This is a genomic window from Ignisphaera sp., assembly GCA_038735125.1.
Classification (GTDB): Archaea; Thermoproteota; Thermoprotei_A; order Sulfolobales; family Ignisphaeraceae; genus Ignisphaera.
In genome coordinates this window covers 1-98805 of sequence record JAVYNU010000002.1, presented here as the reverse complement: position 1 = coordinate 98805, position 98805 = coordinate 1, and the positions used below count along the sequence as shown (strand labels likewise).

General features: G+C 40.7%; 98 protein-coding genes and 2 pseudogenes. 53 read left to right on the top strand and 47 right to left on the bottom strand.

Features of this window, described 5'->3' with window-relative positions; all coding sequences use genetic code 11:
* The coding region (locus QW284_03765) for a hypothetical protein (protein MEM0338783.1) at window positions 1–205 on the top strand (205 nt) is incomplete at its 5' end.
* Window positions 206–644: 439 nt separating this feature from the next.
* On the opposite strand, the gene QW284_03760 is transcribed toward QW284_03765, so the two are convergent.
* The 4 genes from QW284_03760 to QW284_03745 form a co-directional block, all read right to left on the bottom strand.
* On the bottom strand, window positions 645–1739 hold the full coding sequence (locus QW284_03760) for an ABC transporter ATP-binding protein (protein ID MEM0338782.1): 1095 nt from the start codon (window positions 1737–1739) through the stop codon (window positions 645–647).
* Window positions 1740–1806: 67 nt separating this feature from the next.
* Complete coding sequence (locus QW284_03755) at window positions 1807–2709, bottom strand: carbohydrate ABC transporter permease (GenBank protein MEM0338781.1); 903 nt, start codon at window positions 2707–2709, stop codon at window positions 1807–1809.
* Window positions 2696–3586 (bottom strand): sugar ABC transporter permease, encoded by an 891-nt coding sequence (locus QW284_03750; protein ID MEM0338780.1) that lies wholly within the window; start codon window positions 3584–3586, stop codon window positions 2696–2698. The genes QW284_03755 and QW284_03750 overlap by 14 nt, the downstream gene beginning before the upstream one ends.
* A 20-nt stretch (window positions 3587–3606) precedes the next feature.
* The gene (locus tag QW284_03745; GenBank protein MEM0338779.1) at window positions 3607–4923 is read right to left on the bottom strand and encodes an extracellular solute-binding protein; all 1317 of its coding nucleotides are present in this window, start codon (window positions 4921–4923) and stop codon (window positions 3607–3609) included.
* Here QW284_03745 and QW284_03740 point away from each other — a divergent pair.
* Entirely contained in the window at window positions 4922–5218 is a 297-nt protein-coding gene (locus QW284_03740) for a hypothetical protein (GenBank protein MEM0338778.1), read from the top strand. The two genes, QW284_03745 and QW284_03740, sit on opposite strands and share 2 nt — an antisense overlap.
* 327 nt (window positions 5219–5545) lie before the next feature.
* Here the strand turns inward: QW284_03740 and QW284_03735 are convergent, their stop codons facing one another.
* A complete protein-coding gene (locus tag QW284_03735; GenBank protein ID MEM0338777.1) occupies window positions 5546–6898 on the bottom strand; it encodes a carbohydrate kinase family protein in 1353 nt (450 codons plus the stop codon).
* 79 nt (window positions 6899–6977) lie between these two features.
* Between QW284_03735 and QW284_03730 the strand changes: the two genes are divergently transcribed.
* Genes QW284_03730 through QW284_03720 form a run of 3 tightly spaced genes read left to right on the top strand, consistent with a single transcriptional unit; the run spans window position 6978 to window position 10246 of the window.
* Entirely contained in the window at window positions 6978–7784 is an 807-nt protein-coding gene (locus tag QW284_03730; protein MEM0338776.1) for an ECF transporter S component, read from the top strand.
* A 6-nt stretch (window positions 7785–7790) separates the two neighbouring features.
* A complete protein-coding gene (locus QW284_03725) occupies window positions 7791–9473 on the top strand; it encodes an energy-coupling factor transporter ATPase (GenBank protein ID MEM0338775.1) in 1683 nt (560 codons plus the stop codon).
* Window positions 9474–9475: 2 nt separating this feature from the next.
* Window positions 9476–10246, top strand: coding sequence for an energy-coupling factor transporter transmembrane component T (locus QW284_03720; GenBank protein ID MEM0338774.1), 771 nt, complete (start codon window positions 9476–9478; stop codon window positions 10244–10246).
* Between the two features lie 97 nt (window positions 10247–10343).
* On the opposite strand, the gene QW284_03715 is transcribed toward QW284_03720, so the two are convergent.
* The 7 genes from QW284_03715 to QW284_03685 all read right to left on the bottom strand — a co-directional run bounded on the left by QW284_03715 (window position 10344) and on the right by QW284_03685 (window position 16863).
* Window positions 10344–11249 carry a hypothetical protein gene (locus QW284_03715; protein MEM0338773.1) on the bottom strand — a complete coding sequence of 302 codons (906 nt, stop codon included), beginning with the start codon at window positions 11247–11249 and terminating at the stop codon, window positions 10344–10346.
* A 375-nt stretch (window positions 11250–11624) separates the two neighbouring features.
* Window positions 11625–12203, bottom strand: coding sequence for a PaREP1 family protein (locus QW284_03710; protein MEM0338772.1), 579 nt, complete (start codon window positions 12201–12203; stop codon window positions 11625–11627).
* Window positions 12204–12543: 340 nt separating this feature from the next.
* Entirely contained in the window at window positions 12544–12939 is a 396-nt protein-coding gene (locus QW284_03705) for a nucleotidyltransferase domain-containing protein (GenBank protein MEM0338771.1), read from the bottom strand.
* The gene (locus tag QW284_03700; GenBank protein MEM0338770.1) at window positions 12929–13312 is read right to left on the bottom strand and encodes a HEPN domain-containing protein; all 384 of its coding nucleotides are present in this window, start codon (window positions 13310–13312) and stop codon (window positions 12929–12931) included. The genes QW284_03705 and QW284_03700 overlap by 11 nt, the downstream gene beginning before the upstream one ends.
* 588 nt (window positions 13313–13900) lie before the next feature.
* A complete protein-coding gene (locus QW284_03695; GenBank protein ID MEM0338769.1) occupies window positions 13901–15145 on the bottom strand; it encodes a hypothetical protein in 1245 nt (414 codons plus the stop codon).
* A 105-nt stretch (window positions 15146–15250) separates the two neighbouring features.
* Complete coding sequence (locus tag QW284_03690) at window positions 15251–16669, bottom strand: sodium:solute symporter family protein (GenBank protein MEM0338768.1); 1419 nt, start codon at window positions 16667–16669, stop codon at window positions 15251–15253.
* Window positions 16666–16863, bottom strand: a complete 198-nt coding sequence (locus QW284_03685) for a hypothetical protein (protein ID MEM0338767.1) — start codon at window positions 16861–16863, stop codon at window positions 16666–16668. The genes QW284_03690 and QW284_03685 overlap by 4 nt, the downstream gene beginning before the upstream one ends.
* 174 nt (window positions 16864–17037) lie before the next feature.
* Here QW284_03685 and QW284_03680 point away from each other — a divergent pair, with 174 nt between their 5' ends.
* The 3 genes from QW284_03680 (at window position 17038) to QW284_03670 (ending at window position 20158) form a co-directional block, all read left to right on the top strand.
* Window positions 17038–18204, top strand: a complete 1167-nt coding sequence (locus tag QW284_03680; GenBank protein MEM0338766.1) for a cystathionine gamma-synthase family protein — start codon at window positions 17038–17040, stop codon at window positions 18202–18204.
* Window positions 18205–18307: 103 nt separating this feature from the next.
* The gene (locus QW284_03675) at window positions 18308–19312 is read left to right on the top strand and encodes a hypothetical protein (GenBank protein MEM0338765.1); all 1005 of its coding nucleotides are present in this window, start codon (window positions 18308–18310) and stop codon (window positions 19310–19312) included.
* Window positions 19313–19444: 132 nt separating this feature from the next.
* Window positions 19445–20158, top strand: a complete 714-nt coding sequence (locus tag QW284_03670; GenBank protein MEM0338764.1) for a peroxiredoxin — start codon at window positions 19445–19447, stop codon at window positions 20156–20158.
* A gap of 4 nt (window positions 20159–20162) precedes the next feature.
* Here QW284_03670 and QW284_03665 read toward each other — a convergent pair whose 3' ends face one another.
* The gene (locus QW284_03665) at window positions 20163–21380 is read right to left on the bottom strand and encodes an Nre family DNA repair protein (protein ID MEM0338763.1); all 1218 of its coding nucleotides are present in this window, start codon (window positions 21378–21380) and stop codon (window positions 20163–20165) included.
* Window positions 21381–21477: 97 nt separating this feature from the next.
* Between QW284_03665 and QW284_03660 the strand changes: the two genes are divergently transcribed.
* From QW284_03660 to QW284_03635, 6 genes are all read left to right on the top strand, one after another.
* Complete coding sequence (locus QW284_03660; GenBank protein MEM0338762.1) at window positions 21478–21789, top strand: MTH1187 family thiamine-binding protein; 312 nt, start codon at window positions 21478–21480, stop codon at window positions 21787–21789.
* A gap of 673 nt (window positions 21790–22462) precedes the next feature.
* Entirely contained in the window at window positions 22463–23473 is a 1011-nt protein-coding gene (locus QW284_03655) for an ABC transporter permease (protein MEM0338761.1), read from the top strand.
* Between the two features lie 3 nt (window positions 23474–23476).
* Window positions 23477–24331: an ABC transporter permease subunit gene (locus QW284_03650; protein ID MEM0338760.1), complete on the top strand. Its 855-nt coding sequence runs from the start codon at window positions 23477–23479 to the stop codon at window positions 24329–24331.
* A 17-nt stretch (window positions 24332–24348) separates the two neighbouring features.
* Complete coding sequence (locus QW284_03645; protein MEM0338759.1) at window positions 24349–25359, top strand: ABC transporter ATP-binding protein; 1011 nt, start codon at window positions 24349–24351, stop codon at window positions 25357–25359.
* Window positions 25346–26320 carry an ABC transporter ATP-binding protein gene (locus QW284_03640; protein ID MEM0338758.1) on the top strand — a complete coding sequence of 325 codons (975 nt, stop codon included), beginning with the start codon at window positions 25346–25348 and terminating at the stop codon, window positions 26318–26320. Before QW284_03645 ends, QW284_03640 begins: the two co-directional genes overlap by 14 nt.
* Window positions 26321–26539: 219 nt before the next feature.
* Entirely contained in the window at window positions 26540–28993 is a 2454-nt protein-coding gene (locus QW284_03635) for an ABC transporter substrate-binding protein (protein ID MEM0338757.1), read from the top strand.
* Between the two features lie 149 nt (window positions 28994–29142).
* Here QW284_03635 and QW284_03630 read toward each other — a convergent pair whose 3' ends face one another.
* The 8 genes and pseudogenes from QW284_03630 to QW284_03595 form a co-directional block, all read right to left on the bottom strand.
* Window positions 29143–30633, bottom strand: a complete 1491-nt coding sequence (locus QW284_03630) for a DUF2139 domain-containing protein (protein MEM0338756.1) — start codon at window positions 30631–30633, stop codon at window positions 29143–29145.
* Window positions 30634–30823: 190 nt separating this feature from the next.
* A complete protein-coding gene (locus QW284_03625; protein ID MEM0338755.1) occupies window positions 30824–32152 on the bottom strand; it encodes a uroporphyrinogen decarboxylase family protein in 1329 nt (442 codons plus the stop codon).
* A 120-nt stretch (window positions 32153–32272) separates the two neighbouring features.
* Window positions 32273–33322, bottom strand: a complete 1050-nt coding sequence (locus tag QW284_03620; protein ID MEM0338754.1) for a radical SAM protein — start codon at window positions 33320–33322, stop codon at window positions 32273–32275.
* A gap of 68 nt (window positions 33323–33390) precedes the next feature.
* Window positions 33391–33726 carry an alpha-L-fucosidase C-terminal domain-containing protein gene (locus QW284_03615; protein ID MEM0338753.1) on the bottom strand — a complete coding sequence of 112 codons (336 nt, stop codon included), beginning with the start codon at window positions 33724–33726 and terminating at the stop codon, window positions 33391–33393.
* Between the two features lie 39 nt (window positions 33727–33765).
* Window positions 33766–34581, bottom strand: a pseudogene (locus QW284_03610) (alpha-L-fucosidase).
* A 21-nt stretch (window positions 34582–34602) separates the two neighbouring features.
* Entirely contained in the window at window positions 34603–35079 is a 477-nt protein-coding gene (locus QW284_03605) for a transposase (protein MEM0338752.1), read from the bottom strand.
* A gap of 64 nt (window positions 35080–35143) precedes the next feature.
* Window positions 35144–35494, bottom strand: coding sequence for a hypothetical protein (locus tag QW284_03600; protein MEM0338751.1), 351 nt, complete (start codon window positions 35492–35494; stop codon window positions 35144–35146).
* A 63-nt stretch (window positions 35495–35557) separates the two neighbouring features.
* On the bottom strand, window positions 35558–35821 hold the full coding sequence (locus QW284_03595) for a hypothetical protein (protein MEM0338750.1): 264 nt from the start codon (window positions 35819–35821) through the stop codon (window positions 35558–35560).
* A gap of 75 nt (window positions 35822–35896) precedes the next feature.
* Here QW284_03595 and QW284_03590 point away from each other — a divergent pair, with 75 nt between their 5' ends.
* The gene (locus QW284_03590; GenBank protein ID MEM0338749.1) at window positions 35897–36040 is read left to right on the top strand and encodes a hypothetical protein; all 144 of its coding nucleotides are present in this window, start codon (window positions 35897–35899) and stop codon (window positions 36038–36040) included.
* A 55-nt stretch (window positions 36041–36095) separates the two neighbouring features.
* Here the strand turns inward: QW284_03590 and QW284_03585 are convergent, their stop codons facing one another.
* Window positions 36096–36425: an alpha-L-fucosidase gene (locus tag QW284_03585; protein MEM0338748.1), complete on the bottom strand. Its 330-nt coding sequence runs from the start codon at window positions 36423–36425 to the stop codon at window positions 36096–36098.
* Window positions 36426–36471: 46 nt separating this feature from the next.
* On the opposite strand from QW284_03585, the gene QW284_03580 reads away from it, so the two are divergent.
* Window positions 36472–37485 (top strand): hypothetical protein, encoded by a 1014-nt coding sequence (locus QW284_03580; protein MEM0338747.1) that lies wholly within the window; start codon window positions 36472–36474, stop codon window positions 37483–37485.
* Window positions 37486–37564: 79 nt separating this feature from the next.
* Window positions 37565–38077 carry a formaldehyde-activating enzyme gene (gene fae, locus QW284_03575; protein MEM0338746.1) on the top strand — a complete coding sequence of 171 codons (513 nt, stop codon included), beginning with the start codon at window positions 37565–37567 and terminating at the stop codon, window positions 38075–38077.
* Window positions 38078–38080: 3 nt separating this feature from the next.
* Here fae and moaC read toward each other — a convergent pair.
* Window positions 38081–38527: pseudogene (gene moaC / locus QW284_03570) on the bottom strand (cyclic pyranopterin monophosphate synthase MoaC).
* A gap of 38 nt (window positions 38528–38565) precedes the next feature.
* On the opposite strand from moaC, the gene QW284_03565 reads away from it, so the two are divergent.
* On the top strand, window positions 38566–39048 hold the full coding sequence (locus QW284_03565; GenBank protein MEM0338745.1) for a hypothetical protein: 483 nt from the start codon (window positions 38566–38568) through the stop codon (window positions 39046–39048).
* 83 nt (window positions 39049–39131) lie between these two features.
* Complete coding sequence (locus tag QW284_03560) at window positions 39132–39431, top strand: hypothetical protein (protein MEM0338744.1); 300 nt, start codon at window positions 39132–39134, stop codon at window positions 39429–39431.
* Between the two features lie 24 nt (window positions 39432–39455).
* Here the strand turns inward: QW284_03560 and QW284_03555 are convergent, their stop codons facing one another.
* The gene (locus QW284_03555) at window positions 39456–40022 is read right to left on the bottom strand and encodes a GNAT family N-acetyltransferase (GenBank protein MEM0338743.1); all 567 of its coding nucleotides are present in this window, start codon (window positions 40020–40022) and stop codon (window positions 39456–39458) included.
* Between the two features lie 103 nt (window positions 40023–40125).
* Here QW284_03555 and QW284_03550 point away from each other — a divergent pair, with 103 nt between their 5' ends.
* Both QW284_03550 and QW284_03545 read left to right on the top strand, forming a co-directional pair.
* Window positions 40126–41109, top strand: a complete 984-nt coding sequence (locus QW284_03550) for a DNA double-strand break repair nuclease NurA (GenBank protein MEM0338742.1) — start codon at window positions 40126–40128, stop codon at window positions 41107–41109.
* Between the two features lie 11 nt (window positions 41110–41120).
* The gene (locus QW284_03545; GenBank protein ID MEM0338741.1) at window positions 41121–42602 is read left to right on the top strand and encodes an ATP-binding protein; all 1482 of its coding nucleotides are present in this window, start codon (window positions 41121–41123) and stop codon (window positions 42600–42602) included.
* On the opposite strand, the gene QW284_03540 is transcribed toward QW284_03545, so the two are convergent.
* The 3 genes from QW284_03540 to guaA form a co-directional block, all read right to left on the bottom strand.
* Window positions 42599–43234 carry a TATA-box-binding protein gene (locus tag QW284_03540; protein MEM0338740.1) on the bottom strand — a complete coding sequence of 212 codons (636 nt, stop codon included), beginning with the start codon at window positions 43232–43234 and terminating at the stop codon, window positions 42599–42601. The two genes, QW284_03545 and QW284_03540, sit on opposite strands and share 4 nt — an antisense overlap.
* Window positions 43235–43389: 155 nt before the next feature.
* Window positions 43390–44157: a metallophosphoesterase gene (locus tag QW284_03535; protein MEM0338739.1), complete on the bottom strand. Its 768-nt coding sequence runs from the start codon at window positions 44155–44157 to the stop codon at window positions 43390–43392.
* A 79-nt stretch (window positions 44158–44236) separates the two neighbouring features.
* Window positions 44237–45805 (bottom strand): glutamine-hydrolyzing GMP synthase, encoded by a 1569-nt coding sequence (gene guaA / locus QW284_03530; protein MEM0338738.1) that lies wholly within the window; start codon window positions 45803–45805, stop codon window positions 44237–44239.
* Between the two features lie 403 nt (window positions 45806–46208).
* On the opposite strand from guaA, the gene glnA reads away from it, so the two are divergent.
* The 3 genes from glnA (at window position 46209) to QW284_03515 (ending at window position 50777) form a co-directional block, all read left to right on the top strand.
* On the top strand, window positions 46209–47594 hold the full coding sequence (gene glnA / locus QW284_03525) for a type I glutamate--ammonia ligase (GenBank protein MEM0338737.1): 1386 nt from the start codon (window positions 46209–46211) through the stop codon (window positions 47592–47594).
* Window positions 47595–47694: 100 nt separating this feature from the next.
* Window positions 47695–48627, top strand: coding sequence for a hypothetical protein (locus tag QW284_03520; GenBank protein ID MEM0338736.1), 933 nt, complete (start codon window positions 47695–47697; stop codon window positions 48625–48627).
* Window positions 48609–50777 (top strand): glutamate synthase-related protein, encoded by a 2169-nt coding sequence (locus tag QW284_03515; GenBank protein MEM0338735.1) that lies wholly within the window; start codon window positions 48609–48611, stop codon window positions 50775–50777. Before QW284_03520 ends, QW284_03515 begins: the two co-directional genes overlap by 19 nt.
* A 103-nt stretch (window positions 50778–50880) precedes the next feature.
* On the opposite strand, the gene QW284_03510 is transcribed toward QW284_03515, so the two are convergent.
* Complete coding sequence (locus QW284_03510) at window positions 50881–51249, bottom strand: hypothetical protein (protein ID MEM0338734.1); 369 nt, start codon at window positions 51247–51249, stop codon at window positions 50881–50883.
* A gap of 59 nt (window positions 51250–51308) precedes the next feature.
* Here QW284_03510 and QW284_03505 point away from each other — a divergent pair, with 59 nt between their 5' ends.
* From QW284_03505 to QW284_03495, 3 genes are all read left to right on the top strand, one after another.
* A complete protein-coding gene (locus QW284_03505; protein ID MEM0338733.1) occupies window positions 51309–51596 on the top strand; it encodes a hypothetical protein in 288 nt (95 codons plus the stop codon).
* 90 nt (window positions 51597–51686) lie between these two features.
* Entirely contained in the window at window positions 51687–52892 is a 1206-nt protein-coding gene (locus QW284_03500) for an RsmB/NOP family class I SAM-dependent RNA methyltransferase (GenBank protein MEM0338732.1), read from the top strand.
* 78 nt (window positions 52893–52970) lie between these two features.
* Window positions 52971–53354 carry a hypothetical protein gene (locus QW284_03495; GenBank protein ID MEM0338731.1) on the top strand — a complete coding sequence of 128 codons (384 nt, stop codon included), beginning with the start codon at window positions 52971–52973 and terminating at the stop codon, window positions 53352–53354.
* On the opposite strand, the gene QW284_03490 is transcribed toward QW284_03495, so the two are convergent.
* Window positions 53347–53823 carry a YkgJ family cysteine cluster protein gene (locus QW284_03490; GenBank protein ID MEM0338730.1) on the bottom strand — a complete coding sequence of 159 codons (477 nt, stop codon included), beginning with the start codon at window positions 53821–53823 and terminating at the stop codon, window positions 53347–53349. The genes QW284_03495 and QW284_03490 overlap by 8 nt on opposite strands.
* A gap of 402 nt (window positions 53824–54225) precedes the next feature.
* Here QW284_03490 and QW284_03485 point away from each other — a divergent pair, with 402 nt between their 5' ends.
* The 4 genes from QW284_03485 (at window position 54226) to QW284_03470 (ending at window position 58488) form a co-directional block, all read left to right on the top strand.
* Window positions 54226–55197, top strand: a complete 972-nt coding sequence (locus QW284_03485) for a triphosphoribosyl-dephospho-CoA synthase (GenBank protein ID MEM0338729.1) — start codon at window positions 54226–54228, stop codon at window positions 55195–55197.
* Window positions 55198–55285: 88 nt separating this feature from the next.
* Entirely contained in the window at window positions 55286–56266 is a 981-nt protein-coding gene (locus QW284_03480) for a methionine synthase (protein ID MEM0338728.1), read from the top strand.
* Window positions 56267–56536: 270 nt separating this feature from the next.
* On the top strand, window positions 56537–57934 hold the full coding sequence (locus QW284_03475) for a glycosyltransferase family 87 protein (protein ID MEM0338727.1): 1398 nt from the start codon (window positions 56537–56539) through the stop codon (window positions 57932–57934).
* Window positions 57931–58488, top strand: coding sequence for a DUF998 domain-containing protein (locus tag QW284_03470; protein ID MEM0338726.1), 558 nt, complete (start codon window positions 57931–57933; stop codon window positions 58486–58488). The genes QW284_03475 and QW284_03470 overlap by 4 nt, the downstream gene beginning before the upstream one ends.
* A 55-nt stretch (window positions 58489–58543) precedes the next feature.
* Here QW284_03470 and QW284_03465 read toward each other — a convergent pair whose 3' ends face one another.
* The 3 genes from QW284_03465 to QW284_03455 form a co-directional block, all read right to left on the bottom strand.
* Window positions 58544–59470: a PfkB family carbohydrate kinase gene (locus QW284_03465; GenBank protein MEM0338725.1), complete on the bottom strand. Its 927-nt coding sequence runs from the start codon at window positions 59468–59470 to the stop codon at window positions 58544–58546.
* A 5-nt stretch (window positions 59471–59475) separates the two neighbouring features.
* Window positions 59476–60066 carry a YbhB/YbcL family Raf kinase inhibitor-like protein gene (locus QW284_03460; protein MEM0338724.1) on the bottom strand — a complete coding sequence of 197 codons (591 nt, stop codon included), beginning with the start codon at window positions 60064–60066 and terminating at the stop codon, window positions 59476–59478.
* A gap of 76 nt (window positions 60067–60142) precedes the next feature.
* Window positions 60143–60748, bottom strand: a complete 606-nt coding sequence (locus QW284_03455) for a hypothetical protein (protein MEM0338723.1) — start codon at window positions 60746–60748, stop codon at window positions 60143–60145.
* Window positions 60749–60824: 76 nt separating this feature from the next.
* On the opposite strand from QW284_03455, the gene mobB reads away from it, so the two are divergent.
* From mobB to QW284_03425, 6 genes are all read left to right on the top strand, one after another.
* Entirely contained in the window at window positions 60825–61586 is a 762-nt protein-coding gene (mobB, locus tag QW284_03450; protein ID MEM0338722.1) for a molybdopterin-guanine dinucleotide biosynthesis protein B, read from the top strand.
* A 20-nt stretch (window positions 61587–61606) separates the two neighbouring features.
* Window positions 61607–62470 carry an NAD+ synthase gene (locus QW284_03445; GenBank protein MEM0338721.1) on the top strand — a complete coding sequence of 288 codons (864 nt, stop codon included), beginning with the start codon at window positions 61607–61609 and terminating at the stop codon, window positions 62468–62470.
* A 105-nt stretch (window positions 62471–62575) separates the two neighbouring features.
* Window positions 62576–63019: a hypothetical protein gene (locus QW284_03440; GenBank protein ID MEM0338720.1), complete on the top strand. Its 444-nt coding sequence runs from the start codon at window positions 62576–62578 to the stop codon at window positions 63017–63019.
* Between the two features lie 27 nt (window positions 63020–63046).
* A complete protein-coding gene (locus tag QW284_03435; protein MEM0338719.1) occupies window positions 63047–64039 on the top strand; it encodes a TIGR00269 family protein in 993 nt (330 codons plus the stop codon).
* Window positions 64036–64455 (top strand): M67 family metallopeptidase, encoded by a 420-nt coding sequence (locus tag QW284_03430; GenBank protein ID MEM0338718.1) that lies wholly within the window; start codon window positions 64036–64038, stop codon window positions 64453–64455. Before QW284_03435 ends, QW284_03430 begins: the two co-directional genes overlap by 4 nt.
* A gap of 190 nt (window positions 64456–64645) precedes the next feature.
* The gene (locus QW284_03425) at window positions 64646–66163 is read left to right on the top strand and encodes an alpha-glucosidase/alpha-galactosidase (protein ID MEM0338717.1); all 1518 of its coding nucleotides are present in this window, start codon (window positions 64646–64648) and stop codon (window positions 66161–66163) included.
* A gap of 435 nt (window positions 66164–66598) precedes the next feature.
* On the opposite strand, the gene QW284_03420 is transcribed toward QW284_03425, so the two are convergent.
* Complete coding sequence (locus tag QW284_03420; protein ID MEM0338716.1) at window positions 66599–67378, bottom strand: hypothetical protein; 780 nt, start codon at window positions 67376–67378, stop codon at window positions 66599–66601.
* 111 nt (window positions 67379–67489) lie between these two features.
* On the opposite strand from QW284_03420, the gene QW284_03415 reads away from it, so the two are divergent.
* The 7 genes from QW284_03415 to QW284_03385 all read left to right on the top strand — a co-directional run bounded on the left by QW284_03415 (window position 67490) and on the right by QW284_03385 (window position 72624).
* Window positions 67490–68764: a hypothetical protein gene (locus QW284_03415; protein ID MEM0338715.1), complete on the top strand. Its 1275-nt coding sequence runs from the start codon at window positions 67490–67492 to the stop codon at window positions 68762–68764.
* Window positions 68765–68787: 23 nt separating this feature from the next.
* Window positions 68788–69177, top strand: a complete 390-nt coding sequence (locus QW284_03410; protein MEM0338714.1) for a putative metallopeptidase — start codon at window positions 68788–68790, stop codon at window positions 69175–69177.
* Between the two features lie 12 nt (window positions 69178–69189).
* Window positions 69190–69351, top strand: a complete 162-nt coding sequence (locus tag QW284_03405; protein ID MEM0338713.1) for a hypothetical protein — start codon at window positions 69190–69192, stop codon at window positions 69349–69351.
* A 169-nt stretch (window positions 69352–69520) separates the two neighbouring features.
* On the top strand, window positions 69521–69664 hold the full coding sequence (locus QW284_03400) for a hypothetical protein (GenBank protein ID MEM0338712.1): 144 nt from the start codon (window positions 69521–69523) through the stop codon (window positions 69662–69664).
* 34 nt (window positions 69665–69698) lie between these two features.
* Window positions 69699–70910, top strand: a complete 1212-nt coding sequence (locus tag QW284_03395; protein MEM0338711.1) for a hypothetical protein — start codon at window positions 69699–69701, stop codon at window positions 70908–70910.
* Window positions 70901–71470 (top strand): DUF429 domain-containing protein, encoded by a 570-nt coding sequence (locus QW284_03390; protein ID MEM0338710.1) that lies wholly within the window; start codon window positions 70901–70903, stop codon window positions 71468–71470. Before QW284_03395 ends, QW284_03390 begins: the two co-directional genes overlap by 10 nt.
* Window positions 71471–71487: 17 nt before the next feature.
* On the top strand, window positions 71488–72624 hold the full coding sequence (locus QW284_03385; protein ID MEM0338709.1) for a radical SAM protein: 1137 nt from the start codon (window positions 71488–71490) through the stop codon (window positions 72622–72624).
* Window positions 72625–72627: 3 nt separating this feature from the next.
* Here the strand turns inward: QW284_03385 and QW284_03380 are convergent, their stop codons facing one another.
* Together QW284_03380 and QW284_03375 are read right to left on the bottom strand one after the other, a co-directional pair.
* Window positions 72628–73599 carry a hypothetical protein gene (locus QW284_03380; protein ID MEM0338708.1) on the bottom strand — a complete coding sequence of 324 codons (972 nt, stop codon included), beginning with the start codon at window positions 73597–73599 and terminating at the stop codon, window positions 72628–72630.
* Between the two features lie 46 nt (window positions 73600–73645).
* Window positions 73646–73909, bottom strand: a complete 264-nt coding sequence (locus QW284_03375) for a hypothetical protein (protein MEM0338707.1) — start codon at window positions 73907–73909, stop codon at window positions 73646–73648.
* 78 nt (window positions 73910–73987) lie between these two features.
* On the opposite strand from QW284_03375, the gene QW284_03370 reads away from it, so the two are divergent.
* The gene (locus QW284_03370; GenBank protein MEM0338706.1) at window positions 73988–74437 is read left to right on the top strand and encodes a hypothetical protein; all 450 of its coding nucleotides are present in this window, start codon (window positions 73988–73990) and stop codon (window positions 74435–74437) included.
* Window positions 74438–74586: 149 nt separating this feature from the next.
* Window positions 74587–76599 carry a S16 family serine protease gene (locus QW284_03365; protein ID MEM0338705.1) on the top strand — a complete coding sequence of 671 codons (2013 nt, stop codon included), beginning with the start codon at window positions 74587–74589 and terminating at the stop codon, window positions 76597–76599.
* A gap of 180 nt (window positions 76600–76779) precedes the next feature.
* On the opposite strand, the gene QW284_03360 is transcribed toward QW284_03365, so the two are convergent.
* On the bottom strand, window positions 76780–77091 hold the full coding sequence (locus QW284_03360; protein MEM0338704.1) for a hypothetical protein: 312 nt from the start codon (window positions 77089–77091) through the stop codon (window positions 76780–76782).
* A 147-nt stretch (window positions 77092–77238) separates the two neighbouring features.
* Between QW284_03360 and QW284_03355 the strand changes: the two genes are divergently transcribed.
* Both QW284_03355 and QW284_03350 read left to right on the top strand, forming a co-directional pair.
* The gene (locus QW284_03355) at window positions 77239–78234 is read left to right on the top strand and encodes a hypothetical protein (GenBank protein ID MEM0338703.1); all 996 of its coding nucleotides are present in this window, start codon (window positions 77239–77241) and stop codon (window positions 78232–78234) included.
* A 128-nt stretch (window positions 78235–78362) separates the two neighbouring features.
* Window positions 78363–80222, top strand: coding sequence for an ATP-dependent DNA helicase (locus QW284_03350; GenBank protein ID MEM0338702.1), 1860 nt, complete (start codon window positions 78363–78365; stop codon window positions 80220–80222).
* Here the strand turns inward: QW284_03350 and QW284_03345 are convergent.
* On the bottom strand, window positions 80219–80605 hold the full coding sequence (locus QW284_03345; GenBank protein ID MEM0338701.1) for a phage integrase N-terminal SAM-like domain-containing protein: 387 nt from the start codon (window positions 80603–80605) through the stop codon (window positions 80219–80221). The two genes, QW284_03350 and QW284_03345, sit on opposite strands and share 4 nt — an antisense overlap.
* 160 nt (window positions 80606–80765) lie before the next feature.
* On the opposite strand from QW284_03345, the gene QW284_03340 reads away from it, so the two are divergent.
* Window positions 80766–83435 (top strand): cation-translocating P-type ATPase, encoded by a 2670-nt coding sequence (locus tag QW284_03340; GenBank protein ID MEM0338700.1) that lies wholly within the window; start codon window positions 80766–80768, stop codon window positions 83433–83435.
* Between the two features lie 10 nt (window positions 83436–83445).
* Here QW284_03340 and gapN read toward each other — a convergent pair whose 3' ends face one another.
* Window positions 83446–84972, bottom strand: a complete 1527-nt coding sequence (gene gapN / locus QW284_03335; protein MEM0338699.1) for an NADP-dependent glyceraldehyde-3-phosphate dehydrogenase — start codon at window positions 84970–84972, stop codon at window positions 83446–83448.
* 132 nt (window positions 84973–85104) lie between these two features.
* Window positions 85105–85440: a hypothetical protein gene (locus QW284_03330; protein ID MEM0338698.1), complete on the bottom strand. Its 336-nt coding sequence runs from the start codon at window positions 85438–85440 to the stop codon at window positions 85105–85107.
* Window positions 85441–85726: 286 nt separating this feature from the next.
* On the opposite strand from QW284_03330, the gene QW284_03325 reads away from it, so the two are divergent.
* The 4 genes from QW284_03325 to QW284_03310 all read left to right on the top strand — a co-directional run bounded on the left by QW284_03325 (window position 85727) and on the right by QW284_03310 (window position 91411).
* Window positions 85727–88015, top strand: a complete 2289-nt coding sequence (locus QW284_03325) for a hypothetical protein (protein MEM0338697.1) — start codon at window positions 85727–85729, stop codon at window positions 88013–88015.
* Window positions 88012–89571: a hypothetical protein gene (locus QW284_03320; GenBank protein MEM0338696.1), complete on the top strand. Its 1560-nt coding sequence runs from the start codon at window positions 88012–88014 to the stop codon at window positions 89569–89571. Before QW284_03325 ends, QW284_03320 begins: the two co-directional genes overlap by 4 nt.
* 113 nt (window positions 89572–89684) lie before the next feature.
* Window positions 89685–91070 (top strand): ATPase domain-containing protein, encoded by a 1386-nt coding sequence (locus tag QW284_03315; GenBank protein MEM0338695.1) that lies wholly within the window; start codon window positions 89685–89687, stop codon window positions 91068–91070.
* A gap of 86 nt (window positions 91071–91156) precedes the next feature.
* Entirely contained in the window at window positions 91157–91411 is a 255-nt protein-coding gene (locus QW284_03310) for a hypothetical protein (GenBank protein MEM0338694.1), read from the top strand.
* A 7-nt stretch (window positions 91412–91418) separates the two neighbouring features.
* Here QW284_03310 and QW284_03305 read toward each other — a convergent pair whose 3' ends face one another.
* The 8 genes from QW284_03305 to QW284_03270 form a co-directional block, all read right to left on the bottom strand.
* Window positions 91419–92915, bottom strand: coding sequence for a type II secretion system F family protein (locus QW284_03305; protein MEM0338693.1), 1497 nt, complete (start codon window positions 92913–92915; stop codon window positions 91419–91421).
* Window positions 92916–93013: 98 nt separating this feature from the next.
* The gene (locus tag QW284_03300; GenBank protein MEM0338692.1) at window positions 93014–94690 is read right to left on the bottom strand and encodes a type II/IV secretion system ATPase subunit; all 1677 of its coding nucleotides are present in this window, start codon (window positions 94688–94690) and stop codon (window positions 93014–93016) included.
* Between the two features lie 4 nt (window positions 94691–94694).
* Window positions 94695–95405: an ATPase domain-containing protein gene (locus tag QW284_03295; GenBank protein MEM0338691.1), complete on the bottom strand. Its 711-nt coding sequence runs from the start codon at window positions 95403–95405 to the stop codon at window positions 94695–94697.
* Between the two features lie 6 nt (window positions 95406–95411).
* Window positions 95412–95933, bottom strand: a complete 522-nt coding sequence (locus tag QW284_03290) for a hypothetical protein (protein ID MEM0338690.1) — start codon at window positions 95931–95933, stop codon at window positions 95412–95414.
* 5 nt (window positions 95934–95938) lie between these two features.
* Window positions 95939–96421: a hypothetical protein gene (locus tag QW284_03285; protein MEM0338689.1), complete on the bottom strand. Its 483-nt coding sequence runs from the start codon at window positions 96419–96421 to the stop codon at window positions 95939–95941.
* A 5-nt stretch (window positions 96422–96426) separates the two neighbouring features.
* Window positions 96427–97311, bottom strand: a complete 885-nt coding sequence (locus QW284_03280) for a hypothetical protein (GenBank protein ID MEM0338688.1) — start codon at window positions 97309–97311, stop codon at window positions 96427–96429.
* 15 nt (window positions 97312–97326) lie between these two features.
* Window positions 97327–98253 (bottom strand): hypothetical protein, encoded by a 927-nt coding sequence (locus QW284_03275; protein ID MEM0338687.1) that lies wholly within the window; start codon window positions 98251–98253, stop codon window positions 97327–97329.
* Complete coding sequence (locus QW284_03270) at window positions 98246–98500, bottom strand: hypothetical protein (protein ID MEM0338686.1); 255 nt, start codon at window positions 98498–98500, stop codon at window positions 98246–98248. The genes QW284_03275 and QW284_03270 overlap by 8 nt, the downstream gene beginning before the upstream one ends.
* Window positions 98501–98805 lie beyond the last annotated feature (305 nt).

Here is a 98805-nt window from a genome sequence, read left to right as displayed (position 1 = left end):
ATTCACAGAACTACAAAAATATGTTGCAGAGAGGCTTGGGGTGGAGGTGGGGAGATACATACACATAGCAGACTCGTACCACGTATACGAAAGAGACTGGAAATGGTTTAAAACATTCGTAGAACAGATAAACAGCGGAGAATCGAGAAAAAGATGGAAAACAACAGAAGAATACATGAAAATGACACAAGCAGTAAAACAGTAGATCACTAGATCCACATAAAGCTAACAGTTTTGTGGGAATAAGACCTCAAGAACCCATAAGTTCAACTCTAAATAGCATGAAATACCTCTACTCCTAATTCTGTCTTCACTTAATTAAGCATTATTTAAAACTTATGCTTAGTCTTTTGAGAAATCTTATACCATCATCTAACACCTATAAAGTGGACAAAGCCTAGTTAAGTATACAAACAATCTTGCCAAAATAATGTAATAAATTTCAATAAAGTTTGTAGTAGGATTTGCTAGCTAGTTCGTTAATGTAGAAAGAACTTTAGGACTTCCTTTGACCTGTAACTCATTTAGTATCAATTGTTTTTAGCTAATTATATTGTATAAATAACATTTTTAATGAGGATATAGTGAAAACAGCTGAATAATAACAAAAATAGTATGAGCCCTCAATAATGTAAATCAATAATTTACATTATCGCAGTTCCTGTACTTTTATCGAATATATGTATTTTGTTTAAATTAAACTTGATGTATATATCACTTCCCATATCCGCCTTTATAACTCCTAAATACTTCACCTTAATAATATGTTCACCGATTTTTATATCTATAATGGTTTCTGACCCCAGTGGTTCCAATACATATATTTTCCCTTTTATTGCATTTTCATCTGTTGCACTAGTTATTGAAATGTCCTCAGGTCTTATACCAACTACAATTTCAGTTCCCGTCAAGATTTTTTTACTTAGTTCAGCACCTAGATTGTGTGGCAGTTTCATGGAAAATCCCTCTCCTTCTATAAGGTACTCGTTATTTGATTGTTTAAATATTGCATCTATAAAGTTCATTGGAGGAGATCCAATGAAACCCCCTACAAATATTGTTCTAGGGTTATTATAGATCTCTTCAGGTGTACCTATTTGCTCTATCATCCCTTTGTTCATAACAACTGCTCTGTCCGCCATAGTCATTGCTTCCACTTGATCATGGGTAACATAGATAGTTGTTATTCCTACTTCTTTTTGTAGTCTCTTAAGTTCAGCCCTCATTTGTACCCTCAAAAGTGCATCCAAATTACTCAAAGGTTCGTCCATGAGCCATACCCTCGGATTTCTTACAAGAGCTCTTGCAAGAGCTACACGCTGTTGTTGGCCCCCAGATAATTGATGTGGATGCCTATCAAGCAGATCCTCAATTCTAAGTAGTTTTGCTATTTCTTTTATCCTCTTGTCTATCTCAGATTTAGAATATCTTCTTAACTTTAAAGGAAAGGCAATAATGTCGTACACTTTCATATGAGGATATAAAGCATAATTTTGAAAAACCATAGCCACATCTCTATCCTTGGGGGGCAGATCAGTAACATCCTCACCATCAATATATACCCTACCAGTATCAGGAGTTTCGAGACCTGCGATAATTCTTAGAAGAGTTGTTTTTCCACATCCTGAGGGCCCTAACAATACAAGAAATTCCTTATCATATACTTTAAAAGATGCATTGCAAACAGCTACGGTTTTTCCAAATCTTTTAGATATGTTTACTAGCTCCAAATGCGCCATTTATCTCACCATCCGCACAATAAGTATTTACATGCATTGGTTAAAAATTTTGCTCTAGATGCCTTTATCATCTTTTTATACCTGATAGTGTAAATGCTTCGACAATCCATTTTTGGGTGAACACATATAGTATTACTATCGGCAGTATGTATACGAGTGTAGAGGCGGCAAGTGCACCTAGATGAGGCAACATCTCACCTCCACCACCATATACGTATCTCACTGTTGCAACAACCAATGGTAAGGTGAATTTATCTTTGCTATTAATAGCTATTAGGGGCCATAGGAAGTAGTTCCAAGACCATAGGAAATTCATTACTGTGGCTACGCCAATGGCTGGTTTTATTAGTGGAAAGATTATTCTAAAGAATATCTGATAGTCATTGGCGCCATCAACTCTTGCAGCATCTATGTAATCCCTAGGAATTTGCATGATATAGCTTCGTGTGAAGAATATGGTCCAAGCTCCTACCAGATTAGGTGCTATTATAGCAAATAAATTGTCGATAAGCCCTAGTTTAATTATTAAGTAGTACCACGGCACAACAAGCATAGCTTCTGGCAAAATATATTTCAATATGATTGCCACAAATAGTACCTCCTTCAGTTTATATCGGTGTATAACGAAGGAGAATCCTGCCATTGTTGAGAAAAGTAACGCCGATGATGTAACACCAAATGATACGACTAGGCTATTGAATAGAGCTTTACCAACATCGGCTCCAAATTTTGCTATAATTTCAAATCCTTCCAATGTTGGATTTTCTGGAACGAAAGTTGGAGGAACTTTATAGGCTTCTCCATATGATTTAAACGCTGTTATCACTAGAAAGTATAGCGGTATTACTATGGAGAGTATGGTGAAAATCATTACCACATTTGCAAATATGTTAAACGTGTTAATGGATTTTCTTCCGCTTCTTATAGCACCTTTACTTCTCTCGTTACTTACATAACTACCACTTTTCATATCCACGATACCACCTGAGCTGTAATATTGTGATACCTAGTACAAGCAAAACAGAAAAAACCGATACTGCACATGCATAACCTGCATTACCTTTCTCAAACGCTTCCAGATATATGTACAGTCCGAGCAATAGAGTGGCTGTTCCTGGCCCTCCCTTTGTGAGCACATATATCGAGTTAAAGACAAACCAAGACATCATGACTATTGATGCTGTCACAAACACTATGATGGGTCTTAACAGTGGAATTACAACTCTTGTATAGATTTGCCAATCACTTGCGCCATCAACTCTTGCAGCATCTATGTAATCCCTAGGGATACTCTTGAGGCCTGCATAGATAACAAGAGCACTAAAGCCTGTGTTCTTCCATATAGAGTATAGTATCACCATAGGCAATGCCATAGCCGGATCGTAGAACCACGCGGAGGTCGGCAATCTAAGCAGAGACAATATATAGTTTACATAACCACTAGGACCGGGCCCGAACATTATTAGCCACATGGTGGCGGCGGCAACATCTGGCAAAACATAGGGTAACAACATTAAATATCTGGTTACTTTCGAAAGACGTGTATCCCTACTATATACAGATATAGCTAAAATGAGACCTAGAGCAACTGAACCCGCGACTACAGTGACTACGAATATCAAAGTTAGGGTTAGCGATTTCCAGAATAATGCAGTATTAAACATTTTATCATAATTCTTTAGCCCTATCCATTGTGGTTCACCAGTCAAACCCCATTTTGTGAAGCTAAAGTATATGAGTAGTCCCAGTGAATAATAGTGAAATATTGAAAAAACAATTAATGTTGGAAGAAGGAATGGAAGAGCTTTTAAAAAATCATTTTTCTTTAGAGCTTTTTTGGTGATCATTCTTATTCCCTTATCCCCATTTACTTGCAGGCATTTTTAGCCTCATTTGCAATATCTAATATTCTGCTTGCTAACTCATTTAGACCGTCATCTAGACTAGTCTCCTTCAGGTATATTCGTGCTAGGATTTGGCCTGCCTCAGTAAGTATCGTCCCTATATTTGGATGTAATACTCTAGAGTAACCTGATTTAGCTATCTCAATTAGTTGCTGGAATACTGGTTGATCAAATGGTGGTTCGTTGGCTAGATCCTTCCAGGGTGGGAACATGTATATTTCATTGTATAGCTTCTCCCTAACCTCCTTATGTGTTGCTAGCCAGCATAGGAATTGAAATGCCCACTGCTGTTTCTCTGGCGGGCTTTTTGCATTAACACTTACCAAGTGTCCATCGAAAAGTGTTCTCGGAGATATAGTTTCGTTTGCCACTGGTATCGGGCAGAAGTGAACCCCTATGATTCTTCCTGTTTGCGGGTCTTTGAATCTGCCTGGGTTAATGGATAGAAGTGCATTTACTATCTCTGCTGGTTCTCTAGGAACAATTATAGAATCTTGCTCATTTGCAAATCCGGTGACATCGCCTGGAAAACCCGGGTCATAGATCTTGTACTTGTAGATTACATCTAGGTATAGCTTCTGGGTAAGTTCTTTAGCTAATGCAGAGTTTACATCTGTTACCCAACTTCCGTTCTTGCATGTGAGGACATATCCTCCAGTTGCAAAGAGTAGCGTAAACCACTTATCAGAGATTCCCCCTACATTACCTCCTACACGTACAAAGAGACCCGATCTTACGAGATTTCCTTTTTCATCGTATTTTGTGAGCTTCTTTGCCACATCTATTAGCTCATCCCATGTTTTGGGACACCAATCCTTGGGTATGCCAGCTTCTTCAAGATGATACTCGTTTACGGCCAGCACCTTGGGTCCAACAGCTCTAAGACTTGGAAATCCATACATTCTAATCTTTCCGTCAGGTCCCCAGAGATACAGCATCCTATCAAAAGGTTGTAGCACTAATTGATTAATTATTGCTTGGAGATATGGAGGCATTTCAGCGAGATATCCATCATAAGCCAATACAGCCATGTATGGCTCGTCAACCATTATGATGTCTGGCCCTTGACCTGCGCCAGTTGATTGCTCAACTTTCATTACAAACTCTAAATTAGAGAGCTCTGGAAATACTGTGAACTCTATTTTTACATTAGGATGCTCTTGCTCCCAAAGATTTATAACCTCTTTAATTTTCTCATCTGTAAGTGTTATAGCTTGCCATTTCCAGAACTTTAATGTTATTGGTGTTGATGGTTCTGGAAGTGATGGACAAGCAAGCATGGGTGTTGTAGTTGTAAGAGGGGAAGTTGTTGCAGGAATAGTAGAAGTAGAGATAGGAGCAGTTACAGTCCCAGTTGCGATCGTTGCTGTAACAGTAAAGGCAACAGTAGTAGCAGTTTTTATAGTGGTGGTAACAGTAGTAGTGACAGTGGTAGTAACGGTTTTACTGGGGGCAACAAAGTACATGGCACTACCAACAATAATAGCGGTCAGGACAACAGCTACTATTAGCGAAAGAGATTGTCGCATCTTTTCACCTATCTATGTCAGAGTGCATGCCATTAGGCGACTATAAAAGTTTTTGTATTAAATACATTGTATAATGCTATATCTTATCTCACTAATTAATAAATGTATAAATGTATGAAATAGGTTCTCACATCTCTTATTTCAAAGCCATAGTATCAGAATTTAATTTCGTTATGCAACAAAATTCATAAATTTATAGGATTTATATGAAGTAGTATACAAAAATGTTATAGAGGATATGAGGAGGGTACACTAGGAGGGTCTATAGACTTTCAACAACTGCCTATTCACAATACGTGTGTAACATAAGCTGGAATGTCTCTTGCTGACCTTTGACTGAGGGATTATTTGCGATATCCAATGTGGCCATGCATTACTGTGCCAAGCTGTTTATTGTGATCAGCTTTCTTGGCCCCAGTTGAGATAGTGAAGTAGAAGCAGTTTTAACAGCTTTCTCTACAGCTTTCTCTATATCCAGTTCTCTGAGTAGCATGTATATGAAGACAGCTGAGAACATGTCTCCAGCGCCTATAGGATCCAAGACAACTGTTTGTGGAGATTCTATTTTCTTTGGTTCTGTCCGTGGGTAGCTGTAGATCTCGGCTCCTCTGCTCCCCAGTGTTATTATTAGATGTTTTATTCCGTGGTCATAGAATGTTTTTGGGATGTCAAACCCTTTTCTGGAGAACAACTCAGCTTTATCCTCGTTTAGGATTACTATTGGGCTTTGTCTAAACACTAGTAAGACTTCTTCGAGGAAATACTGAATAGCCTCCATGTTGGGTCTATATACAATGAGCTTCTCCCCACCAATTTCTCTAATGAGCTTTACATATAAGTTGTTTATGCCCTCCCCCAAATAAACTGCTTTAGCTCTTCTACATGCCTCAACTATCTTCTCAGACAATTCTGTTACAACTGGTGGTCTACCTCTATCATATCTACATTCAATCTTTATCTTGTCACCATGAACAATACTGCAAATAGATGGTTCTGCATTCTCATCGAATATGGATAAACTTATATCCACCCCTTCCCTAGCAATGCTATAGGCTGATTGAAGTCCTATGACATCTGTTGAGAACCTTGATACAAAGCCTGTTTTTAGCCCAAGTCTAGATAAAGCTACAGCGACATTAGCTCCCGATCCTCCAAAAAATATTTTATAGCTATGGGTTATATACACATCGAGAGCATTTGAGCCAAAGACGATGACATCAAAATCTTTGTACCGAGGTTTTACAAGGAATGATCTAACAATATCCGCAATATCTATATAGCTATTTTGGGGGATAGAGAATTTTGATGCAAAACTTGTGATCTTCTCTATAAATTCTCTAACTATCTCTGTTAGATATATCTTTACAGTATCTCTATCAAGTTCTTGGGGGTCTCTGAACAGTAGATTGTACCATTTGCCGAGTTCGGTAAGTCTATAGCATTTTACCTTGACCCTTCTCTTACCCCTCTTCTCAACCCTATACTTTTCTGAAAGGATACTCAATGAAGCAAGCTTTTTTAAAATAGCTATAACAGTCTTGTTAGAGTGCATCCTAAGGCTCTTTACTATATCGCTTTGACATAGATCTTCATCCCATTTAAACAATCTAAGAACGTCTATGGTTATCTTAGATGAGAAAAGAGTTGATAGAAATAAGGCCCTTTTATCCACATCTATTGGCATAAAGACTATGAAAGGCCAAAAGTTGTTCTCTTTATTGCTCATGGCCTATTCCTCGCTGTGTAGTTTTCTTGCCTAGCAAAGCTTAAGTTTTCTTGTGTAGCATGCTACACAGGGATAAAGAATGTCGTTGAAAGAAGGTTTAGGTGCGAGATATAGGGCATCGCTTATAGTGGCCTTTGCAGGTATTGGCGCTGCAATATACTACATATTGTTGTGGCTACCAGGCATACCTGTAATTGGGTTGCCAAATATAAGGATGGAGATTGGTGCTTCACTATCACCTGTATTCGGAATTGTTCTAGGGCCTTACATAGGGTTTTTGGCTGTACTCATAGGGAATGCTATAAAGACCTTTGTTCCTACGCCAAACATTTATGGGGTTCCATTTTTGCTTGCAGCACCCTTATCAGCTTTTGGTGCTGGAATGCTTGTGAAGAAGAGGTGGGTTGAGGTATCCATAGTCATGCTAGCAATGCTTATAGCATCAATATTTACACCGCCATTCTATCCTGTGACGGAGTATTGGTACGTATATCTAGTGGCATTTTACGACAAAATTGCTGCATTAATTCTCACACCAATCTTAATGATAATTGTGAATAGGATTAGCAAAAAGCAAAACACATTCCTATTTTACATAGCTCTATACATTACGATGTTCATTAGTAGAGAGCTTGACAAGGCTTTTGGCTGCTTCATATTTGCACTACCACAGGTGTATAGAGATATATTTGGCATCACCAAAGTCTCTAAAGTGAGGAGCCTGTATCTTGTGAGCCCAATGTTCTACCTAGTGGAGTATGTCCTAGAGGCTATAGTGGCGTTTGTCGTGGCCATACCGCTTATAAAGGCTCTAACTAGAGTGCCAGGACTATCCGAAATTCTGCACATAAGGTATTTGAGGGAGTGGCAAGGCAGTAGAAAGTGATAGGGTGTGGCCATAGAGGTTAGAAACCTAACATATTTTTACCCAAACTTAGATACCCCAGCTTTGCAAGACATAAACTTTAAAATTGATTATGGAGAGTTTGCTATCATAACAGGCCCGTCTGGTGGGGGCAAGTCAACACTTTGCAAAATCTTGACAGGTTTAATACCTGGGATTTATGGTGGGAGGCTTAGTGGAGAGGTATATATTGATGGAATCAACGTAATCGAGAAGGGGGTTAGAGGGGTTATAGGCAGGGTCGGTGTTGTTCTACAGGTTCCCGAAAACCAGATTGCTAATTTGCTTGTAGAAGAGGAGCTTACTTTCGGACTTGAGAATCTTTTGTATGACCCTAGAGTAATTAGGGAGAGGATATATGAGGTTTCAAAAAATCTTGAAATTCAACATCTACTGAACAGGACAACATATACCTTGTCTGGTGGAGAGGCCCAGAAGGTGGTTATCGGCAGTGTTCTCGTCTACAAGCCGAAGATTCTGATATTAGATGAGCCACTGGCACACATAGACCCCACTAGCGTAGAGAATCTGCTTTCCATTCTCACTAGAGTCAATCGAGAAAATGGCATAACTGTTGTGGTTATTGAGCATAGATTATCGGAGTTGCTTGGATATGCAACAAGAGTAATCGTTTTGAATAAGAAGATAATTTTTGATGGCAGAGCCAAGGACAGTATACAATATCTCATTGAATCTGGTGTAGAGGTACCCCCTGTCACAGAGCTTGCTATTAGTATTGGTGTGAAACCCATTTTCTCTGTAGAGGATGCTGCCAAAGTCTTAGGTAGATACTTAACTCAAGGAGTATGTAAGTGCAGAAATGTTGATACTAGTAGAAATGCAGTAGGATCTGAAGGCAAAGAGGTTGCAATATCGTTAGACAATGTTTGGTATGCTTATTCAGGTAACAAATATGTTTTAAGGGGTATTAATCTGAATATCTACAGGGGGGAGATGCTTGCTATTGTAGGCCCCAACGGCTCTGGAAAAACAACTCTCATAAAGCACTTCAACGGTCTTTTGAAGCCTGTGAGAGGCTATGTGAAGGTTTTTGGCAAAGACACGAAGATGTATAGTGTGGCTGAGCTGGCTAGACATGTTGGCATAGTGTTTCAGAACCCACTTCACCAATTCTTTGAGGAGGCAGCAATAAAGGAGATAATGTTTACTCTGAGGAACATGGGAGTAGAATGTTCAGAAGATAAAGCGATGAAAATCCTTGACATGTTTAAACTGAGGCACGTCGCTTATAAATCTCCATATGAACTCTCTGTTGGCGAGCAAAGAAGACTAGCTATAGCAAGTATCGTTGCCTACGAACCAGACGTTATTGTATTAGACGAACCCACAGCAGGTATAGACTATGCGCTCAAGATGGAGCTCCTAGAAATAATTAGTAGACTTCGGGAAAAGAACAAAACGATAGTTGTAGTCACACATGACATGGAGTTCTTGTCTAAAGCAAATGTGGATAGAGTTATCGTTATGTATAACGGTAGGGTCGTTGATGAGGGGAGTCTTAGAGATGTTCTGTACCTGCCAAAGACAGAAGAGAATAATGTGTTGCGTCTTCCACAAATAGTGAGACTGGCAAAGACCTTAAAACTAGATATCTGTGCAAATCCGTTGAACGCTAAGGAATTTGCGGAGATTATTAAAAGGTGTTTTTAGCAATGGCAAAAAGATTCTTTGAGGACATAGCTATTGCATTGAGCTTTAATGAGGATAGGGGGTTCTACCATTTCCTAGACCCAAGAACAAAGTTGTTCTACATAACTTCGACAGTTGTTGCCATCATAGCTGTGAATAGTATTGCTGGGTTGGCGATCTTAGCTTTAATCAACATTGGCATGGCAACGCTCTATAAAGATATTCTAACAAAGCTTTCCAGTTTTATAAAGGGCTTGGCACCATTCATAGTCATTATAATGGGTCTGAACATACTGCTGCCAATAATGTTTGCAGAAACAATTGATTGGATAGAAATCCTCGAGGCCCAAGCAAAAGCCCTTATGCGTATAGTTGTATTGGCAATCCCCATACTCATATTAGTGGCTACCACCACCCCATCAGACCTCATTCAGGGGCTTGCAAAAATGGGCATTAGATACACATATCTATACCCATTCATAGTGGCTTACAGGTTCATTCCATTGATATTCACAGAAATGAAGAACATATATGATGCTCAGAGATCTAGGGGACTAGAACTAGAGAAGGGTGGTATTAGACAAAAGGTGAAGTCGCTCACACCAATACTGATACCAACTACTATATGCTCGCTTCTCAGAGCAAAGGACTTGGCAGAGGCCCTCGAAATCAAAGGGTTTGGATATAGCACAAGGAGAAGTTTTTACAAAAGCCTTAGAATGGGGAAAAGAGACTATGTGTTCATGGCAATAATCACAGCTGCATACATCATTACAGCGATAATATGCCCCTAAATTCGCTCCAACAGGATTGTATTCTCTATTTATTCTTCTCCTTACACAATAAAACAAATAGATGTTATTGAAAATGCGCCATCCCAAGCCCTCTGATTCAAATCTTCGAAGACATATCGACTTGCCTTTCTCTGATCCTCTGCCCTCTAGCGACTAGAATGACTATTGCTATCAGAAGAGCTACTGAGACTGCTCCAAGGGTGTAGTTTAGTGCTTTACTGAGTGCCAGTTCATTTGATATGGCATTGTATTTTGTTTGGAGGTCGCTGTAGCTTGATTGTAATTCGTTATATTTTTTGGATAGATTGTTATATTCTCTATTGAGATATTCGTAGTTGGAAGAGAGTTTGGTGTAATTCGATTGAAGATTGGTGTACTCGCTCACAAGCTTGTTGTACTTATCCTCTAGGGTGCTATACATCGATTTTAGATTATTGTAATCAGAGATTAGGTTCATGTACTTTGAAAGTGTTTCGTTGTGTTCTAATATCAATCTACTATAGCTTTGTTGTAGAGATTGGTAGCTCTCTAGAAGAATTGTTAGATATGCAACATTGAAGCAGCTTCTATGTGTGTAGCTCCTCTGGATGAGCAGTTCGTAGCGAGACCAGCTCAGATAGACACAGCCGTAGATTAGACCGGAGTCCACGTCCGATGGTATTGAAATGCTGTACGTCTCATCTCTCACAACACCGGAAGATAGATCGATACCCTGCAGGTGGTACCAGCCATAGCTCCACGAGCCATATCCGTAGTTTCTAGAGCCTCTCAATTCCAGATAGACTGTAACACTATATAGATTCTCGAGAGCCTCCACCCTAACCCTAACAACAATATTTCCACCAGCCCTCGCCTGATAGGGTGCATAAACCTGTAGACGCAAACCCTCATACTCATAGCTGTACACAAGCCTAGACTCAGACAAAACATCTGGCACTACAGCAAATACCGATACAAACAATGTTAACAGTATTGCCAAAACTGATGAAAACGATTCTCTCATGAAAAACACCTAATGTAGCGTATTAGACCCAAACTTAAAAACATTAATCAAATCAACTCAACCAGCTAACACCCCCAACCTCCCCAAAACCAAATTTTAAATCTTATAGGCTTTTGATCCTAGAAAATAGAATTCCAGACCTTTCATCTCTTTCCATTATCTGCTACTAAACCCTTAAAAACTTTCATCTGCTCATTGCATAATCTATGGAAGTCTCTGGTGGAGACGAGCTTCCGTAGGTGTTGAATTAAATTATCGCAGCCTTGACCTGTATCAGATTACAAGATTCAGATATTGATTAATCGAGATGCGTGGATGTAGTTGTTAGGAACGGAGTTTGGAGAATGCGCCGAATGCTTTCAAAGCATTTGCGAATTAAATGACTTTCGTGGTTTGATAGAGAAAGATCTTGTTCAAAGTCTTGTTCTCTACATTATGGAGAAGGACAGAAATATAGGAGTTGGTAGCAAAAGGCCTGTGTTGCTGTATAACTATTGTGCATAGATGCTGTAGACTCTTTAATGAGACTCTATACTTTGCAGAGATTATCTTCTTTGTTTCTATCACAATCTTCTCTATGTATGGCAGCCTTGCTCTAATGTCTTCAGCGTCGAGATTTGCTTCGTGGAAGCCCCATACATGAAGTGCCCATGCATGGTTCCAGGAGCCTAGTATCCACTCCCCGATTTTCTGAGCAGCCCTCAGAACAGCCTTCTCCAGCTCTGTCGCAGTCCATCTACCCCTCTCCTCAGCCTCTACAACTATTTCCTCAAGGTTTAGATATGGGGCTAGGGCCTTTACACACCCCCCAGCAGCCTTGTAGAGCTTCTCACTCGCTTGAACAGGATCTCCATCAATTAAATTCCTACCCTCTTCAAGATGCTTTTCCGCCAGCGTAATATGCGCCACAACCTGAGAACATTCAAAAGCCCTTTTTGGATCTGTAACCACCATCTACAACACCTCAAAAACTTCTACAATTTAGCCTTTAAATTTTAGAGACTTTATGTTAAATGATCATAAAAACGCCTTGCTTCGAAGGACGAGGCTTTCAGTTGTAAGAGTATGTCCTATGATTGATGAAGTTCATTGAATTCAATGGAATAGATGCAAAGAGCAAACAGTAAAAAGCTATATTAAAAAGAAAAGCTGTATGTAGCACTGCATTGATGAGCCCATAGCTGAAGCAGATCATCGAATATTTGTGTATAGCTTTATTGACTTCCGCGGTTGAAGTATTCTGAGGTTGGCTGATAGTGTTTTGGAGAAGCCTTGATCTTGTATCGTATTTTTGCTACTGCTCGGAGATTTCGATCCATGTTTTTCCCCTTCTAACATATCTTCTCCTCACATCTTCATAGATTTTCATTACCATTGTGTAAAACTCTTTGTCTGCGTATAGGACAGCACCTTCATCTAGTATTTCGAGTAGAAATGTGCTGCCAGATCTAAGTTTCTTGAGGAACACCTCTGTGTTGAAGCCTATGGGGTTGACACTAGGATACCTAGCGTCTCGCAACATTGAGAACGCTTCTCTAGGGTCTTTCGGGAGGTTATCTGCAACAACCAAAATATCAATATCGCTTTCATCTGTGTAGTTCCCCCTCGCCCTAGAGCCAAAGAGCACAACAAGTTTTAGCGAAAACCTATTTCTATAGCTTTCAACCAAGCTCTTCAAATCATCTAACAATGCTCTTCACCCACTCTACAATCCTCTTAGCACATTCCAAACATCTATCGGCATCTTCTCTAGAGTAGTAGTCTAGAGGGGCACCCTCATCATATACATCTGGGTATCTAGTGGGGATATAGTGTTTATCTAACTCTAAAACACATCTCCTCACATCCTCTGGCACCTCAACAGAAACCTCAGAAACTAGGTAGAGGAGCGAGTGGCCTCTCCTCTCTCTATGAAAATAGTTTAGAAGAGCCTTAACAGCCTTCTCAGCAGCCTGATGAGACTCGAAACACGCCTCCTCATACAAACCCTCACGATAGTTAATATGCGCAGAACTCAAATTCCTCTCAGACTGTCTCAGCCAATCCATATATCTAGAAACCAATGATCCCCACCACACAGTAATGTATAGAGCAGACACTTATATCCTCCACCTTCATTTCACATTCTCCCTAGCCCTTACCACGATTCAGACAAGGGTCTCGAAAACCCAAGATTACACGCCATATTCATTGACTTAAAGGCTTATAAAACTTTATAACCTTAGAATAAGCTAGAACAATCATAAAATACATCCATTATTCTGGTCTCCCACACTGTTACTAGACATCAACACCACGTATCAATATTTAGACACTCCCTGCAGTTTGTCAGCAACATTTTAATAGATATGTTCAAACCCAATGAAACCTAACATCTTCTTGATGATGCTCTAAAGAAAAGCTATGTGAGAAGAATGAGATGAAGTAGTTTGGAGAGAGCATAAAGATTTTGTGAAAATGCTTGGATGTAATGTCTTGTAATATGTCTTATGCTGAAGGGGCTGCATATTGATGACCCTTTCCAGGAGTTGCTGTCCCTAGCTAAACTCTGTTTTATAGAGAAAACTATACTTAACTAAATTGTTTAATCCTTAATCATCTCTCCCTACGCAAATTAAGGATCCAAACAATTTAGCTCTCATTATGCCACATCAACGATTTTGACGCTGTTCTCTCTTCAGCAGTGTTATAATTGTGATTGCTATGATTGTTGCTGCTAGAGAGACTATTCCTGCGAGTAAAGCTGTTGTTAGGTATGTTCCATTGAAATCTCTTGCCAGACCCCCTATTAGTGGCCCGACAATGGATGCTAGCATCACAGTCGATGTTTGTACACCGAGCAACTTCCCTATGTTCTCTCTACCGAATAGTGTTGGTATGAGAAGCATGTGGATTACAGGCTCTCCTCCATATGCTAGAAATCTTAGCCATAGCATTGTGATAACTGGGTACACACCATATCTAGTAAGGCTTAGAGCTAGGAGGACTGTAACGGTCTCTAGAGAATATAGAAGGGGAAGTGCCACAAAAACACTTAGCTGCATAGCGGCAAATCCCCATGCAAAGGCTCCTAAACTTTGCAGAATACCAGACACACTCATGACTAGTGGTACATAAACTTCACTTGCCACTTCTGCATCTACACCAGAAGCAATACAAAAATCTACTATTATAGGGGCTAAGAACTGCATAAGCATAGTTGAGGAGGTGGCTATGAGGAATATAGGTATAAGCGTCATTATAAAAGGCCTTGAAACTCCGCTAATACCTCTCGAAGCCTTTTGCGTTTCTGCTCTTTCTAACCTAAGGTTGGAGTATATTTTGCCACTTGCAATTATGATCGACAGAGAGATGAACGGCAATATTAGAAAGGGTGCAAACATGTCGAAACTCTTCATCATGACCTTTAAGAGTGGTGTCCACAGTGTTAGAGATAGATAGCTACTGCTCTGGGCAATGGCCAAGGCTACGTCTGGTCTAGTAGGGAATAGACTAACCAGGCTCGGATTGAAGGCTATTATGAGCGCAGGAGAGCCTAGACCCCCTACAACACTACTGGCATACCATAGCCACATCGATATGCTCCACGGATAGAACTTAACTGCGTACAAGAGTAGAGCTGATACAAGCTGTGTTATAGCACCTATGTAGATCACTATGCCGGGACCTCTTCTGTCATATAGTGTTCCTAGGAAAGGCGATGAAAATACTGCGGCAAGGCTTGTTAATGTGAAGCCTGTTGCTATAGGTGTAACAGCTTCTAGACCGAAGTAGCTCATCAAAGGTCTGAGAAAAATGGAGAAACTTGTTCTCCAGCCACCAACAGCAATTGCTGCAACAGCTACCAATACATATAGCCATTTTCCTCTTACTTTTTCTTCAGCACTATCAAACACTAGATCAACACCTTTGATTGCTGATTATGTTCAACACTAAAATTTAATTACTAAGATAAGTATTTAAACTTCGCTAAGTGGGCAAGGTATCTATCCATCCTTTCTCTATATGAGGAGCGGTATTGTCGATACTATTAGTATCCACAGTGGTGTTGGTACTCCAAAGGCTATTTGTGTTGTGAGCATCTTTGCAGGTCCGTAGAGGATTGTTGCATATATTGCTATAGCTTCTCCAAGTGCTAGTGATGCTACTGGTCTCCACCTACCTAAACCCTTTTTCAACATGCCCACAAGTGTTATTGGTGCTAGTGGGAGTAGGTAAGCTGATGATGCTACAGAGAGCTCTGCTACATACCCTATCCTAGCTATGGCAAATATTGTTGAAAGAACCATTATTATGGCTATTGATGTATATGAAAACGCTTTTGATGTTGATTCCCTTGGGTTTTTAGCTACCTTCTCATAGAGTTCTCTTGTAACTGCACTTGCAGCAGACAATACTATTGAGTCTGCCGTTGATATTGCAGCTGCTACTATGGATACGTAGACAATCGATGCTAGTATTGGATGGGACAGAGATATTATGTATGGTGCAACAGCATCTCTGTTGCCCATGAACTTGCCCACCATCCCAACACCCTCTAGATAAGCTCTATAGGCCAGCCCCAGAACAACGCAGAGAAGTGTGTAGATGAAGCCGTAGATGGAGAAGTATCTCACCATCCTTTTGTAGGCCCTCTCATCCCTCGGTATATAGATTCTTTGGACAACTTGTGGGTTTGTCAATGCAAAGAATATCCATGGGAGCGTCATACCAACAAACATCTGTGTGCTCCATGTGAACGACAGCAGATTCTGGTTTCTGGTCAATAGGTCTACAAACCTGTTCCAGTCTATCCCAGCTGACGGCAAGAGGAATTGCAACACCCACACAAAAAACGCTATAGCTCCTACAATCATCCATATCCCCTGAAAAGCATCTGTCGTTGCAACACTCCACAGACCGGCTACAACTGTCCACAAAGCTATTGCAATTGCTCCAAACAAGACGCCCATCTCATAGCTTATTCCAACAGCGTTGAAAACCTCTCCAATGCCCTTGAGCTGTGCTGATGTGTATGGCACTAATGCGAATAGGTAGAGGATGGCTACTATAATACCGAGTGCTCTAGAGCCATAAAAATCTGATAGCATGTCTGTTGGGCTGACCCACCCCCTAGCCCTAGCCTCATACCACATGTAGACACCTACAGTAGATAGTATGAGTATCGTCGAGGCAAGGTAGACAAGCTCAAAACCAAGAGATGCAACCCCAGTTGCGAATGTTAGACCTGCTAAACCAACCATCATAAAGGCACTATAGGTTGTTGCTGCATATGTCATAGCCGATATAAATCCCCCTACCCTATAGCCACCAACGAAAAACTCCTTTGATCCGACCCCCAGGTATCTCCTACTCAAAAAGGCTATTGCAGTACCCGAAACAAAGAATATTACAAGCATGACAATGAATATGAGGATCATTTCCTAGCCACCTCTCTAAACTCCTTCTCCAATAGAACAAAACCAATAACAATGCACACAACTGTTAATGCTGCCCAGTAGATGAAGAGCCCCATGGCATTGGCTCTGTATAGAAGGTTTGAGAAGGCTGGGCTCATAGGTGCGTAGAAAAGGGCCGCTAGAGCTATGTACAATAGTGCTAAGAGCCTTCTCATGTTTTCACCATTAAACGTTTGTACAAATACAAACAGGTTCTGGCTTAAAAGTCTTTATCTCCAATCCTAGATCGTTAGCTCGGATCACAACTATGGTATAGCCATAACGTTATTGTTAAATGAATAAAGCTTTTAAAGTATTTGATATGCAAGCGAATAGAGGTGAGAAACGCTTTGGCCAAACTCTCTACAGATGCTATTCATGGGCATGAGCATAGAGATGCCTTCGGATCTCACATACCGCCCATCTACCTAGGTGTGATATACGAATATATTGACTATGAGTCCGGAGATGCCATATTCATTGATAGGGGCAACTACCTTAGATATGGAAGAGAGGAGAACCCCACCACAAGAGCTCTCGAAAGAGTTGTTGCAAAACTTGAGAATACTGAGGATGCACTAGCGTTTAATAGTGGCATGGCCGCTATATCGACAACGTTTCTGTGGAGGCTTAGACCTGGGGACAGGGTCGTCATCCCGATGGAGCTATACAGCTCCACAATAGTTCTCCTCAACAACCTAGCCGAGAAACTTAGTCTGAAAATCGCCAAGGTCTGGCCTTCTGCAGAAGCAATAGTTGAGGCTGTAGACAGCAAAACATCTATGGTGTTTATAGAGACTATGACCAACCCCACAAACAAGGTTATAGATCTTGAGTATCTGTATAAACACCTAGACCTCTCTAAAACTCTTCTAGTAGTCGACAACACATTCACAACACCTGTAATCCTAAAACCAGTTAAATACGGTGCACACCTCGTTGTTCACAGCATGACAAAATACTTTGGAGGTCACAACGACGTTGTTGGAGGTGTTGTTGCGGGTTCCAAGAGCTACACAACTGTCTTGTGGGATTGGAGGAGAATGTTTGGGGGAATACTACAACCATTCGAATCATACATGATTCTAAGAGGTGTTAAAACACTTGAGGTGAGATTCGAGAAGCATAGCAGAAACGCCCAGGCGATCGCAGAGTATCTGGCTGATCACCCAAGAATTGAGGAGGTTATGTACCCAGGACTGAAGAGCAGTCCATACCACGAAATAGCGAAGAGAATATTTGAAAAACCGCTGTTTGGAGGGGTGATAAGCTTCAAAATAAAGGGCACCTATCAAGATGTTATAAAGTTCCTTAAAAGACTAAAGGTTATTAAGAGGTGTCCAAGCCTTGGGGGGACAGAGTCCATGGCCGTGCTGCCAGCAAAGGCAGGCTCAATGTTTATCGAGCCAGAGGATAGGGTGAAACTGGGAATAACAGAGAATCTGATCAGGCTTTCGGTTGGGCTAGAGGATGTTGAGGATCTGAAAGAGGATATATCGCAGGCACTCAACATCTAATACTGTATGAAAACAATACAGTTTTCCGCTCTATCCCTTGCTTTGATCAAATTTTATAATGTTTTTAATAAAGAGATAGATTCTGGGTTTCAGGTAACATTATATGGATGCGTATGAAAGCATCTTGGATATCCTGTCGAGGCATGCCGATGGGGTTCCACAGTCGTTTTTGTATAGGGCTCTACCCTTTTCCAAGTCCTATATTAGCATCGTTTTGAGAGAGCTTGAGAGAAGAGGTGTTGTTCATAGGGTTAGAATTGGCAACACATATATTGTTAGACTTGCCAAGCCATTTACTAAGAGCTTCCATGGAAAGAGGCTTGTTCTTGGAATTGTCTGGTCGAGCGAATACCTGTTTCTAGGACATTTTGCTAAAATGCTTAGAGACTCTCTTTCAATGGATCTGCATGTAAAGGTCTATCCAAACGCTGTTTCAGCCACTCTATCAATTTTAATGGGCGATGTCGATGCTGTTCTAAGCCCCCTCGCAACACAGCTCTACCTGTATCCAATTTCAAAGAGCTTTAAAATCGTTGGCGGTGGCGCAATCGGAGGTGGCTTTATATATGAGATTGGCGATGGCGCAGAAGGTGTTGTAGCGTCAAGCGAGCTTTCCACAATGGATCTATGCAGAGCTGTTGCAAGCGAGAAGAGATTGATCAACGAAGAAAGCGTTCTATATTTCACCAGCTCGCAACAGGCTATAGAGATCGCCAGAGGCAGAGGCGCTAGAAACATTGTTGCTTGGCACCCGATCACATATGAAATAGAGAAAATGGGTGGAAAAAGAATTGAGGAGTGTATAGAATTTGAGGAGACAAAACATTGTTGCACACTAGCAATCTCGGGTAGGGTGCCTCCTGAGGCAGTTGAGAAAATAGTTACTATCTATAGACAGTCGATAGACGCTTTCAAGAGAGAGCCCAGCAGGTTTCTCGACTGGTACTCAACATTAACAGGAATAGATGTTGCTCTCCTTAGAGATGCTCTAAGGATTTACAAATACGATGGAGAACTAGACTATAAAAGCATTGACAAACTATTGAAATTCATTAATATGAAGGTGCCCCATAGCCAGAAATTTGAGGATGCTTTTTACAGAATATAGCTTTTCTAACCAATTCAATAAATTTGTAGATATTGTCAATAAAAATATGAATAATGTTGTTCATGAAACTTCATTATGAAAAAGTTTAAATTTTTTCAGGAAATAATATATTTATTAGAAGGTGCGGGAAAAATGGAAGTGAAAATACCTCTTCAAATAGGGTCTAAATTCCCCGAAATGACTGTTGTGACAACACACGGTGTTAAGAAGCTACCTGACGACTACAAAGGAAAGTGGCTTGTGCTCTTCAGCCACCCAGCTGACTATACACCAGTTTGTACAACAGAATTTGTGGGATTTGCTGTTAGATACGAGGATTTCAAAAAGCTTAATGCAGAGTTGCTCGGACTTAGCGTTGATAGTGTGTATGCCCATATCAAGTGGACTGAGTGGATAAAGGAGAAATTTGGTGTTGAGATACCATTCCCAATTATAGCTGATCCAACTGGTGAAGTTGCAGCAAAACTCAATATGTTCCCGGTTGGGGGCACACATACTATCAGGGCTGTGTTCATAGTCGATCCAAATGGTGTTATAAGAGCCATGCTGTACTATCCAGCCGAGACTGGCAGAAACTTGGATGAGATACTAAGGCTCTTGAAGGCTCTTCAAGTATCTGACAAATACCGTGTAGCGCTACCTGCCAACTGGCCAAACAATGCATTGATTGGTGAGAGAGCTATTGTGCCACCGCCAACCACGGTTGCAGATGCTCAGGAGAGGCTGAAGAAGTACGAGTGCTTTGACTGGTGGTTCTGCCACAAGGAGATACCTGCTGAGGAAGCTGAAGAGGCTAAGAGGTTCCTTGAGAGAGCCGCTAAAAGACCGGAGCTACCAAAGAAGTGAAGAATTACCTAAAATAATTATCCAATCTACTATTTTTTAACAAAAGTGTTAGAATTCTCGACTTTCTAACCCAGGTCTTTGATCCCAACGCAGTATATTTGTCGACTATCCTCAGAGCCTCATCTAAGCTGCTAACACTGTAAGGCTTCTGGTTATACATAGCCCTGAGCTGCTCTCTCACAAACCAGACGCCAATAGGTATGTCGAAACCTGGGTAGATCTCCCTCAAAACTACAGCTACTGCCTTTCTAGCTATCCTATGTAGGTATTCAGTTGTTGCGAGCCTGGCAGCATAGTAACACCCCCCTATAGATGCATATTCATCTCTAGGTCTAAACAATTCGTGGTCTCCCTCAACAACAACCTCACCACCAGTTGGATTCCATGTAGATTTTGGGAACCAGGCCTCCATCCACTCGAAGCTCCATTCACCTGGGATGAGAATCGATATGAATAGGTTCTTCGCATAGAACCTTACAAAAACTTGTATCTCGCTTAGTTGGCTGTAGAACCTTATCCTCTCTGTTATCAAGTGTCTCGATATTATATCGTCTACTGCTGTTATAGCCCATCTTGTTGGGACAAGCCTCCTCCTCTTTGCATTGCCTAAGGCTCCTACACTAAATATTTTCTGTATTTGTGAAACTAGGACACCACCTCTATAAAGCTTGACAACAGCTTCTGATGCGGTTGCATCTACATCTTCATAAACTTTTTCAACAACTCTAGATGTCGACGGAATTGAAACAACTTTGAAGCTGTCTATAGGTGCTCTAGGGCCTATAGGGGGCTCGAACTCGCTGAAGCTATAGCCCCTAGGCCTTTTAGCAAACCTCATCTCTATATCCACAGGCTTTAGAGTCAAGACCATTTGCTGAAGCTCTTGAACAAACCTATCATCTATATTCGTTACACCAACAACCCTTCTACCAAGAAATAGGCTAAGCCTCATAGAAACAACCTCGTCCACAGGCTTAGACTGCCAAAGCTCTGGATAGTCGTAGATAGATGTATCACCGGTTTCGGCAGGCGCCATAGGCCCTGCAAAAACATTTGGATACCCAATCCTCCCGATGAAGACTGATGGAGGTGAGGAGCCGAAGACAGTGTCAGAAACGTTAGAGACTTTGATGTATGCCCTTGTCTTTGCTAGTATTGGGCAGTAAGCCCTTCCACAAAGATATTTTGCCCCTCTGCACAAAATACATAGACTACTACTCATATCATGCCCAGTCTATTGTGTTGCTAAACAAAATTTAAATTGTGTGAACCGAAACTAAAAATTGGCTATTCTAGGCATTGCATAGGTGTTGCACAGCATGGCCATACTTGTAGAGCTTAGGGTTGTACCTGTAGGCACAAAAACAACTAGTTTGAGTGGCTATGTGGCAAAGGTTATCGAGTTGATAAAGAGTAGAGGCTACAACTACTTCTTAAGTCCTATGGGAACATCTATAGAGGTTAAAACGTTTGACGATATAGCAAAGCTGTTAGAGGATATCACAAACATGCTCAGAAGCGAGGGTGTGCAGAGAATTGTGATAGACATAGCAATTGATGCGAGATTCGACAAGGATGCCCATCTAGAGTCGAAGATTAGAAGCGTTGAAGAAAAGCTAGCCATAGCTTGACCTTTCATGTATTCGTCGCTAATCTAATTCTCCAGCTCCTTATGCTTATCCCCAAGCACAGCCTATATGCTCACTATACCTAGAGCTATGCTGGCTATAGGTAAATATGAAAGATTAAAACCTTTAACGGAGATTAGGCCTAAAGCACGTCATACCCATACTTAATAAACTTTCTATTCAGTTACACCTAGAGCTTGTAAAAAATGGTGGCAACAAAAAATAGTAAATCACGCAAAACAGGAGTAAAACTTCTCGATAATGCCAAGCATGAAAAGACTTATGTATGACCATATGTCTAGGGGTGTGGTAGTGTATAAAGAAGTTTCCTCAAACCTGGTAATTAATACTGGATAATTAATAAAAACTAGAAATAAGCAAACTTTTGCTAACACTTATTCAGCTTCAGCTATCACAAAACCCCTCTAATAGTTGTGGTGATCATCTAGCTTAGGATCCTAGCAGCCAAGCTGAAGATCTGGATTCGAATTCTGATCGCTACATTATGTACCTAATCAGTTAAATTTCTTGTCTATCTGATATTCACGAGTTTTTAATTTTTGAAAGAATTAAAGCCGTTAAGTAGAGAAACAAAAACTAATAATGAATAAAGGAGATCAACGAATAAAAATTTATTAAGCTGCCTCCATAGATATCTAGTTAGGTGTATCATTATATGTATAGAAGGTTGCTTGTGTATATTGTAAAGCGTTTTATTACTATGATTATTGCTATATGGATTGGCTTAACAATCACCTTTGCGATTTCTAGGCTACTACCTTTTAATGCTGCTGACTACTTTGTAGCTAGGGTTCTTTCCGCTGGAGCCAGTCTAAGAGGTGAGGAGATTGAAGCGCTAAGGAATACGCTCATGCAACTATATGGCCTTAATAAACCCATAATTTTACAATACATAGATTTTCTTAAAAATTATATAACCGGGAACATGGGTCCTTCATTTGCTTTTTTCCCAACTCCTGTAAGTGAAATAATTGCTTGGGCTCTACCCTGGAGTCTAGCTTTGCTTTTAACTGTGAGTGTGCTGAACTGGATAATAGGTAACATAATTGGCACTCTATCTGCGGTTACCAAGAGGGGGCGGATTGCAAAGGCGTTAGAAAACTTTGCTCTAACTGTAACCCCTATACCATATGTTATTTTGGGGCTCTCTTTCCTGATCATTTATGCACTTGTACTAAGACTCCCGCTAACGATGTATGGTCGTCCAGTTCCGCCACAACTAAGCTTCGACTTCATACTCTCTTTGCTTCAAAGAATGATGTTACCAGCCATCAGCTTATTGATTTTCGGATGGATTGGAGATTTTCTGGCAATGAGAAACTTGGCAATCAGGTTAAAACAAGAGGACTTTATACTGTATAAAATATTGCAAGGAGCTCCTCAGAAGAAGATAACCACAGCTGTTTTTAGGAATGCTTTAATTCCGCAATATACAAGTTTACTACTAGGTTTATCTAGGGTTTTCCTAGGATCTGTAACCGTTGAGTATTTATTCAACTATCCAGGTATAGGATTGGTGCTACAATCAGCTATTGCAAATGCCGACTATAATTTGATGCTTGGTATTATATCTCTAACAGTAATTGCTGTAGGCATAAGCACATTTATTTTAGATTTAACGTACCCATTAATAGATCCGAGAATAAGATACCCAGGGGCTGGGTAGCACATGAGCTACGAATACAGCTTTAAGTTGCTTCTAACAAAAACTGCTTTTCCTATTTGGCTAGGAATATTAATTGCGCTACTTCTATATTCGTTTGTCTATACAACGACTATACCGTTAGATCCTGGAAGATGGTACTACGTACCTTCGCGAATACCTCCATCAAGAGAATACCCGCTTGGAACAACAATGCTAGGGCAAAACATGGTTTATATAGTGCCAGAGGCCTTAAAGAACACCATAACCATAAGCGCTATTGGAGGTTTTGTTGGCATATTGATTGCCTTGATGCTAGCAGCTGCTGCTACACTACCAAGAAGCAATATAATTAGGAGTTCCTTAGCATATTTCATAGATGTTATGTGCATGATTCCTGGTTTTCCAATACTTATGATAGTATTATATGCGTGGAGATCTGTACTAACCTTGCCACTTATAGGAGTTATCTTTGGATTAATAGGATGGACATTTACCGCTAGAAGCATAAGAGGGTTGCTCGAATCGTTAAAGACCAGACTATTTATTCAACTATCGTATTTTTCAGGGGCGTCTACTCTGGATGTACTACTAAAGGATATAGCACCATACATACTACGCTACCTAATGGTTGGATTCATAAACATTATGTTATGGTCTGTGGGCCAAGAGGTGTTTTTATCTCTGTTTGGTGCAATGAAGCTTGAAATAGTGACTATAGGAACTACAATATACTGGGCTTTGCAGTACCAAGCACTATTTCTAGGCTGTTGGTGGTGGATAGTATTTCCGATACTTTTCCTTATAATATTTGTCATCTCTTTATACAAGGTTGTAATGTGGATCGATACATTCATTTTCGTAAGAAGAACCATGGTGTAACTCAAGGGTGTCATGATATGCATAACAATACTATGGATGCAAAGGTTCTGGAGGTGCTCAACCTCCGCGGTGGTTATGAGGTAAACTTTGGTGGAAGAAGAATCTATGTTGGAGCTGTAGATGGTGTTACTGTTACCATAAACAGTAACGAAATCATAGGAATTGCTGGTGAATCAGGTTGTGGTAAGAGTACTTTAATCAAATTTATGTATGGCTTTGTTCAACCCCCACTTACCATAAAAGAAGGTAAGGTTCTACTCAAATTGCAGAATAATAGTGTAGTAGACATTTTATCTGTAGAACAAGAATATCTGAGAAAGAATATCTGGTGGAAAGAGATATCGTACATCCCCCAGAACTCCATGAACGTTCTAGATCCCACAAAAAGAATAAAAGACCAGTTTAAAGAACTTTTTAAGTACCATGATGTTGACATAGATTCAAGAGAGCTAGTAGATTTCGTAACAGGGTATTTAAGAGAACTAGGACTTCCTACAGATGTCATAAATTCTTACCCTCATCAACTTAGTGGGGGCATGAAGCAGAGAATAGTAATAGCTCTGGCACTAGTATTGAGACCGAGGATAGTGCTAGCTGATGAGCCCACGACAGCTGTAGATGTTGTTACACAACTTGCTATATTAAGTCTACTTAAGAAATGGCAAAGAGAAAATAAGGCATCTCTTATAATAGTTTCGCATGATATGGGGGTCCATGCTTACATGGCTGATAGGATATTTATAATGTATGCAGGTCAAGTTGTAGAAGGTGGACATAAGGAGGATATCTTTAAGAGCCCAAAACATCCATATACTGAAGGATTAATAAAATCCATTATTAAAAAGGGAGAAAAAGAAATGAAATCGGGACTCCCAGGTCAACCTCCTGACCTTATCAATCCACCTCGTGGTTGCAGATTCTATCCGAGATGTCCTTATGCAATGGATATCTGTAGACATGAAGCTCCACCTACTATATGGCTTGATAACGAAAGATTTGTTAGGTGCTGGTTGTATGCAAGAAAATAAGCTGGTAGTAGATAATGTATCTAAATATTATGGCTATGGATTGCTTGGATTGAGAAAATTCAAAGCTGTTGACAGTGTCTCTTTTTCGCTGGACCTAACCACGCCAAGTATATTTGTGTTAGCAGGGGAAACAGGTAGTGGAAAATCCACATTACTTAAAATGATATTGGTGATGGTGAAGCCTGATGAAGGTGAAATCCGGTACAAAGGTTACAATATACATAGACTTCGTGGAAATTTGATTAAGTGGTATAGAAAGGAGGTTCAGCCGGTGTTTCAAGATCCTTACGAAGCCTTCAATCCGCTTAGGAGAGTTGATTCATATCTTTATGATGTTGTTATTAAATTTGGAGGGGCGCGTGATAGAGATTTGATAAGCAAAGAAGTAGATAAGATGCTTAATTATGTAGGGCTAGATCTAGAGAGGGTTAAAGGGAAATATCCGCATGAGTTTTCAGGTGGTGAGCTACAGAGGATATCCATAGCTAGAGCTCTTCTAGCAAAACCAAGTCTTCTTCTAGCAGATGAGCCTGTATCCATGATTGATGTATCGCTGAGAGTCGGCATTCTCAACTTACTAAGAAGAGTAAAAGAGGATTTTAGAACCACAATAATATACGTTACTCACGATCTTTCAACAGCCTATTATGTTGGAGATAGAATTGGTATTATGTTTAGAGGAGTTATGGTAGAGGAGGGACCCATAGACGAAGTATATAACGAACCACTGCATCCTTATACAAAACAATTACTCAATTCGCTGCTTGAGCCCGATCCTGAAATAGAAGCAAGGATATCTCCCCCAAAACTAACATCACTAGAACTAAAAGAATTCTTGGCGACAGGCTGCAAATATGCATCCAGATGTCCCTACGCAAAGAATATATGTATCTCTCAACAACCGCCATCAGTCAAAATAAACTCTAATAGGGTTGTTAAATGCTGGCTTTATACCTCATAATAAGTTTAGAATAGACAAATTCTAGGCTTAGGTAGAGCACAGAATTCGCGGTGATTCATTGCCTTTGAATATTCTAATTTTTTACATACTTGTATGAGACCTATTATATATTGTTATACTGTTGTATAACATTATAACATATATTTTGCTTATGTCTACAAAAACTTTTAAACTGAGTATAAAGCAAACTACATAGCATAGGGTTTAGGTGTTGACAATATGAGGTTAATAAGAAGAGCTATACCCGTTATGCTGGCTTTGCTAGTAATAATGCAACTAGTAATAATACCAAAAGCATCCTCTCAATTACCTTTACCATCTGGGGTTAGCCGAGAAGAAGTACTAGTTTTGGATACACAAACATCTAGAGTGGCAACACCTGATGATTTTAATGGATGGCGTATAGGAGGTAATACCGTCACGGGATTTAATCAGCTTTGTCTTGATCTTCTATGGTATGTAAACTTTACAAGTGGCGAGCTCATTCCTATTATAGCTGATGGCACGCCTAAATATGATGAATCATATACAAAGCTAACAGTAAAGATAAAAAAGGGTATAACATGGAGTGATGGATATCCCTTAACAGCATGGGATTTTGTCTATGGCATAAACACAACAAAGACTAACCCTAACTTAGCTGCATATGCGTCCGCCAATGCCTGGATAGACTATGCCGTTGTTATTGACAACTACACTTTTGTTATAAAGCTTAAGAGACCAAATCCTTACTGGCACTTCAACAATCTTGCTATTGTAAGTGCTGCAATATATAACTATGCTATGCCAAAACACTATTTCGAGACAAAGAGACTCAAACCACAAGATGTGCATACAGATAAGTATAATCCGCCCTTATGCATAGGGCAATACACCTTGTATTCGTATGACCCTGGTGGAACTTGGTATCTGTGGAAGAGAAGAGATGATTGGATTAATTCTTCCATTGGATGGTTTATAAAAGCAGGTAAGGCGCCATGGCCAGGGCCTAAGTATGTTATGTTCAGAGTATTCCCATCAGAAACAGAGAAGATTATAGCCATGACAAGAATGGAGCTGGACTGGATATTTGATGCAACACCTCAAACATTTGAAGCCATTAAGAGTGCTTTAGGAGACAAGGTCGGGGCATGGTATCCTCACTGGCCTTACTTCTGGGGATATGCTACATCAAACAGAGGTATATACTTCAATAACATGAAATACCCATACAACATATCGGCTGTAAGATGGGCTCTGACCTTTGCCATAAATATGACAAGGGTGTTAACAGAAGGCTATAAGGGAACTCAAAGAGCTGTAGCTATACCCATAATAATTACATGGCCACTTAAGGAATTCTGGGAGCCAAAAATCCTACCGATAGTATCACAATGGAAAGTTAAAGATGTGGTAAAGGGGGTCTCGCTTCCACCAGATATTGCTAACAGAGATATATGGGATCCTGATATAGCTACAAGAGTACTGGAATGGGGTAAAGCCAACAACTATCTAAAGATTAATATACCTCCTGAAATGGCTAAGAACATCTGGGGGCCTGGGTGGTGGAAATACATGCCAGATGTTGCTGAAGCGATTCTTAAGGCACTAGGCTTCAGAAGAGGGTCTGACGGCAAATGGCTTTTACCTGATGGAACTCCTTGGAGAATTTCTCTTAATGTGCCATCCGGATTTGAAATGGATGCTGTTCAACTAGGTCAATTCGTAGCTGAGGAATGGAGAAGATTTGGCATAGATGTAGAAGTAGTACCTTACGAATCATCAACGTTCTGGACAGACCAATATAATTATGGAAAGTTTGGAGTAGGATCATATTGGGGTATAGGCGGAAATGATCCTTACTCCATACCTATATCCTTAGATGGTTGGAGATGCGAATTTGTTAAACCCATAGGAAACTACTCGGCAAATGCCGCAAGATACTGTGATCCAGCCTTCGATGAATATGTATTAAAAGCTTTGCAATCACTTCCTGGTAGTCCTCATATGATTAATGCAGTAATTAATGCTACTATAACGTTTATGAAAGATCAGCCTGTAATATGGATGGGGAACTGCAAGAAGCTGCAACCACTACTCCTAGAATACTGGACCAACTGGCCCACTGCCTACAACTTCTACTGGGGACAAGACTTCTGGGGCAAGCAAACAGTAAAGCTTATATTAACCTATCTGATTCCAAGAAAAGCCCGAATGGATATAGTAACATCTAATACCGTTGTAATAGGGCCCGACCAGCCATTGCCTGAATGGGCCGGCAAAGATCCAAGAATCAATGTTATCCAACAACCAATTCCCTACTGGTTGCTACCAGCAGAAACAAAGACACCTACTCCAACCACGACTGTGACAACAACTTCTCCAACTACACAGCCTAGAACAACCACCACCCCAACAACAACATCCCCTGCCACAACAACACCTCCTGCAACATCCCCATCTCCAACACAAACACAGACCGCTGCTACACCAATACCAACAGTAACAGTTACAGCAACAATTGAGAAGAGCGTTACAGTACCAACAACAGCAACAATAATATCAACAAAAATAACAACAATAATAACAACAACACCAACAACAGTAACAACAACAAACTGGACAACAACAATAATAGCAGTAGCGCTCCTAGCAATCGGAATAGCAATCGGATGGACAATAAAAAGAAAATAAACATTCAAATATTCATTTTTAAAACTCTCTTTCTACCTACACATACCTACACAAAAAAGAGTAAATGAACCGAAGCCTGATGATTAATTTTTATATAAAAATTCAATATTATAATTGTGTTAATTGATTCTTAGCCAGGCCAGAGATACTTACGGTTCTAAAATTATTTCGGCAAGGATTTTATCAACGTTTTCCAGAATCTTAAATGCTACTATATCGTAGTAGTTTTCGAGTGTTATTATATTCCAGCCTGATTTTATTGCAATGTCGTCTTCTATGCTTGTGCCTAGCATTGTGTATTCTGATATTCTAATCTTTGTCTCCTTTGATGTGTATATTCTCAGTATTTTCTTTTCGAAGCCTTTTAGTGGTATGCCTCCGAACCATCCAAATAGTCCTGATGATCCTTGGCTATACATGCCATCGTATATCCATAGCCTTATAGAGTTCCATGGCTTTGTAAACAGGTCTTTTACTGGCACTGCAAATATGCCTCCGTCACCTGTTCTATATGTGTAGAGTGGGCAGTGGTTAGCATATGATGCTCCAAAGTATGCGTATTTCCCATCTGTTGCCATGCCGGATATGAATCCGGCAGAGGATACTATCTGTGGCGATACAGGGTCTATTCTTAGTATCATTCCAAATGTTGTTTTATGGAATGGTTCTGTAGATCCTTCATATGGGTTTGCAGCGATTATTGGAACTCCCAATGGATATATTTTCTGTGTCCTTAGCCCAGGAATATATAGAGGTCTTTCTGGGTTGGGTATAATGGCATTCTCCTTCGAGCCTGCCACCTCTAGAAATGGATACAGGGTGTATCTATCTCTATAGGGGTCAATAACTATCATAGAACCTCCATAAAACGCTATCAATCTATTTTGTAGTTGAACTATTTGACCGCCATCACGATACATAGAAACCTTTCCTCTAGGCTCTAAAGCAAAGTCGAATTCCTCTACAATTCTGCTCTCATTTCTTAAGGTGTCGAAAACCACAATAGCTGATTTCTCCATGTGAGCAGGATTGAATAAGGTGGCAAATATCTTGTCGTCCTTCATCTCCATCTTGTAAACAGTTCTGTTTTGAACTATCCATTCAGCTTTTCTACTCGATAGGTTTATTCTCCAGAGACCAAGCTCTGCATGGCCATCAGCTCTCGTGAAATAAATAACATCTTCGTGTCCATCATAGAGAAGATCTGTTACCTCTCCATACCAGTGATTCGGAGGAATCTTATCATCCCATTTCCTAGACCATATAAGCTCCACCCTACCACCATCATCTACAGCATGTATATGACTGTACTTCTCTCTCATATCCTGTTTAGCCAATGTTCTATCACTTGAGATCAATAGTCCTGGAGGCGCCTTCATCCAGCCACCGAAGAAGACATAATCTTTATTCCATGTGATAGCCCCATGCGTGTCTCCCCCAGCTCTTGGAGGTCTACCAACCAGTTCATACCCATAGATAAGCCTCCCATCCATGTACACCCTTCCTGAGTGTCCCTCATGCACAACTAGTGAGCCATTTACTGGGTGGAACGCTAGGTAAAAGCATCTAAACTGGTTTTGCCCCATGCCAACTTCGTCATGTACTATGAATCTTCTTAGATGTAGTGTATAATTAGACATGTTCATAACCATATCAATATACTATAGGGCAACATTTAAAAATTTATGATATAACATGTAACAATATATAAATATAATTAGCTTAGAAATACAATGCTTATAGTCATCTCTATGACATCTTCCAGATGAAGAGAACTATATATGTTACTTCGTTTATCGAATAATACTACCTTTTTGTAAAAATTATGTATTAGCTAATAGGGTATTTGCCATATCTATATGCAGTCTCAAATACTGCCACTATGTTTTCTGGTGGTGTAGGGGGCTGAATATTATGCGTTGTCGCAAATACGAATCCTCCACCTGGTGCAAAGATCTTTATGAGGTTTCTGACATGTTGAACTACCTCATCTTTGCTAGCAAATGGTAGAACACGTTGAACGTCTGCTCCACCTCCCCAGAAGGTGATATGCTCTCCATACTCCTTCTTAAGCTTTTCGGGATCCATACCCTTTGCTGATAACTGAATGGGATTGATTATATCGAGTCCAGCGTCTATAAACTCTTTTATGAGTGGGAATATAGCTCCATCGCTATGCAGGAATATGTACATCTTAGAATGTTTTTTGATATAGCCAAACAATTCTTCATATCTATGTTTATACATATCCCTAAAGAGTTGAACAGGTATTTGAGGTCCCTCTTCAGTTCCCAAATCATCTGCAAAACCTATAACCTGGACATATTCCCCAAAGGCTTCTATAAACCTCTTTACATTGTACATCAACACATCCATTATATTATCGAGAACAGCCTCTGCCAATGTTTTTCTAAGCCGAAGATCTGAGAGCCACCTTGTCCAACCCCTTAGTGCCTGGGCCCAGGCATGCATGCGACCAGCTAGAGAGTATACCAATGCATAGTCTGTATTTTTATAGAGATACTCGGCCTTTCTCCTCAAATAGTCAACATATTTGTCGCTGACCTTAAACAAATCCCAGTCAAATCTCTTAACATCTTCAACGCTTTTTGCATCAGCCAAAGGATTGGCTCCACGGGCATCAGGTGGGGAAAATGTTGTAGAGGTTTTAGAACCTTCACCAAGTAGAGTAGTTTTATAGAGGTATATTAATAGGCTATTACCTTTTTCAGTGATATCAATGCAAGCTGGCACCTCTTCAGAAAATCCATAGTGTGGATGGCTCCACGTTTTCCAGTTATTCTCGAATATCTCAGCTTTACCTGTTTCGGGGTTTCTATATGGACAAGACATGCATTGATAAAACACATCTCTGTAATATTCTTCTCCAGGCGATGGGGGTAAATGCCTATTAACATCTATTAAATCCGCATGAAAAATCTGTAGAACATCAAAATCTATTTCGGTAAGCTGAGCTACAACGTCCTTAATCCTCGCAGGTCTCTCGGGAAGACCCAAATACTTCCTTAAAACAACATAGGATAGAGGGTTTATTGTTGATACGTGTGTAGAGCCTAAATCAATTGGTACCCTATCAGCCTCCTCATGCCTTAAAGCTATTAAAACCCTTTCCCTTGGTTTAAGCTCTGCTCCCCCCATAAACTAAACCCATCAAGTACAATTGAATTAATGTGTTAGATGTTACTGTATTTTTAAATTTATATGTTCTTTTGAATTAATTTAAATTAAAATCAAAGATTGGAGAATGCTAAAAAGAAGTTAGCTGGGTAAAGAGCTGTTCAAAGGCTTTGCAATGTATATTCCATCATCACTAGATATAATCTCTACCTTTATCCTCTTATACGGCAACTTGTCTGACCATGAAACACCTACCACTGTGATTACAACATCATAATCTTTGTCAATAGCTATAACCTCGTTTTTGAGCCACCCTGGGATAGCGATGATAGCATCTATAATATCACCTCTCCTATACTTTATCGGATACCTCTTACCATATCTGATACCAAAATCAAGTTTTTTGTAGTATAGCGTAATTCCATACTCCTTCTCTAGACTTTCTAAAAATCTTTTGAATGTGTTCCAAGAAACCTCTTTAATGTTTTGTATTTTTCTTCCATATCTATGAATCTCATACTTCTGTATCCCAAATGGTGGAAACCTTTTCCCAACTCCTGTTCTGAGGCCCCACTCAATGATCTTCTTTATATCGTCGTCGTTTAGACCTGGTATCCACACAGGGGTTAGATGAACATCTATCTTGGTATTTCTAACAATATACTCGACAATCTCCATAACGCTTTTAACGCTGTACCATGGAACCCCCTGGATGATCTTGCCCTTCTCCTCGTCGAGCGTATCAATACTGATATTCAGTCTGTCTAAGCCAGCCTCGTCGAACATTTCTATCAATGCTTTGGATAGTGTCTGCCCCCTACTTTCCATAGCAACTCTTGGAAAGATCTTCTTAAGCTCTCTAACAATGTCAACTATATTTGGATGCGTTGGAGGCTCCCCCACACCATCTATGAGAGCCTCTAGCACGTCGCCACCCTTAGCATCCCTCACATGCTTTGCCCACTTGACCAAGTGTCTCCAGTCCACAACATACTCTGATTGTCTGTGCCTGGAGAAGGGCCCTGCGTCGACGCTGCAGAATATGCAGTTGTAGGGGCATATGGTTGTTGGTCTAATCTGCAAAACGTTTGTCCCTCTATCAATAATACCAAATGCTATGTGGCCTACGAGGGGAAGGTCATCAATGTATATGTAGAACCTTGTCTTTGTTCTCCCTATTATCTGCGTCATCGCGTCTTTCTATCGGTCTACACATATGCAGCTTTATAAAAATTTTCTTGTGGAAACAATTAACGTTTCTATGGCACATCCTTTGACTTGACTATGATTCTAAGTGTTATAGGCTTCTTCAACTTCTTTGTGTCTGGCAAAGTGATTTTCAAGCCGTTTTCTGTTAGACTCCAAGAGACCTTTTCTTGGGTGTTGGGTATATCGATACTGACTATATCTTTGTGCACATCTCTCAATGCTTTTAGCGTTATCTCTTGCTTTGGCTCGCCTAGTATTGTGACATAGACAATTTCTTTGAACGGATATGCATACTTTGCTGTATATCTAACATCCTCTCCAGTGAAGGCGAGTTTCCTCTCAGTGAAGAAACCTTCCTCAACTTTTGTAGGCCCCTCGCCAAACACTATCCACGGTTTTGAGCCATAAATGGACTCTCCATAGAGTTTCAGCCACTCACCAATGTTTATAAGTATCCTCTTCTGCTCTTCTGGTATTGTACCATCGGGCTTTGGACCTATGTTCAATAGGAAAACACCATTCTTGCTAACAACATCCACCATATGCTGAATTATAAACTCTGGCGCTTTATACTCAGCGTTTTTTATGTATCCCCACGACCTGTAGTCGACAGAAGTGTCGGCCAGCCATGGATAATCCTGTATTGTTGCCACAGTCCCTCTTTCAGCTAGATCTGGAACTGCCACATCCTTAGGGAAGGCACCGTGCTTATAGACTATGATAGGCTCTACGCCCCAGCCATAGCATCTGTTGTAGTAGTAAGCTGCAAAAGCCTTTAGATATGGCTCGAAGGCCGGGTTTGCTATCCACCAATCGAAGTACACTATCCAGGGCCTGTACCTCTCAACAACCTCAACAATTCTTAGCAACCAATCCATTAAGAAGCTGTGGTCTGGCGGAACATTATCTTTTGACGGTGGTGCTCTTGGATCTAGGGAAGCAGGCATGGCAGGTCCATAGAGATCGAAATATTTTGGGTCTCTAACATCTGAATCTATCTTCATGCCTGTGTTGAAGAACCACCAGTGCTCTGCTCTATGATAAGACACGCCAAATATTAGCCCCCTATCCTCGACAGCTATCTTAAGCTCTTTAACTATATCCCTCTTCGGGCCAACTTTAGAGGCACACCACCTAGTGTAGCTAGAGTCCCACAATGCGAAGCCGTCGTGGTGCTCTGCAACAAGAACAACGAATTTTGCGCCTGCTCTCTCGAATATCCTAGCCCATTCATCTGGGTCCCAGTTCTCGGGTTCACCTCTTTATATGTTTGTATATGTTTTTATATAAATGGTCATCGGCTCATCTCTGTTTGGGGTGGTCTGTTGGATTTCACCCTTCATTCCACCCCCATTCGGGGAAGACCCAAGGCTTCCCCACATCCCCCGTAAGTAGATATTCGTGGCTCCAACAAAATCTCTGTCTCTTTTGAATCCACATGTCTTGCAAATAGCTAGTCTATGTACATAGACTAGCCTAGAACCACACCTTGGACAAGTCGATGACGTGTTCCTAGGGTCTACTACAATTATTGGAATGTTGTACTCAATTGCTTTTGACATAACTGCGTGATGAAGTCTTCTATAAGCAAATAGTGCTAGCTTCCACCTAACACTACTGCTTTTGCCATTAACAGATTCTTTCAAGTGCTCTAAATCCTCTAAGACGACTGCATGTCTTCGTTTATGTGCTTTTACAACAATATCTTTTGCAAGCTTCCAGCAGAAATCATTGATGATGTTCCTAGCCCTTCTGTGTAGAGCCTTAACCCTGTTTAGAATCCTCTCGTTGTATCTCCACCTCTTAGAATATCTCTTCAGCTCTAGCCCTCTTGCTCAATGCTTCAACAAATCTTGTTCTATATCTCCTAGCCTCAGAGCCATCGAATGTTGTAATAGTTCTCAGGTTCAAATCTACTGCTGTGAAGCCTTTTGGAACATATGGATTATACTTAACCTCGAAGACTATGCTGACAAAGATTTTCTTGTTCTCGTATCTTATGTGAACCTCCTTCCACTTCAAATTTTTGAATCTCTCAATATACTCTTTCCTGTGTCTTAGCCTTAGTGTATACCGCTTGTCTCTCAGGACAACTCTGACAACTCCTTTGTCTAATTCGACTTTTGCGTCTTGGTGGTCTAGCCTAGCAGACAATCTTCTAATACTCGGCTTGTTGCCATTGCTACTTTTAGCGACTTTGACTAAAGCTAAAGCATATTAGTATATGTTTCTAGCTACATGTGCTCTAAAGCCATATTCTCTGAGCACTGGGTAGAACAATTGGTGTAGCTGACTCTTCTTCGGAAGCTCATCTAAATCCCATAGAGCGTCTACGACTTTCTGCAACGCATACCTATATATTGTTAAATCCCGTAGCAAGTCGCTAGCATTCCCTTCGACAACCTCTGCCTCTGCCTTAAAGGCTTTGTAGTATGTACCCTCAGGCATCCACCTACCGATTAGGTGGATAGACGCCTTCATCGGGCTTCGCCAGTCTAGGCATTTAGAGTACAAGCTTATAAACTTTTACACTCTATAGTTTATGCAGTGAGAGTTATGGTCTCGATATACGTGTTTGAGGCAAAGATTGTAAAGACCATGAGGAAATACCTGATATACCCACCAAAAGAATACCAAGAGAAGCTATCAAAGCTACACGGAAAGAAGGTTAAGGTGGTGGTGATAGAGGAAAGTGATTAAAAATAATCAAATAGAGACATAAGCTAAGTTACGAAGAGCATGCTTTTATATGCAGTCATATAAATTTTGCTACGGCTGTGAACATGGGTATAAAGTCTTTGTATCCAAAATCTCTGTGGGGGCCAAAGTTCTTTAGATGATACTCGTACTCTGGTTGTGAAGGGTCGTACATGTTTCTAGGGTACCACCCGTTACCAAAGGCAGGTACAGAATATGCTCCCCAGTGAATGAATATGCCGAATCTCGAGTCTGTGAACCACTTTGGAACCTTATACATGCTTAGTGAATCCCATGACGGCTTGAAAGACCCTTTCACAGGGGCTGGAATAGTGGACAAGATCTCCTCGGGGCTCATAGCCATATCCCAGCGACTTATCGATACCAATTATTAATAAGCCCAGATGCTAGATAGCTGAAAAGGGTGTTTAACGGTGTTCGGACTTGTTGAAGGCTTTTACCTGCTTCTGAGAGACAAGTCCATATTCTATGTCAAGGGGGTTTCCCATCCGCCAAACAAGGTTGTGGCCTTTCCCAAGTATATACCTAGAAGCGATGGGGATAGGATACACCCATCCGGGCTTAGATATGCGAAAATCCCTGGTGTAGACAATGAGACGATGTATCTACTCAATAGCTACCCCCGTTACATAGCCCACGATAGTTTCTTCTGCCGGCCAGTCCCCACAGTCCCCCTAAGCGACATAGAAACAGTTTTGAATCCTCTTGAAAAAGCCGAAGAAATATTATCATATAGAGCAGTCGAAGACGATGTTATTAGAAGTGTTAGAGAGTTTATACTGCTCGCCAATGAAGTTGGCGGCGTTAGGAACATTGGTATCTCAGGATCTATTCTAGCGGATCTGCACACTCGCGACTCAGACATCGACATTGTTGTCTATGGCTGGCGCGACTCCATCAAAATGTATAGATTTCTACAAGATGTTGTTAACGATAAGAGCCTTGGCTTTGCGAAGTACTCTGGTGATGCTTTGCGAGAGCTGTATAGGGAGAGGGTGTCCGAGACCCCTATACCATTTGAGAAATTCGCTGAGATAGAGTCTAAGAGGGTTTTGGAAGGCTTATTCAGAGGAAGAAAATACTTTATTAGATTGGTGAAAGAGCCTGAGAAAGACGATATGTACAGTTCCTACACATGTACAAAAATCGGTGTAGCAACTCTAAAGCTTAGAATAGAAGATGATTCAGATTCAATATTCACTCCATGTAGATATAAGGTAGAGGTAGAGGAGTTCATAGAAGGCACTATTACCAACGTTGAAGAGGTCTATAGTCTTAGGGGGAGATTCAACGAAATAGCTAAGAAAGGCGACATCGTCTTGGCCAGAGGATCCGTCGAATTGCTTAGATACGGTGATGGCCCTACTAAATATAGACTATATGTTGGTGATACAGGGGATTTCATCTACCCGATAAAAAAATCGTAGCTCAATAAAGTAAAGTCCATGTTGTACAAAGATTTTTATATAGGTTTTTGAATAAACTTTTATAGAGGGTGTGAGTTGTATGGCAAAAATAGGTATTAGATTTGGGGAGGCTCTTGTTGGCGAAGAGCCTGAGATTGCCCACATAGACTTGATTATAGGGGATAAAGATGGACCTGCAGGCATAGGCTTTGCATTTGGTCTAGCCCACCAGACATATGGACACACAAAGCTGTTTGCTGTTCTAACACCAAATCTTCTTGTCAAGCCTGTTACACTGATAGTCCCCAAGGTGACTATAAAGAATTTGAAGCAGGCAGAGCTGGTTTTTGGTGCAGCTCAGTATGCTGTTGCAAAAGCTGTTGCTGATGCCGTTGCCGAGGGCATTATACCAAAGGATATTGTTGAAGATGTTGTGATAATCTGTGGGGTGTTTGTTCATCCAGCTGCTAAAGACCCTGACAAGGTGTTTAAATTCAATTACGAAGCTACGAAGCTAGCTATTAAGAGAGCCATGGAGGGAGAGCCAAAGATAGATGAAATACTTGCGAAGAAAGATACTGTTGCGCACCCCTTCTACAAGCCAAAGAAGTGAAAATCAACTCTTTTTCACTTTTTCAACAACTCTAATACTCTCAATTTCTGTGTATGGATATTGGCCCTTCTCATCCTTTTCATACTTCTTAACCATATCCCATACATTCAGAAGAGCTATTGAAACAGCTGTTAGAGCCTCCATCTCCACACCTGTTCTCTCACGAGTTTTAACCAAAACCTCTATACAAAGCCTTTCATCCTCTAGCCAAATCCTGGGCTCCACATAGTCTATCTTTATGGGGTGGCAAAAAGGCAATATCATATGCGCTAGCTTGGCGGATGATATTGCCACGAGAGATGATGCTACTATAACATCGCCTTTCTCAACCTCTCTATTCCCAATCCTCTCAACAGTTTCTCTCCTAAGCTTTATACACCCTCTTGCAACAGCTTCTCTAAAAACCTCTGGTTTTTCGCTTACATCAACCATTTTTACAGACATAGATTTTAACCTCTGAAAACTTGTTAAACAATTTCGTGGTGTCTATGCTAATATCCTTTGTAGACGCTAAAAATGGTTTAAAGTTCCTAGAATATTTGAGGAATATCGGATGCACTGTAGATGAAGAAGCACATACAGTACTGCCAGATTCATCGGAATATGGCTTATACACATGCAGACAGGATGGGATTCTGAAAGCAGTTTTCGTAATGCACTACATAGACCATCACTATGCTGCCTTAATGGATCTTAAAGACAATGCAAGTGATAGAGAAGTTATAGAAGCACTACTGAAGGCAAAGGAAAAGGGTGTCTGGATGGCACCGATAGAGCCAATAATCTACATACCGGTTGATTATGAGATCATCAAAAAACTTAGTATATATGGAGATGATATTCCTGCTGAGGCAGCAAAACATGTAGAAATATACCTCAACTCCAATACTGCCTGGAGAGAATTATTAAGAGAGTCTATTTCCAGTCTTATTAAATTTATTCAAAACATTGCAAATACATTTGAAGTTTAGCCTTTCAAATAGGTTCAAAAACTTATATATAGCCTTAGATAATAGCTACTTTAGGAGTACAAACAATAAACTTGGTGCAAGCGGTGGAAAATGAGAAGCAAGAGCTTGTGAATATAGCTAAGGAGATATGTTCGAGGTATAGGGTCTTGTGTCTAGAATCAGATGATGAGCTAGACTATAGGTTGCTAATATTCTCATTAACTTGGATAGAGAACTTTTTCTATGTGGATCCACAGTCATGTAGCAAGGATCTGGTTTGCGCTGAGAAGATATTTGAGATGCATAGAGATGTTCTGGAGTATGCTTTAAGAGGAGAGTACATAATTGATTTACACAAAGAAAAGTTTCTAGAGACCGTAGAGAAGCTTCTCAAAATAGGATAATTTTCGATTTCTGTTTGGGGGTATTTAGTGCTTATGCCTGATTCTTTTCCAAGGATTGAAGCAAAGCTCTTTCCACAACTGCTTAGCAACAACCCTATTTAGAGATAGTGATGCTAGGTAATCTAGCTCTAGATGCCCTTTATACAAGACAATGTCGTCTTCATATGAGCATGCAAGCCTTTCTAAAAAGTCTATGGTGCTTTCTTTGAGATGCTCAAAAGGTATCTCGCTATAGTCAAGATCCTTGAACATCTTTCTCGATGCCACATTATCTCTATGTGTAGTAGCTATATACATGCTACCATCAGAAATGTACTCAGCTGAGGATACAAGGGCTTTGCCTATACCTCTTCCTCTATACATTTCCTCAACAGCCACATAGTAGATAACAACTAAGTTGCTTGGGCTAAGCTTAGCCTCATAGAATAATAGCGACCCTACCTCAACATTATTAACCAAGGCTACCAACGCCCTACACCTTCCTAGCTCTAAACATGCTGCAGCAAAGTAGGCTTGATACCACCCCATATTTTTAACAAGGATAGCTTTGACCGTGTCTAAACATTCTATGCCACATTCAACTATCTTCACTTTTAGCATCCTCATTCATTTTCGGTTATCTCTCTCCTTTATAATCTTCCACTCAATTAAATAATACTGTAGTAGTTCACAAGTATTACCATGGCTGATAAATGTGCTTTCAAATGCCCTCGACTTTGCACTAACATATTTTGGTGCTATCAGAAGTAAGGTTGATGAGGTAATAAGTTTTGATGTTGCTAGAAATGTCAAGTCTATGTGGGTTTTCTATAAGGGCTATCGAAACTCTTACCAAAAGAGACATAAGATAACGGCAATTGATAGCGGATACAACTATAGGGAGTTCCGAGGATATGCACTCTATATCCAGAACACTGTATGGGTTTCTATAGATGGTAGTAGCGAGGAGATAAGCAATGGGGTAGTCGATATAGATGTTATATCCAGTAGCAATATAGAGTATGATCTTTCTCTACTCTCATCAATAAGAGAAATAGATTTTGTATACCAACTCATTCAAAATACTGACATTGCTTTGATTGATGGTAGTCTAATAGCTGTTTTCTCCAAGATTAGAAAGGCTCTATTTGATGGGGGTAACGAGCTTGTTGAAGCAAAGGGATTTAACATCAAAGATGTTTTGAATAACTTGCTAATAACACTTTCTCTATATCCAAGCAAAGTATTCTTCATTTCAAAGAACTCTACAGCTAAAGATGTTCTCGGCCTAGTCAAAGGGGATATATACTATTTTGAGAGATATACCGATGGCATGCCTGGATACACAAAACCTGTGGATCTGACCAACTCTAGACATATAGGCATTGCAGTAGCAGCAAAAACTTTTAGACAGAGTGTAAAGAGAGTTACAGGTATTGATGCCACCATCTACATGTCTTATGCTAGATTCGAGCCATTTTCGAGAATATACAGAATAGAGTTTGTTGGGGAAGCTGGTGAACCAGTAGAGCCTAGAATTAAACATTTAATAGATGTTCTATCGCAATACATAGTCTCTGGCTACCCCTACCCACTTATGAGGGCAGACCAAATAGCTCGTGTCAGTATTGGAGATGTTGAGAGAATAGCTACTGTACTAGGCATTTCCTCTGATCCATATGACAGAGAGCCTCTGTAGGTGATCGGGTAATGGCTTTACAAAAACTTGTAGAGTTGGGGGATACTACTGGGGATGGCGAGGTTGTTGGCTATGTGGTTGGAGAGTCTAAGCCCTATAGAGCAGAGATCCTAGCTTTTAGACCTCTTGCAATGGGCGAATACTTGTATATGGAGTATCATGGGTATAGGGTGCTAGCATTTGTTGCAAACTCTATAACTGGCAGCACTATTATATCAAGGGATCTAATTGATCCTCGAGATGTTGAGAGACTTGTTAAGAGTGTGAGAGTTGGCGAGAGGCTTTTCTACCATAGGGGCGTGATTAAGATTCTAGGCTCTATGGAAGACAATGGCCACAAGCTCCACATACCTGCTATACCGCCCCCACCAGGGACAGAGGTGTACAAAGCCCCAAAAACTGTTTTAGAGACTGTGTTTAGCCCAAGGAGACATGGCTATGTGAGGATTGGCGCGCTTCTGAGAGAGCCAGAGACAGAGGTTAGGGTGAATATCAACAAAATTGTCTCTAGGCATTTAGGTGTGCTTGCGATGACTGGAATGGGAAAGAGCAACCTCGTTGCATTGATTGCTAAGAGGGTTGAGGAATTGGGGGGAACCATAGTTATATTCGATTACCACGGGGAATACACATCGCTTAGAAACACCACTTTGATAAAGCCTGTTCTAGACCCTTTGAGGCTAACCCTAGATGAGCTTGCAAGACTTTTGAACATACCGAGGAATGCAACTAGACAGAGAATGGTGCTCAAAGAGTGTTTGGATTCAATTGATCTAGAATCAGCTAAGGAGTTTTTCAATGTCATGAAGAGATGCGTTCAGGGGAGGGTTGCAAGATACGGTATCTCTGCCCAAAAGGTTCTAGACTCTCTAACTGTCTATGAAAACTTTTTGAAGAGAATTCTCAAAGAGGATTCAGGTGATGTCATGGACAGGATAGTTGTAGGCTCTATAAATGTTGTTGATTTAAGTGAGTTGCATCTAAACCACGCCGATGCTGTGATAGCGCATTGGCTATCAAGACTCTTGGAGGCTAGGAAGGCTAGTGTGTGGAGCAATGGTTCAAGAGGATTTCCAACACCACTTATAGCGGTTATAGAAGAGGCCCATGTTTTCATACCTGCAGATGAAGAAACAGCTACAAAGTATAGTGCATCGCTTGTGGCTAGAGAGGGTAGAAAATTTGGTTTGGGGCTTGTTATAGTGTCTCAGAGACCCAGGGGATTAGACCCAACCATCCTTAGCCAGTTAGGAAATCTAGCAATTCTTCGAATAGTTCATCCAGAGGACCAGGCATATATAGCCAAGTATTGTGAGCCCGTTATGCAGGATGTTATGGAGGAGCTACCAGGTCTCAACATTGGAGAGGCCATATTGCTTGGGGAGTGGGTGCCAATACCAGCTGCCACCAGAATTGATTTGGTTAGCGAAAAAGTTAGTGGTATGGATATTGATGCTGTGGGTATTTGGAGCAGATATGGAAAAAGAGGCTAGATCTCCAAGTCTCTTAGCGTTAATTTCTTCTTGCTTCTTCCACTTTCAATTGATTCTAGCTCCTCCGACAAAATTTCTTCTTCTTTCTTGGTTTCCCTCAAGCACCCAAGATCTCTGAGCTTAATAAAGACATTTCTAACTGCTAGAAATACTTCATCCTCGCTTTTCGCACCTGTTATAACCATCTTCCCACTACTGAATATAAGTAGAACGACATGAGGATCGCTCATTCTGTATATGAGGCCTGGGAACTGCTCTGGTTCATACATTGTGTTCTCCAATAGGAAAGCAACCTTCTCTAGCATAACCTCTGAACCAATGTTTGCAGATGCTACAATGTTTTGTATCTGTATCCTCGGCTTGGACGATATTGTAACATAGTATTTTAGAAGCATTTTAATTATCTTCTTCACAGCTCTTATAAGCATTGGAGTGCTCTTAGCACCTGTAACAACCATTCTCCCAGATCTGAAGACAAGTGCTGTAACCTTTGGATTGTCCATTCTCAGTACAAGCCCTGGAAACTGCTCCGGATCGTACTCAACATTTGGCAGTACCTTGTCAAGGTAGTCTAGATCTATGTTCTGACCTATTGATACTGTGGCAACTATATTCTCAACCTTAACATTTATGAATGGGTTGTTTAGATCTAGGAGATATTTCTCATAAAATTGTTTATAATAGGAATCTAGAGATGAAATAATCTCACTCTCAATTCAAGTTTTTTAACTCAAACTTATATACCCTTAACAGGGTTTATAAGCTCTTTTTAAATTATGCCAATGAATTAAAACATTGCTAAAAGATCTTCTACGGCAGATAGCGTTGGAAGCTCGAACAAACCTTCATTCTCGACTATTGCAAAAGGCTTTGCATCTCGTAAAACACCAAATCTCTTTATAATTGGAGACAAGTAACTTTCAGGCGATGTTGAAACAGATGTACCCGTTTGATAAGCTCCTGCTGCAGGTAGCACAATAGCCGTTGACCCGTTCTGAAATGGTATCCTCAGAAAACATGGAAGCTTTGTAACAGATTCTGTGACAGGATCTTTTAACGCTATGCTTGGATGTTCATGGCCCATTATAATTAGCTTTGTGTTGTCCTCCAACTCCAATTTCTTATGTCCATGAACAAAAAGTATGTTTCCAAACTCCATAGTCTCATAAAACTCTATCCCATATCTCTGCGACAGAGAGTATATGAAGTTGTCGTGGTTTCCCCTCACCAGAACAACTCTATTGAATCTCTTCTTGACGTAGAGGATAAACTCATGGAGATCCCTAGTCTCTCTTCTACCAAGCTTGTCGAACAAATGCTTTATATCCCCAACAATAATGAGTGTATCCACATTTACTGTGTTCAGAGCCTTTTCAATGATATCTATAGCCTTGTTTAACTGCATTCTAGGAATGTAAACCCCCTTCGTAGCCATATACTCCTCAAAACCGAGATGGATATCGGCAACAACAAGAGATTTCAAGCTACCGGTAGAGAGATAGGCTATGGGAAGATCATCGACGCCGTAGATACCATTGTAAATCTCGTATAGCATAGCCACTCTCGCAGATCTTTTACCGCTGCAGAATGTCTAACCTAGCAAAAAGTCTTATGCACTCCTTAGCTCTACTGTTTTAGCATGGCTCTATTGTTGAGGGGGGTTTCGATGATATTGCATATGTAACCATCGTTACACTGGGTATTTCCCGCGCTATTCTATTCGATATCCTTTCAAGAGTTTCGAGTGGTATTTTGCTCCAATCAGCTGTCATGGCATCTTCGCTTTCAACAATCCTCACAGTAACTATGTATCCCAATTCTCTTCTATCTCCTTTTACACCAACCCATCTATCCTCTCCAACAACTGCAAATGCTTGCCAAACCCTCTCGTACAGCCCCTCCTTCTTCAGCTCTTCCTCAACTATTTTAGAAGCCCTTCTGACTATCGCCAGCTTCTCTTCTGTTACCTCACCAATTATCCTAACGGCTAGTCCAGGGCCTGGAAACGGGTGTCTATATGCCCATTCTCTTGGCACTCCAAGCGCTATAGCCAGTTTCCTCACCTCATCTTTGTATAGATGTCTTATAGGCTCTAAAATCCTTAGATTTAGCCATTTTGGCAGTCCAGCGACATTGTGATGGCTCTTGATCTTATCTGCGCCAACTGCACCACCACTTTCTATGACATCTGGGTATGTTGTTCCCTGGGCAAGCCACTTTATATCTTTGTCGCTTTCGGCGATCTCCTTGAATATTTCTGCAAATAGTTCTCCTATGATCCTCCTCTTCTCCTCACAATCTTTAACACCTTTGAGTGCCTTCAAGAACCTCTGCGAGGCATCGATGTATATCGGGTTAATACCAAGGCCTCTAAGCATATTCAAAACCTCTCTATCCTCATCCTCTCTAAGAAGACCGTGGTTAACAAAAACAGCTACTAGCCTATCTCCAATGGCTCTTTTCAGTAGAAGAGCTGTTACAGTTGAGTCAACACCGCCACTAACTGCGCATAAGACCTTCTCATCCCTTCCCACAGCAGATTTAATTTCATCTACAATCCGATCGATTATGTTTCCCGGATTCCAGTTTTGCCTAGCCTTAGCTATTCTCATAACAAAATTTTCAATGAGTTTCCTACCCTTTGGAGTGTGGTAAACCTCTGGATGGAACTGAACACCATATACAGGTCTATCGATAAGCTTAAACGCTGCTATATAGCCTGTTTCAACAGATCTTGCCAAGGCAATGGCTTTGTCCCTAGGAACCTCAGCCACATAGTCGCTGTGGGACATCCACACAAACTCTCTCTTGCCCCAACCAGCAAAAATATCATTGTGTGCTACAATCTCTATCTCTGTTTTCCCATACTCGCCAACACCTCTCTCAACCCTACCACCAATCAAGTGGGCTAGAAGCTGATGTCCATAGCAAATACCTAGAACAGGCACACCAACATCAAGTACCCAGCCACCTATTACTGGAGGATTGGGAGATGCTATAATACTGCTAGGCCCGCCAGACAATATGATTGCCTTGGGCCTAATCCTCTCAACAACATCAACACTGAAATCAGTGTAATTGACAATCTCGCTATAAACATTGAGCTCCCTAACCCTTCTAGCAATCAAGTGAGCATACTGACCACCAAAATTGACTATGACTACAGTGTCAAACTCCTTGAATGGAGTCCAGCCACTCTCCATTATAGCACCTACAACGCCTTAAAAACTCAAAGCGTATAGTAAAAGTCTAGGATTATAAGCTCAAACGCGCTCTAGGCAACTCAACAAAATAGCGTTGTAAATGTTGATCAATTTTGATTCAGGCTTTTCTGCTTAGCTATACCCTAATATTATATTGAGTATATATGAATGCGTACCCAAATCTCATTGCCTGCCTCCCAAGCATTGCCATGCATAGGCTATAGCAAATTTTGTGAACACTTGTTCACGTTATGTGAATAACATGCACATGACCTGTTCACACAGACATAATGAAATAGTTGAATGGACATTTTAACAGATTTTTATTGGCTATTACCAGTAAGAATATATTTTTACGTGTATAAGCAGTTTTGCTACGAAATAAAAATGGGTGAGAAATAAAATGGGTGAAGACATCTCAGAAAAACTAGATAAGCTTGGGATAAAGTGGGTCAACCTCCAATTCACCGATGTTGTAGGCATATTCCGCCAGGTTACCGTGTCTAGGGAGTTGCTCACTCCAGAAGCTTTTGAAAATGGGCTGGGAAAGCTTGATGGCAGTAGTGTGAAGGGGTTTACAGGTATTGAAGAAAGCGATCTAAATCTTAAGCCGATTAAAGAGACTTTTGCTGTTATTCCATGGCTCAACGGAGTCGGTAGAATGATATGTGCTGTATATAGAGGTGGCGCCAGATTCCCCAAGGATCCCAGACACGTTGCTGAAGGTCTCGATAGCCTGCTTCGCGACAATGGCTTAAGGGCTTTTGTATCACCAGAGCTAGAGTTCTTCATATTTGACAAGGTCACAGTCTCTATAGACACTTGGAGACAGTTTGTCGAGATCATGAGTTCTGAGGGGTACTGGACCTCTTCACAGCCATTCAATATACTGAAGGAAGGCTACTACGTTACCTATCCAAATGATAAGTTTGAGGAGCTGAAAATCGAGATTGGTGAAACACTCAAGAAGTTCTTTGGCATAAATGTCGAGGTATTTCACCACGAGGTTGCTGGAGCTTCACAACATGAAATAAACTTCAGAGGTGGTGAGGTAACAAACACTGCAGATGTTGTTCAAACTGTGAAATATGTTATTAGATCTATTGCCAGTAAGAAAGGGTATATAGCAACATTCATGCCAAAGCCTCTCTACGGAGATAATGGATCTGGCATGCACGTTCATGTAAGCATTTGGAGAAATGGGGAGAACCTATTTTATGATCCAAGCGATGAATATGCAGGGATAAGCCAATATGCGAGATACTTCATAGGAGGCTTGATAGAACATGGAAGAGCTTTATCAGCACTTGTAAGCCCCACCGTTAATAGCTACAAGAGGCTTATACCGGGCTATGAAGCTCCAGTCTACCTAGTCTGGAGCAAGGCAAATAGAAGTGCTGCCATAAGAGTTCCTGCATACCACAAACTCAATAGCCACTCTAAGAGAATAGAATATAGACCGCCAGACCCAACAGCAAATCCATACCTAGCCCTATCGGCAATAGTGCTGGCAGGTCTAGATGGAGTCAAGAAGAAGATAGACCCCGGCGACCCAATAGATGAGAACGTGTATAAGATGAGTCCACAGAGAAGAAAAGAGCTTGGGATAAAAGAGCTTCCAGGGTCGTTGGACGAGGCATTAGATGAGCTGGAAACAGATAACGAGTGGCTAAAGCCTATCTATCCAAGCGAGTTGATAGAGACTTATATAGAGTTGAAGAGGGAGGAGGCTAGGAAGATACAGTCATATCCATCGCCAGCAGAAATATACAACTATATAAACTACTAAACATTATTTTATACTTGCTTATACATACTTAAATTTATTAAACAATTAAGATATACTTAGTTGATTATAATTTAGCAGAAAAACTAAGGTAGCAATACCTATGTGTGGTATAGTAGGCGTGATGTCCACAGATGGTTTTGGCCCCGTTGGAGCTTATCTTATAGATTCCTTGGAGGCTCTTCAGCACCGCGGAAAAGACTCTGTGGGTGTAGCTGTATATAATGCAGGGTACGTAGAGAGGGATGCCATTAAGCTACATGTTCTAACAAAAGATGTTGTAGGCGCTTTAAGCAAGGTTTCAACAGCTATTGCCTCTGTTCATGGAGACATCAGAAATATTACTATGGGACTCTATTTGAAGGAAGGCTATAGCTACGATTCTATAGAGATAGTCTATAAGGGCTCTATAAAGCATTTGTATGATGCTGTGGAGTCTACTGGTGTAGCAAAGGTTGTGAGTATTGGTAGAAGAGCTCTTATATACAAATACACCACAACTGTGAGGGAATTCAATGGTATTTTCAATATTTCTGGTTTCCAAGGATCTCATGGCATTGGGCATGTGAGATTCTCAACAGAAAGCGGTGTTGATATATTTCATGCACATCCATTTCAAGACCTTGAGAATCCCGATATAACCGTTGTTCACAATGGGCAAATAACCAACTATTGGAAGCTTAGGTCGCTACTTGAGATGAAGGGCGTAGAATTTCTAACAGACAATGATTCTGAGCTAATAGTTCACTATGTTGCATACAAAATGTCTAAGGGACTATCACTAGAGGCAGCACTCAAAGATGCTATAAATGTGTTGGAAGGTCCTTTTGCATTCATTATCGCTACTCCCGACGAGATTGGTGTAGCATGTGATAGACTTGGTCTAAGACCACTTGTTATTGGCATTTCTGACACTATTCATGTTGCTGCAAGTGAGGAAAGAGCTCTACAAGTTCTCGAATCTAAATATAATGCAAAGTTTCGTAAAAAACAGTTGAACTCAGGTGAAGTTGTTGTATGGAGGCTAAAAAGATGATAATGCTATCAGCTAAGAATCTAAGTCCACGAGATGTTAACAGAGCTCTAAGGCAAATTGTTAGTGAGGGTGTAGAAGATGTAGAGATTAGCGATCCTAATGGTATACACTACCTTGCTGTGGGATTAAAAGGATCTATCAACATATATGTTAGAGGGTCTGTTGGATTCTACGTAGCAGCTTTAATGCATGGGCCTAGGGTATATGTAGAAGGCAATGCTGGTTGGTTCGCAGGGGAGAATATGTCTAGTGGAGAGCTGGTGATAATGGGAGATGCTGGTAATGGTACCGGTCAATACATTCTTGGCGGGACAATAGTTGTTAATGGCGATGCCGGTGCCCGTGTAGGTGCGTTAATGAAGAAAGGAACTGTTATTGTCAATGGAAAAACAGATATTATGACTGGTATGTACATGTTCGGCGGTAAAATCATTGTATTGGGTAATGTTGGAGAATATGTAGGAGAGCTTATGATTGGTGGCGAAATCTATGTTGGCGGTGGGTATGAAAGTCTTGGAAAAAATGCAATTGTTAAAGAAGCTTCAGAAGAGGAGAAGGAGCAGATAAACAATGTGTTGAGCAGCTATGGAATCAAGGGTAAGAGCAGCTATTTCAAAATTGTTCCACAAAGCAGAAGACCTGTATATGGGCACCAACAATATTTGGGGGTGCCAGAACCTCTAATCCCGAAGTATAAGGTTGAAATTCTGTATGATATTTGTAACGGCTGTAGAGAATGTGTTAAGGCATGCCCACAAGGTGTTTTCTATGCTGTGCAGAAGGATAGTGAATACAAGGTTGTGCCACGCAATATAAACAAATGTGTTGGTTGCTATGCATGTGTTAGAGCATGCCCCAATAAAGCTATCCATGTAATTCCCTTGCCAGATCTAAGACGTGTTGGCTTTTGGGATACAGAATCAATTAATTACACCATCCAGACCTCTGTTACTGGAATACCTCTAGTCAGGGGCACTGGTGCAAGAAACTTTAACTTGCCATCACTTGACGAACTGCTGATCCTTCCTGCACAACTATCGAGACCTCCCATCGATAGCTATAGAGAGCCTTGTGACACTGAAGTGGTTTTAGGCTTTAGATTTGCTGAAAGGCCCTTGAGACTCAAAGCACCTATAATTATAGGTGCTATGAGCTATGGCTCACTAAGTAAAGAGGCTAAAATAGCCATTGCTAGGGCAACTTCAAGAGTTGGGATCGCTGTTAACACTGGTGAAGGTGGTATGCTGCCAGAGGAGAGGGCTGAGGCAAAAATACTTATTGCACAATATGCTAGCGGAAGGTTCGGTGTAACAATAGACTATCTACTCAATGCCGATGCCATAGAAATTAAGATAGGGCAGGGAGCCAAGCCTGGACAAGGAGGCCTTTTGATGGGGGAGAAGGTAACAGAAGAGATAGCGCAGCTAAGGGGTATACCAGTTGGAGCAGATGCTATAAGCCCAGCCAGGCATCTGGACATTGTTGGACCCGAAGATCTGAAGATGAAGATAGATGAGCTGAGAGAGGCCACCGACTGGAAAATCCCAATAATTGTCAAAATTGCTGCTGGGAGAGTAAGAGACGATGTGAAAATAGCGGCTAAGGCTGGTGCAGATATCATTGTTGTCGATGCTAAACCGGCTGGGACAGGCGCTTCACCAAATCTAGTCACAGACCATGTTGGATACCCAGTTATTGCAGCTGTTGTAGAGGCTGACAGGGCTTTGAGAGAACTGGGGCTAAGAGACGAGGTATCGCTGGTTGTATCTGGCGGCATTAGAAATGGTGCTGACATAGCAAAGCTCATAGCACTAGGGGCGGATGCTGTTGCCGTTGGAACTCCTGTTCTAGTTGCCATGGGATGCACAATGTGTGGACTCTGCAACACGGGTAGGTGCCCCTATGGGATAGCAACTCAGAACCCTGCTCTCAGGAAAAGACTAGATGTAGAGAGGGCTGCAAAAGCTGTAGAGAATCTCTTGCATTCAATGATAAAAGAGTTGTGCATGTTCTCACAGCTAGCTGGAAAAACCTCGCCTAAGGGGTTGGAGAAAGAGGATCTAAGAGCGTTGACGCTAGAAGCATCTCTTATAGCAGGGGTAAAGCTGGTTGGATTAGAGGGTGTGCCAAGCAAATGTCAGGAGCATTAACTAAGTGTATGCCGCGAACAAATTTGGAAACCAATATCTAGTTCATAATCTCGAAAAACACATCATAACTGATTATTTAAAAAACAATGTTTTAGCTAGCTTTTCACTGAGCAGTCTTTACTATCTGTTTCTCAATAGCAATGCTCTGAACTCTGGGAGCTTTCATCAAATGTCTTTGGACCAATACTATCGCGCCCCACGTGGCTGTAACGGCAATGCTCATCGCCACCCCTGCTGTCGCTATCTCATGTAATGCTGTTGCCCATTCTGTTGGCGAGCTCATTGCTGTTAGAAATGGTGGCCATGGCACTATTTCCCCGTGCCAGAGATGCTCAAATGCCAGTAGTGCTGCTCCTCCCCATAGCATTGCTTCTAGAAGACCTAAATTAACTTTTTCGCTTACACTTTTGAACAGTCGTCTTATGATAGACACTATAACCGCTAGTATTGTTGGTGCTATGAAGCACGCCATTTTTTGTGCACCGAAAAACTTTTATTGTGCACCAGATATATAAGTTTTTGTGATGTTTGATGTGGCTCTTGATACTAGCTTATGCGGCAGCCATATCGACTATGCTTTGGTATAGCAAAGCCGAGAACGATGTCTATGGCTATAAATATCTGGCTGCAATCCTTTGGGGAGCGACGATCATGGTTTTCATAGACCATCTCTACAGTTATTTCAGCGAGGGTGGGGAGTTCATGGAGATCTCCGCAGATGCTGCTGTCCTGGGCTTCTCAATGCTTTTAATAGCGATTCTGATATGGATTCTGATAGTCTTTGTTAAAGACCCTAGAAAAGTTCTTCACAAGAGATAGCATTTTTAGGGTTGCTTAGAAACATTTTCCCTGATTCAAATGAATATCGATGCTACTGTATCTATCCTGGCCAACGTGCTTTACACTGTTATGAGAAAGAGAGTTAGTACTAGAAAGGCCTTTGCCTACACCTGCAAAAGATTTGGATGTGGCAAGGCTCTTCTAGAAAGAGAGTTTCTGTATAGGCTAGCCCAAGAGTTTGTCTCTAGCTATTACAAGGTTCTGTACATCGTGGAGAATAGTGGGAATATCATAAATCCAAGCCACAGGGTGCTGGCAAGGGCATTTATGTACCTTTGGCTTGTTGAAAGAGGTGAGAAGATAGATTCTAAGCTTAGAAAATCTGTGAAAAGGGATGTGCCTAGAATAGATGTGGCAATTCCGTTTGATGAGCCGTGGGCCATTCTATCCTACCCAAAATGGCTTTTCGAAAGACTTGCAAGTGTTATGCCTACTGAAGAGGTTGTCAAGATGCTTAGCGCTATGAATAAGAGGGTTCTATGGATAAGGGTAAACACCTTGAAGATAGATGTAGACAAGGCTTTGAAGCTTCTTGAAAAAGAGGATGTGTACTACGAGACCTATAGAGACATACCATTTCTCCTTAGAGTTGTTAAGAGCAGGAAACCCATTAGAAAGCTAGATCTATTCAAAAACGGCTCTATAATAATACAGGACAAGGCCAGCGTCTTGACTGTTCTAGCCCTTGAGCCAGAGCCTGATATGCTAGTATACGACTTTGCCGCTGCCCCAGGCATAAAAACATCTCTTATAATGCAACTAACAGAGAATAGGGCTAGGGTAGTAGCATTCGATTTGTCTAGAAGAAGACTAGAGTCTATGAAAACGCTTTTGGAGAGGTATGGTGTAGACACATCGAGAGTAGATCTAGTTCTGTCTGACAGCACAAAAACATCACTCAGTAGAGAGGCTGATGCCATCCTAGTCGATGCCACTTGTAGTAGTAGTGGAGCTATTTCAAAGGATCCAGCAATAAAGATTATTCTAAGAGACCCCAAAATCCCGCAAAAAATGAGTGCTATTCAAACCAACATGCTTCTCAACGCTCTGAAACATGGAGAGAGAATAGTCTATGCGGTATGCTCTATACTCCCAGACGAGGGCGAGGAGGTAATTGAAAAGGTTCTGGCTACGAGCCCAAGCCAAAGGCTTGTAGATCCTAGGATACCTGCCTCAAGAGGTTATAAAAACTATAAGATATGGGACAAGATTAGGAGAACAATTCCACATATAGATGAAAGCGAGGGCTTTTTCATAGCGAGGCTTGAAAAATGACTTCATAAACACTTATAAAATTCTTAAATATGCGAAAGAGTAATACACCTTTTAAGCTAAGATATAAACTGAGCCGTCATGAACAAAAGACTCATATCCATTAGAAGACATGAAAATGGCTATGATATAAACCTTATAGAATTTCTCGACAGCAAAAGATGCCATGGCATACAAATTAGGGTTTCTTCATCTAATACAGTTGAAATTTATGGCTTTGACGATGGTTTTCCAAGCCCCATTAACATGTTTCAGAGTAGCGGTAGGTGGCACTGGGCCACCATTAAATATGGGAATGCTCTAAAGATTATGAAGAACAATCCTTCATGCGAGGATCTTGCATATCATTTATACACAGTTGTGTCTATGTCAAAAGATCCCGTACTCATATCATTTGCTGAGAAATTTGTCAAACCATATTCAATGCATGGAAGGGTTCAGTGCCTAGATATTGAATTCACTTAAACCTTGCTATCTCTTTTAATCTGTTGGGCCATGGAGCGAGTGTATACCTCTTAAGCCACTCCTCATCAATTTTAGCATTTTTAAGCACATTCATAACATTCTCAATGAACTCCTTGCTTATTAAACCCTTTTCAGCAGCCGGGCATTCCAAATCGAGATACAGCACCTTTTCACCCGTAGCAAAATCATAGTATAGTATTAGTGGCCACAATCTGCAATCAAATGGTCTATGACAATATATCTTGCAAAAGCCATTACTATCTAAAAACTGGCATGGCTGGCCATTTCTCGAACCAATGGCCTTCACACTACCAACACTTGTTCCTATTTCAAACGCCGAGTTCTTGAAATCCTCCTCTTCTTCTGGTAATAACACTGCGTAGAATCTTCTGCAGCAATTCACTTTACAATTTTTGCATATATCCCCGAAATCTACAAAACTAAGCTTCTTAGTTAAATCGCTTTTCATTTAAACATCAAAAACACCTTACACTGTTTTAACTGTTTTAAGCTGTTGTTCAACTGGTACAGTGATTTTTAATCAATATATGTCCACCTAACTTGTTCAATAAAATTACAATACAATTGTTGATCGCTCCAATTATTCTGTGTAGTATATCACTTTTATTACTTTAAAATCTTCAAGACAATGTACATACTATCTATTCAATCCCGTGAAAAAGCTTCTCATGTACAATAGTTTTCTCTATTATGAGAACTATCTCAGCTTTTTTTCAAGTTCTTAACATAGGTATAGAACACATGACCTTACCCTGCTCTAAAGAACAAGGCTTTCGGTTGCAAATTAACGATTAACATTGCTAAATAGAAATATATATTATGTTTAACGGCTTCTCTTTAGGCGATTAATTTGACAGACAATTATGTTAGTAGAGCTAGACTCATAACATATTTCATAGCCTCCGCAATACTTCTTGAGGTAGCTGCATATCCAAAGCCTGGAAATGTTCATAGAGCAAGAGACTTTTCCGATACAAAGTTTGAGGACTTCCTAATAACAGGTGTTATAGGGTATTACTACATTTCAAAGGCTGTGGCTAGAGGGTGTAGAATTGCTAGTAGGAATGATAGGAGAATCAGGGTATTGTTTGGAGATCTTATCGAGGGTATTATGAGAGACTACAAATATGTTTCTGGTGGAGGTAATACATGCCTCGGTTCATCTCTCCTCTTACTCCCAATAGCAGTTGCAAGTGGTTATATCTTATGTAGTGATGGGTTAGTGAATATCCAAGCTGTTTGCACAACAGCTGTAACGCTTCTTCAACAGTATTCGACAGTTCTAGACTCAATACACTTTTATAATGCTATCAGATTTGTAAAGCCGAGTTACATAAGGAAAGAGGATAGTGTTGTGGAGCCTCCCAACGTCTGGGACGAGCATTATGAGACTAGGTTAAAAAGAGGTGGGTATACACTATGGCACATACTGCTGCATAGCTCTAAATGGGATATGGTATCACATGAAATTGTAAATGGGTATCCAAGATCTCAGATAAACATGTTTTTCCTAAGAGACAGATTCAATAGGCATAAGGATTGGAATAGAGCTGTTGTAGAGACATATTTATTCCAATTGTCAAGAGAGTTAGATACCTTGATATTAAGAAAACATGGCGCTGATGTGGCTAAAATGGTGATGGAGAGGGCTGCAAAGTTGCTAGACATGTGCCAAAAAGACTGGGGGACATGCATTAAATCACTGAATGATTTCGACAAGGAACTCGGCGATTTGGATGTAAACCCAGGTTCCACAGCAGATATAATCGTAGCGACTATAGCTTTGCATGCAATTGATAAGGGGTTTGAAATAATAAGATGAAGCTTTTCACCCAATATTTTGTGTCTAATTGACAAAGTATATAAATTGTGGCAAATGTACTTGTTAGTAATACTGGTTGGGGATGAAGATGATTAGAACAAGCCATGTTGGCAGTTTCCCTCTGTCATACTCTGAAGACAACATTAGAAGAGTTTTAAGAGACTTGAAGAGTATAGGTCTTGACGTGCCTACGTATCCCCAGCTCAGATCATTTATAGACATCTATCTCAAACCTTTGGAGTCTCTAGGGATTGTATATAGTAGGAGAGGAATTTATTTCTCTAGCAAGAAAAACTTTGAAAGACCCCCTCCAGAGGTTATTATCGAAGATGCTGAAAAAACCATCGAGATAGTTAGAAATGAGGGGCTCGCATTTAAGTGGCTGAGAGGACCTGTCACAGGTGCTTTTACATTATCCTCTAGGATCTATTTATCTGAGGATATCTCGAAGGGTTTGCAGTCGACTGTTCTCGCAGACAAGGATATAGTCAAAGACTTTTTCACAGCATTTGTAAGTAACTTAGCTAATAGGCTCAGCAACCTTGGATACAACATAGTCTTCATAGATGAACCAGCACTCACATTTATAGTTGGCAGAAGAATTCTTTATGGGTGGACAGAAGAGGAGATAATAGATGTTCTCAGCAAAGTCTCTAAGAGCGCTATAGCATCTGAAGTGGGTATCCACATATGTGGCCATCTGAACCCCAAGCTACTAGAAATTGTGTCAAGAGTTGACAAAATAAAGTATCTAAGCCTCGAATTCTTTGCAACGCCATCGAATATAGATCTAATAGATAAGAGCATGCTCAACAAATATGATAAAATAATCTCACCTGGAATAGTGGCTGCATCAAAACCAAAGGTTGAAGGTGTGGACGAAGCATATACAACACTTTTGAAGGTGTATGAAAGATCTGGAGGCAGGGTAGATCTTGTATCAGGCGATTGCGGCTTTGGAGGTCTAAGGGGAAGCCTAGGGGATGAAGAAAAAGAGTATGCAATATCAATAGATAAACTGAAGACAGTTATAGAAGCTGTTAGAAAGCTGGTAGCAAAAACTAATTGAATATTATTCACAGTTAATGCTTGGTATTTATCTATTCTAATCTAATCCAATTTAACACACCAATACCCTTTCGAAATCTTTTAGATGTTGCTCAATGCATACTTTCGTTTAATCTTTTTTATCCTACGTTAAACATTGGTGCCATCTTTTATTGTTTATCGATCTTATAGACAGACAAAATCATTTTAAAGCTTTAAAAAGTGCGTCTATGTAATAGAGTTGTTGGAGAGGTTCGATAGATGTGTAATAGTTTTCAATGGTGTTGAATTTATGCTTATAGAGCGACTTAGAGGGAATATGGCAATTCTTATAATTATAGTTGCTTTTGTAGCATCATTCTCTCTGTCGATATATATCCATATGCCTTATCCCCCAAATAAGGAGGCGATCTTTGGCGATCCAGGTTTTCTGTATACTGATATTGTATATGGCGTTTTTATTCCAAGGTTTCTTGACGTGGTTTCCTCTGCTGGGCTTATTGACTCTAAGATTTCTGATTACTGGTATAATAGAGATGCTTTAACAAGGCTTGTTAACGGCGATGTCAATATATTTACATGTCCTGCTCCATATAAGGACTACAAGTTTGAGTATCCACCTATGATAGCGCTTCTATGGTATTTCTCTACATGCACCTCATTTCTGTACACATACAACTTTGTTAAGGTTCCTAGAAATCCTCTGGAGTATAGATCCATAGTCTCTGAATATGTTATTCCGATGCACTTTGCCATACAAGTTTCTCTCACTGTTGCTTTCGCCCTTATTCTGGTTTTGTATATGCTTAGAATGGCTAAGATTATAAACTTTGATTATAGAAGAATTGCCCTACTATTTCTACTTCCATCAACGGTTATCTACTCTACATACAACTGGGACATCATAACAGTTACACTTGTCATGATGTCCCTTTACTATTTCCTCAACAGACGTTATTTCGTCAGTGGATCTCTACTAGGCTTAGCTGTTTCAACAAAAATCATACCGATATTAGCAGGGCTTTCAATTGGCTATGATCTTTTGCAAAAAACATTTGCAAAAAATTCTAATAACCATAGATACGATGATGTGACTATGTATCTGCTTGGTTTAGGGACAACAGGAGGCATTCCCTATGCAATTGTAGCAACATTGTTTAGCAAAGGTTTTGTAGACTTCATAAACCATCATTATTCGTGGTATTGCGAAAACTGTATATATCTTCTATTTGTCCAGAACATCTATAGTCCATTCCACAGAATACTGTTCTACATAATGACAACATTGTTCATGTTAATTATTATGATGGTTAGTCTCGATTATAATTGGAAGTTACTTAGTGTGACTTTCTCATCTCTTGCTGTGGGCACTGTTCTAAACTATGTGTTCTCGCCTCAGATGATGCTATTGCTAACACCATTGGCAATAGCTATTCTACCCCAAAGAATGCTTACAATATATGCCATAGCAGACTCCGCCAATGCATTGATAATACTACTGTTTTTTGAGGACTCAACTCTCAGAGCCCAGATATCGAAGTATGTTAGTGTATCAACATCTTTCTCGCCTTGGACTATAGACTCGCCAGTCCAGTGGATCGCTTTCATAAGGAATCTGCTACTATTCATAATACTCCTAGATGTAATTGCCCAGCTCATTCGCGGAAGCAGACATGGAGATTTGTCATGAAAAATAAAATGCTTTTAATCCCCCTAACCAGCATAGCAATACCATTGATATGCATAGCCATTTCCATAGCACTTTCCCCATGGTTCAGCATAACAGGCAATGCTCTTAGCGACTTGGGTCATGCAATCAATAGCAGAGCCTCTCCAATATTCAACTTTGGTCTCAGCCTGGGAGGGACACTAATCATTGTAACAGCGGTCACAATAATTATCAGGACTAGTAAAGCATTGGCTATCTCCATGTCTGTAGCTGGCTACACCCTAATTCTCGTAGCAGTATTTGATGAGATGTACAACAGGTATGGTAGACTACACTTCTGGGTCTCCGCAGCATTCTTCCTATCTCTAGTAGCATCACTAGTGATATACTCTCTAACCACAGCAAACAAAATAAAGAAGATTTTGTCATTAGCTCTACTTGCAGCTGGCGTGACTTCATGGGTGCTACACCTATTTTACAAAATGCCTCCTGGAGCTGCCATATCAGAGCTCATATCAATATTCATCATTATTCCATTCTATATTGATGCTGTTATAAAAGCTTTGAAAAAGTAATTAATTAGATTCCAAATAACTATAAGACAAAAATACGCAGATCTAAAAACCTTGGTTATATTCTAGACTCGTTTATGTTGAGCAGACTTGAGTATCTCTCAACAAACTTCTCTAGTTCTTCTCTTTTCGGCGAATCATATGACAATATGCGTGTTGCTTTTAACCCAGCTGCAATAGATGCATATACCAGCGCTTCGCTAACTCTTCTTTTCTCTAGGTATACCGTTGCAAATACCCCTGTGAAGACGTCTCCGCATCCAGATGTGGAATAGGGTCTTAGGCCAAGCTTTTTTAGTGGAAGCGCATTAACCTCTATGACTCTACCCCTCTTGTAGTCGTATAGCACTGCCCCCTTCTCACCTCTCTTAACAATTATCAGACAATTCGATTTTGGGTCTTCAGCACCACCGCCCTTTCTAGTTCTAATGAAGTGCAAATACTCGTTTTCATTTGGCATTATAAAACATTCATACTCTACGTTGTTGACTATCTCCAGCGGGTTCCAAATGTTTCCAGGATCCATGAAAACCATGTTCCCACGAAATCTTGCAAGCACCTCTACAGCGACATGCCTCGGTATGTTAGCCACCACTACAGCCAATGCTTTTTCAATCTCTTGCGGAATGTGGGAAATATCCAGCTCGTTGTTTGCACCTGGAATAGACACTATTGTAGACTCTCCATAGTCGTCTATTATAACATACGCCTTACCCGTGGCCTTGCCGAGCACAACTATATGTTCTGTGCCAACACCTTCTGAACTGAGAAAACTCATAATCAAATCCTTTAGATCGTGTCCAACAGCACCAAAGAGTTTAACATCCCTTGTACCTGCTCTGGCCATGGATATTGCTATATTTGCGCCTGTTCCACCCACACCCTCAGCAATTACCCTACCAACAAATTTCCTACCCCTTTCAAACACACCTCCAACAGATATTATTGTATCGTAGTTTATTCTACCCGCTACAAAAACCGTCAATAACATCACCTCGAGTAAAACCCTACTATATACCCATATGCAATCACATGTCCATTCACTCTACTCAGCACATCCTCTGGCCTTAGACCACTACCCCAGTCAGAATCTATGTCGAGGGCCATAGCCAAGAATATGTATCTATGCGGCTTATCTCCTCTAGGGGGGCACATCCCCCCATAGCCCACATATCCAAAGCTATTCAAACCCTGTCTTAGACTAACGCTCTTAGACCCTCCCTCACTAATATCTATCTTTGCCCCGTTTAATCCGTAAACAATCCAGTGATAGAAAACCCCACTAGGAGCATCAGGGTCATAGACAATTAAAACAATGCTTTTGGCTTCTTGGGGTGTATTGGATATTGTTAATTGTGGCGATACATTCTCCCCATCGCATGTGTATTTCTGGGGTATTACCGAGCCATTACTAAAAGATGCACTGACAACCAATATAGATTTTCTTGCAGATTTAACCACATTCTCTATGCTTATACCAATTGAGGTGGATTCTGGGATGATAAGATACTTATATGCTATTATAGTAACAATAATTAATGCAATTATAGCTATTGTTATATAAAAAACCGTTTTTATCAATACAACCACAAAATTATGTAAGTATTCGTAGAAATTTAAGTTTAACAACTCTATTCTGTTAAAATTCTTACTGGGGCTATTTAGAGAGGGCTTTTCTAGCCTCTTCAATAATTTTCCTAGCCATCTCATTCTCTGTACTACTTGGGTAGATAGTCGCTAAGCTGTTGTTGCTTAGCTGCTTTGGCTCCTTGGTTCTTCTCCTTATTAAACCTAGAACAATGTTTAATGAGCATAGAGCTATAGAGATCCATGCACCCCACCCTATCGCTTCTATGCCAACATCCCCAAGTATCGCTATGGCTGTTGCTGATGATATAAACCCTAGCGCTATACCAAATCCTATCGATGATGATGCTAAAAAGACTTCCCTGCCATTGACTATGTCAGCCAGCCATAGAACGCCCCCAAAGGCTGCGAATATAGAGGTTAGCAATAGCGACTTTGCAAAAACATCGCCTGCCAATCCCATTACATTGTGTGCATTGTATAGCGTGTAGCTCTCACCTCCTTGTATAATCCACGGCGCTGCAAATACCAAGACAAACACAGCTAAAGATGCTAGTGCCCCAGTTCCCGGAACAGCAGCTTGCCAATACCTCCTATTCTTGGTGTTTATAGCTACTAGCGATATTATTGGCGCTGAGCCCAAAGCTGCTATGAAATAAACTATTTCTTCTAGCATATCATACTACACCACAGCATTACTTACAACGATTAGATATATAAGGTTGTAACCGCATAAAGTAATGGGAAGGATTTTGAATCCCTATGTAATTAGATTCGTTTCTTTTGCGAGAAAAAGTGGCAAAACAAGCTTAGCTTCGCAAATAGTTGCAAAGCTCAAGTCGAGGGGCTACATAGTTGGCATAATTAAACATTCCCATGGCGAAATCGATGTTGCTGACAAAGACAGTTATATATACTCTAGTGCTGGTGCCGATGTAGTTGTTGTTTCAGCGCCTAGCAAGGGCGCTGTATTCTATAGCAAGTGGGTTGACGATCTAAGCCACGTTGTTAGTTACCTCACCACACCAATAGTTGTTGTTGAAGGGTTTAGAGATTCAAGCGTGGGAGACTCTGTAGCCATTGTCAACAAGGCTGAGGAGATAGAGTCTATAAAGAGCCTTAAAAACCTCATTGCCGTTGTTGCTAGCGAGGAGCTTGCAGACGCCTTGAGAGGAAAACACGAGTTTAAGGTCTTCACAAAAAGCGATGTAGATGAGCTGGCTAACCTAGTTGAGGACAAGGCTATTAGCTATATAGAGTCTCAGACACCAAAGCTAAACTGCGGGTATTGTGGCTTCGAGTCTTGTAGAACATTTGCAAAGGCTTTTGCAATGGGGAAAACGAGTTGGTGCCCCGTTAAACTAGACGTTAAACTACTTGTAAATGATAGGAATGTGCCGCTAAACCCATTTGTTAAAAACGCTTTGAGGTCTACCATAGAAGGGTTTATATCGTCTCTCAAAGGGGTTGAGAATAATAGGAGAAAAATTGTTATCGAGATAAATCTTGACTGAACACATTTCGGCGATGCTGTATGAGAATCACAATAGATGACATAACACAGATAGACTATAGCTTTGTGGAGGACTACCTATCAAAATTCTTGAAGAGCAGCCTGGCAGCCTCCGGCAAAAAAGGTTTTGTTATCGGAGTTAGCGGTGGTGTTGATTCTGCTACAGCCTATGCATTGGCTGTTAGAAGTGTGGGTAGAGAGAATGTCCTAGCCATTATAATGCCCGACAAGAATACAACACCAAAAGAGGATGTGGATGACGCCATCGAGCTTGTCAACAGATTTGGCGGGAGATACAACATTGTTGAAATATCTGATATAGTCGAATCATATATTAGAAGCATTCCAATAGCCTCAAACAGCGACACACTTGCTGTTGGGAATCTGAGAGCCAGAATCAGAATGTGTGTTCTATACTACTACGCAAATAAACTTGACTATTTGGTTCTTGGCACTAGTGATAGGAGCGAGTATCTAATTGGCTACTTCACAAAATATGGCGACGGTGCAACAGATATAGCACCCCTAACGGTGTTGCTGAAGACCCAGGTAAGAAAATTCGGAGGGTTTCTAGGTGTTCCAAGAAAAATTATTGAAAAACCCAGCTCGCCAAGGCTTTGGCCCGGCCATCTAGCTGAAGAGGAGCTTAGCCTAAGGTATGAAGATATTGATCTAGTTCTATTCGCGTTTTTCGATCTTGGGATGCCAGTAAATGTGATACCCGAGGCCACAGGAGTTAGCGAGGATGTTGTAAAGAGAGTTCTGCACATGTACTCTACCTCTACCCACAAGAGGGCTGGCATCTTAATGCCGGATCCAAAACCTGTTGTGGAACACGTAACAGAGTCTATATATGCAAAGCTTAGGAGGGGCCACACAAAATAACCTGGTTATTTCTATTCAAACCAAACCAATTGTTTATGGCACCTCCACTTTATATTATCTTGAGCTATTTTAATTCTTGTAGCGTGATAAAAATTGGTGACTCTTGTGGAGTATGTGTATAGACCAAGTGACGATATTGAGAATCTTCTAGAAGAGGCTTTGAATCCACGGTTAGCCGACCCTATAAAAATTATATTGCTCTACACATACTTTGAAAAGGTTTCTGCAAACATCATTGTGGCTTCTGGTGAGAGAAAGCTAAAGGCTAGCCTATGTAGACTCTCTTCTAAAAAGAGGATAAACAAGGCTTTGGCAATACTGAGAAAAGGGGGTTTCCTTTCGGAGGACGAATACAAATCTATTAGAAGAGTTGTCAGATCTCTTCGATGCCTAAGAAACACCTTTTTGCACCAGGTCTGCGAATCGTCTTGTCCATCCATAGACCTTGAAGAGACATTAAACATGGCTAGGCTATTTAGCTTAAGGGCTAAGGAGTACATAGACAAGGTATTGAATAGCTGGTTTGTAGACTCTCCAAAAAGCCTTTAACTATGCTAAACAGAGCAATATTTTTAAATGAAGTCTGGCAAAGAGATTAGATGCTCTTTATGCGGAGAACCAGCTGCCACAAGAATAGCCTATGCAAAGCTGTGGCTATGCAAAAAACACTTTATTGAGTTCATTGAGAAAAGGGTTTTCGAGTCAATCAATAGATATAGACTTGCTGGTCAAGGTCAGAGGATGCTTGTTGCGGTGTCTGGGGGCAAAGATAGTATCACCATGCTTTATCTGCTCCACAAAACATCTATGAAAATGGGTTTCGAAGTGATTGCGCTACACATGGACTTGGGCATAGGAACATACTCAAAAATCTCACGAGAGATCGTAGAACATTTCTGCAAATCACTTGGTACCCCACTCATTATTCTAGATCTCAAGACCCTCATAGGCTACAGCCTACCCGAGCTTGTACACAAAACAAGGAGACCACCATGTAGCATATGTGGTTTAATAAAAAGGTATCTGATAAATGTTGTTGCTCAAGAGATTAAGGCTGATGCTGCAGCACTTGGGCATCACCTCGATGACTTATTGCCATACATTCTCAAAAATTTCATGCTTCAAAACCTCTTCGAAATATCTAAACTTGGCCCTAAAACTGAGAGCGTGGATGGCTTTGTCGGTAGGATAAGACCTCTATACGATGTTTCAGAACATGAAATAGCGCTCTACGCAAAACTTTCTAACCTGCCTTTTGTAGATGAAGAGTGTCCCTACACAAGTAAGAAGAGTCTTGATAAACAAGTTAAGGAATTCTTAAATAATCTAGAAAGCTTGCACCCTGGGATCAAAATATCCTTTGCAAGGGCTGTAGCACGAAATATCCATGTATATAAAACACTGTCTGTCGCAAAAACATTGAAAAGATGCGTAGTCTGTGGAGCTCCATCAAGTGATGACATGTGTTCATTTTGCAAGCTAACCAATAGAGTAGCCGGGAGACCGCTTGGTGCTGAGGTGAGACTGAAAATAAGAGACATGCTTTCTTCCCTAGGTCTGCTGAAATGAGGTTAAAGACCTCGAAAAAAGTTTTTGAAGCGCTAATAGAGATGGCTACTAGAAGCTCTGAGGAGATTGTCCTCATAGGGATTGGAAGCACGAAGGGAAGTGATATTATAATCAGCGAACTTTTTAAATGCAAGAACGTGGCTGAAAATACTAGAATAGAATTTAAAGCAGATCCCCTATGTATATATACAGCATATAAATACGCTGAGAAAAATGGGTTAGAGATTGTGGCTGTTATCCACAGCCACCCTACACCACCATATCCAAGCAATCTCGACATGAAAAGCATGAGGCTGTGGAACATACCGTGGATAATAATAGATAGTTCAACAGGAGCCTCAAAAGCCTGGATAGTCAATAACAATGTTGTTGAAATCCCTATAGAATTGATAGATGATGATTGTGGCCGTAACTGAACCTTGATGATAGGTGGGCTTTTCTGATCAGCTTCTTTAATTAAATATGGTTAGATATGGCTGAAAACTCTTGAATTATACAATAATTTTCATAATTATATTAAAGAGTCAAAGTCATATAGAAAAGTATGGAGAATTGCTACCATAAAACTTTTTAATTTTCGGTTTTTGTTATAATGATGGTGAATTTATGGGGAAAGGTCCTAAAATAGCATTTATAGGTGCTGGTAGTGCTAGATGGACTAGTAGAATCCTTATAGACATATTCCTCAACAAAGATTTGCATAACTCAGAGATTTGGCTAATGGATATAAATGACTATAGACTGAATATTATAGGTACATTTGCTAAGAGATATGTTGAAGAATTGAAGTTGCCTACAAAGGTTTTTGTTACTAAGGATAGAAGAGAGGCTATAAAAGATGCTGATTTTGTTGTATCAACTGTTCTTGCAATGGGCTATACATACTATGAAACTATGAGGGAGATATCGGAGAAGTATGGATATAAATATGGTATAAATTCTGTTGAGTGGAATTATGTTGGTGATTACCACACTATATGGGGTTACTATCAATTTAAAGTTCATTTAGAGATTGCTAGAGACATTGAAGAGCTTGCTCCACAAGCATGGTTCTTCATAATATCCAACCCCGTGTTAGAGCTGACAACACTTGTTGGGAGGGAGACAAAGGTAAAGGTTGCAGGTATTTGCCACGGATTCCTAGGGTTTAGAGCTGCGCTAGAAATATTGGCCATGAGGCTTGCTAAGGAGAAGCTGGGTAGGGATATAACAGCTCTTTGCGCTATGCACGATCCAGAATGCTATTCGGCTATGATGAGTCTCATAAACTTTGATGAAATAGATTTTGAAATGAAGGGCTTTAACCATGTTATTTGGTTGACTAGGTTTAGGTATATGGGTGAGAATGCGTATAGATATGTAGATGATTGGATCAAGGAAGATGCTGAAAAGTATTGGAGTGTATGGAGAGAGCACACAAGTAACCCATGGGATGTGGATTTAGCTCCAGCTGCAATAGACATGTACAAAACCTATGGCTTTTTACCAATTGGCGATAGCGTTAGAGGCGGTACATGGAAATACCACTGGGATCTGCAAACAAAGAAGTATTGGTACGGACCATTCGGAGGGCCAGACTCAGAAATAGGAGACGCTATAAGGGTTTTAAATGTTAGAAGAAATATTAGAGAACTGGCTGCAAAAGTCTTCAACACATCAATTCCTTTGGTACAGAGCGAGCCTCCAAAACCAAGTGGGGAGCTATTAGTACCTCTAATAGATGCTCTATATAATGATAAATCAATCGACTCTTATGACTTGCCATCACCAGCTCCGAAAACAAAACAACTAAAAGCACCATTATATGTGAATATATTAAATAATGGAGTATTATCGGAGCTACCAAACAACATAGCAGTTGAGATACCTGTTAAAGTTGATGGTAAGGGTATTCATCCGAAACCTGTAGAACCTCTACCATCTAAGCTGTACCGATTTGTGCTACTCCATAGGCTTATGAGGGCTGAGTGGGCTTTGGAAGCCTTCCTTAAGGGTGGTAGGGACTCTCTATTCAATTGGCTGATAGTTGATGTTAGAACAAAGAGTATTCAGCAAGTTAATGATGTTATAGATGCTATTCTTAGAATGCCTGGTAATGAGGAGATGGCAAAACATTTTAGCTAAGAATATTTTGATTAAACCAAATACAGTTTTCTAACCAGAATTTTAGCCCATAGAGAAAGCTCAACACCCAAACAAAAACCACCTAAAAACACGACAATGAATAGCTGTGTATTATAGCAACTATTTCTAGTTTGATTTAATATATTTGCATGTTATATATAGTGACATGTATTGGAAAGTCTCTAGATATTCTCACTTTCGTTTGTCAAACCTACTAGAGAGTACACATTTCTTATCTTTAGCCTTACGTGTGCCCCAGGGCATTAACAAGCAAGTTATATTGATATTCTATAGAATGATCGCATTTCTTCGTTCAATGATGTTTGGTAACTGATATCCAAGGTGTTTTCATAATAGGAGAACTAGTATATCTGATGGATCATATTAGATTATCTTCATGATATAAATGACTATTAATCATTTTGTTGCCCTTGGCTAGCATAATAGTTGAAGTAATTTGTTGACTATGTTTTCCTTTTCTCTAGTATTTGAAGCTTTTTTGTACTGTTTTCCTAGCTCTGTTAAATCATTAACTTTGTTTTCTATGTTCAATAGTGATATTAGTGATTTATTCTCTATTCTGCTTCTAAGAATGAACGATAATATTCTTGTTATATTTGATGGATTTGGATAGAGCCTTGCTGTTTCTAGGTCTATGAAAATGGGCTTCTCCATGTTGTTACATATGTAAATGACTTGGTTTACTGGGTTTGCAAGTTCTATGATATCGATATTATTTTTATCCAGTTCTAAAGCCGCTTTTACCAGGCTTGTAACAGCTGTTCTAATATTTTCTATATATCCTTCTTTAAGAACCTTTCCAAGTGACTGTCCATCAATGTATTGTCTCACAATAATGTCTCTGCTGTAGGCCATTAACCTTGGTGCATATCCTGTCCTATACGCTATCTCAATTATTTTAGCCTCTCCTTCAAGAGAATCCCTCTTGGAGTCAACCCTTCTAATCTTCAAAGCTACAAGACCGTAGAATCTATGCTGTGCTAATACCACGATGGCTGCATGTCCTTTGCCAACTATCCACACATTTTTTCCTATTTGTACATCTCCAAAGTTATAAACATTTGCTATACCAAGTTTATCAAGCTCTTCTAATCTATTGTAACAACATCTTCTATCACCACTTGGATAGCACAAGACCTTGCATAAATCATCTCCACCAATGATACCCCTCACATCAAGCTCTCTGCAAAGCATCTGATGAACCTTTTACAAAATTTACCATTCAAAATATAATACGAGGAACTGTTATCGGAGACTATAAACTTTTATAGATGCGGTTTTCAGGAGTTGTTTTGGTGGTGGATAATGGGCTTTAGCGAGATATTCAATGAGATTTACAATGAGATTTTGAAGATATCTATTGTTGATATTCATGAGCATTTGAATCCCTCTAAGCTCTCCCACTCTAGCTTCGAAGACATACTGTTTTACCACTATATAGTCACCGAACTTTCCTCTGCTGGTATGGATAGAAGCGAATTTGAGAAGAGAAAGGGTGTTGATAGACTTACATATGCGCTTCAATACTTTAGATACATCAGAAATACGGCAACATTTTGGTCTCTTAGGCAGATACTAAAGGATTTGTACAACTTGGATGTAAAAATAATTGACGAGAATAACTGGAAAGATGTGGTTAACGCTATAGAGAGTAAGGCCGGCAATGAGAACAGGGCTTTCGAGGTGCTTACAAAAGTTTGCAAAGTCAGAAAAACGTTTCTGACTCTAAATCCATTTACAGAGATTGGTGGCTACAGAAAAGATGTTTTTACCGGTGTACTTAGAATAGACAATCTGGTAACATATCTAAGCAAAGATAGTTTGCTTAGCCTAGAGAAGGTAACGGGCCTTGAAATACAAACAGCTGAGGATCTGGACAAGGCTATAGAAGCTCTATTCAAAAAATTTGAAAACGATATCGTGGCAGTGGCTCTAAGCCCTCTTCCTGAAGAGTTATACAGATTCGTTAAACCATCAGAAATACAGCTTTATCTAAAGGATCTAAAGGTTAGAGGTTATGTAGATTCGCATGCCAAATCGCTTCTATCGTCATATATACTCATGAAATTCCTAGATTTGTGTGATGAACATAAAAAAGCTTTCCAGTTTATGATAGGTGTTGAGAGGCCTGTTCCAGGTGCTGCACCACCAGATTACGCCATAACCCATGTTAATTATGATCAGCTGCTAAACCTTGCAAACATCTTTGCCTCTTACCCCAACGTCAAATTCGATGTTATTGGAGCTGACATGAGATTACTACATCCATTAACAGTTATGGCTAAGAACTATAGAAATGTCTTTGTAAGTGGATACTGGTGGTACTCTATGTACCCATCGATAATAAGGGAGTATCTTAGGCTAAGACTACAGATGCTCCCATACAACAAGTCATGCGGCTTTTTCAGCGATGCATATGTGGCTGACTGGGTACATGGAAAAGCTATGTTGGCCAAGAGGCAAATAGCCTATGTATTATCGGAAATGGTTGACGAGGGTTATATAGACAAGGATCTAGCAATCGAAATTGCAAGTGGACTTCTATATGAAAATGCTGAAAAAATCTACAATATAAAATAGAATCGTTTTCTAGGAAAACGGCCTTGACCAGGACTGAGCACTACTACGACCATAGCCTTGAAGCTCTCCTAAGAGATATTGTAAATAACTTAAAAGACCATTTTTCTCATATAAATATTGATAGCGTTAAAATTGTTGTTTGTAGGGGGTGCAGATCAAGAGCAATTGCAAGAATATATATGCTCCCATCCATTTGGAGATTTGTACTAGGATTGAAGCCCATGTACGTCATAGAGATTATAGAGAAAAATTTTTATCTCCTTTCACCCGAGGAGAAGGTTAAAGTGTTTATCCATGAGCTTCTCCACATACCAAAGAGCTTCTCAGGTGGTTTAAGACCACATGGCAAGTATGTTAACAGTTATTTAGTAGATAAGTTGTATAAAGAGTATGTGAAGAGAAAGGGGCTATAGGTGTATCTTTGGTTGGGTAAAAAGACCGTGACACTAGTTGAAGAGATCTGCCTTGACAGAGATGTGCTTCAGAGAAAGATTGAGGTTCTCCAGAGGTCTGACCCTTATGTTGGGTCTTCATCCCTCACAGTTTCCTCTACCCCCACCTGCGGGAGCCTAGCTTCATCGCCTTAGCCTCCTGCATCGCTCTGCTAAACTCCCTTGAGCGAGGGTAGAGGGGTTTGGGGAGTCTCATCCTTATCTCCCAACTGGTCATCGCTCGTCCACTCCCCACATCTCATATACTAATTGGTACTGCTAGACTTATAAGCTTTTATGTAAATTATTTTTGTGGTGTACTGCTGTGGAGCAATACGTTTTCCATGCTAGGATTAGTAAGTGTAGCGAGAGGAAGCTGTGTATATACATACCCAAGGGTATTGAGGATAAGATACTTCATCTGCATGGGCAAGAGGTGATAGTGGCTGTCATCAAGCCAGATACCTAGGATAATAGTGGATGAGGAAGTGACGGAGCAGTTCATGTACATAACAATTAATGGCATGCTCATACCGAAGAGTAGTGAGGACTATATGAAGCTCTGCTTACTAGCTTACCGCTTTAGACAAGCTGCTAAACACGGTATAAATCTTGTTCTAAACAATGTGCCGCAAGGCAATGCATACAAAGAACTGGCAAGGCTATTACCAAGTAGCATCTATGGCGAGACAGCATATAAGTATGCAAAGCTCTTGGTGGAGGGAGGCAATGGGAGCAAGGTAAGGATTAGAAGAAAGTGGATTGCATCTAGAGGTGGAACTATTTGGAAAGGAAATCTGAATATAAGGTTGGTCTCTACCAATAGAGTACTAGTTAGGTATTATAATGGTGAATGGATAGAATGCGCCACAAGATTTGGAAGGAAGCACTTACCACTAATCGAAGAGTTGATACAATTAGCTAACGCTAAGAGGGAGAGCTATGGTGCATCAATAACATTTAGAAATGGAAAGGTGTATATCCACCTAGAGGTACCTCTATGGCTATACCTCAAACACCTTGGCACAGAGAAGCCCAGGGGCTATGGACTGGTAGCAGGATTTGACCTGAACAGCGATAGAATCAACGTTGTTGTTATAGATGCCAATGCCAACATAGTCGCTATGAAGAGCCTCTGCTACAGTGAAATAACATCACCTGGATTTCCAAGAAACAAGGCTAGGTGGCTAAGGCTGAATGCACTGAGCAACGCCCTAAAATGGTGTAGAGGAATAGGTGTTGACTATGTGGTGTTTGAGGATCTGGCCAAGATAAAGCACAGAAGTTTTGTAGAGAGTTCTTATGCTAATCGCAAGATTGCTAGATTCGCAAAAAGAGAACTGATTAGACATGGTATTATCAAGACTCTGAGACTAGGATTCACAGTTGTGCTAGTGAACCCTATTGGAACAAGTAGTAGTACAACACATAGACAGATAATGAAGGAGAAAGGACTGGACAAACACATGGCGTCAGCGTATATGATAGCGTATAGGGGATTAAGAAAACTTAAAGAACGAGAACCCTCAATAACCCCCTTCAACAATGCCCACCACAAACCAATAAATATCAGCAAAAAGCTATACGCTTTCCAGAAAGAGCTGGAGGAGTTGAATAAACAAATTGCGGAGCTAAAGATGAGAAGAAACTATGTTAAGAGCGGGCTTAGAAAAGCTAAGGCAAGGCTAGAGGAACTGGATAGTATATGCAAGTAGAGGTTAAGGGCTTCTACATAGGTCTGGATCTAGCTGCCAAGCCAAGTAGGTGCACAGGTTTTGTAGTAATAGCAGATACAAGTCATATTCAAGTAGCTGAGGCTAGATGTCTAGGCACAGATGATGAAATTATACACAATGTTGTGAAATATGGTAATGTTGTTATTGCCATAGATGCCCCATTTGGCTTTGGAGATGGTCATCTTAGAAGAGTTGACAGAAAGATGATATCAATGGGCTACAGAGTTCTTCCACCAGGTTTGCAACAAATGAGGGAGTTGACAAGAAGAGCAATATCGATTGTCAGCAAATTGCTGGGATATGGTCTAACAGTCATAGAGACTCACCCTAGGAGCGTGCTCAAGAGTAGCAGATGCAATTCGTTGGAAGATCTGGCCAATAGGCTTGGGATTGATGCTAGTCTAATCAATAGAGGGAACAGAGATATTAAAGATGCTTTCCTGGCTGCTATAGCGGCATACTGCTTTATCAGGGGATGCTCCAATCCTGTTCAAGAATCTGATGGCGTTATATGGCTTGTTAAAGAGATTTGCTATTAGCATATTTGGTGTATTTTATGGGGAGAATAACTGAATTGTATGAAAAGAAGCTTCAGATTGTAAAGGAGCTAGAAAAATTGATTGGCGAGAATAGTGCTAGAAAAGCATCTTTGGATAGCCATAGCAAGAGAGCTCCCAGACCATGTGGATTGACAATCCACACAGGTGTTGGTTGTGACTATGCATGTGCGTATTGCTACATATATGATATGGGGTTTCCTGGAAGGGTTAAGCCATATCCTCTAAAGTCTCTTGAAATGGCTTATGCCATAGCCTTGAACCCTTATGTGCTACCAGAAAAGTCTCTCCTTGCCTACGGCTCTGTTACAGAGCCTTTCCACTCTACGACGAGAGATCTTGCAGTAGAGTACATTGAAGAAGTCGGTAGGTGGCTTAAGCCGCTTAGCCAAGTATCAACAAAGAGTTTTATAGATGAGAACTTGGCTAAACAACTCAAGAGTGTAGAGCCTGATATAAGCATACTTCTATCCATAACCACGCTTAATAAGAGTAAAGAGCTGGAGCCAAGAGCTCCAGATCCAGTCAAAAGACTTGAAGGAGCCTCGATAGCTATTAAAAATGGTCTGAATGTTGCATTGTTTGTGAGGCCAATAATACCTAGTGTGACGGATAGAGAAGGTAAAAAGATGCTTGCAAAGGCTTTGGATTTTGGGGTTAGAGATGTTGTCTTCGGCTCTCTGAGGGTAACAGAGAGGATCTTGAAGAGTTTAGAGACTAGGGGCGTGAACATAAATGAGATTTTGCCTAGGATTCCAAGATGGTTTAGGGGTAGAGGAGACCAGGTAACAGTAAAGGAATCCGATATAAAGAAAAAGCTTGTTTCAATGGCACGCGATATGGGTTATAGAGTATATCCATCAGCATGTTCAGTAAACATTGCTTCCCATAACCAATTCTGTAACATGTGCTATTTAGGACCATGTGGAGACCCAAGTAAGAGGGAGAGTATATCTGAAAATGATGTAGGCGATTACCTAGAGTTTAGAGGAGTTAAGAGATTCAATATTCGCTTTAATGAAAATAAGATTTTTATAGAGTTTTGTAGAGATAGTGGAGAAGTTTCTAGAGAAGTTGTTTGGCACATTTCTATAGTTACTAGACTTAGGGTTTCTCTAAAAAGAGTAAAGTGCTAGTATCTACTTAATTACCTTCCTATCCTCCCTCAATAGATTGTTTGAACATAAACAATGCTTTAGTATATATACTGCATAGTCGTTAGCATACTTCAAATCTGATAGTGGAGCTAAAAATGTTTCTTCATAGTATGCAAAATCATTTGATATTAGATACCACGATCTATCAATTATAGCACCGAGGCTAACAACCTCGCTATCGCACACAAAGAATCCATATCTTTTTGCCTCCTCAATTAGCTGTATATACAGCAATAGGTGATCTTTGTACTGGGTTTTGCAAAAAGATGAGTTCTCCTGCGATGGGGGCAATGTAGTTATGTAAATCCTTCTATGGTTCTTCGCCGCGCTTTCCATGAGATTAGCGAGGACATCTATCAGTGAATCGCTAGGGCATGGAATCATCAATATCGCTTCTGAATACTCCAGATCACCGCTAGTAAGTTCTTCGTAGAATTTTTTTGCAACACCCCCTTCAGGTACAGCCATATTTGCTCGTAGCTTATTTTTCAATGCACCATTTTCCATAGCTGCTATTACATCTTGTGTTAGAAGCTTATTTGGTATTATGATACTTTTAAATCTAACAAAGTCTCTGTAGCCACTGATGACATGCAACAACATTGAAATGTCTCCTAATATGATATGCGAAAAGAGTTCTGGGTCAAAACATTCAGAGTATATTTCAATCCCATTCTCGTCAAAGCTTATTCCACATTTTATTCTTGGTCCGCGATCTCTACAAAGAGATATGATCTCTGTACATACAGTAGTGTCTATAAAAGCCTCGACAAAGCCCTTCAAATCTCCTTTTACAAGTTTTGATAAAGCCGATGAAGCATCAACTGGAATTGTCCTTGCCCTATTATTGATAAAATCCAGTATTATTTGACTATCTAATCTCTCCATTGGATATCTAGTATAAATCTCTTCAATGTCTATTCTTGAGTGTGGAAAGACTGTCTTTACAATCATGACTACATCTCTCCAAATCGGATGTTACTATGCAGCAATGTTTTTGTTAAGCCCCGGTATCTATAAGCTCTTCAAGCTCCTTGTCATGCGCTTTAAGAATGTGTGTAACAAACGCAGAAGCCCTTAAAAATCTTTTTTTGCAGAATGGACATATGAGAAGACCCCTATAGGGCGACAACTTCTCAATAGCTTTCTTAGCTGTTGAATACCTCTCGAAGTAGTGGTTAGAGCCAAAGAGAGGTTCTAGCCCAGCAAGCCACCTCGCAATAGATCTGATGACCTTGTCTCTGTCTCTACTCTTTAAAGCCATAAACACACCACTACTGTATACACTTATCTACCAAATATTTAAAACCTTTTCTGAAATCATCGAAATATGTGAGCATAAATGGCGTTTCTCAAAGATGTTTTAACGAGAATTAGAAGGAAAAGCGCCTCAGAGATGAGTAGGGAAGAGGCTTTAGCAGCATACGCGATCCTCTTGAGTGTGAGAAAAGAAATGGTTGAATCATTTTACAATATCGCTGATAGGAGGCTCAGAGAACTCTACGACACATTCTCAATGACCATGCTTAAACTCGACAAAGTTATACAAACTCTTAGAAGAATCATTGGTGATAGCATTATGACTGAGGAGGTAAAGCTGGCGAGAAGCGACATCGACGAGCATCTACAAAATCTCTCCCTCGAGGCATCAATGGCGTTCAGAAATTTGGTACAGAGCGCAAAGCTGTTAAAAGAGTTTTCACAGTCTCTGCCTCCACAATATCTAAAGGCGATGCTCAAAGGAATTGATGATACAATAGACAAGGTTATTAATGTTCTTGAGAATCTATAAAAAAATCAAGTACTAAATGTTTCAGCTTGATCAAATTCTATTGCAAACCATTATGTTTCATCATATTGGAAGAGCTGTTCCACAAAAAACTTTTTAATTGTATAACATTGAGATATCCTGGTTACGTCCTAGATGCATGGGGTAATAAAATGGTTTTTAGTAAAATATGTAACATAATGGCAATAGCGCTTACATTAACAGTTGTACTATGGCTGTATACAGCTTTTTCACAGGGGTATACAGTCGACGAGTCTAGACATGTTACTATAGTGGCTGTTTCGCAACTTCCAAACAATTCGTATATAGGTGTTGCTGCGGATCTCTACGTGAGAGTTGTTTGCCCTGGCCAAGGACATGTGTATGTCGAGACATATCCGCTGTCAGAAATAGATTTGCAGGCATCCACAAGAGTTGCTGCAATTGTTGCTAGTGCCGTTGCGAATAAGAGCTTCTGGAGTTGTGATTATTTCGCTTCTATAAAGTCCGACTCACCCATAATCGGAGGGCCAAGCGCTAGCGGCGTAACAGCTGTTGCCTTTGCAGCCGCGTTACTGAGGCTTCCACTAAATGAGAGTGTTGTTATGACGGGTATGATAATGCCTGATGGTAGTATTGGACCTGTTGGAGGAGTTTACTATAAGCTTGGCGCTGCTGCGTCGAGAGGTGCGAAGGTGTTTCTAGTTCCCTATGGACAGACAACAGATGTTATATACACTGTAGTGGCCCAGAGAATAGGTCCTATGACTGTCTATAGAACTGTCACACAGACTGTTGATCTCGTCTCCTATGGTGCTAGGCTAGGCGTTGTTGTTAAACCTGTTGCAAATGTCTATGAGGCTCTCCATATATTCACAAATGGGCTGTTCTCATATACAGTCGGAGGCTATGAAAATAAAATCAGCGAGATATACGATGCTCTAAAACCACAACTAGAGAATATGATTACAGATATTAAGAAAGAGATCAATAGAACAGTTGATGAAAGCAAGGCTTTAGAGCCAAGGATTAGCAACTACTATGTTCGCCAGCTTTTGAGTAGTATAGACAGTAACCTAAACGGGTATATCGCTAGTGGAAAGGCTTTGGAAAGCCAGGGACAGCTATACTCAGCAGCCTCTTCATATTTCCAAGCACTCATCTATGCATATTGGAGGCTTTACCTACTAAATGCCTTTTTGAATAGCAGCTATGTGCCAAGTGTTGCAGATAGTCTCAGGAACCAGATATACAAAGATATAGCGTATGTTGTGTCTATCTCTAGAAAGACAATAGATCTATCACAACTGTCAACAATTTTAAACACTCTTGATAGACTATACGAGGCATATATATATCTGAACAACAGCCTTTCAACAGGGTATGTAGACACCTCTACACAGTATCTCGCACTTGCCTCAGCAAGACTCTACACAGCCATGTTCTGGCAGAACCTAACAGGCTTGAATATATCGACAAATGTTTACATAAAGCCGGTAGACCTAGACTCTTTAGCGACAGTCATATCCGCACTTGCACAAAATATATACAGCTACATCATAGCGTTTTCGTCATCTGTATCGATACCTCAAAGCATATTCTCAGAGGCTCAAGCTAGATATATCATAATGTCGACTGTGAATACATCTATTGAGAGAATAGCCCTTGGAATAAGCTCCATAGGATACACGTATCTAACACTACTATCAATGTTTATGGAGAATATGAACTCATCTATAGAAGCATTGAACAGCACCGTCGAGATTCTGCTCACAAAACTAGACGATATAATACCTATTGATGTGCCACTACTCTTAGAGCTTAGCTCAACTGGAGACATCGGGACAAGGATATATAGTTTGGCAAGGCTTTCAATGCTTCTTTCGATATACAATATACTAGAGATAGAGACAGCACAACAACTAGCTCAGCCCACTACAACTGCTACACAAACAAAGGGAGCTGAGCAGAGTTTGGGTACATGCATAGTCTATAGCTATGTAACAATAGAGAGAACTGTTACCACAACACAAACACAGGTATACACATATCAAACACCATACACAGTCACACAAAGTGCCATACCCACTACATCGGAAAAATTCAACATAATAACCCTTGCAATAGTGGTATTAGCTATAATAGCCATAGCAATAGCACTAAGATTCATAAAAACCCAAATCTAATTGAAATTGTGCAACACTAAACTAAATTTTTGAACAAGCATTTCACGGTGGAAACAAAATGTTTTACATAGATTATTTACATATTAAAGGGCTCTGCATCTAGACAGCTTGTGGTCTATGCCAAAATAAAAACCTCTGCAAATTTCTATATTATTGCATTAATATGGAAAACAAACAAGACTACTGCTTTTTGCTATTTGCAAAAACACTTAGAACTGCGTGGAAATGGTCTCTATAGCCATTTGCTTCAGCAAGCCATGTCAAAAGCCATGGCGAATATAAAACACCTTTTCTTGTATCTCCATTGCCATTCAGCTTTTTGCCGTTGTTGTGCCCATTTCCAGGAAAGCTGCTTGTGGCATGCCCCAGCGGCTGGTTTAGAAATGTCTCAACCGCTTTGATCACCAGCGGAATGTCCTCCTCTCTAACACCGCCATCAAGAGATTTTATAGCTATTACAAAACCGTTTCTCTCCACGATAACCGCGTCCAAAGCTGCCACCCTGTGTCAACACTCTTATTTAGAAGGATTCTATTGCAGTGGGGGCTAGATAAAACTTTCGCAGGGAGCAATAATAACCAGTGTGCTTATATTCGGCATAAGACTCTGTTTTCTGATTGCAGAGGATAGTGTGATCCAATGGGCAGGAAAATTAGGACTAGAGAGGGCTTTTTAGTTGATTCTGAGACTGGTGAGGTTGTCGATGAGAGTCCTCTAGAGTTTTCAGATGGTGTGTCGTGGAATGTTGATGCATGTCCTGATGAAGAGGCTGTTGAGAGGATTATAAATAGCATTGTGCCTGGTCTTGTAGAGCTTCTCAAGCTATATCTGAAGAGAAGCTTGTGTGGCACTAGCTACTCTGAGATTGAAAGCGTTTTAAGTGGTATTTGGGGCTCTGACGGGGCTCAGATAATAGGGAGGATTCTTAGGAAGAGGCTTGCAGATGAGATAGATGTCCACGAGGCGAGAGCATATGATTTGGCGGGGCTAGCTGGATTGGCTACATATAGATGTTTTAGAAGAATTGGTCGAGAGCCTCAAGAGATAATAAAGGCTATAGAGTCTGTTGTTCAAGGTTATGAAGGTTCTTCAGTAACATCATCTGTCTATGCACTTATACAGGAGATTAGAGGGTGTAGGGGGAAAACCCTTGTTAGATGGGTGTCAAAACCCCTTAGAAACCAAATAGACATAGCATATGCTTCACAAACACTTGGAGCAGAAATCAAATCCATTGGAAAGTTGCAGTATATAACAACAAAGATCCATGGACTAGGGGTGCAGATAACCCAAAACAAAGTAGATGTATCGTCGAAAGCTAGCGAAGTGGAGAAAGTCGTTGAGGTTATCAGTTATCTGAGTAGAAGACTAGGGGTAGAGCTGTCAAAACCGATACCATTAGTAGCAACAATAGTGATAAAACTGCCATTCAAAATAAACATAAGGGCTTTGGCATATCATGAAAAAGGAGAGTTGCAGGGGTCGAGAGCCAAAATAGCGAGAGAGTATTATACACTATTAGCATATCCGACAACAATAAACATATACGCTAAACTGGATGGCATAATAGACAAGATAGAGAGTATAGTAGCAGAGGCTCTGCCAACAGTATGTACATACATAGAACAAAAGTGATGGACAGTTTGTGAGAATCTCCATAGCTTCTGACAGATTAAAGCAGCCGAATGTTCAATACTATACTTCATGAGCCTGGGAATAAAAATCGAGATGTTGTGTCCAGTTATTGGAGTGGCTGCTTTTAATTGTGTTTTCTGTGTTCATATTTTGATGCGGTGTTTTGTATAGAGCTTGGAGATTTTCCATATCAGAGGCCTAGGCCTGGCCAAGCTGAGTTTGTGAGGTTTGTTTCTAGCAGATTTGGTGTGGGGGATGTACTAGTTTTCTCTGCTCCCACAGGTTTTGGCAAGACTATATCTATCCTATACTCGCTCAAGATACTGCTAGACAAGGATGTTTTCGATAAGATTCTATATGTTGTGAGAACTAGAAATGAAATCGACCCCGTTATTAGAGAGGTCAGCTTGCTTGGGCTCAGATTCGCTGTTCTATATAGCGCTAGGAGGATGTGTCCAATTGTCAGAAACAGTAGCATTTCTGTTGAGGGCTTCTGGTTTATATGCAATGCTCTCAGCATCCAAGGAAAATGCCCATACCGTTCAAGAACCAACACTTTACCGCAACCCATTGTAGCTTCTGCCATTTCTAGCTGTAGAGATCATGTATGCATCGCAAAGAGTCTTGCCGATAATCTTGGCATCTGCCCATACTTCTCCTCTATAAGCCTATTCGACTATGTACAGCTCTTTGTAGCTACATATCCATACATATTCAAGGAGAGGATATGGAACGCTATATTTAGCGACAAAGATGTTTCGAGAGCTGTTCTTGTTATTGATGAGGCGCACAATCTTTTGAATATTGGTGGTATTGCAGGGGAGAGCATATCCATCAATAGTGTTAGAGATGCTGTTAAAGAGGCTGAGAGCCTTTCTGTAGATAGTGATACAATTGAGTTTCTTAAGAAACTCAGCTCCCTAGCAGTAGAAAGTGGTGCAAGGGGCTACAAACATATAGACAAAAGCATTATTGGATTGGACAAGACTCTAGTTGATAAACTTGAGGCAACAGTCTTCAACTCAATGACTAGATTGCTTAGAGGCTCTGATACCGATGTGGAGAAAGTTGAAAAGCTAGTGGCATCTCTATCTAAGGTCGCCAACTTTGCAGATGTTGCTGTACAAGAGGATTATGAGCTGTTTTTGGCTAGGGGCTTGGGTGGAGATATTTTGTTGTCTGCTATGCCCACATCCTACGAATTTCTCAGGAACATCTTTGAGAGGTTTGCAGGCATTGTGTTGATGAGCGCTACACCACCATCAAACGAGTTTCTGAGAAATGTTGTTAGAGTCTCTAAAAACGTTATTAGGGTTGATGTTGAGGATTTTGGCTCTAGAAACTTTCTCAAGGAGAATACAACAGCAGTTATATTCACTGGCGCAACTACGAGCTATAGGCTTAGAGGCGAGAATGTTTATAGAACATATGCAAACATCGTAGAAACTGTTTACAGGTTCTCTGGAAAGGGGGTTATAATGGCTGTTTACCCAAGCTATGAGGTCATGAAGTCTATTCTAAGATATGTTACCAACGTCGATAATATGATCTCCGAAGGTTCGGAGCCACTTTCAGAGATTGTCGAAAATGTGAAGAGCTTTGACAAGGTTGTTCTAAACGCTGTTGCTGGAGGCAGACTCTCTGAAGGTATTGAAATTGTGGCCAATGGTGAAAGCCTGATAAAAACAGTGATTGTTGTTGGCATACCTTATCCACAGCCAGACGACTATACAAACGCTATTGCAAATGAGATTGAGAAGAGCGGTGGAGAATCCATAGACTATTTTAGGGAGCAAGCCACAATTAGAATTCTCCAGGCTGTTGGAAGAGCAGTAAGATCCGATAAAGACTATGCACTAGTTATTCTAGCTGATAGAAGATTCCTCGGAAATTCTATAACGCCTAGACTAGGCCTCAGGATAAGATTTGTTACAAAAAGCTTAGAGGACGTTGCAAAAGTTGTTAAGATGTTTTATGAACAACTCTAAAATCTCTCTTTATACCAATTAACAAAGTCTTTGATTGCCGACCTAGCATGTTGAACATACGACTGGGAGTACTTGGATGAGATGTCGCTAACATACTTTTCCAAAACCTCCTCGCTCGGCTCAAAGCCATTAGCCTCACACCACTCTACAAATCCTTTTACAACCCTAATCTTTGTCTTCTTAGTTTTGTCAGAGTATCCACTTAAACTGGCTTCATATTCATTCAATACATCGTCAAATGATACCACAAGCTTCTTATTATTCTTAACCCACTCATCCAAAACTCTGTTAACAAGTGTGTCTACGTCTATGCCAAGCCTCTTCGAAGCTATTGAAAGCTTTTCTGCGAGGTTTTCATTCAAAATAATGTTTCTTTTACTCATGTTTGCACCAAAGATTTTGTTGCATTCTCTATATATTTAAAATTGCTACCAAATCAAGCAGAAGAAAACTTTTTCAACTAGTGGACATGCTAAAATGGACTTCCACAACTTGCATTCAAAAACTTTTTTTCCCTATTCAACTAACTACAGCTGGGTTGCAATGAACGCAGATAGTCTACCATGGCATTCACTAACAATAGAAGATGCTGTTAAGAAACTTGGCACAAGCATTACCAGCGGGCTTACTGAGGCAGAAGCAGCTAGAAGACTTAGATTGTTTGGAAGAAATGAGATAAAGGCAAAGACCAAAACACCTATTGAAATGTTTATTGGTCAGTTCAATAACATACTCATTATAATCCTACTCATTGCAACAGCTATTTCAGCCTTTCTTGGCGAGCTCTTCGACGCTGTTACCATAGCCATAATAGTTGTTATGATGGCTCTATTCGGCTTTATCCAAGAGTATAGATCTGAGAAGATCATACAGTCTCTAAAGAGGCTTGCCACACCGCGTTGCAGGGTTATCAGAGATGGCAAAGAAGTTGAGATACCATCTACAGAGCTTGTGCCTGGGGACATAGTAATTCTCAGAGAGGGTGATAGGGTACCAGCTGATATAAGACTCATTGAAGCTGTTGATCTAGAGGTTGACGAGTCTCCATTGACAGGCGAGTCAACACCTATTGAAAAAGATGCTAGCGTTGTGCTAGACCCCTCGACAATTGTTAGTGAAAGGTCTAACATGGTTTTTATGGGGACATACATCGTTAAGGGATTTGCCAAGGGGGTTGTGGTTGCAACTGGGATCTCCACAGAGCTTGGCAGGATTGCAAAGGCTGTTGCAGAAGCTAAAGAAGAGAAGACCATACTTGAAATGGAGTTAGACGATTTTGGCAAGAAGATAGGTGTTGTGATAATAGGCATTGCCGCAGTTGTTTTTGCAACTTCTCTTATTGAGGGCTGGGCAGGGATTCTAGAATCATTTATGATATCTGTTGCGCTTGCCGTAGCCGCTATACCAGAGGGTCTTCCAGCAATAGCAACAGCTGTTCTAGCAATAGGTGCTCATAGAATGGCTAAGAAAAACGCTTTGGTAAGGAGGCTTGCAGCTGTTGAAACCCTTGGGTCGGTTGATGTCATTTGCACAGACAAGACCGGTACTATCACCAAGGGCGAGATGACTGTAAAGATTGTGAGAACCTATGACGATGTGTGCAATGTTGATGGGTCTGGATACAGCCCAGAGGGAATGATCAGATGCAGCAACAATAGCAATGTAACAGATCTCCTAAGGTTTATCGCTGCACATACATACAGCGATGTCAAACTTGTTAATGATAAGGGTATCTGGAGGGTTGTGGGTTCCCCGACCGAGGGCGCTGCTCTGGTTTTAGCCTATAAGGGTCTTGGCAGAGAAGGTGTTGAGAAAGCTGTTTCAGAGCTACAACTTGTGAAGGTATATCCGTTTGACAGATTCAGAAAGAGGAAATCAACTATCCACAGATTTGGGGATAAATACATAGCCATTGTTTCAGGTGCTCCAGAAGGACTCCTAGAGATATCGAAGATGATATACTCTAACGGCGATATCAAACCCATTGATGAGCAAATCAGAAAAACTGTTGCTAGGTATATCGAGGAGCTTGCATCCCAGGGATATAGAACCTATGGCATAGCATTTAAGACTCTAGACAATTTCTCTGATGATGTACCTGTAGAAGATGTTGAAAAGGATTTGGTTTTCTATGCTGTTCTAGGCATTATCGACCCCCCTAGAGAGGGGGTTGCAGAAGCTATTAAAATTGCTAAGAAGGCTGGGATAAAAACTATTATTGTAACAGGAGACCACAAATTAACTGCCATGGCCATAGCAAGGATGATCGGGCTTGATGTCGATAATGGGCTTGTTCTTGAGGGGAGAGAACTGGATAGAATGGGCGACGATGAGCTGGCTAAAATAATTGACAAGGTAGTTGTATTTGCTCGTGTGACCCCAGAGCACAAGGCTAGGATTGTGAGGGTACTTAAGAGAAAGGGCTATAGAGTTGCTATGACTGGGGATGGTGTAAATGATGCACAGGCTTTGAAAGAAGCCCACATTGGGATTGCCATGGGTGTTAGGGGAACAGATGTTGCGAAAGAGGCTTCACAGCTAATACTTCTAGACGACAATTATGCTACTATTGTGGAGGCTGTTAAAGAGGGTAGAATCATATACGAGAATTTGAAGAAGCCTATAAACTATCTTTTGACGGCTAATATGGGCGAAGTGGCAACAATCTTCGGATCACAACTCCTTCTAATGCCATCACCGCTAGAGCCCGTGCACCTTCTATGGATAAATGTTGTCACAGATGCTTTGCCAGCTGCCGCCTTAGGTGTTGAGCCTCCAGAGCCAGGCATTATGGATAGGCCTCCTAGACCAGCAGGAGAAAGGTTTGTGACGAGAAGAAAACTTGGTTACTACATCGCTATGGGCTCGCTGATAGGGGTAACAACGCTATGGATATTCAGCATGTTTAGGGGGGTCTCACTAGAGTTTGCAAGAACAGCTGCCTTTACAGCAATTGTTTTATCTGAGTTTGGAAGAGCTTTGTCATCTAGAAGCGAGCAGCAGAACTTTTGGAAGCTACCGAGAAACAAGTGGCTTGCACCAGCTCTCCTATCGTCGCTAGCTCTTCAGCTGTTAGCAATATACACACCCTTGAACAAATATTTCCATATAGTACCAATAGATATTAAGGTATGGCCCATTCTATTCCTAGCGCCAATAGTCATAATAATAGTTGATGAAGTAAGAAAGGTTTTGGGGATAAAAATTAGCTAGCTAGTTTATTTTATAGCGTGTATCTCCAGACTCCTCTACCCCTATAGTTGTAGACAATAGTCTTATATGCTGTTACATACTCTATGGAGTAGCCTATACCCTCTCTACCAATCCCAGAGTCCTTCCTGCCACCAAATGGGTAGTAGCCAACTCCATGCCTAGGCATATCATTTATGTATATGGCTCCCACATCCAAATATCTTATGAGCCTCCTGATCTTAGTCATATTCTCTCCAAATATTGCTGCATCTAAACCATATCTCCTACCATTTGCCAGCTCTATGGCTTCGTCAAGCTCTCTAAAACTTGTCATTATGGCTACTGGAGCGAATACCTCCTTTCTATAGAGGATACTGTTCTTTAGAGCATTCTTATCTTTGAACTCTATCAGCGTTGGCTCTACATATGTTGGGCCAAGCCTCTTGCCTCCATAGAGTATTATTCCACCCAACTTCACAGCATCTTCAATGGCATTCATCATATTGTCTACAGCTTTAGAGTCTATTAACGGCCCCATTACTGTGGTCTGCTCTCTCGGATCACCTACTCTAACCTTTGACAGCTCCTCCACAAGCATTTTCTTCAAATTCTCGTATACAGGCTCTTCAACAAGAATAAGCTTTATAGCATCGCATCTCTGCCCAGCATAGCTGTATATCCCAGCTGCTATCCTCTCTGCAGCTAGTTTAAGATCTGCATCCGCCAAAACAATTGCTGAATCGCCGCCACCAAGCTCCATAACAAACTGCTTTATGCCAGCCTTTTCAATAACCTTTCTACCCGTTTCACTACTGCCAGTAAAGCTAATTGCGTTAATCCTATTGTCTGACACTATCCTATCGCTCTCCTCCCCAGGCACAGTCAAAACAGCTAGCGCATCCTTTGGAAAACCACTTTCTTCAAGAATCTTCGCAAGCAGTATTACAGGTAGTGGATCAGCTGAAGGAGGTTTAACAACAATAGCATTACCAGCTACAAAGCTATATGCAATCTTCGATACTGTGTCAAACAGCGGATAGTTAAATGGTATAATTGCTAGAACAACGCCAACAGGCTCTCTTCTAACAATAGCCTCAGTCTCTATAGTTGTCTGATCCCAGTCACCAGGCATATACTCTCCGAAGACCTTTCTCGCATCTAGATCAGCAGACATAAGCCTATCGATACTGGCATTTACCTCGCCAAGAGCTTGGGAGCGTGTCTTGCCAGCATTCAGAACAAGAACCTCTGCAAAATCTTCTTTCAGCTCCTCAAGTTTTTTAGCAGCCCTTTTCAAAATGTCTAAACGTTTCCAGCCAGGCAAATCCCTAACAGACCATCTCCCAGAGCTGTAAACAGTAGACAGAGCTCTGTCGATGTGTTCCCAGCTGAGCTTAGACACCTTGGCTATGACTGTTAGATCTATAGGCGTTTTTACCTCTAGGTAATCCCCACTATCAATCCATTCACCAGCTAGATATGTCTTGTAGTAGACCATCCCATCTCTCTCAACAAACACGTCCTTGAATAAAGATGATTTTGGCTTTGCCAAAACCATAGCCAATCACATATTTACATATTCTCATAGATAATTTTATTTTTTGCCACTATGACAAATATATTATGATGCTTGAATGTCGATGAAATGTCACAGCCATCTAAATTCTTGACCGAACTATTTATTGCTTGGTTATGGGCCAACAACCCTCTTTGTAATGTTCGACAAGAGATCGTTGAAATAGTTGGACGCTCTATTTATTAGCATGGGAAGCGCTGTTGCAAGAACAATACTTGATAGGAACATTGCTATAGCAGCTACGGCGGCAATGAACTCACTTTCTGTTGTTAAAACCACTGTAGTTCCAATCAACAGTATTATCAGAGAAAAGACCGTTATTACCACAAGAGCAACTGTGTTTTGCAACACATCTGCAACTAGGGTTGCTGGACCCACAAAAATGTAGAGAATCACAGCTACAGCAATAGCTATAGCAATAGATGTTATTGCCAGTCTATACTTCGGCATTATATTTCAATCCAGAGACAGTAGAAATATCTTGCAAAATAAATTAAATATTTTCATAATAGTTAGCAACCATGTATTCGCGTCCAAAGTGTTCTTGAAATCTCTGCTATAAAGTAAATCAGGATATAGATCCTTCTTGATGACAAGTTTTAATTTGTTTGTCGCAAGCATTGAATAAGAAATCGAATTTGTTTGAACACAATGTTTCAATATGTGATGAGCTCTTCGGTCGCTATCCTTGGTTAAGCTTTTTTAGCTGTGTGTCAATTAGTTTGTAGTGTATGTTATGAGAAGCTCTATAGCATTTGTTATGATGTTGCTGATTGCTATAGATATGTTGATTACTGTACCTGCTAAAAGCCAAACCAGTTCCTCGGAAACGACAACAGCGTTATTCTATGGATCTGGAAAACCTCTTTTAAGATCTGTTCTAAGGGATTTGGTATCGTCAATAGCTAGAGGCGTTGAATCGTCTGTGTATCTGGTTGGTGGTATACCCAATTTTGTTGTCTATAAGGTCAACGATACCTCAACTTACTTAGGAATTGACATTGTATTTAATAATGCTAGCCTTAGCGAGTTGAACCCCAAATTTTTTAGCATTGAAATTGGAGGGTTCTATACAAAGACTGTGTATACCATTAATAACTCGGAGATAAGGCTGTACACGGCTCCACTCTATAACACATCATCTTTTTATATCTCAATTTGTTCTACATCGCCAAACCTTTTCAACACAATAACAATAGATTTAAAGCTTTATGAAAATTACTCGGTTCTCTACACAAGCAATAGAAAAATTGTTGCAGATGTTAATGGAATTATATTTGAGGTTTATACACTAGCGGAGAAAGCGGGTATTGGAACAGTGAACAGGTCTATAATCATCTCTGCGACTATCCCATCAGGACAGTGCGTAAACACTCTAATAGGTTTCGGCAACATCCTTGATGAAGTGGCTAACAATGTTGTGAAATATCTTGACTATACGAAAAACGCTTTCTCGGATGTTGTATCGCATTTTCCGGTTCCGCAAATGAGCAACCTTGAGTTGAAGAATCTCTACGTTTTATCCATCTACAACACAGTAAACATGATGACACATGGTGGTATAGAAGACAATTTGATTAATGTGTTGCCGGAGGAGGCCTCATCCTATGTATATCTATCGAAATTGTCTAACATAAGAACCGATGCTTCGTGGTTTGCAAAGAAATTCTATTCCAACCACAGCTTCTATATTGCCTTAGCCAGCTATATCTATTACTATCCAGAGAGCCTAAGAACAATGCCTAAAGAGCTTATAGAGGAGCTTATAGACTCTTTAACAAGACTTGTAGATGCATCGAATAGAAGTTCTGATTTGGCGAAGATATATAGTGCAGCCGAAATGGTTTACATGGCCGCTCAATACGTTGGAGATGGTTACACAGCCACTCGTGTAGAGGCTATAAGAAATGCTGTTGTAGATAAGCTGAAAAGTCTTTTTCTAGGCTATGCCTATGCCCCCTCAGCCGACTACAGGACTATCTCCCTTGACAACGTTATTGAAGAGGCTTCAATAGCTATCTATAGTGTTCCAAACTCTGATAAGCACATGGAATACCTGGCCAGCTTTATCTCGTCAACCAACATATCGTCAATGCCCATAGAGAGGAGATTTATTGTAGATGCACTAGAGGCTTTTTCAAGGTATGGTCATCTGGATCTCGTTCTAAGAATGATGCCTATCTACTACATGTATGTGCTATACCGTGGAATGCCATGCATAGACTTCTATAGGGTTGTGCTCAGAGGCTTTCTAGGAATACAGCCAGTTTTAGACACAATTACCTTCTCTCCCAATGTTCCAATGGCAATGACAAATACATCACTTGAAGCATACTTGTGTGGAAAGCCAATCTTTTTGCAATATCTTAACTGGGGGAGCAAACCCACTCAAATCTATCTAGACACCTTCTACTACCCTGAAACCGCCATACCATGCAATATTATCAACGGTTATAAAAGAGTTCTTATAGTTCTTGAAAAAATGTTTTTGGCACCTATATACATAAAACTGTTTATTGGGGGCATACCTGCGAAAAATAGTTTCCTAGAGCTCTACACAGAAAGTGGATATTCGGCATTTGGCTATACAAACGATAGTGGCACAGCTGTTTTCAATATTCCATGCAACGAAAAGTGGGTTACAATAAAACTGAATAACACTATGATATCGATAGATACAAGCAATTGGAATTGCAAAGAATTGGTGTTATCTGTCAATATTCCTATGGCATCTGCGCATAAGGAAGAGGAGATAGACATTGTTAACAGGACAATAGGTGGGGTGTTAAACAATGTTAACTCCATGATGATAGAGATTAACAGAACAAAGAATATTTTATCCCAGTTAACAATGCAGATCGAGAGCAACCTAAGCAGAATCAGCAAAGATGTTCAAACAATGCAAAAAGACCTTGACTTGCTGCATCAGAAGCAAAACATTTTAAATACGCTATTGTATATATCGTTAATTGTGGCGACATTCTCTCTCGCATTATCAATACTTTCATTGGCGAAGAGGAAATGAGAACACATATGAAGAATGCGACGTTTTCGATATGTTTACTAGTTTTATTGGTCTTTACAACACAAAGCTTCGTTAATGCAAATCTCCAAGGGTTAGGCAATGTGAATAGATATAGCTATGTTGTTTCAAACTGGTTTAACTGGATTGTTAAAGTCGATTTAGATGTTCCAGCAATTTTAGAGGTGGGCTCTATAGCAACTATAAATGCCTCTGTTACTGTTGTTGAGAAGGGTTTGGGAGAATTTCTGTCAATAACTGTTATCAGCATTATATTGGGCAAGATGTCAACGTCAGATTATGTTGGTATGCTAAGTAGGGCTGGGGAAAAAGCCTCTATATCTCTAAACATACCAATTGTTATTGACATATCCTTGAAACCTGGTGCCACAATTCCTTCTGCTCTTCAACTCGTTATGCAAGGATATATAGAGTTTGATAATGGGTCTAGAAGACAAGTGTCGTTTTCTCAAAACATTCCAGTAATGTTATTTGTTCCTCCATCCCCAGTCATAGCATTTGTGAATAGTATAAATATTGATAGTGGTGTTATTGTGCAGGTCACTATAAACAACTTTGATATTCAACCTATTTACAAGGTGTATGCAACTGTGTTCTCCAATTCCTCTATCCTTAAAACACAGTACAGCGACTCCATACCTGGAAACAGTAGTGTAACATTCTCTTTTCCAGCATATCTCGACCCAGGCATACACACAGTATATGTTAACGTGAGTTATATAACGTCGTATGGCATGTCAAGAAGTTTTGTAGTTGCAACAAGAATTGTCATACCGTTGAAGCCTAGAATATCGATACAGGCAAACGCAACAAATATAGTATATGGGCAAAGCATACTGATTAACGGGTGCATTGATCCCAAGGCAAGACTTGGAATTGTTTTAGAGTATAGTTTAAATGGTTTCGAATGGAACAACATCTCATCTGTTGAAAGCAATGAAAATGGCTGTTTTTACTATACATGGAAGCCAGACAGAGCTTTGGGCACAGCCTATGTTAGGGCAAGATCCATTCCTACAGAGCTCTATAAAGAGGCTATAAGCAATGTTATTGCCGTTAGCATTTCAAAGATTGTGCCTATCATCAAATTATCGACGAATAGCACAACCCTCTATGTTGGAGACCCCTATCCAACAATGCTAGTAACAGTTAACCCTCCAACGCCAATACCAATTACAATCATGTATAGAGAGCCTGGATCCACCACATGGGCTGTCTACACCTCTGCAAAAACAGATGAGAGGGGGAGAGCAGTTATACCACCTCTGCAATTTTTCTCAAAGCCAGGGACATACACATTCAAAGCCCTAGCCTCAGAGACAAACACAACGGCTTCGGCTGAAAGCAGTGAAATAAATGTGGTTGTTAGACAAATACAGCAGACGAACACAGTCCAAAACCAGATCTCGCAACAATCTCAACAAAACCCATGGCTGCTAAGCAAGGAAAACGCTGTGAGAATAGGAATAGTGTTGGCCTTGAGCATTGCAATAGCGCTTCTGCTTCTTGCCACTGGAAGAAGGAAGCTGTCTAGCTAAACAACAGTCAATTTCTTTATTGGCTACACATATTATATATGCTTTTAAATAGTTAGTTGTAAAGGGGTGTATGAAGACCTCAAACATGTTAAACAATTCTAGAGGGTTTGATTGTGACAGACAATGATTTCACCTTTGGCATCAGCACACTTGACAAACTTCTCAAACCTGTACTAGAGCCTCCATCTACCATTGTTATAGCTGGCCACCCAGGATCTGGAAAAACAACATTTGCCTCAACAATATGCTATGCAAACGCATTGAATAGCAAGAAATGTTTGTTTGTATCCCAGCAAGAGGATAAGCAGAAGCTGTATAGAAATATGAAGAGACTTGGAATGGATTTCTACGCCCTTGAATCCAAAGGGCTTGTAAAACACCTTAGCTTCCCCATATCCTCAGCAGTTGAGGAGATAATCAATGAGATAAGCTCTCTTGTTGCATCACAAGACTTCAGAGTTGTTGTCATAGACTCTGTCAACCCTCTTCTAAATGCTGTTGAAGGCGACCATGCTAAGAGAGCGTGGCTGCAAAACTACTTCTACAACCTACCCAAAACTATAAATGGCGTCTGCATTCTTGTGGCTGAGCTCCCGTTTGGCAGTAAATCTATTGATCTTGGCTCTATAGAGTTTGTAGCTGATGCGGTACTGATTTTAAAGCATGGAATAAAGAGCAATCTGCTTGTTAGAAAACTCGAAATTAGGAAGTCTCGTAGCTCTCCAATATCTGTAGCAGAAATACCGTTCTCAATAGTCGAGGGTAGGGGCATCGAGCTCTATGCACCTCCAATACTCGAGGAAGTAGCTAGAGAGGGTCCGGAGGTTGATGTTTTTTGCACTAAGCTGAGGAACATTATAAAGCACCTGCACAAAGGTATGACAGTATATATCTCCTACCCACCAGATGCAAGACCCCTAATATACATACCGATGTTCATAGGTATAGCGGTTCTAAATGATCTAAAGATTCATATTCTCTCATACCTCTATCCACCAGATGTGATAAAAGATCTAATACGCAAGAGCTTTTCGCAGACTGGTATAAGTAGAGAGGTTGTTGATAAGATTATCCAGGACTACATCAAAATAAGAAGCATAAATCCGTTTACCTACAGTACTGATGAGCTTGCAATTAGAGAGCTACTGATGATACCGAACGATGCAGACATAGTTGCTTTTCACGGCATTGAAATATTTGCTACAAGAAATAGAGAAGAGTATATCAGAAGTTTGTATAACGAGCTCAACTACTTGAGGAATATGGGTAAGCTCATTATTAGAATAGGGTCTATAGCAAATAAAGAGATATACGATATAAACTCTATGCTTTCAGATGTTGTTATTAGACATGATGTGGAGCAGATTGATGGTGAATATAGATATAAGATGTATGTATGGAGGAGGGGTGAGGAGCCCCACATCATAAAGCAAGAAGAGCTTGATAGCTGTCTTGAAGAGCTTGTTGATTTAATCAAGAGAAAGTTGATAGGGGGTTAGCAGTCAACTCTTTTTTGTAGATTTGGAGTAGCCCTCAGAAGCCAATTTAAAGTAATGCTCTTGCAACACACTATACTGTGTGTACCATGTCTGAGCATATCTGCGAAGAGTTTTTTGCTGCCATAAACAGGGTTGTCCCTGGCTACGGAAACTTTCTTAGACTATACATTTTCAGTTCCAGAGGCTCGAGTGCTGTGTGCAAGGATTTGTGCCATATTCTAGAGGCTGTAAAGGTTTTGTCGAGTGCTGAGACTGTAAACTGTATTGTGAAAGCTGTTTGCGTCTATGACAATAGTCTTTGTAGAGAGTTTAGGAAGTGCTTAGATGATTTATCGCCATGAGGAAGTTTTATGGTGTTATTTGTGGCAGCTGTATCATTTGGTATAGCATTTGCGAAAACATAGATGATATAACCATTGTCGCCCCACTTAGTATGAGCAGAATTGATGCGTGGAGCCATGCTGCTCCTGTGTATCCCCCTCTGGCAAACTGTAGGGCAAATGCGTTGAGTATTGTTATTGTGAATACAAGCCCTATTTTAATTGCTGTGATTATTGCAGGCTCTATGTATGTAAATGGAATTATCTGAACACTTCCTCCAGCTACAGCAAATACTTGTTGTAGTATTAGAGTTAGCGTGAAGACAAACTCTGCTAGAGCTACTATAAGTATTGTCAGTATGTATACAACCCCCTGGAATGCTCTTGCAACCTGCTCTCTCTGCTTCCTCAGATTCAGTATCCTCTGAATTGTTGTGCTAAGGGCCTCGCCAACCTTTACAGGGTCTCCACCAGCCTCTATAGCATCGTAGAATATGTCTATACCTCTTCTAACAGTCTCGCTACCTGTTTCACCAACGAAGTATAGAAAAGCCACCCTAGTGTCTATGCCATTTCTAAGCCTAGCATACAATTTTCTTAGATGCCTTGTCAAAAGACCTAGATCAGAGGCTAGAATGCTTCTAACGCTTTGGGCATAGTTCCTCAGGGTGCTGTATGTAAGCCCCAAACTTCTTATGAATACTGTGAAGAAGCTCTCAATATTTTTAACCTTGTTCTCTATCCTCCTCCCAATCAAACCTGGTATAAGTAGGAATAGCCCGTATGCCACAAGAAAATATGCTGGTTGCCCAAATCTAACAAGAGTGTAGAACCCTACCAGACTTGCAGCGGCTATTGATGTTGCCAAGGAGTATATGTACAACCTTATCTCAGGCATGTTAATCTTTAGATCGTGAACTATCGCTTGTCTAGGGAGAGACCTTCTTATCAGAACCACTAAAGCGGCTAATGCCACCATGGTTCCTATAAAAGATGTTATCACCATGTTTATTCCTCCGAAGAAGAAGGATAGCAAGACCATGTTAATCACTATGAATATGGCTGAGCTTATAGATGCTGTGTATATTCCTAGAAGAAGCTTTAGAGCCTCTAAAACCCTTGCATAGTCAGCCTCATAGCTAACAAGCATAGTGTTGTGCTCTATGTGGAGAAAAGTCTCCAGATCCTCGCCAACATTTATAGCCTCAGCTAATCTATTGAGAAAATCTGCGAAAAGAACATTCTCAACCTCTTTGGCCTGTAGCTTCGTTGCTATGACAAACCCATAGCCCCACCTCCTGCCAAGACTTGCAATTCTATTCAAAACCTGTGTGTATTTACCATATCCCTTGCCAGACACACTCCCAAGACTGAATATCCTTTCATGTGGAGGTTTTCCAGTTGAAACAGCGTACATATGTGTTGCTAGATAAAGCATATCCTCATCTATAACAGCTGTTATGCCTCTCCTCCTGAGAAAATCTATCACAAATCCGATTACGAGTGGCAGGGGGGAGAAAGCCAATAGAACAAAGTTTAGTGGTGGCGGTAGAAAAATGGCTATTATTGCTATGGCTATCGAGCTCCACAGATATGGACTCTTTAAAATGTTTCTACGGCGTGCTATACCAAACTACCTCTCTCAAGTCTTTTAATGGCTGTGTCCAGTCCAATCTCATAGGTCTTTATAATAGCGTTCCACACATCAAAATAGTTGAAAATCTTCTTCTCGACAAGAAGTCTTAGGAAGTATGCCCTCTGTTCAATCTCATCATAGATTTTTCTCATCTGGGTTCTTGAAATGCCTCTCATGGCAGCGATTTTGTTCTCGAGCAGATAGCTAGCTCCCCTACCCCTAAATGCAAATACGTCTCTGACTGGATCCCAGACAAAGACCGGTACATAGACTATAGCATCTGCTTTTGGGTCGTAGCCTATGATTTCATTCACACTAAGAACCCTTCTAACCATTATACCCTCTCTCCAGACAGCGCTCTGGATAAGAACAAAGTTTAGGTTGTCCATAAAGCTCTTTGGAATGTTTATAGGGTCTCCAGTGAGTCTCTGAACAACCCTCTCAACACTAGCAGCGTGAAATGTGGAGAGAACGGGGTGGCCAGTCTGCATAGCCTGAAAAGCTATTGCAGCTTCAGCGCCCCTAATCTCGCCAACGATTATGTAGTTTGGTCTCTGTCTCAATGCTGCTCTTAGCAAGTCGAACATTGTTATCGATGACTCCTTCACTCCAGTGTCTCTCGTTAGCTCTCTGACCCAGTTTAGGTGGGGTAGCTGAACCTCTGCGGTATCTTCAATAGATATCACTTTATATGTTGGTGGTATGAATACTGCTATAGCATTTAACGTTGTTGTTTTTCCACTCGCTGTCTCACCACATATGAACCCACTCATATTGCTGTTTAGCAAGATCCATAGATACGCCGCTACCCTTGCGTCCATGGTGTTCCAGGCTATCAACTGTGTTATGCTGACTGGTATCTTACTAAACTTTCTTATTGTGAAGTTGGAGCCGTGGAGACTGACATCATGTCCATAGACAATGTTTATCCTTGAGCCGTCTGGCAGTGTTGCATCTACTATAGGTCTTGCATGGGATATTGGCTTCCCGATCCTCTCAGCAAGTTTTATTATGAATGTGTCCAGCTCTTCCTCAGTCTTGAACTCAATATTTGTTTCCAGTGGCCCGAATATCTTGTGGAAGACATATACGTAGCCCAGCCCCCTACAAGTTATGTCTTCAAGCCAGGGATCCTTGGTAAATGGTTCTAGGGTTCCAAGCCCAATCTTATCTCTTACCACATAGTATTTCAGGTACTCTAGATCCCCTCTGTAAACAGGTACTGTTCTAGAATCAGGCTTTATCCTCTCATAGTTAACAGGGTCATCAACAACCTTTACAATTTTTTCCAGTTTTCTTAGAAGGATATTTCTTTTCTCGTTTGGATCCTCTGACACATCTTGTTCGGTGATTGTCTCGGCAAGCTTTAGCTCGATAATTCTGAAGAGGTTGGGATGGGGTCTGGGAGGCTCTATAGCAACATATTTTCTATAGCCGCTGACCGTCCCCTTGGGGGGCATGTAAACATGTATGTATATCCCGTCGCCTATGTAATATATAATGTTGACGTTTCTAAGCTTCTTCATATCATAGCTTAGCTCGTGAGCCTCGTAGAGAATTGGCATCCCAACCTCTTTTACCACACTATTCAAGTAGTTTAGCAGATATGGGTGTTCTCTAGCATGCTTCGCTAGCTTAGGGTCTAGAACTGTTTGCAACGCCATGTCTCTACGCCTTTGCAAGTGATAGTGGGAGAACCTTTATTCCGAAGGCTGGATCAACATCAAATGCTATCAGCGAGTCTACAGGTCCTAGAGCCCCCCTAAGCTTTACCACCTCCATAGCTTTTATCATCATACCCCCTATCTCCATCGCTCTCAGCCTTATATACCCATCACAAACACTTCTAGCCCTAATCATAATTTCCTCGCTTAGAACACCAGGGTGAACAGATAGTATAACCAGCTTATCTTGTGAAACAACATTTTTTGCTATAGTCAAAAAGTCTAGAACTGTACTTGTACTTGCATATACTGCTAGAACAGAGAAGGAGTCTACTATAAACAGATCCCAATCGCTCATAGTCTTGACCATGAAGTTCCCCACTATCTGAAGAAGAAGCTTTGCAATGTTTTTAGCCCATCTAGCCCCCTCCATATGCACAGGAAATATCTTTAGAAACCCCTTCAGAAAGTAGTTTGTCATATCAAAGCTCACCCTCTTTGCCTGAAGCAGAAGCTCTCTAACTGTAGACTCGGTTGTTATGTAGTAAACCCTTAAACCGCTCTTCAAAGCCCCGTATGCTATCTGCTGAACAACGACACTTTTACCCGTGCCATGATCCCCTTCAACCAGCAGAAGAGATGGCACCGGTATTCCACCTCCAAGCCTGGAGTCCAGCTCCTCACTACCGGTTGTAACAACATCTCTTCTAGCCAAGCACCATCACCCACTACTTAATGGAATAATAACCCTCTCCGCCCTTGAACACCCTGTAAAAACAGCTAGATAGCTGTAGTCTGCAGAGGTCAGCTGTATTGGTGGAAAAGCCTTTGCATAGAGCGTTTCGCCAGGTCTAAAAGGTCTTTTACTATAGGCCTCAAATGTTTTTGAGCCGACAGCAATGCTCTCAGCAACCCAGCAGCCAGGGGCTGGAGAGCCGCAGTATCTAAGCGAGTATGTATACTGGCTACTATTCGCATATAGAACTAGGGCCATGCCTAGATCATCTAGACTAGCCACTGTGCTGGGACCATCATTCTCAATAACAATTTCAATCGTATTATTGGGATATAGGGTTGAATTCACCAGCCTTATATATCCGCATTCCGTATGTTGGTTGCCTCTAGGTGTTGTATATACCTGGAGTATAGCATTGACAGTAACATATGTTGTGTATATGGCTAGAGCAACTATTGTGAACCCTATTATCGCTGCTGATATTGGCGATGATATCCCCCTGCCCATGTGGTTCACCCAGTGTATTGATATTCTGCAGAAACACCATTTGGAAGGGCGATTATTATTGTTGTTGGGATGGAGAATGATGTTGTGTTAAAAGCTTTAATAACTATTGTTTCCCCTACACCCCAAACCCCATCAGGAACAGTTTCTGTGAAATTCCATTTTCCGGGCCCCCCACCACTATTGTATGTTAGCAAAACTGTTTTGTAGGAGTCTTTCAAATATACATCTGTTTGCATCAGCTCTTGCAACGATATTGATCTTGCTCCCACGTTCTTTGCATATATGACGAAGTACCTAGTTGTAGAGGTGTTTATGGATGCCAGTACTATTGTTATTTCTGTCTGCAACCTGTCTTGAGCATTCTTAACAGTTAACCTCATTGCAGAGTCCATTACACCAAACTGTGATAGGAGGGCTGCTGACACCATGGCGGCTAGTATAACCCCTGCTGTCACAATTATTGCTGTGTTTATGCTTTCAGAAACCATCTTCTCTACCCAACCTCGCTATTCATAGTCAGTTTTAACACCTCTTCACTTGCCTCCCTATCCTCTATCCCAAAGACCTTTGCCAAGTTGTACATATGCAATATCTGCTCGTTGATCTTCAAACCAATCTTTCTAGCCTTGTACACAAACTCTATCACGCTAAGAATGATCCTCTCATCCTCTTCATCAACAGCGTTCACAGCTCTCATAAACCTTGCTATCTCCTCTATAACCTCTTTTGGAACTCTATTCAACATGTCGTCAACCCATTTAACAAGCTTTATCAGACCTGATAAACCAAGTTTTTTGTACCCCTTTAACACAACCTGTTTTGACATAGCCTCTATGTCCTCAACTGATGCTGCTCCCTGGTTTTCCCCACTCTCGCTAGACTCCTGGGGAGCGTTTTTCAACATACCTGCCAACATCTTCTCAAAATTCTCTATGATCTGGTTTGGCTTTGGGGCAGCTCCTCGAGAACTTTGTTGAGCATATGTTCTAAGAACATTGAATGGATTTGCAATCTCAGTGACAGCAGCTCTTATATCCACTAGAGCACTCTTCACTTCATCGATGCTCTTAACCATGTCCTCTCTAACCTTTTTAACCTCCTCCTCGACAGCATCTATTCTAGAGGAAAACTCCTTCAGTTTAGAATCAACAATTAGGGTCACATGCTCTGCAACAGCCTCTTTAATCCCATTGAAATCTATTTGGGGCTTCTGAGCCTCTTGAGGTGTTGGAGGCTGCTCAACTAAACTCTCCACAGCCACAGCCTCTTCAACGCTTTCAACCGTTTTCCTGCGTCTCATAAATGGGTGGACAAATACCCTACAGAAAATGCAGTTGCACGGCCATTCACCAGCTCTCTTCTCCCTGTTCTCAGCCATTGGTTTGTCCCCCTGCTAGATAGCTTTATAGCCTATGTACATCAATGTTGTTGCAAATGCCACGCTACCAAATAAAGCAAGTGATAATGATGTTCTGATAGCCAGTGCTATTATGGCGATTGCCAGGGTTGCTGCGAGCATTGCTATCGACATCCTCTTCAGCACTATCCTTGGGTGCGCCGATCCGAAAATTTTTGTAACTATTCTGCTGGCCAAGCTCTTCTTGTATTTGAGGTAGTATGGCTGTTTATAGAATATTGTTAGCCCCTCCTCCGTAATCTTGTACACTACAACAGATGTTTTTATGTTTATACCAAGGGGCTTGAGTATCTTGGCTAGCTTTTCCAACATCTTAGAGTTTCTCTCAACTCTCTTAAATATTCTTACACCATTTCTCTTGTCGCTAAACATCTCTATGTATGTCTTGGCCCTGTCTATGCTAAGCTTCATAGCATCTGCTATATCAGCAAGAGGTAGCTCACCATTTTTGCTGGTTGCAACAGCTATTAGAGCATCCATCAAATGCGTGTATTTGGTCATTGCAGATGCTATGTCTAGTATCATCTCCCTTCTCTCCTCTCTAGAAATCCTATGTCTCCAGCCATCGCCAACAACATTTTGGAGCCTTCTATAGAAATCCAATCCAGTGTCAGAAAGCTTGTATAGGTCCAGCCCACCATCAGACTCCTTGACAATTAGCCCCTTCGAAACAAGCTTTCTAATAGCGTCAAGAACAGACTTCTGCCTCTCGCCAAGAACAGACGCTATGTCCCTGCTGGTCATGGAACCCTTTATACCGAGGCATAGAACAATTCTTAGCTGTAGAAACCCCCTAGCAAAGTCTATGACAGAGTCGAGCTCCCTCAAAACTTGTAGCCTAGAGTCTAAGCCTAGCAGACCACTACCGCCAACCTGGTTGGGAACGCTGTCAAAGCTATCCATCCCTATCACCACCCCTAACAAACTCTATAAAAACGTCGATGAAGCTGGGAGAGGATATGTTGACACCAGACAGTCTATAGCCCTTGAAAACCCTTGCCAAAGCACCAACAGCCCTACCAATCTCACCCACCGAGACAGAGCCCAAGAAAGTAACCCTAACAACTACCCTATTACCAGCACACTCAACATCTACATCAACCACACCACTAGCATCCCTAATAACAGCAAGCTCTTTGGCTAAACCCATTTTCACTCCCACCAGAAAATATGTGGCAGTAGACAAAGAAACAGAAACCGCCGGGAAGAAGAGACCCAAAAGAGGCTATTTATAGAAACCCGCAGTAGTAGCAGTAGCAAACACCTTGAACAAGCCAGGGGACTACACATTAACGTGCTGGCGCCTCCACATTCGATTGCTTGATCTGCCTACCCTCCTAGGCGTGTGGTCGCCTCTATGCACTAATCTTGAATATTCTTGAGGAGTGCCAAATTTCTTGGGACAGGTGAATGGGATGAAGATGAGAACGAGACTGTTGAGGGGTATTGTGGGTA

Excerpts from the sequence above, each read along its gene's own strand:
- QW284_03510 (MEM0338734.1), bottom strand. The coding sequence starts at position 51,249 with ATGGCGTGCTTCATAGCACCAACAATACTAGCGGTTATAGTGTCTATC.
- gapN (MEM0338699.1), bottom strand. The coding sequence starts at position 84,972 with ATGGTTTTGGCAAAGCCAAAATCATCTTTATTCAAGGACGTGTTTGTT.
- QW284_03640 (MEM0338758.1), top strand. The coding sequence starts at position 25,346 with ATGCAAGAAAATAAGCTGGTAGTAGATAATGTATCTAAATATTATGGC.
- QW284_03745 (MEM0338779.1), bottom strand. The coding sequence starts at position 4,923 with ATGCTTGCTTGTCCATCACTTCCAGAACCATCAACACCAATAACATTA.
- QW284_03690 (MEM0338768.1), bottom strand. The coding sequence starts at position 16,669 with ATGATCCTCATATTCATTGTCATGCTTGTAATATTCTTTGTTTCGGGT.
- QW284_03430 (MEM0338718.1), top strand. The coding sequence starts at position 64,036 with ATGAGGTTAAAGACCTCGAAAAAAGTTTTTGAAGCGCTAATAGAGATG.
- QW284_03425 (MEM0338717.1), top strand. The coding sequence starts at position 64,646 with ATGGGGAAAGGTCCTAAAATAGCATTTATAGGTGCTGGTAGTGCTAGA.
- QW284_03300 (MEM0338692.1), bottom strand. The coding sequence starts at position 94,690 with ATGGCGTTGCAAACAGTTCTAGACCCTAAGCTAGCGAAGCATGCTAGA.
- QW284_03650 (MEM0338760.1), top strand. The coding sequence starts at position 23,477 with ATGAGCTACGAATACAGCTTTAAGTTGCTTCTAACAAAAACTGCTTTT.
- QW284_03320 (MEM0338696.1), top strand. The coding sequence starts at position 88,012 with ATGAGAACACATATGAAGAATGCGACGTTTTCGATATGTTTACTAGTT.
- QW284_03415 (MEM0338715.1), top strand. The coding sequence starts at position 67,490 with ATGGGCTTTAGCGAGATATTCAATGAGATTTACAATGAGATTTTGAAG.
- QW284_03325 (MEM0338697.1), top strand. The coding sequence starts at position 85,727 with ATGAGAAGCTCTATAGCATTTGTTATGATGTTGCTGATTGCTATAGAT.
- QW284_03645 (MEM0338759.1), top strand. The coding sequence starts at position 24,349 with ATGCATAACAATACTATGGATGCAAAGGTTCTGGAGGTGCTCAACCTC.
- QW284_03310 (MEM0338694.1), top strand. The coding sequence starts at position 91,157 with ATGTCTGAGCATATCTGCGAAGAGTTTTTTGCTGCCATAAACAGGGTT.
- QW284_03390 (MEM0338710.1), top strand. The coding sequence starts at position 70,901 with ATGCAAGTAGAGGTTAAGGGCTTCTACATAGGTCTGGATCTAGCTGCC.
- QW284_03520 (MEM0338736.1), top strand. The coding sequence starts at position 47,695 with ATGTGTGGTATAGTAGGCGTGATGTCCACAGATGGTTTTGGCCCCGTT.
- QW284_03330 (MEM0338698.1), bottom strand. The coding sequence starts at position 85,440 with ATGCCGAAGTATAGACTGGCAATAACATCTATTGCTATAGCTATTGCT.
- QW284_03590 (MEM0338749.1), top strand. The coding sequence starts at position 35,897 with ATGGTCTCGATATACGTGTTTGAGGCAAAGATTGTAAAGACCATGAGG.
- QW284_03475 (MEM0338727.1), top strand. The coding sequence starts at position 56,537 with ATGCTTATAGAGCGACTTAGAGGGAATATGGCAATTCTTATAATTATA.
- QW284_03665 (MEM0338763.1), bottom strand. The coding sequence starts at position 21,380 with ATGAGTAGTAGTCTATGTATTTTGTGCAGAGGGGCAAAATATCTTTGT.
- QW284_03445 (MEM0338721.1), top strand. The coding sequence starts at position 61,607 with ATGAGAATCACAATAGATGACATAACACAGATAGACTATAGCTTTGTG.
- QW284_03720 (MEM0338774.1), top strand. The coding sequence starts at position 9,476 with ATGGCAAAAAGATTCTTTGAGGACATAGCTATTGCATTGAGCTTTAAT.
- QW284_03505 (MEM0338733.1), top strand. The coding sequence starts at position 51,309 with ATGTGGCTCTTGATACTAGCTTATGCGGCAGCCATATCGACTATGCTT.
- QW284_03435 (MEM0338719.1), top strand. The coding sequence starts at position 63,047 with ATGAAGTCTGGCAAAGAGATTAGATGCTCTTTATGCGGAGAACCAGCT.
- QW284_03535 (MEM0338739.1), bottom strand. The coding sequence starts at position 44,157 with ATGCTATACGAGATTTACAATGGTATCTACGGCGTCGATGATCTTCCC.
- QW284_03470 (MEM0338726.1), top strand. The coding sequence starts at position 57,931 with ATGAAAAATAAAATGCTTTTAATCCCCCTAACCAGCATAGCAATACCA.
- QW284_03285 (MEM0338689.1), bottom strand. The coding sequence starts at position 96,421 with ATGGTTTCTGAAAGCATAAACACAGCAATAATTGTGACAGCAGGGGTT.
- QW284_03515 (MEM0338735.1), top strand. The coding sequence starts at position 48,609 with ATGGAGGCTAAAAAGATGATAATGCTATCAGCTAAGAATCTAAGTCCA.
- QW284_03275 (MEM0338687.1), bottom strand. The coding sequence starts at position 98,253 with ATGGATAGCTTTGACAGCGTTCCCAACCAGGTTGGCGGTAGTGGTCTG.
- QW284_03365 (MEM0338705.1), top strand. The coding sequence starts at position 74,587 with ATGGTTTTTAGTAAAATATGTAACATAATGGCAATAGCGCTTACATTA.
- QW284_03385 (MEM0338709.1), top strand. The coding sequence starts at position 71,488 with ATGGGGAGAATAACTGAATTGTATGAAAAGAAGCTTCAGATTGTAAAG.
- QW284_03380 (MEM0338708.1), bottom strand. The coding sequence starts at position 73,599 with ATGATTGTAAAGACAGTCTTTCCACACTCAAGAATAGACATTGAAGAG.
- QW284_03355 (MEM0338703.1), top strand. The coding sequence starts at position 77,239 with ATGGGCAGGAAAATTAGGACTAGAGAGGGCTTTTTAGTTGATTCTGAG.
- QW284_03565 (MEM0338745.1), top strand. The coding sequence starts at position 38,566 with ATGCTAATATCCTTTGTAGACGCTAAAAATGGTTTAAAGTTCCTAGAA.
- QW284_03420 (MEM0338716.1), bottom strand. The coding sequence starts at position 67,378 with ATGCTTTGCAGAGAGCTTGATGTGAGGGGTATCATTGGTGGAGATGAT.
- QW284_03290 (MEM0338690.1), bottom strand. The coding sequence starts at position 95,933 with ATGGGCAGGGGGATATCATCGCCAATATCAGCAGCGATAATAGGGTTC.
- QW284_03760 (MEM0338782.1), bottom strand. The coding sequence starts at position 1,739 with ATGGCGCATTTGGAGCTAGTAAACATATCTAAAAGATTTGGAAAAACC.
- QW284_03545 (MEM0338741.1), top strand. The coding sequence starts at position 41,121 with ATGGCTTTACAAAAACTTGTAGAGTTGGGGGATACTACTGGGGATGGC.
- QW284_03660 (MEM0338762.1), top strand. The coding sequence starts at position 21,478 with ATGGCCATACTTGTAGAGCTTAGGGTTGTACCTGTAGGCACAAAAACA.
- QW284_03675 (MEM0338765.1), top strand. The coding sequence starts at position 18,308 with ATGGATGCGTATGAAAGCATCTTGGATATCCTGTCGAGGCATGCCGAT.
- QW284_03620 (MEM0338754.1), bottom strand. The coding sequence starts at position 33,322 with ATGACGCAGATAATAGGGAGAACAAAGACAAGGTTCTACATATACATT.
- QW284_03495 (MEM0338731.1), top strand. The coding sequence starts at position 52,971 with ATGAACAAAAGACTCATATCCATTAGAAGACATGAAAATGGCTATGAT.
- QW284_03625 (MEM0338755.1), bottom strand. The coding sequence starts at position 32,152 with ATGGGGGGAGCAGAGCTTAAACCAAGGGAAAGGGTTTTAATAGCTTTA.
- QW284_03490 (MEM0338730.1), bottom strand. The coding sequence starts at position 53,823 with ATGAAAAGCGATTTAACTAAGAAGCTTAGTTTTGTAGATTTCGGGGAT.
- QW284_03340 (MEM0338700.1), top strand. The coding sequence starts at position 80,766 with ATGAACGCAGATAGTCTACCATGGCATTCACTAACAATAGAAGATGCT.
- QW284_03730 (MEM0338776.1), top strand. The coding sequence starts at position 6,978 with ATGTCGTTGAAAGAAGGTTTAGGTGCGAGATATAGGGCATCGCTTATA.
- QW284_03670 (MEM0338764.1), top strand. The coding sequence starts at position 19,445 with ATGGAAGTGAAAATACCTCTTCAAATAGGGTCTAAATTCCCCGAAATG.
- QW284_03715 (MEM0338773.1), bottom strand. The coding sequence starts at position 11,249 with ATGAGAGAATCGTTTTCATCAGTTTTGGCAATACTGTTAACATTGTTT.
- QW284_03345 (MEM0338701.1), bottom strand. The coding sequence starts at position 80,605 with ATGAGTAAAAGAAACATTATTTTGAATGAAAACCTCGCAGAAAAGCTT.
- QW284_03735 (MEM0338777.1), bottom strand. The coding sequence starts at position 6,898 with ATGAGCAATAAAGAGAACAACTTTTGGCCTTTCATAGTCTTTATGCCA.
- guaA (MEM0338738.1), bottom strand. The coding sequence starts at position 45,805 with ATGGAGAGTGGCTGGACTCCATTCAAGGAGTTTGACACTGTAGTCATA.
- fae (MEM0338746.1), top strand. The coding sequence starts at position 37,565 with ATGGCAAAAATAGGTATTAGATTTGGGGAGGCTCTTGTTGGCGAAGAG.
- QW284_03685 (MEM0338767.1), bottom strand. The coding sequence starts at position 16,863 with ATGAGAAGGCTCTTAGCACTATTGTACATAGCTCTAGCGGCCCTTTTC.
- QW284_03595 (MEM0338750.1), bottom strand. The coding sequence starts at position 35,821 with ATGAAGGCGTCTATCCACCTAATCGGTAGGTGGATGCCTGAGGGTACA.
- QW284_03630 (MEM0338756.1), bottom strand. The coding sequence starts at position 30,633 with ATGTCTAATTATACACTACATCTAAGAAGATTCATAGTACATGACGAA.
- QW284_03710 (MEM0338772.1), bottom strand. The coding sequence starts at position 12,203 with ATGGTGGTTACAGATCCAAAAAGGGCTTTTGAATGTTCTCAGGTTGTG.
- QW284_03375 (MEM0338707.1), bottom strand. The coding sequence starts at position 73,909 with ATGGCTTTAAAGAGTAGAGACAGAGACAAGGTCATCAGATCTATTGCG.
- QW284_03635 (MEM0338757.1), top strand. The coding sequence starts at position 26,540 with ATGAGGTTAATAAGAAGAGCTATACCCGTTATGCTGGCTTTGCTAGTA.
- glnA (MEM0338737.1), top strand. The coding sequence starts at position 46,209 with ATGGGTGAAGACATCTCAGAAAAACTAGATAAGCTTGGGATAAAGTGG.
- QW284_03455 (MEM0338723.1), bottom strand. The coding sequence starts at position 60,748 with ATGCTAGAAGAAATAGTTTATTTCATAGCAGCTTTGGGCTCAGCGCCA.
- QW284_03755 (MEM0338781.1), bottom strand. The coding sequence starts at position 2,709 with ATGAAAAGTGGTAGTTATGTAAGTAACGAGAGAAGTAAAGGTGCTATA.
- QW284_03270 (MEM0338686.1), bottom strand. The coding sequence starts at position 98,500 with ATGGGTTTAGCCAAAGAGCTTGCTGTTATTAGGGATGCTAGTGGTGTG.
- QW284_03480 (MEM0338728.1), top strand. The coding sequence starts at position 55,286 with ATGATTAGAACAAGCCATGTTGGCAGTTTCCCTCTGTCATACTCTGAA.
- QW284_03750 (MEM0338780.1), bottom strand. The coding sequence starts at position 3,586 with ATGATCACCAAAAAAGCTCTAAAGAAAAATGATTTTTTAAAAGCTCTT.
- QW284_03500 (MEM0338732.1), top strand. The coding sequence starts at position 51,687 with ATGAGAAAGAGAGTTAGTACTAGAAAGGCCTTTGCCTACACCTGCAAA.
- QW284_03280 (MEM0338688.1), bottom strand. The coding sequence starts at position 97,311 with ATGGCTGAGAACAGGGAGAAGAGAGCTGGTGAATGGCCGTGCAACTGC.
- QW284_03370 (MEM0338706.1), top strand. The coding sequence starts at position 73,988 with ATGGCGTTTCTCAAAGATGTTTTAACGAGAATTAGAAGGAAAAGCGCC.
- QW284_03740 (MEM0338778.1), top strand. The coding sequence starts at position 4,922 with ATGGGTGTTGTAGTTGTAAGAGGGGAAGTTGTTGCAGGAATAGTAGAA.
- QW284_03655 (MEM0338761.1), top strand. The coding sequence starts at position 22,463 with ATGTATAGAAGGTTGCTTGTGTATATTGTAAAGCGTTTTATTACTATG.
- QW284_03395 (MEM0338711.1), top strand. The coding sequence starts at position 69,699 with ATGTACATAACAATTAATGGCATGCTCATACCGAAGAGTAGTGAGGAC.